The organism is Sediminicola luteus (assembly GCF_002514735.1).
Classification (GTDB): Bacteria; Bacteroidota; Bacteroidia; order Flavobacteriales; family Flavobacteriaceae; genus HQA918.
Genome location: NZ_NBWU01000005.1, coordinates 461370 through 573911 on the forward strand (window position 1 = coordinate 461370; position 112542 = coordinate 573911).

General features: G+C 44.3%; 90 protein-coding genes, 7 tRNA genes and 1 rRNA gene. 72 read left to right on the forward strand and 26 right to left on the reverse strand.

Annotated elements, in window-relative coordinates:
* Nucleotides 1-175 precede the first annotated feature (175 nt).
* The 26 genes from B7P33_RS17225 to B7P33_RS17350 all read left to right on the forward strand — a co-directional run bounded on the left by B7P33_RS17225 (nucleotide 176) and on the right by B7P33_RS17350 (nucleotide 24314).
* On the forward strand, nucleotides 176-487 hold the full coding sequence (locus B7P33_RS17225) for a rhodanese-like domain-containing protein (protein ID WP_097443457.1): 312 nt from the start codon (nucleotides 176-178) through the stop codon (nucleotides 485-487).
* A gap of 51 nt (nucleotides 488-538) precedes the next feature.
* Entirely contained in the window at nucleotides 539-1810 is a 1272-nt protein-coding gene (locus B7P33_RS17230) for a DUF2851 family protein (RefSeq protein ID WP_097443458.1), read from the forward strand.
* A gap of 142 nt (nucleotides 1811-1952) precedes the next feature.
* Nucleotides 1953-2180, forward strand: coding sequence for a PspC domain-containing protein (locus tag B7P33_RS17235; protein WP_097443568.1), 228 nt, complete (start codon nucleotides 1953-1955; stop codon nucleotides 2178-2180).
* Nucleotides 2181-2259: 79 nt separating this feature from the next.
* Nucleotides 2260-3276: a potassium channel family protein gene (locus tag B7P33_RS17240; RefSeq protein WP_097443459.1), complete on the forward strand. Its 1017-nt coding sequence runs from the start codon at nucleotides 2260-2262 to the stop codon at nucleotides 3274-3276.
* Between the two features lie 178 nt (nucleotides 3277-3454).
* Nucleotides 3455-5059: an alanine/glycine:cation symporter family protein gene (locus tag B7P33_RS17245; RefSeq protein ID WP_097443460.1), complete on the forward strand. Its 1605-nt coding sequence runs from the start codon at nucleotides 3455-3457 to the stop codon at nucleotides 5057-5059.
* A gap of 11 nt (nucleotides 5060-5070) precedes the next feature.
* A complete protein-coding gene (locus B7P33_RS17250) occupies nucleotides 5071-5928 on the forward strand; it encodes a ComEA family DNA-binding protein (RefSeq protein WP_097443461.1) in 858 nt (285 codons plus the stop codon).
* A gap of 105 nt (nucleotides 5929-6033) precedes the next feature.
* Nucleotides 6034-7206, forward strand: coding sequence for an acyl-CoA dehydrogenase family protein (locus B7P33_RS17255; RefSeq protein WP_097443462.1), 1173 nt, complete (start codon nucleotides 6034-6036; stop codon nucleotides 7204-7206).
* A 110-nt stretch (nucleotides 7207-7316) separates the two neighbouring features.
* Nucleotides 7317-7511, forward strand: a complete 195-nt coding sequence (gene rpsU / locus B7P33_RS17260; RefSeq protein WP_097443463.1) for a 30S ribosomal protein S21 — start codon at nucleotides 7317-7319, stop codon at nucleotides 7509-7511.
* A gap of 539 nt (nucleotides 7512-8050) precedes the next feature.
* Entirely contained in the window at nucleotides 8051-8938 is an 888-nt protein-coding gene (locus tag B7P33_RS17265; protein ID WP_097443464.1) for a tyrosine-type recombinase/integrase, read from the forward strand.
* A 29-nt stretch (nucleotides 8939-8967) separates the two neighbouring features.
* Nucleotides 8968-9273 carry a ribosome hibernation-promoting factor, HPF/YfiA family gene (gene hpf / locus B7P33_RS17270; RefSeq protein WP_097443465.1) on the forward strand — a complete coding sequence of 102 codons (306 nt, stop codon included), beginning with the start codon at nucleotides 8968-8970 and terminating at the stop codon, nucleotides 9271-9273.
* A gap of 99 nt (nucleotides 9274-9372) precedes the next feature.
* Nucleotides 9373-9446: transfer RNA gene (locus tag B7P33_RS17275), tRNA-Thr, on the forward strand.
* A gap of 38 nt (nucleotides 9447-9484) precedes the next feature.
* Nucleotides 9485-9566 (forward strand) — tRNA-Tyr (locus B7P33_RS17280).
* Nucleotides 9567-9648: 82 nt separating this feature from the next.
* Nucleotides 9649-9724, forward strand: a tRNA-Gly gene (locus B7P33_RS17285).
* Nucleotides 9725-9777: 53 nt separating this feature from the next.
* Nucleotides 9778-9849: transfer RNA gene (locus tag B7P33_RS17290), tRNA-Thr, on the forward strand.
* A gap of 52 nt (nucleotides 9850-9901) precedes the next feature.
* On the forward strand, nucleotides 9902-11089 hold the full coding sequence (gene tuf / locus B7P33_RS17295; protein WP_097443466.1) for an elongation factor Tu: 1188 nt from the start codon (nucleotides 9902-9904) through the stop codon (nucleotides 11087-11089).
* Between the two features lie 144 nt (nucleotides 11090-11233).
* A tRNA-Trp gene (locus B7P33_RS17300) sits at nucleotides 11234-11306 on the forward strand.
* Between the two features lie 45 nt (nucleotides 11307-11351).
* Entirely contained in the window at nucleotides 11352-11543 is a 192-nt protein-coding gene (secE, locus tag B7P33_RS17305; RefSeq protein WP_097443467.1) for a preprotein translocase subunit SecE, read from the forward strand.
* A gap of 12 nt (nucleotides 11544-11555) precedes the next feature.
* On the forward strand, nucleotides 11556-12107 hold the full coding sequence (gene nusG / locus B7P33_RS17310; protein ID WP_097443468.1) for a transcription termination/antitermination protein NusG: 552 nt from the start codon (nucleotides 11556-11558) through the stop codon (nucleotides 12105-12107).
* A 61-nt stretch (nucleotides 12108-12168) separates the two neighbouring features.
* Nucleotides 12169-12606, forward strand: coding sequence for a 50S ribosomal protein L11 (rplK, locus tag B7P33_RS17315; protein WP_097443469.1), 438 nt, complete (start codon nucleotides 12169-12171; stop codon nucleotides 12604-12606).
* A gap of 19 nt (nucleotides 12607-12625) precedes the next feature.
* The gene (gene rplA, locus B7P33_RS17320; protein WP_097443470.1) at nucleotides 12626-13318 is read left to right on the forward strand and encodes a 50S ribosomal protein L1; all 693 of its coding nucleotides are present in this window, start codon (nucleotides 12626-12628) and stop codon (nucleotides 13316-13318) included.
* 25 nt (nucleotides 13319-13343) lie between these two features.
* The gene (gene rplJ / locus B7P33_RS17325) at nucleotides 13344-13859 is read left to right on the forward strand and encodes a 50S ribosomal protein L10 (protein WP_097443471.1); all 516 of its coding nucleotides are present in this window, start codon (nucleotides 13344-13346) and stop codon (nucleotides 13857-13859) included.
* A 50-nt stretch (nucleotides 13860-13909) separates the two neighbouring features.
* Nucleotides 13910-14287 (forward strand): 50S ribosomal protein L7/L12, encoded by a 378-nt coding sequence (gene rplL, locus B7P33_RS17330; RefSeq protein WP_097443472.1) that lies wholly within the window; start codon nucleotides 13910-13912, stop codon nucleotides 14285-14287.
* Between the two features lie 139 nt (nucleotides 14288-14426).
* Nucleotides 14427-18236, forward strand: coding sequence for a DNA-directed RNA polymerase subunit beta (gene rpoB / locus B7P33_RS17335; protein ID WP_097443473.1), 3810 nt, complete (start codon nucleotides 14427-14429; stop codon nucleotides 18234-18236).
* Nucleotides 18237-18289: 53 nt separating this feature from the next.
* A complete protein-coding gene (rpoC, locus tag B7P33_RS17340) occupies nucleotides 18290-22588 on the forward strand; it encodes a DNA-directed RNA polymerase subunit beta' (RefSeq protein WP_097443474.1) in 4299 nt (1432 codons plus the stop codon).
* A gap of 8 nt (nucleotides 22589-22596) precedes the next feature.
* Nucleotides 22597-22905 carry a DUF3467 domain-containing protein gene (locus B7P33_RS17345; protein WP_097443475.1) on the forward strand — a complete coding sequence of 103 codons (309 nt, stop codon included), beginning with the start codon at nucleotides 22597-22599 and terminating at the stop codon, nucleotides 22903-22905.
* A 275-nt stretch (nucleotides 22906-23180) separates the two neighbouring features.
* The gene (locus B7P33_RS17350) at nucleotides 23181-24314 is read left to right on the forward strand and encodes a methionine aminotransferase (RefSeq protein WP_097443476.1); all 1134 of its coding nucleotides are present in this window, start codon (nucleotides 23181-23183) and stop codon (nucleotides 24312-24314) included.
* Between the two features lie 16 nt (nucleotides 24315-24330).
* Here B7P33_RS17350 and B7P33_RS17355 read toward each other — a convergent pair whose 3' ends face one another.
* Nucleotides 24331-25920 (reverse strand): peptide chain release factor 3, encoded by a 1590-nt coding sequence (locus B7P33_RS17355; protein ID WP_097443477.1) that lies wholly within the window; start codon nucleotides 25918-25920, stop codon nucleotides 24331-24333.
* Nucleotides 25921-26338: 418 nt separating this feature from the next.
* On the opposite strand from B7P33_RS17355, the gene B7P33_RS19700 reads away from it, so the two are divergent.
* The 11 genes from B7P33_RS19700 to B7P33_RS17410 all read left to right on the forward strand — a co-directional run bounded on the left by B7P33_RS19700 (nucleotide 26339) and on the right by B7P33_RS17410 (nucleotide 50993).
* A complete protein-coding gene (locus B7P33_RS19700) occupies nucleotides 26339-30862 on the forward strand; it encodes a gliding motility-associated C-terminal domain-containing protein (protein WP_245871823.1) in 4524 nt (1507 codons plus the stop codon).
* A 6-nt stretch (nucleotides 30863-30868) separates the two neighbouring features.
* Entirely contained in the window at nucleotides 30869-31822 is a 954-nt protein-coding gene (locus B7P33_RS17365) for a PorP/SprF family type IX secretion system membrane protein (protein ID WP_097443478.1), read from the forward strand.
* 11 nt (nucleotides 31823-31833) lie between these two features.
* Complete coding sequence (locus tag B7P33_RS17370) at nucleotides 31834-33738, forward strand: OmpA family protein (RefSeq protein ID WP_097443479.1); 1905 nt, start codon at nucleotides 31834-31836, stop codon at nucleotides 33736-33738.
* A gap of 458 nt (nucleotides 33739-34196) precedes the next feature.
* Nucleotides 34197-37862 (forward strand): gliding motility-associated C-terminal domain-containing protein, encoded by a 3666-nt coding sequence (locus B7P33_RS17375; RefSeq protein WP_245871824.1) that lies wholly within the window; start codon nucleotides 34197-34199, stop codon nucleotides 37860-37862.
* Between the two features lie 34 nt (nucleotides 37863-37896).
* The gene (locus tag B7P33_RS17380; protein ID WP_172435987.1) at nucleotides 37897-38814 is read left to right on the forward strand and encodes a PorP/SprF family type IX secretion system membrane protein; all 918 of its coding nucleotides are present in this window, start codon (nucleotides 37897-37899) and stop codon (nucleotides 38812-38814) included.
* A gap of 416 nt (nucleotides 38815-39230) precedes the next feature.
* Nucleotides 39231-47522, forward strand: coding sequence for a DUF7507 domain-containing protein (locus B7P33_RS17385; RefSeq protein ID WP_097443480.1), 8292 nt, complete (start codon nucleotides 39231-39233; stop codon nucleotides 47520-47522).
* Nucleotide 47523: 1 nt separating this feature from the next.
* Entirely contained in the window at nucleotides 47524-48480 is a 957-nt protein-coding gene (locus B7P33_RS17390) for a PorP/SprF family type IX secretion system membrane protein (protein WP_245871826.1), read from the forward strand.
* A gap of 201 nt (nucleotides 48481-48681) precedes the next feature.
* Nucleotides 48682-49221: an isopentenyl-diphosphate Delta-isomerase gene (gene idi, locus B7P33_RS17395; protein WP_097443481.1), complete on the forward strand. Its 540-nt coding sequence runs from the start codon at nucleotides 48682-48684 to the stop codon at nucleotides 49219-49221.
* Nucleotides 49205-49612, forward strand: coding sequence for a 6-pyruvoyl trahydropterin synthase family protein (locus tag B7P33_RS17400; protein ID WP_097443482.1), 408 nt, complete (start codon nucleotides 49205-49207; stop codon nucleotides 49610-49612). Before idi ends, B7P33_RS17400 begins: the two co-directional genes overlap by 17 nt.
* A 21-nt stretch (nucleotides 49613-49633) precedes the next feature.
* Complete coding sequence (locus B7P33_RS17405; RefSeq protein WP_097443483.1) at nucleotides 49634-50593, forward strand: type I phosphomannose isomerase catalytic subunit; 960 nt, start codon at nucleotides 49634-49636, stop codon at nucleotides 50591-50593.
* Between the two features lie 127 nt (nucleotides 50594-50720).
* Complete coding sequence (locus B7P33_RS17410) at nucleotides 50721-50993, forward strand: hypothetical protein (protein WP_097443484.1); 273 nt, start codon at nucleotides 50721-50723, stop codon at nucleotides 50991-50993.
* Between the two features lie 71 nt (nucleotides 50994-51064).
* Here the strand turns inward: B7P33_RS17410 and B7P33_RS17415 are convergent, their stop codons facing one another.
* The 4 genes from B7P33_RS17415 to B7P33_RS17430 all read right to left on the reverse strand — a co-directional run bounded on the left by B7P33_RS17415 (nucleotide 51065) and on the right by B7P33_RS17430 (nucleotide 56511).
* A complete protein-coding gene (locus B7P33_RS17415) occupies nucleotides 51065-51769 on the reverse strand; it encodes a DUF4369 domain-containing protein (protein WP_097443485.1) in 705 nt (234 codons plus the stop codon).
* 46 nt (nucleotides 51770-51815) lie between these two features.
* Nucleotides 51816-53114, reverse strand: a complete 1299-nt coding sequence (locus B7P33_RS17420) for a DUF819 family protein (RefSeq protein WP_097443486.1) — start codon at nucleotides 53112-53114, stop codon at nucleotides 51816-51818.
* A 127-nt stretch (nucleotides 53115-53241) separates the two neighbouring features.
* On the reverse strand, nucleotides 53242-54033 hold the full coding sequence (locus tag B7P33_RS17425) for an HAD family hydrolase (RefSeq protein ID WP_097443487.1): 792 nt from the start codon (nucleotides 54031-54033) through the stop codon (nucleotides 53242-53244).
* A gap of 279 nt (nucleotides 54034-54312) precedes the next feature.
* The gene (locus B7P33_RS17430) at nucleotides 54313-56511 is read right to left on the reverse strand and encodes a DUF5916 domain-containing protein (RefSeq protein ID WP_245871827.1); all 2199 of its coding nucleotides are present in this window, start codon (nucleotides 56509-56511) and stop codon (nucleotides 54313-54315) included.
* 165 nt (nucleotides 56512-56676) lie between these two features.
* Between B7P33_RS17430 and B7P33_RS17435 the strand changes: the two genes are divergently transcribed.
* Nucleotides 56677-57447 carry a S1/P1 nuclease gene (locus B7P33_RS17435; protein ID WP_097443489.1) on the forward strand — a complete coding sequence of 257 codons (771 nt, stop codon included), beginning with the start codon at nucleotides 56677-56679 and terminating at the stop codon, nucleotides 57445-57447.
* A 12-nt stretch (nucleotides 57448-57459) separates the two neighbouring features.
* Here B7P33_RS17435 and B7P33_RS17440 read toward each other — a convergent pair whose 3' ends face one another.
* Nucleotides 57460-58095 (reverse strand): MOSC domain-containing protein, encoded by a 636-nt coding sequence (locus B7P33_RS17440; protein WP_097443490.1) that lies wholly within the window; start codon nucleotides 58093-58095, stop codon nucleotides 57460-57462.
* 133 nt (nucleotides 58096-58228) lie between these two features.
* Between B7P33_RS17440 and B7P33_RS17445 the strand changes: the two genes are divergently transcribed.
* A complete protein-coding gene (locus tag B7P33_RS17445) occupies nucleotides 58229-58735 on the forward strand; it encodes an ORF6N domain-containing protein (RefSeq protein WP_097443491.1) in 507 nt (168 codons plus the stop codon).
* 54 nt (nucleotides 58736-58789) lie between these two features.
* On the opposite strand, the gene htpG is transcribed toward B7P33_RS17445, so the two are convergent.
* The gene (htpG, locus tag B7P33_RS17450) at nucleotides 58790-60676 is read right to left on the reverse strand and encodes a molecular chaperone HtpG (RefSeq protein ID WP_097443492.1); all 1887 of its coding nucleotides are present in this window, start codon (nucleotides 60674-60676) and stop codon (nucleotides 58790-58792) included.
* A 264-nt stretch (nucleotides 60677-60940) separates the two neighbouring features.
* Here htpG and B7P33_RS17455 point away from each other — a divergent pair, with 264 nt between their 5' ends.
* Nucleotides 60941-61948 carry a 3-oxoacyl-ACP synthase III family protein gene (locus B7P33_RS17455; RefSeq protein WP_097443493.1) on the forward strand — a complete coding sequence of 336 codons (1008 nt, stop codon included), beginning with the start codon at nucleotides 60941-60943 and terminating at the stop codon, nucleotides 61946-61948.
* A gap of 147 nt (nucleotides 61949-62095) precedes the next feature.
* On the opposite strand, the gene B7P33_RS17460 is transcribed toward B7P33_RS17455, so the two are convergent.
* Nucleotides 62096-64549: a TonB-dependent receptor gene (locus tag B7P33_RS17460; RefSeq protein ID WP_097443494.1), complete on the reverse strand. Its 2454-nt coding sequence runs from the start codon at nucleotides 64547-64549 to the stop codon at nucleotides 62096-62098.
* Nucleotides 64550-65015: 466 nt separating this feature from the next.
* On the reverse strand, nucleotides 65016-66488 hold the full coding sequence (locus B7P33_RS17465) for a sodium:solute symporter (protein ID WP_097443495.1): 1473 nt from the start codon (nucleotides 66486-66488) through the stop codon (nucleotides 65016-65018).
* 145 nt (nucleotides 66489-66633) lie between these two features.
* Between B7P33_RS17465 and recR the strand changes: the two genes are divergently transcribed.
* The 22 genes from recR to B7P33_RS17575 all read left to right on the forward strand — a co-directional run bounded on the left by recR (nucleotide 66634) and on the right by B7P33_RS17575 (nucleotide 88796).
* A complete protein-coding gene (recR, locus tag B7P33_RS17470) occupies nucleotides 66634-67254 on the forward strand; it encodes a recombination mediator RecR (RefSeq protein ID WP_097443496.1) in 621 nt (206 codons plus the stop codon).
* A gap of 87 nt (nucleotides 67255-67341) precedes the next feature.
* Nucleotides 67342-68682, forward strand: a complete 1341-nt coding sequence (locus B7P33_RS17475; protein ID WP_097443497.1) for a dihydrolipoamide acetyltransferase family protein — start codon at nucleotides 67342-67344, stop codon at nucleotides 68680-68682.
* A gap of 77 nt (nucleotides 68683-68759) precedes the next feature.
* Nucleotides 68760-69521: a carboxylesterase family protein gene (locus B7P33_RS17480; RefSeq protein WP_097443498.1), complete on the forward strand. Its 762-nt coding sequence runs from the start codon at nucleotides 68760-68762 to the stop codon at nucleotides 69519-69521.
* A gap of 107 nt (nucleotides 69522-69628) precedes the next feature.
* Entirely contained in the window at nucleotides 69629-70405 is a 777-nt protein-coding gene (locus B7P33_RS17485; protein WP_097443499.1) for a 3'-5' exonuclease, read from the forward strand.
* A 25-nt stretch (nucleotides 70406-70430) separates the two neighbouring features.
* Nucleotides 70431-71042, forward strand: a complete 612-nt coding sequence (locus B7P33_RS17490; protein ID WP_097443500.1) for a fumarylacetoacetate hydrolase family protein — start codon at nucleotides 70431-70433, stop codon at nucleotides 71040-71042.
* The gene (locus tag B7P33_RS17495) at nucleotides 71042-71380 is read left to right on the forward strand and encodes an Hpt domain-containing protein (protein ID WP_097443501.1); all 339 of its coding nucleotides are present in this window, start codon (nucleotides 71042-71044) and stop codon (nucleotides 71378-71380) included. Before B7P33_RS17490 ends, B7P33_RS17495 begins: the two co-directional genes overlap by 1 nt.
* On the forward strand, nucleotides 71381-72622 hold the full coding sequence (locus B7P33_RS17500; protein WP_097443502.1) for a competence/damage-inducible protein A: 1242 nt from the start codon (nucleotides 71381-71383) through the stop codon (nucleotides 72620-72622).
* A gap of 74 nt (nucleotides 72623-72696) precedes the next feature.
* On the forward strand, nucleotides 72697-72933 hold the full coding sequence (rpmB, locus tag B7P33_RS17505; RefSeq protein ID WP_097443503.1) for a 50S ribosomal protein L28: 237 nt from the start codon (nucleotides 72697-72699) through the stop codon (nucleotides 72931-72933).
* A gap of 19 nt (nucleotides 72934-72952) precedes the next feature.
* Nucleotides 72953-73135 carry a 50S ribosomal protein L33 gene (gene rpmG, locus B7P33_RS17510; protein WP_097443504.1) on the forward strand — a complete coding sequence of 61 codons (183 nt, stop codon included), beginning with the start codon at nucleotides 72953-72955 and terminating at the stop codon, nucleotides 73133-73135.
* Nucleotides 73136-73144: 9 nt separating this feature from the next.
* On the forward strand, nucleotides 73145-73297 hold the full coding sequence (locus tag B7P33_RS17515; RefSeq protein WP_097443505.1) for a DUF4295 domain-containing protein: 153 nt from the start codon (nucleotides 73145-73147) through the stop codon (nucleotides 73295-73297).
* A 239-nt stretch (nucleotides 73298-73536) separates the two neighbouring features.
* A complete protein-coding gene (ftsY, locus tag B7P33_RS17520; protein WP_097443506.1) occupies nucleotides 73537-74493 on the forward strand; it encodes a signal recognition particle-docking protein FtsY in 957 nt (318 codons plus the stop codon).
* A complete protein-coding gene (locus tag B7P33_RS17525) occupies nucleotides 74493-75344 on the forward strand; it encodes a DUF2911 domain-containing protein (RefSeq protein WP_097443507.1) in 852 nt (283 codons plus the stop codon). Before ftsY ends, B7P33_RS17525 begins: the two co-directional genes overlap by 1 nt.
* Before the next feature lie 94 nt (nucleotides 75345-75438).
* Nucleotides 75439-76224: a transporter gene (locus B7P33_RS17530; protein ID WP_141402507.1), complete on the forward strand. Its 786-nt coding sequence runs from the start codon at nucleotides 75439-75441 to the stop codon at nucleotides 76222-76224.
* Nucleotides 76225-76324: 100 nt separating this feature from the next.
* Nucleotides 76325-77629, forward strand: a complete 1305-nt coding sequence (gene rimO, locus B7P33_RS17535) for a 30S ribosomal protein S12 methylthiotransferase RimO (protein ID WP_097443509.1) — start codon at nucleotides 76325-76327, stop codon at nucleotides 77627-77629.
* Nucleotides 77630-77780: 151 nt separating this feature from the next.
* Entirely contained in the window at nucleotides 77781-78656 is an 876-nt protein-coding gene (locus B7P33_RS17540; protein ID WP_097443510.1) for a peptidylprolyl isomerase, read from the forward strand.
* Nucleotides 78640-80046: a peptidylprolyl isomerase gene (locus B7P33_RS17545; RefSeq protein ID WP_097443511.1), complete on the forward strand. Its 1407-nt coding sequence runs from the start codon at nucleotides 78640-78642 to the stop codon at nucleotides 80044-80046. The genes B7P33_RS17540 and B7P33_RS17545 overlap by 17 nt, the downstream gene beginning before the upstream one ends.
* Before the next feature lie 3 nt (nucleotides 80047-80049).
* On the forward strand, nucleotides 80050-81003 hold the full coding sequence (locus B7P33_RS17550) for an AAA family ATPase (protein WP_097443512.1): 954 nt from the start codon (nucleotides 80050-80052) through the stop codon (nucleotides 81001-81003).
* Between the two features lie 349 nt (nucleotides 81004-81352).
* Entirely contained in the window at nucleotides 81353-84130 is a 2778-nt protein-coding gene (locus B7P33_RS17555) for a bifunctional aconitate hydratase 2/2-methylisocitrate dehydratase (protein WP_097443513.1), read from the forward strand.
* Between the two features lie 194 nt (nucleotides 84131-84324).
* A complete protein-coding gene (locus B7P33_RS17560; RefSeq protein WP_097443514.1) occupies nucleotides 84325-86595 on the forward strand; it encodes an aconitate hydratase in 2271 nt (756 codons plus the stop codon).
* 245 nt (nucleotides 86596-86840) lie between these two features.
* Complete coding sequence (locus tag B7P33_RS17565; RefSeq protein WP_097443515.1) at nucleotides 86841-87395, forward strand: TlpA family protein disulfide reductase; 555 nt, start codon at nucleotides 86841-86843, stop codon at nucleotides 87393-87395.
* Complete coding sequence (locus B7P33_RS17570; protein WP_245871828.1) at nucleotides 87392-87955, forward strand: TlpA family protein disulfide reductase; 564 nt, start codon at nucleotides 87392-87394, stop codon at nucleotides 87953-87955. Before B7P33_RS17565 ends, B7P33_RS17570 begins: the two co-directional genes overlap by 4 nt.
* A gap of 100 nt (nucleotides 87956-88055) precedes the next feature.
* Nucleotides 88056-88796: a 3-keto-disaccharide hydrolase gene (locus tag B7P33_RS17575; RefSeq protein WP_245871829.1), complete on the forward strand. Its 741-nt coding sequence runs from the start codon at nucleotides 88056-88058 to the stop codon at nucleotides 88794-88796.
* Nucleotides 88797-88800: 4 nt separating this feature from the next.
* Here B7P33_RS17575 and B7P33_RS17580 read toward each other — a convergent pair whose 3' ends face one another.
* From B7P33_RS17580 to B7P33_RS17590, 3 genes are all read right to left on the reverse strand, one after another.
* Complete coding sequence (locus B7P33_RS17580) at nucleotides 88801-90051, reverse strand: NAD(P)/FAD-dependent oxidoreductase (protein WP_097443516.1); 1251 nt, start codon at nucleotides 90049-90051, stop codon at nucleotides 88801-88803.
* Between the two features lie 152 nt (nucleotides 90052-90203).
* Nucleotides 90204-90287 (reverse strand) — tRNA-Leu (locus tag B7P33_RS17585).
* 73 nt (nucleotides 90288-90360) lie between these two features.
* A tRNA-Lys gene (locus B7P33_RS17590) sits at nucleotides 90361-90433 on the reverse strand.
* A gap of 351 nt (nucleotides 90434-90784) precedes the next feature.
* On the opposite strand from B7P33_RS17590, the gene B7P33_RS17595 reads away from it, so the two are divergent.
* Nucleotides 90785-91300 (forward strand): shikimate kinase, encoded by a 516-nt coding sequence (locus tag B7P33_RS17595; protein WP_097443517.1) that lies wholly within the window; start codon nucleotides 90785-90787, stop codon nucleotides 91298-91300.
* On the opposite strand, the gene B7P33_RS17600 is transcribed toward B7P33_RS17595, so the two are convergent.
* The gene (locus B7P33_RS17600; protein ID WP_097443518.1) at nucleotides 91289-91786 is read right to left on the reverse strand and encodes a phosphoribosyltransferase family protein; all 498 of its coding nucleotides are present in this window, start codon (nucleotides 91784-91786) and stop codon (nucleotides 91289-91291) included. The two genes, B7P33_RS17595 and B7P33_RS17600, sit on opposite strands and share 12 nt — an antisense overlap.
* A gap of 142 nt (nucleotides 91787-91928) precedes the next feature.
* Nucleotides 91929-92306, reverse strand: a complete 378-nt coding sequence (locus B7P33_RS17605; protein WP_097443519.1) for an RNA-binding S4 domain-containing protein — start codon at nucleotides 92304-92306, stop codon at nucleotides 91929-91931.
* Between the two features lie 116 nt (nucleotides 92307-92422).
* Here B7P33_RS17605 and B7P33_RS17610 point away from each other — a divergent pair, with 116 nt between their 5' ends.
* Complete coding sequence (locus tag B7P33_RS17610) at nucleotides 92423-93391, forward strand: FKBP-type peptidyl-prolyl cis-trans isomerase (protein WP_097443520.1); 969 nt, start codon at nucleotides 92423-92425, stop codon at nucleotides 93389-93391.
* A 160-nt stretch (nucleotides 93392-93551) separates the two neighbouring features.
* On the opposite strand, the gene B7P33_RS17615 is transcribed toward B7P33_RS17610, so the two are convergent.
* The 5 genes from B7P33_RS17615 to B7P33_RS17635 form a co-directional block, all read right to left on the reverse strand.
* Nucleotides 93552-95012 carry a serine hydrolase domain-containing protein gene (locus B7P33_RS17615; protein ID WP_141402508.1) on the reverse strand — a complete coding sequence of 487 codons (1461 nt, stop codon included), beginning with the start codon at nucleotides 95010-95012 and terminating at the stop codon, nucleotides 93552-93554.
* Nucleotides 95013-95187: 175 nt separating this feature from the next.
* On the reverse strand, nucleotides 95188-95805 hold the full coding sequence (locus B7P33_RS17620; RefSeq protein WP_097443522.1) for an outer membrane beta-barrel protein: 618 nt from the start codon (nucleotides 95803-95805) through the stop codon (nucleotides 95188-95190).
* Nucleotides 95806-95842: 37 nt separating this feature from the next.
* On the reverse strand, nucleotides 95843-96799 hold the full coding sequence (locus B7P33_RS17625) for a transketolase family protein (protein ID WP_097443523.1): 957 nt from the start codon (nucleotides 96797-96799) through the stop codon (nucleotides 95843-95845).
* Between the two features lie 18 nt (nucleotides 96800-96817).
* The gene (locus B7P33_RS17630) at nucleotides 96818-97663 is read right to left on the reverse strand and encodes a transketolase (RefSeq protein ID WP_097443524.1); all 846 of its coding nucleotides are present in this window, start codon (nucleotides 97661-97663) and stop codon (nucleotides 96818-96820) included.
* 402 nt (nucleotides 97664-98065) lie between these two features.
* Nucleotides 98066-98725 (reverse strand): MORN repeat-containing protein, encoded by a 660-nt coding sequence (locus tag B7P33_RS17635; RefSeq protein WP_097443525.1) that lies wholly within the window; start codon nucleotides 98723-98725, stop codon nucleotides 98066-98068.
* A gap of 448 nt (nucleotides 98726-99173) precedes the next feature.
* Between B7P33_RS17635 and tgt the strand changes: the two genes are divergently transcribed.
* The 6 genes from tgt to B7P33_RS17670 all read left to right on the forward strand — a co-directional run bounded on the left by tgt (nucleotide 99174) and on the right by B7P33_RS17670 (nucleotide 106351).
* Nucleotides 99174-100304, forward strand: a complete 1131-nt coding sequence (tgt, locus tag B7P33_RS17645) for a tRNA guanosine(34) transglycosylase Tgt (RefSeq protein WP_097443527.1) — start codon at nucleotides 99174-99176, stop codon at nucleotides 100302-100304.
* On the forward strand, nucleotides 100304-101380 hold the full coding sequence (locus B7P33_RS17650) for an LptF/LptG family permease (protein WP_097443528.1): 1077 nt from the start codon (nucleotides 100304-100306) through the stop codon (nucleotides 101378-101380). The genes tgt and B7P33_RS17650 overlap by 1 nt, the downstream gene beginning before the upstream one ends.
* Entirely contained in the window at nucleotides 101367-102251 is an 885-nt protein-coding gene (locus B7P33_RS17655) for a DMT family transporter (RefSeq protein ID WP_097443529.1), read from the forward strand. Before B7P33_RS17650 ends, B7P33_RS17655 begins: the two co-directional genes overlap by 14 nt.
* Before the next feature lie 71 nt (nucleotides 102252-102322).
* A complete protein-coding gene (locus B7P33_RS17660; RefSeq protein WP_097443530.1) occupies nucleotides 102323-103276 on the forward strand; it encodes an acetyl-CoA carboxylase carboxyltransferase subunit alpha in 954 nt (317 codons plus the stop codon).
* A 248-nt stretch (nucleotides 103277-103524) separates the two neighbouring features.
* Nucleotides 103525-105069 carry a replicative DNA helicase gene (gene dnaB / locus B7P33_RS17665; RefSeq protein ID WP_097443531.1) on the forward strand — a complete coding sequence of 515 codons (1545 nt, stop codon included), beginning with the start codon at nucleotides 103525-103527 and terminating at the stop codon, nucleotides 105067-105069.
* A 94-nt stretch (nucleotides 105070-105163) separates the two neighbouring features.
* Complete coding sequence (locus B7P33_RS17670) at nucleotides 105164-106351, forward strand: asparagine synthetase B (protein ID WP_245871832.1); 1188 nt, start codon at nucleotides 105164-105166, stop codon at nucleotides 106349-106351.
* Here the strand turns inward: B7P33_RS17670 and B7P33_RS17675 are convergent.
* Nucleotides 106348-107154: a Cof-type HAD-IIB family hydrolase gene (locus tag B7P33_RS17675; RefSeq protein ID WP_097443533.1), complete on the reverse strand. Its 807-nt coding sequence runs from the start codon at nucleotides 107152-107154 to the stop codon at nucleotides 106348-106350. The genes B7P33_RS17670 and B7P33_RS17675 overlap by 4 nt on opposite strands.
* Before the next feature lie 116 nt (nucleotides 107155-107270).
* Here B7P33_RS17675 and B7P33_RS17680 point away from each other — a divergent pair, with 116 nt between their 5' ends.
* Nucleotides 107271-107693 (forward strand): secondary thiamine-phosphate synthase enzyme YjbQ, encoded by a 423-nt coding sequence (locus B7P33_RS17680; RefSeq protein ID WP_097443534.1) that lies wholly within the window; start codon nucleotides 107271-107273, stop codon nucleotides 107691-107693.
* 5 nt (nucleotides 107694-107698) lie between these two features.
* On the opposite strand, the gene B7P33_RS17685 is transcribed toward B7P33_RS17680, so the two are convergent.
* The 6 genes from B7P33_RS17685 to thrS all read right to left on the reverse strand — a co-directional run bounded on the left by B7P33_RS17685 (nucleotide 107699) and on the right by thrS (nucleotide 111827).
* On the reverse strand, nucleotides 107699-107992 hold the full coding sequence (locus B7P33_RS17685) for a type II toxin-antitoxin system RelE/ParE family toxin (RefSeq protein WP_097443535.1): 294 nt from the start codon (nucleotides 107990-107992) through the stop codon (nucleotides 107699-107701).
* Nucleotides 107979-108221, reverse strand: coding sequence for a type II toxin-antitoxin system ParD family antitoxin (locus B7P33_RS17690; RefSeq protein ID WP_097443536.1), 243 nt, complete (start codon nucleotides 108219-108221; stop codon nucleotides 107979-107981). Before B7P33_RS17690 ends, B7P33_RS17685 begins: the two co-directional genes overlap by 14 nt.
* Before the next feature lie 353 nt (nucleotides 108222-108574).
* Nucleotides 108575-108919, reverse strand: a complete 345-nt coding sequence (rplT, locus tag B7P33_RS17695) for a 50S ribosomal protein L20 (protein ID WP_097443537.1) — start codon at nucleotides 108917-108919, stop codon at nucleotides 108575-108577.
* A 126-nt stretch (nucleotides 108920-109045) separates the two neighbouring features.
* On the reverse strand, nucleotides 109046-109243 hold the full coding sequence (rpmI, locus tag B7P33_RS17700; protein ID WP_073181711.1) for a 50S ribosomal protein L35: 198 nt from the start codon (nucleotides 109241-109243) through the stop codon (nucleotides 109046-109048).
* Nucleotides 109244-109279: 36 nt separating this feature from the next.
* Nucleotides 109280-109840: a translation initiation factor IF-3 gene (gene infC / locus B7P33_RS17705; protein WP_394341536.1), complete on the reverse strand. Its 561-nt coding sequence runs from the start codon at nucleotides 109838-109840 to the stop codon at nucleotides 109280-109282.
* A 40-nt stretch (nucleotides 109841-109880) separates the two neighbouring features.
* Complete coding sequence (gene thrS / locus B7P33_RS17710) at nucleotides 109881-111827, reverse strand: threonine--tRNA ligase (RefSeq protein WP_097443539.1); 1947 nt, start codon at nucleotides 111825-111827, stop codon at nucleotides 109881-109883.
* A gap of 616 nt (nucleotides 111828-112443) precedes the next feature.
* On the opposite strand from thrS, the gene B7P33_RS17715 reads away from it, so the two are divergent.
* A 16S ribosomal RNA gene (locus B7P33_RS17715) occupies nucleotides 112444-112542 on the forward strand; the annotation flags it as partial.

A 112542-nucleotide genomic window follows, 5' to 3' on the forward strand; every position in this document is an offset into this window, starting at 1 on the left:
ATCAATTTTGGATGATGAGGTAAAAGGAAGCTTAAACTTGTGTTAAAGATGTTATGTTGGGGGCAGAATTTTGAACGGCTTGAGTCCGATAGAAAGAAATATGGCGATCGTAACAAATGTGACAGTTTGCGTTAGTCGGTTTTATGTATTTTTGGACATTGATAAAAAATAGACTATGGCTGATTTAAACCAAGAAGAATGGACTAGCCGCTTAGCCGCGGACGATAACGCTTTTATTTTGGATGTACGCACCGCAGACGAAGTGTCTGAAGGATATATTCCTGGGGCTACCAATATCGATATTTTTATGGGACAGGGCTTTTTGGATGCCTTGGAAGAGCTCGACAAATCAAAAAACTATTATGTATATTGTAGGTCGGGTAACCGCAGTGGCCAAGCCTGTGCCTTAATGAACCAGGCCGGTTTTGAGACCGCTTATAACCTAATGGGTGGTTTTATGTCTTGGGACGGCGAGGTAGCCCAATAAGCTCCAAAAGTTTACTGGTGATGTAAACCTCTTATGTCTAATTGAGGGCATATGAAAGAGGAATTGCTTCATTTTATTTGGAAATACGCAAAGTTTCCCTTGAACGGTCTTTCGACGGTTTCAGGGGAAACTTTGTCGGTTAAAAACCTGGGTAGGCACAACCACTTGGCAGGCCCCGATTTTTTGGAAGCGCAAATTTGGATAGGGGGCCAATTGTGGGCCGGTAGCGTAGAGATCCATGTAAAAAGCTCCGATTGGTTTAAACACAACCATCAGTCCGATACCAACTATAATAACGTAATTCTGCACGTGGTTTGGGAACACGACCTCCCGGTTGTTCGCCCTACCGGGGAAACCATTCCTACACTTCAATTGGCCAAGGTTATCCCAAAAACTTTTGTAAATAGTTACCGCCAACTGATGCAGCCCAAGTCTTTTGTGAATTGCGAAACGGATCTACATCAATTTAATGGGTTTGACCGGGAACATTGGTTGGAAAGGGTGTTTTTCGAGCGACTGGAGACCAAAGCGAAAAAGGTGTATGCCCTATTGGAACAAACCGCCAACAATTGGGAGCAGGTTTTATTTCTAATGTTGTTAAAGGGTTTCGGTACTAAAGTGAATGGGGAGTTCTTTTTACAACAAGGGCTTAAAATCCCCATTCAGGTTTGGCGAAGTTGTCTTAACGACCCCTTGGAATTGGAAGCATTGCTTTTCGGTACCATGGGTATGTTTTCCAAAGAAGAGCCTCAAGATACCTATTTTAATGAGCAATCAAATAGGTTTACTTATCTGAAGCATAAGTTTAGGCTACAGGAATCCTATGGGCCCGGGGCCAATTATTACGGATTGCGCCCACCGAATTTCCCAACCCTTCGCCTGGCACAATTAAGTCGATTGCTCTGTAGGGAAAAACAGTTGTTTCTTGAACTGATGCAAACTTGGCAGGTGGAACAACTTAAATCGCTATTGCAGGTAAGGCTAAATGACTATTGGGCCAGTCATTTCGTTTTTGGGAAATCGGTGGTCGAAAAAACACGGTCTACTACCGATTCATTTCTAGAGTTGTTGTTGGTCAATACCGTAATACCGTTAAAATTCGCCTATGCCAAGTATAAAGGCCAGCAGGCAACTGAAAAGCTACTCGAATTGGTAATGCAATTAAAACCTGAAAAGAACACCGTTATTAACCGATTTGCGATGCGGGGTTGGCAGGCCGATCATGCCCTGCACACCCAAGCCCTACTCGGTTTGTATACCCAATATTGCCAACAACATCGTTGTTTGCAATGTGCTGTGGGTTCAAGATTGCTTCATGACTAAAAAGGTAATCTCAATTCTAATACCCAAGATAAATTTTCGAAAGGAACAAATTCGTTGAATTTGCATTATGACAAGGGGATAGGGGGTTTAACTCGAAATGCCTAAATTTATCCTCAAAATCAAACTAGCCGTAAAGGCCCGCATGAAAATCCAGCATCAATTATTGTATTCCTTGCAAAAAAGGGGTTTCGAAGTATGTAGGCGTATAGCCGAACGATTGGGTATTCGCACCAAAATCGTACGTACATCTTTTATCTACCTCACTTTTGTGACCTTAGGTTTCGGATTTGCCCTGTACCTTTTTCTGGCCTTTTGGTTAAAAATCAAAGATTTGGTCTATACCAAAAGGACCTCGGTCTTTGATCTTTGAAACGGTTGCAATGGGAATAACCTAACATGTTGGGTGGGTTTCCTTTGTACCAAAGAATGAAATGGTATAAAATAGATTTGTGAAGCATATTTTTAGATCCAAAATTTATACGGCTGTAGCCCTCTTGGTATCGGTGCTTTTGGTCGGGACCATGGGGTTTAAGTGGTTAGAAGACTTTACCTGGCTCGATTCATTGTATATGACCGTTATTACCATGACCACGGTGGGCTTTAGTGAAGTGTCTCCCTTAGATACTTCGGGTCGTATTTTTACCATTGCCCTAATTTTGTACAGTGTATTGGTCTTGGGGTATTCCATTTCCATTATTACCGAATACATTATGGGGAGGAATTCCCTGCAAATCCTAAAACGAAAGAAAGTGAAAAGCAAGATCAAAGACCTAAAGGAACATGTGATCGTCTGTGGTTTCGGACGTAACGGGATGCAGGCCGCCGAACGCCTTACGGCTTTTAACAGGCCTTTTGTGGTTATAGAACGCAACAAAGAAATCGTAGAGAAATACGAGGAGGAAATTCTTTTTGTAGAAGGCGATGCCAATGAAGATGAGGTGCTCTATGAGGCGGGGATAGACCGGGCCAGTTATTTGATTACCGCCATGCCAGATGATGCAGCCAACTTATTCGTGGTGCTCTCGGCCCGGCAATTAAACCAAAAGCTTTTCATTATCTCAAGGGCCAGTCAGGTGGGGTCTTTTAAAAAATTGCAATTGGCTGGGGCCAATAAGGTAATTATGCCCGATCGCATTGGTGGCGACCATATGGCCTCGCTCGTGGTGAACCCCGATTTGATCACCTTTATGGACAACCTCTCTACCGATGGCCATACCACTAACTTGGAAGAGGTCGCCATTGAAGCCTTGGAAGATAAATTGGAGAATGCCTCTATACGCGGCTTGGACTTAAGGCGCAAAACAGGTTGTACCATAATCGGTTATGTTACCCCCGAAGGTGAATATATTATCAATCCAGAGCCGGAACTTACCCTTTTGCCAGGTAGTAAGGTAATCGTTTTGGGTAGGCCCGAACAGATTCAGAAGCTGAATAAGATGTTCCATATCGATCCTACCGAAGTATAGGCATAGCCTCTGTTTTATGTGGAATAAAGCCTTGGTTGCCTAACATGGGCTAGCTGAGCTAAGGTCTTTTGGCTGCGGCCATTCTTTTGGCAGCTTGATACCTTATAATTTGATTGGCTAGGATTTTTTTAGGATATTGTTCGCCGCTAACAACTAATTCAAATTTTAAAAACGTATTATGAAGAAGTTTCTTGCGCCTTTTTTGATGGCGATGTTACCCCTAATTTCAACAGCCCAAGAAAAAGGTCTAGATCAACAGATCGATGAAGCGTTTAAGCCTATTTCCGATTTTTTCAGCAGTGTAATCTTCTTCAACGTATGGCACGATCCCGACATTCCGTTCGTATTGGTTCTATTGGTGGGTAGTGCCTTGTTTTTTACCCTGTATTTTAAATTCCCGAATATTTTCCATTTTCCAACGGCCATTAATGTGGTACGTGGTAAATATGACGATGTAGACCATCCTGTGGTTGAGCCTGCTTATGGCGATGTAACCCCAGGTGGCGATAGTATTGAAACCATTCGCGATGAAAGTAAAGAGGGTGAGGTCTCCCACTTTCAGGCTTTGGCTACGGCAGTTTCGGGTACCGTGGGTAACGGAAATATTGCCGGTGTGGCCTTAGCGATCGCCTTAGGTGGCCCGGGAGCAACCTTTTGGATGGTAATCTGTGGTCTTTTGGGTATGTCCACCAAATTCGTGGAATGTACCTTGGGGGTGCAATACCGCGATGTGGGTGAAGATGGTACCGTATATGGTGGCCCCATGTACTATTTGTCAAAAGGATTAAAGGACAAAGGTTTTAAAACATTGGGCAAGATAGCGGCGGTTATCTTTGCTATTTTCTGTATCGGGGGATCTTTTGGGGGCGGTAACGCGGCCCAATCGAACCAAGCCACCGTGGTTTTAAAAGAACTTATGGGGCTAGAAAGTACCAGTGCCGGTGCCATTATCGGACTTGTATTGGCCATTATAGTAGGTGTGATCATTATCGGTGGTATCAAAAGGATCGCTACCGTAACCGAAAAAGTAGTGCCTTTTATGGCTTTGCTATACATCTTGGCCTGTCTGTATATATTAGGTAGTAACTTCAGCTTGGTAGACGATGCCTTTGGTTTGATCGTATCCGAGGCTTTTAATCCGCAGGCTATCGGCGTTGGCGGATTTATCGGGGTTTTGTTGGTCGGTTTTAAAAGAGCGGCCTTCTCTAACGAGGCAGGTGCCGGTTCGGCTTCTATTGCCCACTCGGCCGTAAAAACAAAATATTCCGCTTCAGAAGGTTTGGTAGCCTTGTTGGAGCCCTTTATCGATACCGTAGTTATCTGTACCATGACCGCCTTGGTTATTATCGTGTTCAACTTCGGAGGTTTCTTCGAGTACGGTGGCGATGGTACCGGAGGGGTATTGATCGAAGGGGTGCGTTTAGAAGGTGCCGGTATTACCTCGGCCGCCTTTGCCGAGTATATTCCTTTCTCCAATGTATTCTTGACCGTTGCGGTGGTATTGTTCGCCGTGTCTACTATGATTTCTTGGTCATATTACGGATTACAATCGTGGAAATTCCTTTTCGGAAGGGGTAAGACCGCCGATTTAGTATACAAACTATTGTTCTTGACCTTTGTGGTTATCGGTGCTGCGGCCAGTATGAAATCTATTTGGGATTTCTCCGATGCCATGATCTTTGCCATGGTGTTCCCGAACATGGTCGGTCTCTATTTCTTGATGCCGGTTGTGAAAAAGCAATTGGGAAGATATCTTGAAGCCATTAAAGGCAACAAGTCATAAGCGAAAAAAAAATGAAAGATTGGAAATCCCACTTCAGTTTCACAAAACAGGAACGGAGTGGGATTTTCTTTTTGTTGGCCCTGGTGGTCGTATTGCAATTGGGGTATTGGTGGCTGGCCAACCGACCGGCTGCTACAATACCAACAATAGTAGTAAATGAAGAGGGCCAACGCTGGGTAGACAGTCTTAAAGCCGCGCAGCAGAAAGATAGTGCCCGGGTGTTCTTGGTCAACCCTAATTATCTGTCTGATTATAGGGCGTATGTATTGGGTATATCTGCCGAGGCTTTGTCTCGGATTCAAGCCTATCGAAATAATGGTAAGTATTTTAATGATGCTGCCGGGTTTCAAGAAGTCGCCCAATTACCCGATTCTACTTGGCAACAAGTAAAGCCACTGCTGAAATTTCCAAAAATCTTTAAACGGGGTCAAAAGGTAAAAGTGGCTTCTTCCGATAATGGAGTTAGGGTGAAAAAGGATATAAACACCGCCACGGAAGCCGAGTTGAGCAAGGTTCGTGGTATAGGGGAGGTGCTTTCTAAACGTATTGTAAAATTCCGTACCAGTCTGGGCGGTTTTCTGGACGATGCCCAAGTACGCGAAACTTTTGGTTTGGAACCGGAAGTGGCCGATAGGTTGCTACAAGTATTCAAGGTGGTAGATGCGCCTCAGATTAAAAAAGTCTTGATTAACCAAGCTTCGGCCGGTCAATTGGCGGCCAATCCGTATATACGTTACCAAGATGCCCGGAAAATAGTAGCCCTGCGCGATAGTTTGGGACGTATTTCCAATTGGTCGGAAATTACCGCCATTCCCGGTTTTCCGAAGGAACGGATTGCTAGAATTCAGTTATATTTGTCCCTTGATTAAAAAGGGAAGTTTTTTCCGGTTTTGGTTAGCTGATTTTTTCAGAATCGTGTAAGGGCTAAAGCAGGAATACTCGTTTTTCGAGTTAACAGGTATAGCAAGAATTTTATGGATAATAGGTATTTGTCCGAAGAGCATCGGCTTTTTCGTGAAAGTTTAAAGGACTTTTTGAAAAAAGAAGTAGTGCCGCATGTAGATCGCTGGGAACAAACCGGATCTATTGATCGTGAAGTGTGGAAGAAGTTTGGCGATATGGGGTATTTCGGACTGCATTATCCCGAAGTCTATGGCGGACTGGATCTGGATCTATTTTATACCCTGATACTTTTAGAGGAATTACAATGCGTGAATTCCGGTGGATTTGCCGCAGCCATTTGGGCCCATGTGTATTTGGCCATGACCCATTTGGCCAAAGAAGGCGATGAGCGTATTAAACAAGAGTATTTGGCGCCGAGTATTACAGGCGATAAAATCGGTTGTTTGTGTATCACCGAACCTTTTGGGGGTTCCGATGTGGCCGGAATGCGATCCATAGCCAAGAAGGATGGTGATCACTATATTTTGAACGGATCCAAAACCTTTATTACCAATGGGGTGTATAGCGATTATTTGGTGGTAGCTGCCAAAACTTCACCTGAACTGGGTAATAAGGGTATCAGTATTTTTGTGGTGGATCGCGATACCCCCGGGGTTTCCGCGACCAAACTCGATAAATTGGGCTGGCGTGCTTCCGATACGGGCGAAATCGCATTTGATAATGTAAAGATTCCGGTCGCCAACCTGATGGGGGAAGAGGGCAAGGGCTTTGCCTACATCATGCAGCATTTTGCTTTGGAACGTTTGGTTATGGGTATCAATGCCCATGCCCGTGCCGAATTTGCCCTCGATTATGCCCTGCAATATATGTCGGAGCGCACGGCTTTTGGCAAGAACATCAATAGTTTTCAGGCCTTAAGGCATACCATGGTAGAGCATTATGCCGAAATGGAGGTCTGTAAAGAATACAATTATGCCATTACCGCCCGTCTCGATAAAGGGGAATACGTGGTAAAAGAGGCAACGATATCCAAATTAATGTCCACTAAAATGGCCGATAAGGTCATTTACGATTGCTTGCAGATGCTTGGGGGGTATGGGTATATGGAAGAATACCCCATGGCCCGTATGTTGCGCGATAGTCGCCTTGGGCCTATCGGTGGGGGTACCTCAGAGATTTTGAAAGAGATCTTATCGAAAATGATCGTAGATAAAAAGAGTTATAAGCCGGCGACCGATGTCTAAAGCAAAGGGAGGAATTGGGTTTCAAGTCTAATTTTCATCTTTTCCTTTGTCCTTTAATCTATTGTCGTATATTTGCGGCCCGAATGCTAAAAGAGAGGAGGTAGTCAGATATGCTTATTATACCAGTAAAAGAAGGAGAGAATATTGACAGGGCGCTGAAGCGTTTCAAGCGTAAGTTCGACAGAACTGGCGGAATGCGTCAACTAAGAAGCCGTAAACAATATGTAAAGCCATCTGTTGTTCGTAGAACCCAGATTCAAAAGGCACAATACATCCAGCATCTTAGAGATCAAGAAGAAATCTAGGTTATAGCTATTGTACAATATACATTTCCCCTTTGGGCTTCGCCCGGAGGGGATTTTTTTTGCTCGATACTCCTGACTGCCGTTTGGAATGTTGCTCTAGGGTAAAGAGGGTCTGGATGCTTCGGAATGTAGAAAGAAAATTTCGTCGATTTTCTTTTTGGTTAATTTGAGGAGTTGGACTTGGATTTTTATTAGTGTTCGAAGTTAGGTGTTATCCTGATTGTACCCGTACAGCTGTCAGGACGGGGCGCTTTGCTGTCCTATGGTGTGAGTAGAGCATAGAAAATAAGTTTTTTGGTGTTAAAGTTTTGCGTTATGGTTTTCTTTAATTGTGCTCAATCGAATCAAATTAAGAGAAACTATACAGGTTTGGTTTAGAAGTAACAAAAATGTAATTGCCAGACATTCAGCAGTCTTTTTTCTTTGTTCTTTGCTCTTTTGGTCTGAAGCCATCAAGTTTAGGATGGCTTCGTTCGAATTTTTCATTTCCCCATTGTTTTATAGGTGACTTTCGTACCTTGTTGTTTCTATTTTAGAGCATGGCCTTAGATGCATTTTTAGATTATTTAAAGGTAGAGCGTAATTACTCTAAGCATACCCTAGAGGCTTATGGTAAAGATTTAAGTGATTTTACTGGCTTTTGTGAGCAAGGGGATGGGGTGTTGGTAGCCGCGGCCCAATATATTCATATACGATCTTGGATCGTGGCCTTGTCGCAGCAAGGGGTGTCCAATAGGTCTATTAATAGAAAGGTGTCTTCGTTACGGGCGTATTACAGATTTTTGCGCAAGATCGGACAACGAACCGATGATCCTTTGGTAAAACATCGGGCGCTAAAAGTGGCCAAACAAGTCGAAGTGCCTTTTTCGCAACAGGAGATGGATGCCGTGCTTTTACAGATAGATTATGGGGAAGGCTTTACAGGGGCTAGGGATAAAGCAATGGTCGAGTTGTTATATGGTACGGGCATGCGTAGGGCCGAGTTGATCGAATTGCGCCTATCCGATGTAGATTTTTCCGGTCGTACATTAAAGGTGTTGGGTAAACGTAATAAAGAACGCTTGATCCCTATATTGGATACCTTGTCCCAAACACTTTCCGAATACCTGAAGTATCGTAACCAATTGGCTACATTGGAAGCTAACGAATATTTCTTTTTGTTGGAATCGGGCAAGAAAATCTATCCCAATCTTGTTTATCGTACCATTAATAAGTATCTTGGAGAGGTGTCGGCCAAGGTAAAAAAAAGCCCACATATGCTCCGACACACCTTTGCGACCCATTTATTGGCCCAAGGTGCCGATATCAACTCCGTAAAAGAGCTTCTAGGTCATGCCGGTTTGGCTGCTACACAGATTTATACCCATCAGGGCATAGCCGAACTGAAAAAAGTACATAGGTCGGCGCATCCGCGCAACAAAGGTTAGGGCAATTGTCTAATTTTAATTTTTGTTCTATGAGAGTACATGCGCAATCCGTAAATTTTAACGCAGATGCCAAATTGATCGATTTTGTTCAGCAACGCATGGACAAGCTCGATCTTTTTTATGATCGTGTGATCCATTCCGATGTGTTTATGAAGGTGGAAAACACGAGTGCTAAAGAGAATAAAGTGGTGGAAATCAAGGTGCACGTGCCCAAGGATAGCTTTGTGGTAAAGAAACAATGTAAGTCGTTCGAGGAAGCTGTTGACTCGGCCTGTAGTTCCTTGGAAAGACGCCTGATCAAACGAAAACAGAAATTGAAATCGAAGGCAGTTTAAATTTTTTTCGCCAAAAATTTTGATTAAAAAAATAAAGCTCTACATTTGCAGTCCGTTAGAAATAGCGGACTTTTTTACAGCCGATTTGGAGGTAAAAATGCCGATATAGCTCAGCTGGCTAGAGCAGCTGATTTGTAATCAGCAGGTCGTGGGTTCGAGTCCCTCTATCGGCTCAAGTTCATTGAAAAAGTAAATTGAAAATATAGGTTTTGGGGAGATACTCAAGCGGCCAACGAGGGCAGACTGTAAATCTGCTGGTTTTACCTTCGCAGGTTCGAATCCTGCTCTCCCCACTAAATTTTTCTTTGCAAGAATAAAAACTTGTTTTTATCTTTGCAGACCTTTTGTCGGGCCCTATGGGGCAAGGCAATAAACGCGGGAGTAGCTCAGTTGGTAGAGCGTCAGCCTTCCAAGCTGAATGTCGCCGGTTCGAACCCGGTCTCCCGCTCCAAATTAGTCCATCTTTACTTCTTTGTTAAAAAGAGAGGTAGGTATGGACTAAAAGCCGGTGTAGCTCAGGGGTAGAGCGCTTCCTTGGTAAGGAAGAGGTCACGAGTTCAACTCTCGTCATTGGCTCAATTTCGGTATAATTTGTACACTAATATAAACTAAGTTAAATTCATTTAAAATGGCTAAGGAAACTTTTGATCGTTCCAAACCGCACTTAAATATCGGTACCATTGGACACGTGGATCACGGTAAGACTACCTTGACTGCAGCTATTACTACAGTATTGGCTAACGCCGGTCTGTCTGAAAAGAGGGATTTCGATACTATCGATAACGCTCCTGAAGAGAAGGAAAGGGGTATTACCATTAACACTTCCCACGTTGAGTATCAAACAGCTAACCGTCACTACGCCCACGTTGACTGTCCTGGTCACGCGGATTACGTAAAGAACATGGTTACTGGTGCTGCCCAAATGGACGGTGCTATCTTGGTTGTTGCTGCTACTGACGGGCCTATGCCGCAGACTCGTGAGCACATCCTATTGGGTCGTCAGGTTGGTATTCCTCGTATCGTTGTTTTCTTGAACAAAGTTGATATGGTGGATGATGAAGAGCTTTTGGAGCTTGTTGAGATGGAAGTGCGTGAGTTGCTTTCTTTCTACGAGTACGATGGTGATAATGGTCCTGTTATCTCTGGTTCTGCTTTAGGTGCCTTGAACGGTGAGCAAAAGTGGGTTGATACCGTAATGGAGTTGATGGAAGCTGTTGATACTTGGATCGAACTTCCTAAGCGTGATGTAGATAAAGATTTCTTGATGCCAATCGAGGATGTATTTACTATTACTGGTCGTGGTACTGTTGCTACTGGTCGTATCGAAACTGGTGTTGCCAACACAGGTGATGCTGTTGATATTATCGGTATGGGTGCTGAAAAACTTTCTTCTACCATTACTGGTGTTGAGATGTTCCGTAAGATTTTGGATCGCGGTGAGGCCGGTGATAACGTAGGTATCCTTTTGAGAGGTATCGATAAGAGTGATATCAAGCGTGGTATGGTGATCTGTAAGCCAGGTTCTGTTACTCCTCACGCTAAATTCAAAGCTGAGGTGTATATCCTTAAGAAGGAAGAAGGTGGTCGTCATACACCATTCCATAATAACTACCGTCCACAGTTCTACGTTAGGACTACTGATGTTACCGGTAACATCAACCTACCTGATGGAGTTGAGATGGTAATGCCTGGTGATAACCTTACTATTACTGTAGATCTTATCCAGCCTATCGCCTTGAACGTAGGTCTTCGTTTCGCTGTTCGTGAAGGAGGTCGTACCGTAGGTGCTGGTCAGGTAACTGAAATCTTGGATTAATTTCCAATAGATTATAAAAGTATTTGAGGGTGTCCCGCCTTTTGGTGGGATACCTTTCAATGTAAAATAAGATCCTGCTTTGGTGGGGTTGGTATACGGGTGTAGCTCATCCCGATAGCTATCGGGAGGTAGAGCATCCAAAAAACGGGTGTAGCTCAGTTGGTAGAGCGCTGGTCTCCAAAACCAGATGTCGGGAGTTCGAGTCTCTCCTCCCGTGCGTAGTAGACGCACAGTCTTAAAGAACCATTATAATAATCGCATCATGCTAACATATATCAAAGAATCCGTAGAGGAACTTAGGAATAACGTGACCTTGCCTTCAAGGGCCGAATCTTCCAATCTTATGGTGGTGGTAGCGGTATTCTCTATTCTCTTCGCTTTGGCCACTTGGGGTGTAGATAGCGCCTTTGCACAGGTGATCAAGGCTTATTTCGGATTTTTATCTGGTAACTAAATCCAATCGGTTATGTCTGAAGTGTTAGAGAAAAAATGGTATGTGGTTCGGGCCGTAAGTGGTCAAGAAAACAAAATCAAAGGATATATCGAGAGTGAGGTTGCCCGTCATGGGTTGGCCGATTACCTAGAAGAGGTGTTAGTGCCTATGGAAAAGGTAATCCAGATTCGTAACGGCAAAAAAATAAACAAAGAGCGTGTTTATTTTCCTGGGTATATCATGGTAAAAGCCAATTTAGGTGGTGAGATGGTGCACGTTATCCGTTCCATTACCAATGTGATCGGCTTTTTAGGTGAAACCAAAGGTGGTGATCCCGTGCCTTTGCGTAAGTCTGAGGTAAACCGAATGTTAGGTAAGGTAGATGAGTTGGCCGTGAGTAAAGATCAGGTGGCCATACCTTATGTGATCGGTGAGACCGTTAAGGTGATCGACGGACCGTTCAATGGTTTTAACGGTAGCGTAGAGAAGGTGAACGAAGAAAAGCGTAAGCTTGAGGTTATGGTAAAGATCTTTGGTAGAAAGACGCCGCTTGAGCTTAGTTATATGCAGGTAGAAAAAATTTAGAACTGTTACATCTTTATAGGTGCATAGCTTCCAATTTATGCACTGTAATTAATCAAACACAATGGCAAAAGAAGTAAGTAAAGTAGTTAAACTACAAGTTAGGGGAGGTGCTGCGAATCCGTCGCCACCGGTTGGACCCGCTTTAGGTGCCGCAGGTGTTAACATCATGGAGTTCTGTAAGCAATTTAATGCGCGTACACAGGACAAACAAGGTAAGGTTTTACCGGTTGTTATCACCGTATACAGCGATAAGTCATTCGAATTCGTTGTTAAGACACCGCCGGCGGCAGTTCAGCTTTTGGAAGCGGCTAAGATTAAAAAAGGATCCGGAGAACCCAACCGTAGTAAGGTAGGCTCTGTAACCTGGGATCAGGTAAAACAGATTGCCGAAGACAAAATGCAAGATCTCAACGCGTTTACCGTTGAGTCTGCTATGAGTATGGTAGCCGGTACGGCACGTTCAATGGGGCTTAAGGTTTCCGGAACCCGTCCATTTTAATCTTTAAAGTATTCTAGAAATGGCAAAACTCACTAAAAAGCAAAAAGAAGCACGCGCCAAAGTAGATAAGAACAAATTGTATTCTTTGGAAGAAGCTTCTGCTTTATTAAAAGAAATCACCAACGTAAACTTCGATGCTTCTGTAGACATCGCCGTACGTTTGGGTGTAGATCCTAGAAAAGCGAATCAAATGGTACGTGGGGTGGTAACCCTACCGCATGGTACCGGTAAAGATGTAAAGGTGTTGGCCTTGGTTACTCCAGACAAAGAGTCTGAAGCCAAAGAAGCTGGTGCTGATTACGTTGGTTTGCAAGAGTATTTGGATAAGATCAAAGGCGGTTGGACAGATGTTGATGTCATCATCACTATGCCAAGTGTTATGGGTAAATTGGGTCCTTTGGGTCGTATTTTGGGTCCTCGCGGACTTATGCCGAACCCTAAGACCGGTACCGTAACCATGGATGTAGCCAAAGCCGTAAGCGAGGTTAAAGCTGGTAAAATTGATTTTAAGGTTGATAAGACCGGAATCGTTCATGCCGGTATCGCCAAAGTTTCCTTCCCAGCGGAGAACATCGTTGGAAATGCCAAGGAGCTTTTGGATACCTTGCAGAAAATGAAGCCATCGGCCGCTAAGGGGGTATATATGAAGAGTATCTACCTTTCCAGTACCATGAGCCCAAGTATACAGTTAGATCCCCGGATCGTTAGCTAATCATTGATCGTCTAAAGACTAAATCATGACAAGAGAAGAAAAACAAAGCGTTATAGAGGATCTTACTGCAACCTTGGCCGAGAGTTCTACCATTTATTTGGCTGATATCTCTGGTTTGGACGCCGGTACTACCTCAGATTTAAGAAGGGCTTGTTTTAAGGCCGACATCAAATTGTCGGTGGTTAAAAACACCCTGCTTGCCAAAGCTATGGAAGCTTCCGATAAAGATTTTGGCGAATTGCCAGAGGCTTTGAAAGGGAATACTTCCATGATGCTTGCCGAAACTGGTAATGCCCCAGCTAAATTGATCAAGAACTTCCGTAAGAAGAGCGACAAGCCTTTATTGAAAGGTGCTTTTGTAGAGGAAGCAGTTTATTTGGGAGACGACCAGTTAGAGACCTTGGTGAACATCAAGTCCAAGGAAGAGTTGATAGGAGATGTGATTACCTTGCTACAATCGCCTGCTAAGAACGTTATCAGCGGTCTTAAGTCTGGTGGTGGTAAGTTGGCCGGTATTCTTAAAACCCTATCCGAAAAATAAGTTCGCACTAATAATTATTATATTTTACATTTACATTAAACGATAGAAAAATGGCAGATTTGAAAGATTTCGCAGAACAGTTGGTAAACCTTACCGTAAAAGAGGTAAACGAGTTAGCCGACATCCTTAAAGAAGAGTACGGTATTGAGCCTGCTGCTGCTGCTGTAGCCGTTGCCGGTGGTGCCGCTGCCGGAGGTGGTGAAGCTGCTGAAGAGAAAACTGAATTCGATGTAATCCTTAAAGCCGCTGGAGGTTCTAAGCTAGCTGTAGTTAAGTTGGTTAAGGAATTGACCGGTCTTGGATTGAAAGACGCCAAAGAGATTGTTGATAGCGCCCCTAAAGCCGTTAAGGAAGGTGTTGCTAAAGACGAAGCTGAAGGTATCAAAAAATCATTGGAAGAAGCCGGAGCAGAAGTTGAGCTTAAATAAGAAGCGAATACCAATAATGTAATGGTTTAGGTCTTTCCGCCCTTTGGTGGCTAGACCTAAACCTTTTTATGCATATTGTGTATCAAGGCATACACAACCCCCATTTTTCTTAATTTATTTAATTAAATTTTGTCCATAGATGTTCACGACCAAAACTGAAAGAATCAACTTCGCATCCGCTAAGAACATACCGGATTACCCGGATTTCTTGGACATTCAGATCAAGTCTTTCCAGGATTTTTTCCAATTGGAGACCAAATCTGACGAAAGGGGCAATGAAGGGCTCTACAATACCTTCATGGAAAACTTCCCCATTACGGATACCCGTAACCAGTTTGTATTGGAATTTTTGGATTATTTCATTGATCCACCTAGATATAGTATTCAAGAATGTATTGAAAGGGGCCTTACCTATAGCGTTCCTTTAAAAGCTAGGCTTAAACTATACTGTACCGATCCCGAACACGAAGATTTCGAGACCATTGTACAAGATGTGTATTTGGGTACCATCCCTTATATGACGCCTAGTGGTACCTTTGTGATCAATGGCGCCGAGCGTGTGGTTGTATCACAGCTACACCGTTCACCTGGTGTGTTCTTTGGTCAGTCTTTCCACGCCAATGGTACCAAATTGTACTCCGCTAGGGTAATTCCTTTTAAAGGGTCTTGGATAGAATTCGCTACCGATATCAATGGTGTTATGTACGCCTATATCGATAGGAAAAAGAAATTACCGGTAACCACTTTGTTCCGTGCCATTGGGTACGAAAGGGATAAGGATATTTTGGAGATTTTTGACCTATCGGAAGAAATCAAGGTTTCCAATGCCGGACTTAAAAAAGTATTGGGTCGTAAATTGGCCGCTAGGGTATTGAATACCTGGCACGAGGATTTCGTAGATGAAGATACGGGTGAAGTGGTATCTATCGAAAGAAACGAAATCGTATTGGATCGTGACACCGTTTTGGAAAAAGAACACATCCAAGAAATTTTAGATGCCGATGTAAAGACCATTCTGTTGCATAAAGAGAACAATGCGCAGAGTGATTATGCCATTATACACAACACCTTACAGAAAGATCCTACTAACTCTGAAAAGGAAGCCGTAGAACATATCTACCGCCAGTTGCGTAATGCCGAACCACCAGATGAGGAAACGGCACGTGGTATCATCGACAAATTGTTCTTCTCTGACCAGCGTTATAACTTGGGTGAGGTAGGACGTTACCGAATGAACAAAAAATTAGGTCTTGATATCGGAATGGATAAGCAGGTGCTTACCAAAGACGATATTATTACCATTATCAAATATTTGATCGAGTTGATCAACTCTAAAGCGGAGATTGATGATATCGATCACTTGTCAAACCGTCGTGTACGTACCGTTGGGGAGCAGTTGTCTTCTCAGTTCGGTGTGGGTCTGGCCCGTATGGCCCGAACCATCCGTGAGCGTATGAACGTAAGGGACAACGAAGTATTTACCCCGATCGATTTGATCAATGCCAAGACTTTGTCTTCGGTGATCAACTCTTTCTTCGGTACCAACCAGTTGAGCCAGTTTATGGATCAGACCAACCCCTTGGCCGAGATTACACACAAGCGTCGTCTGTCTGCCTTAGGACCAGGTGGTCTATCGCGTGAAAGGGCCGGTTTCGAGGTACGTGACGTTCACTATACGCACTACGGTCGTTTGTGTCCGATTGAAACTCCTGAAGGACCGAACATTGGTCTTATTTCTTCACTTTCGGTGTTTGCCAAGGTAAACCCAATGGGCTTCTTGGAGACCCCATACCGCAAGGTAGAAGACGGAAAAGTAGATTTGGACAGTTTTATGTACCTATCTGCCGAAGAGGAAGAAGAGCGCAAGATCGCCCAAGCGAACATTCCGCTTAAAGAAGACGGAACCATTGATAGCGAAACCGTAATTGCCCGTGAAGATGGCGATTTCCCGGTGGTAGATCCTTCGGCCATTCAATATACCGATGTGGCGCCAAACCAGATCGCTTCCATCTCGGCTTCCTTGATCCCGTTCTTGGAACACGATGATGCGAACCGTGCCTTGATGGGATCGAACATGATGCGTCAGGCCGTACCCTTATTACGTCCGCAGTCACCTATCGTGGGTACCGGTTTGGAACGCCAAGTAGCTTCCGATTCCAGAGTATTGATCAATGCCGAGGATCATGGTGTGGTGGAGTACGTAGATTCACAGAAAATCACCATCCGTTACAATAAAACGGAGACTGAAAAGCTGATCAGCTTCGATAGCGAGAGCAAGACCTATAACCTTATTAAGTTCCGTAAGACCAACCAAGGTACTTCCATTAACCTAAAACCAATCGTTAAAAAAGGCGATAAGGTACGTAGGGGACAGGTACTTTGTGAGGGTTATGCTACTGAAAAAGGTGAGTTGGCCTTGGGTAGGAACATGAAAGTGGCCTTTATGCCTTGGAAAGGGTATAACTTTGAGGATGCGATCGTGATTTCTGAAAAAGTGGTACGTGAAGATATCTTTACCTCCATCCATATCGATGAATATTCATTAGAGGTTCGTGACACCAAATTAGGTGCCGAGGAACTGACCAACGATATCCCTAACGTTTCTGAAGAAGCTACCAAAGACCTTGATGAAAACGGTATGATCCGTATCGGGGCCGAGGTTAAGCCTGGTGATATCCTGATCGGTAAGATTACTCCGAAAGGGGAATCCGATCCTACTCCGGAAGAAAAATTACTTCGTGCCATTTTCGGTGATAAGGCCGGTGATGTAAAAGATGCTTCCTTAAAAGCTTCGCCATCTTTGCGTGGTGTGGTAATCGATAAGAAATTGTTCTCTCGTTCTATCAAAGACAAGCGCAAACGTACCGAAGATAAAGAGGCCATCTCTAAATTGGAGTTGGAATACGAAGTAAAGTTCCAGCAGCTAAAAGATGTGTTACTAGAGAAATTGTTCTCTTTGGTAAACGGAAAAACATCGCAAGGGGTACACAACGATTTGGGTGAGGAAGTACTTCCGAAAGGAAAGAAATACACCATGAAGATGTTGAACGCCGTAGACGATTTCGCCCACTTGGTTGGCGGAAGCTGGACTACGGATAAGGATACCAATGCCTTGGTGGCCGATTTGCTGCACAACTATAAGATTAAACTGAACGACCTTCAAGGTAACCTACGTAGGGACAAATTCACCATTTCGGTGGGGGATGAGCTACCTGCAGGTATCATGAAATTGGCCAAGGTATACATCGCCAAAAAGCGTAAGCTTAAGGTAGGTGATAAAATGGCGGGTCGTCACGGTAACAAAGGTATCGTGGCCCGTATCGTAAGACAAGAAGATATGCCTTTCTTGGAAGACGGTACGCCGGTAGACATCGTGTTGAACCCACTTGGGGTACCATCGCGTATGAACATTGGGCAGATCTACGAAACCGTATTGGGCTGGGCCGGATTGAACCTAGGTGAGAAGTTCGCTACCCCTATTTTCGATGGGGCCTCGCTAGACGAGATCAACGCACTTACCGACAAGGCCGGGGTACCACGTTTCGGACATACCCACTTGTACGATGGTGGAACCGGACAGCGTTTTGATCAGGCCGCTACCGTTGGTGTGATCTATATGCTGAAACTGGGCCATATGGTAGACGATAAGATGCACGCCCGTTCAATTGGACCATACTCACTTATTACCCAGCAACCTTTGGGTGGTAAGGCGCAGTTCGGTGGACAGCGTTTTGGGGAAATGGAAGTTTGGGCACTTGAGGCCTATGGTGCTTCTGCCACCCTAAGGGAGATCTTAACGGTGAAATCCGATGATGTTATCGGTAGGGCCAAAACCTACGAAAGCATCGTTAAGGGTGAATCCATGCCGGAACCTGGCTTGCCAGAATCCTTCAATGTATTGATGCACGAACTTAAGGGATTAGGTTTGGATATCCGTCTTGAGGAATAAAGCAACACTAGGTATATTTTAAGAATACGTTTTAAATAGCATAGCATTTTATCATGGCTAGAATAAAAGATAACAATACTCCTAAAAGGTTCGATAAGATTTCCATTGGTTTGGCATCGCCAGAGTCTATCTTGGCTGCTTCCAAAGGGGAGGTTTTAAAACCTGAGACCATTAACTACCGTACGCACAAACCAGAGCGTGATGGTCTTTTCTGTGAGCGTATCTTCGGTCCGGTTAAGGATTACGAATGTGCCTGTGGAAAATACAAGCGTATCCGTTACCGCGGTATCGTTTGTGACCGTTGTGGGGTAGAAGTTACCGAGAAAAAAGTACGTAGGGATCGTGTAGGGCACATCAACTTGGTGGTGCCGGTTGCCCATATTTGGTATTTCCGTTCCCTTCCTAATAAAATTGGATATCTATTAGGTCTTCCTTCCAAGAAATTGGATATGATCATTTACTACGAAAGGTATGTGGTTATCCAACCCGGTATCGCCAAAGGTCCGGAAGGGGAAGAGTTGAACAAAATGGATTTCCTTACCGAGGAGGAATACTTGAACATTTTAGAGAGTATCCCTACCGAGAACCAATATTTAGAAGACAACGACCCTAACAAATTCATCGCCAAGATGGGGGCCGAGTGTTTGATCGAGCTTTTGAGCCGTATCGACCTTAAGGAGTTGTCTTACCAATTGAGGCATAAGGCCAATACCGAGACCTCTAAGCAGCGTAAGACCGAGGCTTTGAAGCGTTTGCAGGTAGTTGAGGCCCTTCGCGAGTCGCAAGACAACCGCGAGAACAACCCAGAGTGGATGATCATGAAGGTCATTCCGGTAATTCCGCCAGAATTGCGTCCGTTGGTACCTTTGGATGGCGGTCGTTTCGCTACTTCCGATCTTAACGATCTATACCGTAGGGTAATTATCCGTAACAATCGTTTAAAGCGTTTGATGGAGATCAAAGCCCCTGAGGTGATCTTAAGGAACGAAAAGCGTATGCTTCAAGAGGCGGTAGATTCGTTGTTCGATAACACCCGTAAAGCTTCTGCGGTTAAAACCGAAAGCAACCGTCCGTTGAAATCTCTTTCCGATTCCTTAAAAGGTAAACAAGGGCGTTTCCGTCAGAACCTTTTGGGTAAAAGGGTAGATTACTCGGCACGTTCGGTAATTGTTGTTGGACCCGAGATGAAATTGTACGAATGTGGTCTGCCTAAAGACATGGCGGCCGAATTGTACAAGCCTTTCGTAATCCGTAAACTGATTGAGCGCGGTATCGTAAAAACGGTAAAATCCGCCAAGAAGATCATAGATAAAAAAGAGCCTGTAGTTTGGGATATCCTTGAAAATGTATTGAAAGGGCACCCTGTACTATTGAACCGGGCCCCCACATTGCACCGTTTGGGTATCCAGGCCTTCCAGCCTAAGCTGATCGAAGGTAAGGCGATTCGTCTACACCCCTTGGTATGTACCGCATTTAACGCGGATTTCGATGGGGATCAGATGGCGGTTCACTTACCGTTGGGCCCAGAGGCTATTTTGGAAGCCCAATTGTTAATGTTGGCTTCGCACAATATCCTAAACCCTGCGAATGGTTCGCCTATTACCGTACCTTCCCAGGATATGGTATTGGGGCTTTACTATATGACCAAAGAACGTAAGTCTACGCCAGAGTTCGAAGTGAAGGGTGAAGGTACTACCTTCTATTCTGAGGAAGAAGTGGTTATTGCCCATAGCGAGGGTAAAGTAGCCTTGAACGCCGGAGTAAAGGTGCGTGCCAAAGACTTTAACGAAGAAGGGGAGTTGGTGTATCAGATTATCGAAACTACGGTAGGGCGTATCCTGTTCAACAGGGTTGTGCCGGAAGCTGCTGGTTTCGTGAACAAGGTATTGAACAAAAAAGCCCTTAGGGATATTATTGGCGATATTTTGGCCGTAACCGATGTGCCAACTACAGCCGATTTCCTAGATAAGATTAAGACCATGGGGTACGAATTCGCCTTTAAAGGTGGCTTGTCGTTCTCATTGGGTGATATCATTATCCCAGCCGAGAAACACACCATGATCGAAGAGGCCCGTGGCCAGGTTGGTGGTATTATGACCAACTATAATATGGGTCTTATTACCAATAATGAACGTTACAATCAGGTAATTGACGTTTGGACCTCTACCAATGCCCAATTGACCGAGCTTTCCATGAAACGTATCCGTGAGGATCAGCAAGGGTTTAACTCGGTATATATGATGCTTGACTCTGGAGCGAGGGGATCTAAAGAGCAGATTCGTCAGCTTACCGGTATGCGTGGTCTGATGGCCAAGCCTAAAAAATCTACCGCCGGTGGTGGGGAGATTATCGAAAACCCAATTCTTTCGAACTTTAAGGAAGGACTTTCGATTCTAGAGTACTTTATCTCTACCCACGGTGCCCGTAAAGGTCTGGCGGATACGGCCTTGAAAACGGCAGATGCCGGGTACTTGACCCGTCGTTTGGTAGATGTAGCCCAAGATGTGATTGTAAATATAGACGACTGTGGTACTCTAAGGGGTATCGAGGTTTCCGCCTTGAAGAAAAACGAAGAGGTGGTCGAGACCTTGGCCGAACGTATTATCGGTAGGGTTTCTTTGTACGATGTGTACGATCCCATTACCGAAGAATTATTACTTAAAGGTGGTGAACAGATCATGGAGGCCGATGCCGCCCGTGTAGAGAACTCACCTATCGATAAGGTTGAAGTACGTTCTGCCCTTACTTGTGAGGCCAGAAAAGGTATTTGTGCCAAGTGTTATGGTCGTAACCTGTCTACCAATAAAATGGTACAACGTGGTGAAGCCGTTGGTGTGGTTGCCGCCCAGTCTATTGGAGAGCCGGGTACCCAGCTTACCCTACGTACGTTCCACGTGGGTGGTATCGCAGGAAACATTTCCGAAGAGAACCGTCTCGAAGTTAAATTCGATGGTAAGGCCGAAATCGAGGACTTACGTACCGTTAACGGAACGGATTCCGAAGGTAACGCCGTTAAGATCGTAATTTCACGTACTTCTGAGGTTAAGGTTATCGACGAGAAAACCGGAATCGTTTTGAGTACTAACAACATTCCTTATGGATCGCACTTGTTCATTAAAGACGGACAGAAACTGAAAAAAGGTGATGTCGTTTGTCAATGGGATCCATTTAACGGGGTTATCGTTTCTGAATTTGCCGGTAAGATCGGTTACGAGAATATAGAGCAAGGGGTTACTTATCAGGTAGAAATAGATGAACAGACCGGTTTCCAAGAGAAGGTTATCTCTGAATCTCGAAATAAGAAGTTGATCCCTACCTTACTTATCAAAAACGATAAGGATGAAGTGTTGCGTTCGTATAACCTTCCGGTAGGTTCTCATATTATGGTAGACGATGGCGATGCCATCGAAGAAGGTAAGGTATTGGTTAAGATACCACGTAAATCGGCCAAAGCGGGTGATATTACTGGTGGTCTTCCAAGGGTAACCGAGCTTTTCGAAGCCCGTAACCCGTCTAACCCTGCCGTGGTTTCTGAAATTGACGGTGTGGTTTCCTTTGGGAAGATTAAACGTGGTAACCGTGAAATTATCATCGAATCTAAATTGGGTGAGATCAAAAAGTACTTGGTTAAACTTTCGAACCAGATCTTGGTTCAAGAGAATGATTACGTACGTGCCGGAATGCCATTATCCGATGGATCCATTACCCCAGAAGATATTCTATCTATCAAAGGGCCATCTGCGGTGCAACAATACTTGGTGAACGAAGTACAGGAAGTTTACCGTTTACAGGGTGTGAAGATCAACGATAAGCACTTTGAGGTGGTTGTTCGCCAGATGATGCGTAAAGTACGTATCCAAGATCCAGGTGATTCTATTTTCTTGGAGAACCAATTGGTACATAAGTTCGACTTTATCGAGGAGAACGATGCCATGTACGGTAAAAAAGTAGTGGTCGAGGCCGGAGATTCCGAGAATCTTAAGGCTGGACAGATCATTACCGCACGTGAATTGCGTGACGAGAATTCTATCTTAAGAAGAAACGATAAAAACTTGGTTGAGGCCCGTGATGCGGTTGCTGCTACGGCCACCCCAATACTTCAAGGTATTACTAGGGCATCGTTACAGACCAAGTCGTTTATCTCTGCTGCATCCTTCCAGGAAACTACCAAGGTATTGAACGAAGCTGCTGTAAGTGGTAAGGTCGACGGATTGGAAGGTCTGAAGGAGAATGTTATCGTCGGTCACAGGATTCCAGCCGGTACCGGTATGAAGGATTACGAGAGCATCATCGTAGGTTCTAAGGAAGAATACGATGAGATTATGGCACGTAAGGAAGAATTCAAATTCTAAACAGCACCATGGATAATAACAAGAACCAGCAACAGATCAATATTGAACTGGACGAAAAAATGGCCGACGGAATCTATTCCAATTTGGCTATTATCAACCATTCGGTATCTGAATTTGTGGTAGACTTTATCTCAATGATGCCAGGAGCGCCAAAGGCCAAGGTGAAAAGCCGTATCGTGCTTACACCACAGCATGCCAAAAAGTTCCTAAAAGCATTGAACGATAATGTAAACCGGTTCGAAAAAGCCCATGGCACTATCAAGGATTACGAACAAACGCCAATACCCATGAATTTTGGTCCAACTGGCGAGGCGTAGGCCTGAATGATAAAAACCGTAAAATCCCGGATACGAAAGTGTCCGGGATTTTTTTGTCGATAATCGACACTGGATATAACTTCAGAATCTATAATCATAGGGAGAATCTTAAAGGATTAATTTGTCAATCCTCCTGTTGGGGTAAATAGTACGACCATGTACGAACACGGATTTCGGTAGCTTACATTGGCTAGCTTTGTGCCGGTGTGGTCAGGAGCGGATTTTGTAATGGGTACCCGTATCCTTATTTTGCCGATTGAATAAACCCTGATCAGATGTTCAAATTGCCTGAAAAACCCGAATCTATCTTTAGCCAAATGTCCAATTTGGCCGCTCAGCATCAAGCCATAAACCTTTCCCAGGGCTTCCCTGATTTTGAGGGGGATCCCTATTTAACCGAATTGGTTATCAAGGCCATGCAAGATGGGTATAACCAGTACGCGCCCATGGCCGGTGATTTGGGTTTTAGAGAGCGTATTTCAGCTATGGTTGACCGCTTATATGGTGCTCAATACGACCCTAATGCAGAAATAACCATTAGTAACGGTGCCACCCAAGCCCTATTCTGTGCTATGGCTTCCGTTTTAGAAAAAGGGGATGAAGTAATTGTCTTTAGTCCGGCTTATGATTCTTACAAGCCAGTGGTAGAACTATTTGGGGCCAAAGTCGTGGCCATTCCCTTAAAACCCCCACATTTTAGACCGGATTGGGGAGCGGTAACCAATCTTCTTACGACCAAGACCAAGATGATTATTATCAACAACCCACATAATCCCTGTGGTACGGTTTTAAGCTTGGAAGATATGCAAGCTTTAGAGCGGATTGTGGTTGAACATAAGTTGTGGTTATTGAGTGATGAAGTCTATGCCCATATGGTATTTGATGAAGTGCCCTTTTATAGTGCTTCGAGTTTGCCTGAATTGGCCAAACGCAGTTTTGTTGCGGCATCTTTTGGGAAGACCTTTCATAATACCGGTTGGAAAATGGGCTATTGTGTGGCACCTAAACTGCTGATGGATGAATATAGAAAGGTACATGAGTTTAACGCTTACTGTGTCAACCATCCCATGCAAAAGGCCATGGCGACTTATTTGGAAGAACCAGAGACCTATTTGGGGCTACCTGCTTTATTCCAGGCGAAACGAGATCGATTTTTAAAAGGGCTGCAGGGTACAGGTTTTACGGCCACGCCAACCCAAGGCACTTATTTCCAAGTATTGGATTATACCGCCATTACCGATGAGAACGATATAGATTTGGCCATTAGGCTTACCAAAGAGTTAGGGGTAGCCAGTATTCCCATGTCACGTTTAGATCTGTTCGGTAGGCAATTGGGGTATTTACGGTTTTGTTTTGCCAAAAAGGATGAAACCTTGGGGAAAGCAGTAGCCATTCTTAATGCACTATAATCTTAAAAACAGCCTTTTAATCAAATTCAGATGTAAAATGTAGTTGTACCGAGGGGTATTTTTGCTGGGTCATTTGTAATGAGAACATCGAATCGGCCAAAAATACCAATTGATTTTGTTTGTCTTTGGCCAAAAATTTCTGTTTTACTCTTTTAAATTCTAGGAACTCAGGGTTTTTCTCATCTTCTACGGATACCCAACAAGCTTTGTGTACCGGAAAGTTCTCATAAGAACATTTGGCACCGTATTCATGTTCCAGTCGATACTGGATTACCTCATATTGTAAGGCACCAACGGTTCCGATTACTTTTCGGCCGTTCATTTCCAGAGTGAATAATTGGGCCACCCCTTCATCCATTAACTGGTCTATGCCTTTACCCAATTGTTTAGATTTCATAGGGTCGGCATTATTGATATAGCGGAAATGCTCAGGTGAAAAACTAGGGATTCCTTTATAATGAAGTACTTCGCCTTCCGTTAGGGTGTCTCCAATCTTAAAATTACCGGTATCATGTAATCCCACGATATCCCCAGGATAACTGACATCTACGATTTCCTTCTTTTCCGCAAAAAAGGCATTCGGACTCGAGAATTTTAGTTTTTTGTTATTCCGTACATGCAAGTACGGCTTGTTACGTTCAAAGGTTCCCGATACGATTTTAACAAAGGCCAAGCGGTCACGGTGTTTGGGATCCATATTGGCATGGATCTTAAAAACGAAACCAGAGAATTTGGTTTCGTCGGATTTTACCAAACGCTCCTCAGCCATTTTATCACGGGGGGCTGGTGCTATGTCAATAAAACAGTCCAACAATTCCCTTACCCCAAAATTGTTCAAGGCCGAACCGAAAAACACCGGCTGCTGGGTCCCGGCACGATAGGCTTCGAGATCAAAGGCAGGGTATACCCCATCGACCAATTCGAGGTTCTCCCGTAAGGTGTCTGCCGCTTCAGAACCCACTAATTCGTCTAATTGAGGGTCGTTTACATCGTCGATGGCAATGGTTTCCTCAATGTTTTTTTTGCTGTCTCCACTAAAAAGGTTCACGTTTTTCTCGTAGAGGTTGTAAATACCCTTAAAGTCGTATCCCATCCCAATGGGGAAACTCATAGGGACGACACTTAATCCCAGTTTTTGCTCCACCTCGTCCAAAAGGTCAAAGGCATCCTTACCTTCACGATCCAATTTATTGATGAACACGATCATGGGAATGTTGCGCATACGGCAGACCTCTACCAGTTTTTCGGTCTGTTCCTCGACCCCTTTGGCCACGTCGATAACTACAATAACACTATCAACGGCTGTTAGGGTTCTAAACGTATCCTCGGCAAAATCTTTGTGTCCGGGTGTATCAAGAATATTAATCTTCTTATCACGATAAATAAATGCCAGAACAGAAGTAGCCACGGATATTCCCCGTTGACGTTCAATTTCCATAAAATCACTCGTGGCCGACTTTTTGATCTTATTGTTCTTTACGGCACCGGCCTCTTGAATGGCCCCTCCAAAAAGCAATAGTTTTTCGGTCAAAGTGGTTTTACCTGCATCGGGGTGGGAGATGATTCCGAATGTACGTCTTTTGGCAATTTCTTCTTGAAAACCCATGGATTCGATTTCCGGCAAAAATAGGGCATTTTGGTAAAATGTGACTTGCTATGCTATGACTGTGTCTAAATATTGAAACCCCTTTGCTGAATAAATGATGTAAAGGGGATTTTCGCGCTTAAGAAAAGGTGTTTTTTAAGGATTCTCCAATGGAAACGAATTGATTTGAGGAATTCGAAATAAGAATACGCTTAAGCGCTACATTTTGTCGATTATCGGTTTTTTGACGGATGTAATACTTCATTTGAGGTATATTTGAACTGTCTAAGAGCCGGAAGCGATTCCCCAATCTTAGTGTCCCTTCTTACTTAATTGTTATGGCGTTGATAACTAAGAACCAACGTCTATGATGCCATTTATACCTGTTATTAAATATTCTTTTCGGATCGTTTTTTTATTGGTTTGCCCCATATTCTTAATGTCCCACATTGATATTGAAATAGGTGGGTATGTAATAAAAGAAAACAATGAACCCTATTTTCATTTCACTTCATTATCTGTTTTAGATTCTGATGGTGATGGTATTAATAATGATATTGATATAGATGATGACAACGATGGGATATTAGATACTGAGGAGGACCTAAACCTTGACGGGGACATAGATTATACTACCAATCCATCTGATGTGGATGGTGACGGTATACCAAATTATTTGGATGTTGATTCGGATAATGATGGAATACTGGATAATAGAGAAGCTCAGTCCGATATTGACTTTGTACCTCCCAGCGGGAATGATCTAAATTCCAATGGCTTGGATGATGTGTATGAACAAAATGGAAAATTGGGATTAAATCCGGTCAATACTGATAGCCGAAAAATACCTGATTATTTAGATTTAGATTCGGATATAGATGGCATCTTCGACAATATTGAGGCCCAGTCCTTTTTATATTTTGTGACTCCATCAGGATTGGATACAAATTCCAATGGATTAGATGATGCTTATGAGGGAAGTTACGGATTTGGTATTATCCCTTTGAATTCGGATGATGATGAGTATTCCGATTTTAGGGATTTCGACTCCGACAATGATGGAATTAAGGATAAAGTAGAAGCCCAGTTGATAGCTAATTATCAACCGCCTTTAGAAGATGGAAATGATAATGATATTGATGATGCGTACGAGTCCGGTTTACAACCTTTTGATTCGGATGGGGATGGGCTTCCAGATACACGGGATATTGACTCTGATAATGATGGTGTCTTAGATAATCGTGAGGCGCAATATCATCTTGAGTATATAGCCCCTTCAGGTATCGATAATAATGGAAATGGAATGGATGATGTTTATGGTAGCGGGATTTTTCCGATTAGGACTGATTCCGATACCATCGCAGATTTCCGTGACATCGATTCCGACAACGACGGCATCCCGGATAATGTAGAGGGCCAACCTACCCAAGGGTATATTCCGCCAACGGGTAACGATGCCGATAACGATGGCCTCGACGATGCCTACGAGGGTGCGGGCGACGAAGGCATCACCCCCGAGGATACTGATGGTGATACCACGCCCGATTATTTAGATCAGGACAGTGACGACGACACGGTACCCGATAACAACGAGGGCAACGACTTCAACTTCGATGGCCAACCCGATCAGACCTATACCGGTACCGACACCGATGGTGACGGACTTGACGATGGCTACGAGGGCAGTGACGTAAACGATGGCTTCGACGTGAACGACGAGATCGACGATCCGGCCAACGATCTACCCGATACCGATGGTACCGAAGATGTGAACTACCGCGACCTGGACGACGACGGTGATGGGATCGAGACCGAAGATGAGGACGATAATGGTAACGGTGACCCTACCGACGATGATACCGACGATGATGGTACGCCAGATTACCTGGATCCCACCGATGATACGGATACCGATGATGACGGTGTCCCGGATCATACCGATATAGACGACGATAACGACGGTATCCTAGATACCACTGAGGACCCAAACAACGACGGGGACAACGACCCGTTGACCGATACCTTGGACAGTGACGGGGACGGTATCCCGAACCATAGGGATATCGATTCCGACAACGACGGCATCCCTGATAATGTTGAGGGCCAACCTACCCAAGGGTATATTCCGCCCACGGGCAACGATTCCGATAACGATGGCCTCGACGATGCCTACGAGGGCGTGGGCGACGAAGGCATCACCCCTGAGGATACCGATGGCGATACCACGCCCGATTATTTGGATCAGGACAGTGACGATGATACGGTACCCGACAACAACGAGGGCAACGACTTCAACTTCGATGGCCAACCCGATCAGACCTATACCGGTACCGACACCGATGGTGACGGACTTGACGATGGCTACGAGGGGAGCGACGTTAATGATGGCTTCGATGTAAACGACGAGATCGACGATCCGGCCAACGACCTACCCGATACCGATGGTATCGAAGATGTAAACTACCGCGATCTGGACGACGATGGCGATGGGATCGATACCGAAAACGAGGACGATAATGGAAACGGTGACCCTACCGACGACGATACCGATGATGATGGTACGCCAGATTACCTGGATCCGACCGACGATACGGATACGGATGATGATGGTGTTCCTGACCATACCGATATAGATGACGACAACGATGGTATCCTGGATACCGTTGAAGACCCGAACAATGATGGCGATAACGACCCCTTGACCGACCCCTTGGACAGTGACGGTGACGGTATCCCGAACCATAGGGACATCGATTCCGACAACGACGGCATCCCTGATAATGTTGAGGGCCAACCTACCCAAGGGTATATCCCCCCTACGGGCAACGATGCCGACAACGACGGTTTGGACGATGCCTACGAGGGCACGGGGGACGAAGGGGTTACCCCTGAGGACACCGATGGCGACACGACCCCGGATTATATCGATCAGGACAGTGACGACGATACGGTACCCGATAACAACGAGGGGAACGACTTCAACTTCGATGGCCAACCCGATCAGACCTATACAGGTACCGATACCGATAGTGACGGACTTGACGACGGTTACGAGGGCAGTGATGTGGACGATGGTTTCGATGTGAACGACGAGATCGACGATCCGGCCAATGATCTACCCGATACCGATGGTACCGAAGATGTAAACTATCGCGATTTGGACGACGATGGCGATGGGATCGATACCGAAGACGAGGACGATAATGGTAACGGTGACCCTACCGACGACGATACCGATGATGATGGTACGCCAGATTACCTCGATCCCACCGACGATACGGATACGGATGATGATGGTGTTCCTGACCATACCGATATAGATGACGACAACGATGGTATCCTGGATACCGTTGAAGACCCGAACAATGATGGCGATAACGACCCGTTGACCGACCCCTTGGACAGTGACGGGAACGGTATCCCGAACCATAGGGACATCGATTCCGACAACGACGGGATCCCTGATAATGTGGAGGGTCAACCTACCCAAGGGTATATTCCGCCAACGGGCAACGATGCCGATAACGATGGCCTCGACGATGCCTACGAGGGCGCGGGCGACGAAGGCATCACCCCTGAGGATACCGATGGCGATACCACGCCCGATTATTTGGATCAGGACAGTGACGATGATACGGTACCCGATAATAATGAGGGGAACGATTTCAACTTCGATGGCCAACCCGATCAGACCTATACGGGCACCGATACCGATGGCGACGGACTTGACGATGGCTATGAGGGGAGCGACGTTAACGATGGCTTCGATGTAAACGACGAGATCGACGATCCGGCCAATGATCTACCCGATACCGATGGTACCGAAGATGTAAACTATCGCGATTTGGACGACGATGGCGATGGGATCGATACCGAAGACGAGGACGATAATGGTAACGGTGACCCTACCGACGACGATACCGATGATGATGGTACGCCAGATTACCTCGATCCCACCGACGATACGGATACGGATGATGATGGTGTTCCTGACCATACCGATATAGATGACGACAACGATGGTATCCTGGATACCGTTGAAGACCCGAACAATGATGGCGATAACGACCCGTTGACCGACCCCTTGGACAGTGACGGGAACGGTATCCCGAACCATAGGGACATCGATTCCGACAACGACGGGATCCCTGATAATGTGGAGGGTCAACCTACCCAAGGGTATATTCCGCCAACGGGCAACGATGCCGATAACGATGGCCTCGACGATGCCTACGAGGGCGCGGGAGACGAAGGCATCACCCCCGAGGATACCGATGGCGATACCACGCCCGATTATTTAGATCAGGACAGTGACGATGATACGGTACCCGATAATAATGAGGGGAACGACTTTAACTTCGATGGCCAACCCGATCAGACCTATTCGGGCACCGATACCGATGGCGACGGACTTGACGATGGCTATGAGGGGAGCGACGTTAACGATGGCTTCGATGTAAACGACGAGATCGACGATCCGGCCAACGACCTACCCGATACCGATGGTACCGAAGATGTAAACTACCGCGACCTGGACGACGATGGCGATGGGATCGATACCGAAAACGAGGACGATAATGGTAACGGTGACCCCACCGACGACGATACCGACGATGATGGTACGCCAGATTATCTGGATCCCACCGATGATTCAATAAGTGGTGATTTGTTGGTTTTTGAGTTTGTAACGCCTAATGGTGATGGGATTAATGACTTCCTATTTATTCGTGGTGTAGAGCAGTACCCAGATAATAATCTCAGAATTTATAATAGATGGGGTATCGAGGTATACAATGGAAAGGGGTATAACAACGTTAATAATGTGTTCGATGGACGTTCTAGAGGTCGTTCGACCGTAAAAGTAAAAGAATACTTACCTTCAGGAGTGTATTATTACATTTTTGATTACGTAAAAGAAGACAAGTCCATAACTTTGAACGGTTATTTTTATACAAGTAAGTAGCAGCGTATGCACAACAAGAAAGTATGTTTTGCCCTTTTGTTTCTTTGGGCTTTAGGTTCTCATTTCGTAGCGGCACAACAAGATGCCCAATACACTCAGTATATGTTTAATACTATGAGTGTGAATCCGGCTTATGCCGGGTCTAGGGGGCAGCTAAGTATTGCCGCCTTATACCGTTCCCAATGGGCGGGACTAGAAGGAGCACCAAAAACACAGACCCTAAATTTACATTCTCCTATACGTAACAGTAAGTTGGGTTATGGGGTATCAATAGTTAATGATAATATTGGCGATGGAACTGTTCAAGAAACTTATTTGGACGGTGTGATTTCATACACCTTGGATGTAGGTTTTGAGAAAAAGCTTTCCTTTGGGCTTAAAGCGGGGGGAAGTTTGTTAAGTCTTGACTTTAGTAAGCTTCAAGGTTTTGAAAACGAACCCATTTCCCAACAAAATATAGATAATAAGTTTTCTCCCAATGTGGGCCTTGGGGTGTATTACCACACCAATGTGGCCTATTTTGGGGTATCGGTTCCTAATTTATTACAAACCGAACATTTTGATAACTCCTCTGCCGACACCTCGGGTTCAACCTTCCTCGTTAAGGAGCGGTTGAATTTTTATGTGATTGGTGGTTATGTGTTTGAACTCAACCCAAATCTTAAATTTAAACCCTCATTCTTAACCAAGGCGGTTTCAGGTGCACCGATTCAAGTGGATCTTTCGGCCAACTTTTTGCTAAATGATAGATTCTATCTTGGGGCGGCCTACCGTTGGGATGCCGCTGTAAGTGGATTATTCGGGTTCCAGATTAGTGATCAAATCATGCTGGGACTGGCGTACGATAGGGAGACTACCGAATTAGGGGCAACCCAATTCAATGACGGCTCCTTTGAGGTGTTTTTGAGGTTTGAACTGGTCAAGGCATTCCGTGGTCTGGTTTCACCTCGTTTCTTTTAAATGGTGTAAACATGCGGCAATTGGTGCTGGCCATCCTATGTATGGTAGGATTGGGCCAATTAGGTTTTTCCCAAGAAAGATTATTGGAAAAAGCCGACAAAGATTACAAGGAATTTTCCTTTAAACCGGCTATTGATATCTATGAAAAAGTCTGGGAGAAAGGTTATGTATCTCCAGATTTGTTAAAAAAATTGGGTAATGCCTATTATTTTAACGCCAATTATTCCCAAGCGGCAAAGGCCTATGGCGAACTCGTGCAAAAATATCCTGATAAAGTGGGGCCTGAGTATCACTTTAAATACGGGCAAACTCTTAAATCCTTAGGAAAGTCGGAAATGGCACGAGAACAATTCGAGCTTTTTGCCAAGGGAACCGACGACGACTTAAGGGCCGTACTTATGGAAAAAGATACGGCCAATGATACAAGTGGACCACGTTTTAAATTAGGGAAATTCGAGCATAATTCTGAATATTCCGATTTTGCCCCATCTTTTTATAATGGACATTTGGTTTTTGCTTCCGATCGGGATACTGGAAATTTTTCCAGATACCGTCATACTTGGAACCAGCGTGATTTTCTGGACTTATACGAGGTTACTACGGACTCTGCACAAATTCAGCATGTAGTAAAATTGGCCGGAGATGTCAATACTAGGTTGCACGAATCTACAACGGCTTTCAGTAAAGATGGCCAAACCCTGTATTTTACCCGAAACAATTTTAAGGAGGGTAAATACAAAAGGGATGAAGAGGGCTTTATTAGGTTAAAGATTTTTAAGGCAAGCCATACCGAAGAAGGTTGGCAAAACATTGCTGAGCTTCGCTTTAATGGTGATCGCTATTCCGTAGCCCACCCAACCCTAAGTCCCGATGGGAAATTTATGTATTTCGCCTCCGATATGCCCGGTGGATTTGGACAATCGGATATTTATAAAATAGAGATTAGGGAAGATGGTTCCTTTGGAAGGTTTGAGAATTTAGGCGATAAAATCAATACCGAGGGTCGCGAAACCTTCCCCTTTATGGCAGCCGATAGTACCTTGTATTTTGCCTCTGATGCCAGGGGAGGCTTGGGTGGCCTAGATATTTATGAAGTTCCTGCCGACCTAAGTAAAGCACCCCAAAACCTGGGAGCGCCAATTAATAGCGCCCAAGACGATTTTACTTTTATTATAAATTCCGAAAAAGGTGTCGGCTATTTTGCCTCCAATAGAAATGGTAATACGGAAACCGACGATATTTTTATGTTTAGCGATCGCGGACGCCCTTGTCAAAGACCTATTTCTGGTACGGTGCGCGATAAAATATCAGGAGAGGTACTTTCTGGTGCTACTGTAAAGGTCATTGATGGCAATAACCAAGAAGTGTCTAGTACGATTACTGATGCAGCTGGGAATTATAAAGTAGAGATTGATTGCAACAAAGTGAATTTTATTCGGGCCCTAATGCAAGGTTATGTGCCTTCTGAAGAGTATTTGGAAGCATCTAACGAAAAGCCTGGTATAGTCGATTTTTATCTGGAAAGGGAAACTGTAACAGCAGGTTATGGCGACGATTTAGCAAAATTGCTCCAACTGAGTACTATATACTTTGATTTGAATAAATATGATGTTAGACCAGATGCCGAGATAGAGATCCAAAAAGTAATCGCGGCTATGGAGAAATATCCAAGCTTGAACATTACCGTAAAATCCCATACCGATTCTAGGGGCAGGGATGCCTATAATTTATGGCTTTCGCAGATGCGTGCCGAGTCTACGGTAGATTATATGGTCTCTAAAGGAATTGCCCGTATTCGATTGGAAGGCATAGGTTTTGGAGAGACCCAGTTAATCAATGATTGCGGTAATGGTGCAAATTGTCCGGAAGATGAACATGAATTGAACCGAAGATCGGAATTCATAATCAAGGAGTAAAATTTCCTTTAATTATATTAACCTCTATAAACTGGCTATGGGTTTTTCCCTCTGGCTTTCTAAACCTCCTACTTTCTTGGGGTAGCCGTTATGGTCATTACCAGGAAAAATGATGAATGGTGTTTATACGGCCATTAGAGATTTAAAATTTGTTGTTTTTCCTGTATTTCATGCTGGTTATTAAAACCTTCTGATAAAATTCAGGATTGTTTTCTTACAGAACAACTCATTTTTTCTCAAGGGTTTTCGTACTTCATATTAGCCGTCGATTAACCATCCAATTTATTCGTTGTAGGTAAATACGTTTATTGCGTCAGGAAAACGGCTTCCGTGAAAACAGGTATTTCATCGACATTTTAGCTCATTTTACAACAAATCTTTCCTTTAGCGGTTTAATTCACTGAATTTTGTTGTAGGAAATTCCCATTTCTTACCCAAAAACACTAAACCACAGTTCTATGATTAGAACGCACACAACCTACAAAGGACATCTGTCCGGTCGCGAAAAGCTTTCCAGTTCGAAGGCAAATACGCTATGGCAAACATTCCGTTCCGTTTATTCGTTAAGTCTGAATGGTTTCTATTTGCTAGTAGCTATATTGTTTTTTGTTTCTACAAGTTTGAAAGCGCAGCAAAACGATCCTGCCGTTACAGCGCCAAGTATTAATCCAATTCCCTTTACCTATCCTGCCGGCGGCGATTATGGTTTTAGGGTGATTAATAATGGTTATGATGATGTGCTGGTAAACCCTGGCGATGATTTCAGGATTAATATGATTTTTGGGAAGTCGGAGATTACCGACATGGCGAATCCCATCAATGCCTTGTCCGGAAACGGCGTGGCCATGTTCAGTTGGACCTATTTCGACAACCCTGCGGGAGATGATATACTCGAGGGGACTTTGATAAATCCATTACAACCGGGCATTGGGTATAACATTAATGTAACCGTTTTGCCGAAAACGAGTTCCACGGCAAATGATGTTGGTTTTTTAGTGAATATTATCCCTTCTTTCGATGTAAATTCCAAAGGAAATTTAACCAGCAATGACGATACCAACCGATTTACCCGAGCTGTGTTGGATACCGATAATGATGGAGTAGAAGATGGACTAGATATTGACGACGATAACGATGGCATTCTTGATATTGTTGAGGTACCTGATTCCGATGGGGATAATAATCCTTTAACTGAGTCCGTGGATAGTGATAATGATGGGGTTCTAGATCATTTGGATACCGATTCCGACAACGACGGTATCCCCGATAATATAGAGGCCCAGACCACTGCAGGATATATTGCTCCATTGGGTGCCGACGCCGATGGCGACGGATTGGACGATGCCTATGAGGGTAGCGGCGATGAAGGGCTAACCCCGGTGAATACCGATACTACCGACCAACCCGATTATCTAGATACTGATAGTGATAACGATACGGTTCTAGATAATAACGAAGGCAATGACTTTGATTTTAATGGGCAACCTGATGCTACTTATTTGGGTATTGATTCCGATTTTGACGGATTGGACGATGGTTACGAAGGCACCGATGTTAATGATGGCTTCGATGTCAATGACGAAATAAACAACCCAGCCACCGATTTGCCGGATACCGATGGTACCGAAGATGTAAACTACCGCGATACCGACGACGATGGCGATGGTACCGATACTGAAGATGAAGATGATAATGGTAATGGCGACCCCACCGACGATGACGGTGATGGTAACGGAACACCAAATTATTTACAACCCACTGACGACGATGACGATGGTGTGCCAAATTCCCTAGATATAGACGATGATAACGATGGGATATTGGATGCTGTTGAAGATGCCAATACCGATGGTGATAACGATCCACTGACCAATTCTACCGATAGCGATAATGATGGTAGACCCGATCATTTGGATATCGATTCCGACAACGACGGTATCCCCGATAATGTAGAGGCCCAGACCACTGCAGGTTATATTTCCCCATCGGGTACAGATGCCGATGGCGACGGTTTGGACGATGCTTATGAAGGTAGTGGTAACGAAGGACTAACCCCTGTAAATACCGATGGAGTCGATCAACCCGATTATCTAGATACTGATAGTGATAACGATACCGTGGCCGATAACAACGAAGGCAACGATTTTGACTTCAACGGTCAGCCCGATTGGTCGTATACCGGAACCGATAGTGATAATGACGGTTTAGACGATGGTTATGAAGGTGCCGATGTTAACGATGGCTTCGATGTCAATGACGAAATAAACAACCCAGCCACCGATTTGCCGGATACCGATGGTACCGAAGATGTAAACTACCGCGATACCGATGATGATGGTGATGGCACCGATACCGAAGATGAAGATGAAGATGGTAATGGCGACCCCACCGACGACGATGACGATGGTAATGGTACCCCAAATTATTTGCAACCCACCGACGACGATGACGATGGCGTGCCAAATTCCCTCGACCTAGACGATGATAATGATGGTATATTGGATTCTGTAGAAGATGCCAATATCGATGGCGATAACGATCCACTGACCAATTCTACCGATAGCGATAATGATGGTAGACCCGATCATTTGGATATCGATTCAGATAACGATGGTATCCCCGATAATGTAGAGGCCCAGACCACTGCGGGTTATATTGCCCCGTCGGGTACCGATGGCGATGGCGACGGATTGGACGATGCTTATGAAGGTACTGGAAACGAAGGACTAATCCCTGTAAATACCGATGGAGTCGATGTGCCCGATTACATAGACTTGGATAGTGATAACGATACCGTGACCGATAATAACGAAGGTAATGATTTCGATTTCAACGGTCAGCCCAATTGGTCGTATACCGGAACCGATAGTGATAACGACGGTTTGGACGATGGTTACGAAGGTGCCGATGTTAATGATGGTTTCGATGTCAATGACGAAATAGACAATCCGGCAACCGATCTACCCGATACCGACGGAACCGAAGATGTAAACTACCGCGATACCGATGACGATGGCGATGGTACCGATACTGAAAACGAAGACGGAAATGGCAACGGTGATCCAACTGACGATGATGACGATAATGACGGTATTCCGAATTACTTGGATCCAATAGACGATACCCCAACAACCGATACCGATGGCGACGGAGTTCCCGATGAAATTGATATAGATGATGATAACGATGGTATTCTAGATTCGGTAGAAGACGACAATCTTGATGAAGACAATGACCCACTAACCAACCCTTTGGATATGGATGGCGATGGTTACGCAGATCATTTGGATCTAGATGCTGATAATGATGGTATCCCTGATAATGTTGAAGCCCAAGCCACATTCGATTATCTGGCACCTTCGGGTACCGATGCGAACGCTAATGGTTTGGACGATGTCTATGAAACCAGTGGCTCGCAAGGCATTACCCCCGAGAATACCGATGGTACCGATTATCCCGACTATTTAGACTTGGATAGTGATAATGATTTTGTGGCCGATCATATTGAAGGGCATGACTACGATGCCAATGGTTTGGCCGATACCGATTTTATAGGAATCGATACCGACGGCGATGGTCTTGATGATGGTTACGAAGGAACAGATGTAAACGATGGGTTCGACATCAACGATGAAATCAATAATCCCGCAAGTAATTTACCCGATACCGATGGTACCGAAGATGTTGACTATCGTGATACCGATGACGACGGAGATGGTATCGATACCCGTGAGGAAGATGATAACAACGACGGCAATTTCGCTAATGATGATGCTGACGGTGATGGCATCCCCGATTATTTAGATCCAGACCCGAAAGATTTGGATATAGAAGTTTTCAATGTGGTGACCAATAATGGCGATGGTGTGCATGATTATTTCAAGATCAAAAATCTAGAGCGTTTCCCAGAGAATACAGTACAGATTTATAACCGTTGGGGTGTCATGGTTTATGAAGCCCAGGGCTATGATAATTCAACCATATACTTTGATGGTACATCACAGAATAAGAATACCATTCAAGAAGACAACAAATTACCCGTTGGTACCTATTTCTACATTTTGAATTATGTAAGAAATGGCGAATCGAAAAATAAATCGGGTTACCTATACCTTAACCGATAAGCACCTGACCATGTTTTATTCCCCCAAATCTTTCATGCATAGGCTGTGCCTAATGTTTTGTATTGGCCTGACCACCTTTACCTGGGCTCAACAAGATGCCCAATATACCCAATATATGTACAATACCATGAGTGTAAACCCTGGTTATGCAGGGTCTCGTGGGCATTTGAGTGTGGCAGCCTTATACAGGAGCCAATGGTTTGGTCTTGAAGGGGCACCCCAGACAGGGACGTTTGGCCTACATACCCCAATTGGTTATGGAGGTATGGGATTGGGTTTGTCTATTGTAAATGATAAAATAGGCCCAAGCGATGAGACTTTTGTAGATTTCGATACCTCATATACCATATTCTTAAGCGGTTCGGCCAATCTATCATTTGGATTAAAGGCCAGTGTACACCTATTAGATGTTAGGTTTACCGACCTCAATCAAGAATTCCCCGATACAAGTTTGCAGCAGAACATAGATAATAAATTGTCGCCGAATATTGGGGCCGGGGTGTATTACCATACCGACAGATTCTATGCCGGTATCTCGACCCCGCGTATTCTCGAAACCGAACATTTCGATTCTTCCAGTGGTTCTGTAGCTGCCGAACGTATGCATATCTACCTTATCGCAGGTTATGTAGCCGATATAGGTCCCCAGGTACGAATGAAACCTGCCATACTAACCAAGGCGGTAAGTGGTGCTCCCTTACAGGTAGATGCCTCTTTGAATTTTTTGTTCAGCGATCGTTTTGTTTTGGGAGGAGCGTATCGCTGGGATGCCGCTTGGAGTGCCATGGCTGGCTTTTATATCAAAGAAGGTATGTTTCTTGGGTTGGCCTATGACAAAGAAACCACAGAGCTTGGTAACACCGCCTTTAATGATGGTTCATTTGAAGTAATCTTACGCTACGACTTTATTAAACCGGCTTACAGAGGCCTACGTTCTCCTCGTTTCTTTTGATAAGGCATTGTTGTCATGTTTAATCAAATTTTTGTTCTAATATTTACGTTTTTATAGGCATCGTCTAAAGTAATTTTGGATGCTTAAGTTTGTAATAGGTAATTTATGAGTCGAGACAGATAGAATACGGTTGGTTCTAGAATGTCTAGCTATTAGGTATCGTCCTTTCATTTTCCAAAGGCAAGGGATATTTTCCATAAAAGAATGGATAATGCTTTTTTTTGAGGGTGTTTCCCTCTATTTTACTCTCGAGTTATAGTCGTTTTCATACACTTTCTCTTCTATTTCCTACTTTTTCACAACAATTATTAGCCCCTTGTGTCTAATCAATATTACATTTGACCGTAATAATCTTACATTTTATCGGAGAATTGGCACAACATCTATCCGATAAATAGTAAGCTTAACCAAGTCCTATGTTAAATGCTGTGAGTGAGAGGGTAGTCTGTACCCTCTCCCCACCACAGGTGGGGGAATGCTGTGTGAAAACAAATCATACCAACAAGCCAAATTCGACCGATAGCCGGTGGTCCAAAAAGAAAATCATTGGTTTTTATCTATTGGCCGGCCTATGCATTTTTACAACTGTTGCACAACAACAGCCCATAATATGGGTAAAAGCGGATAATGCGGTAAATGCGTCTTCTGGTGTTCCTGGTAATGGAACTACGGTTACCAACTGGTTTGACCAAGCTACGGCCAATGGTAGTCAGAATGGTGGAGGCGCATCTGCCCATCCCGGTCAAAACGAAAACTCGCTTCCCGGTTTACCTTTGTTTAGAAGAAATGCGGCCAATAATATTAATTATAACCCGGTAATTCGGTTTAACGGTAGTGGTGCTGGAGATGCGATTCAGTTTCAAAGTCCAAATGGACTAAACGATCAAAGTGTTTTCGTAGTTTTTGCCGCTCAAGGTTCAGGTACACAACAATACAATCAAAGATTGTTGTATGGGGGAGACATTTCCAACCCTTCGGGGGGTGGCCCCAGTAATTCCCGTTCCGATTTTTCGATAGGTGTTGCCAACAATAACCGACTGGCTTTTGGGGGTGGATCGCAAGGAGATTACTTTTTTACAGGTAATGTAAATTTAAACGGTAGGCCTACCATTGGTACGGTTACCCGTAATAGTAATGGGACTAGTAACACTACAATCAGGTCTCATGTTAACGGAACCCAGAATAGGGGTTCTACTACCGTGAATAATCTTGGAAATGGACGTCCAACGGCTAGTTTAGTGCGTATAGGGGAGCATTTCAGTAATACTTCATCAACCAACAGCCTTAACGGAAGAGTGGCTGAATTGTTGGTATATAATTCTGTTTTATCGACCAATCAACGCCAAAGGGTCGAATCTTACCTGGCATTAAAATATGGCATTACCCTAAATGCCAATACGAATAATCAACTGGGTTCTGTGGTAGGAAACACCAATTACGATTACCGCGATTCGCAAGGCGTAATTATTTGGAATAGGAATTCCCAATATCGATATGGGATTTCCGGTCTGGCGAAGGATGTATTTTTCGGTTTGGATCAGCGGATTTCGAGTAGTATACACTCTGGAAGCCGTGTAACCATGGCTTCGAATTCCGATTTTAACAATGATAACCTAGGAGGGTCCAGACCGGGCTTTTCGGGTAGCCGGAATTCATTGATTTGGGCAAATGACCACGGGAATCTTACCGAAACAACGACCGAACTACCTTCAATAGTTACTTCTCGAATAGCTCGGGAATGGAAAGTGCAAATGGCCTCAGATGGTATTCGAATGGCCGGGATTAGTAACGTTTCATTACAATTGGATATCGCGGGGATTAGTCTTACCAACTTGAATGATAAGACCCTGAAGTTGATAATTGACGAAGATGGTAATGGCGATTTTACTGATGGCAACATTCGCCTTGTTAATGTCGCTCAAATAGTTGGGAATGTAGCCCGATTCGATAATATCTCTTTTTCGGATGGGGAAGTTTTTTCATTGGCGGTCCAAAATATGACACCCTTTGATTGTAGCCCGGCTTTTTACCAAATAATAAATGGTCAATTAAAAGTATTTGACCCATCCAATGGGCAATATACCGATATTGGTTCCGCTTCACCAACCCGTATAAATGCTATTGGTTTCAATACTAATGACAACCTTATCTATGGTATTCCCACAGCTGCAGGAGTCGATTCTTTCGGAAATGCCATAGCTGTGAATGATTTGGTTCAAATTGATGCTACGGGCAAACTTCTTCGATTATTCCCTACCAATCTAGTTGGCCCAACCATTGCGGGAGATATTCAAAATGGATATCTATACGTGAAAAATGGCATTAGTGTTTATCGAATAAACCTGACCAACGGAAGCTCGACCCTGGTTGGAACTAATTTTGATGCTTCGGATATCGGAATTATCAATGGTCATATTTATGGTTTAAAAGATGACGTATTTCTCGATATGGAAATTGCAACGGGGAATGTGGTTACCAAACCAATTCTAAATTGTAACGGTACCGACCTTGGAGGGATTCATTTCGGAGCAACCTTTGTAAGCAACACTAACGATCTTTATTTTGCCGATAATTTCGGGGGACTCTATCGTATTGATGGGTACGATAGCCCTACACCCTGTGCTACTTTTGTAGCCAATTCCCAACCCACTACCATTAATGATGGGGCCAGTTGTCCCACAGCTTGTCCGCCTTTCGACTTAGATTGTGATGGGTGTTTGAACGATGTAGACCAAAACCCGAACACGGCCGATCCGGATACGGATGGTGATGGAATTGCCGATCCCTGTGATAGTGTGCCAGAAGCCCAGGACGACCAAAGCCAAATAGGTGAAGACCAACAACTGGATATACTGGTATTGAACAATGATATAATTGGTGCTGATGGTCCGGCAATTCCGACGTTAAGTATTCCTAGTGCTAGTTCTTCTCAAGGGGGTACAATCCAAGTACAGGATAACGGAACACCCAACAACCCTCTGGATGATTTTATCCAGTATACCCCAGCTGTTAATTTTAATGGAATTGATACATTCATTTATACCCTAACCGATGTTGATGGGAATACTGATACGGCTATAGTTACCATCACCGTGATTGAGGATTCAGATGAAGATGGAATAGATGATATTTCGGATTTAGACGATGATAATGATGGTATACTTGATGTCAATGAATGTGCACAAGATAAACCTACTAATATTACCTTTAATACCCCTACTGATGGTACGATGCAGTTACCCTTATCTGGGGCCACAGTGAATTGGGAAATAACTAATACATTTTCTGGGGTTAACGGTCATGTGATGGATTCTGGAAATTCCAGTAACAATGAGCTATTCTTTCAGTATAACGGAGATGATTACAATGTAGTCGCTGATTTTGAATTGAATGGTGTTCCTGCAACAAGTGAGATGCAATTAAGTTTGTTCGGTTATTTAGACGCCGATACCCAAATTGCACCCCCAATTGATTTCGGTTCTAGATTTGGAACATACACTATTAGTTGGACAGATGATGGCGGCAATCCGGTTCCCGGTATGGCTATTTTATTAGACCCATTGGATCAACTCAAGGGAGCAGATGGATCTACAGAAATAAATATTCTTCAGAGTGGAGGGACATTTACACAGCCCGTTCAAGTTCCTGGCTCGCATCCTGGTTTGAATCCATCAGGGGTATGGCTAAACAATGCCTTAGAATGGTCCATCATTTTCCCAAAAGGAGCTACAAAATTTACCATTAATGCTCAAGACGGAAGGAGTATAGAAGGCTTCCGTTTTTCTGCGTTGGAAACTAATTGCGCCAATACTGATGGAGATGCTTTTCCAGATTATTTAGATGTGGACTCTGATAACGATGGTTGTCCTGATGCTATGGAAGGAGCAGGTAACTTTGTGATTTCCGATTTGACCTCCAGCCAAAATTTGGCCGATGCCGATGAAGGTACTGTCAATGCTCAAGGCGTACCAACAAATTCAGGAAGCCCACAAGGGAATAATACAGCGGTTATAACCGCCGATACAGTGAGTATTGCCACACAACCGACAGACCAAGAAAATTGTGAGAACGGAAATGTAACATTTACGATACAGGCCAATGCCAGTTCAGCCCTGAACTATCAATGGCAGCTAGATTCAGGCTCTGGTTTTGTCGACATTCCAGGGGAAACCAACCCAAGTTTAAGCCTTAATAATCTAATTATAGGGCAAGATGGTAACCAATATAGGGTGCATGTTAGCAGCAGTGATAACAGTTGTGGTTTAGTATCAGATTCTGTTCGTTTAACGGTTTATGGCCTACCCACTACGGCCAACGCAGGTCTAGACCAAGAAAACTGTAACGCTGCCAATTTTACCTTGGCAGCGAATGCCCCAACGGTTGGCAACGGTCAATGGACGGTAGTCAGCGGTACCGCGACGATTACCGATGCGACCTCTCCCATTTCCACTATAAACTTGACTTCGCCAACGGCTACTTTACGATGGACGATCTCCAACGGCAGCTGTTCCGATAGTACCGATGAGGTGGTATTGACCAATCATGCCTTGCCCACCATGGCCCAAGCAGGCCTGGACCAAGAAAACTGTAACGATGCCAATTTTACCTTGGCAGCGAATACCCCTGTGGTAGGTACCGGTCAATGGATGGTAGTTAGCGGTACAGCTACGATTACCGATGCTGCATCCCCCATTTCTACCATAAACTTGACTTCGGCCACGGCTACTTTACGTTGGACCATATCCAACGGTAGCTGCACCGATAGTAGCGATGATGTGGTTTTGACCAATCATGCCTTGCCCACCGTGGCTCAGGCTGGTATAGACCAAGAAAACTGTAACGATGCCGATTTTACCTTGGCTGGCAATGCCCCTGTGGTAGGTACGGGTCAATGGACTGTGGTCAATGGTACGGCCACGATTACCGATGCTGCATCACCCATTTCCACCATAAACTTGACTTCCACGACGGCCACTTTGCGTTGGACGATCTCCAATGGCAGTTGTACCGATAGTACCGATGATGTGGTATTGACTAACCATACTTTACCTACCGTGGCCCAGGCAGGAATAGACCAAGAAAACTGCAACGATGCCGATTTTACCTTGGCGGGCAATGCGCCAACAGTAGGTACGGGTCAATGGACTGTGGTCAATGGTACGGCCACGATTACCGATACTTCATCACCCATTTCCACCATAAACTTGACCTCAGCAACGGCTACTTTGCGTTGGACGATCTCCAACGGCAGCTGTACCGATAGTACCGACGATGTGGTTTTGACCAATCATGGGTTACCCACCGTGGCCCAGGCAGGCCTGGACCAAGAAAACTGCAACAATACCAATTTTACCTTGGCTGGCAATGCCCCAACGGTAGGTACGGGTCAATGGACTGTGGTCAGTGGAACGGCCTCGATTACTGATGATACCTCCCCCACATCTCCCATAAACTTGACTTCGGCAACGGCTACTGTGCGTTGGACGATTTCCAATGGTAATTGCGCCGATAGTTCTGATGAGGTGGTGCTGACCAATCATGCTCTTCCAGCAGCCCCAACAAGTGGTGGGGATCAGACCCAATGTTCTTCGGCAGGTATGGTTTTAACGGCAAGTGCCACTGTGGGTGTAGGTGAGAATTTGATTTGGTATGATGCCTTAACGGGTGGAAACCAAGTCGCCGACCCAAGTTTAAGCGTAGTGGGTACAGCAACATATTATGCTGAATCTGAAAATACTGCAAGCTCTTGTACAAGTACAAACAGAACCCCTGTAACCCTGACACTAAATACCTGCAGTTTTTCGGTCAATAAGATTCAGTCGGCTGGGCCAAGTCCGGTTACCGCTGCGGGAGAGGTATTGACGTATACCATCACCATTAGCAATACTGGAACCACGGATATTACCGGAATCGTTCCAACGGAGAACTATCCGGGAGCAGGAACGGGAACCCTGAGTATGGCTACTGAGAGCGGCACTGCCAATGGAATTTTGGAAGTGGGTGAGACTTGGATGTATACGGCAACCTATACGGTAACCCAAGCCGATATAAATGCCGGTACAGATCTCATCAATAGTATTGATATAGATAGTAATGAGACTGCTACGGTAACTAGTTCAACCTCAACCCCAGTGATCCAAAATGCTGGCTTGACCTTGACCAAAACGGTTACCACATCCGGTACCGCTTTGAACGATGTAATCGAATACACCCTTGTGGTAACGAATACGGGTAATGCGACCCTGACGGATATCGAGTTGACCGATGCGAATGCGACGATAGTATCCGGTATTCCGATCGCCAGTCTGGCTCCGGGTGCCTCCATAAACGTAGTGGCGCAACATACCATAACCCAATCCGATTTGGATCGAGGTTATGTAGAGAACTCGGCCACGGCCACGGGTGATAGTCCCATTGGTAACGATGATGTCGGCGATGTTTCCGATGCCGGGGACGAGACTTTGGAGACCCCGGATGGGGAAGGCAATACCGATGGTGACCCTACCAACGATCCTACTTTGAATTTACTACCGGCCAACCCGGAATTGACCTTGATAAAAACGGTGACCGCATCTGGTACGGCCTTGAACGAGTTGATCGAATACACTTTGGTGGTAACCAATACGGGGAATGTGACCCTGACGGATATCGAAGTAACTGATGTAAATGGCATAATAGTATCCGGAAGCCCTATTGCCAGTCTGGCCCCGGGTGCTTCTATAAACGTGGTGGCGCAACATACCATAACCCAGTCCGATTTGGATCGGGGGTACATAGAGAATTCGGCCACGGCCACGGGTGATAGTCCCATTGGTAACGATGATGTCGGCGATGTTTCCGATGCCGGGGACGAGACTTTGGAGACCCCGGATGGGGAAGGCAATACCGATGGTGACCCTACCAACGATCCTACTCTAAGCGTATTACCGGCCAACCCGGAAATAACCCTGACTAAAACGGTGACCACACCCGGTACGGCCTTGAACGATGTTGTTGAATATACTTTGGTGGTCACCAATACGGGTAACGTAACCCTGAGCGATATCGAGGTGACCGATGCCCATGCGACGATCATATCCGGTAGTCCGATCGCTAGTTTGGCCCCAGGAGCCACCATGAACGTGGTGGCGCAACATACCATAACCCAGTCCGATTTGGATCGGGGATATGTAGAGAACTCGGCCACGGCCACAGGCGATAGTCCCAACGGTACCGATGATGTCAGCGATGTATCCGATGCCGGAGACGAGACCCTGGAGACCCCCGATGGCACGGGGAATACCGATGGTGACCCTACCAACGACCCTACTTTGCTTCAATTGGGGTCTCAATCGGGCATTGGATTAATTAAAACGGCTACCTATGTCAGTGGTATAGGAAACCAAGCCGGTGACGTAGTGCGCTATCAATTTGAAATATACAATTTGGGTAATACCCGATTATACGATATAAACCTAAGGGAAGTTGTGTTTGGCGGACAGGGTACTGTACCTAATCCTGTCTATGTAAGCGGGGGCCAGAACCTGAATGCTGGCGAAGTGGTTGATTTGAATGTTGGTTCTGCCCCCCTTATTTTTAGTGCCGAATACATCCTAACCCAAACCGATGTCGATTCCGGAACAATCAGTAATCAGGCCGAAGTTTCGGCAAATGAGCCGAACGGAAACCTTATTACTGACCTTTCCGACCCTGACTCTACAATGGCAGGGGCCAACAATGCTACCATAATACGAACCTTACCGGATCTCGATGAAGATAATGACGGCATTTTAGATGCTTGGGAAGATCTGAATTTGGATGGAGACGATAATCCTGCAACCGACCCTACGGATTCTGATGCCGATGGTATTCCCGATTATTTAGATATAGATTCGGATAATGATGGCATCCCGGATAATGTGGAGGCTCAAACCACTTTAGGGTACATTCCACCATCTGGCAACGATACGAACGGAAACGGATTGGATGATGCCTATGAGATAAATGGAACAGGATTAACACCAATCAATACCGATGGAACCGACCTTCCGGATTATTTGGATGAAGATAGTGATAACGATGGGGTAAGAGATAATATCGAAGCCCATGATCGCGATAAAAATGGCTTGCCCGATGTTACCCTATTAGGAGTAGATACTGATGGTGACGGATTGGATGATGCTTTCGAGTCGGGGAACCTCAATGATATCGATGTCAACGATGCCTTGGACGATCCAATGAACGACTTGCCTAATTCCGATGCCTCGGATGAGGTAGATTACCGGGATACCGATGACGATAATGATGGCATACCAACCCGAAGGGAAGATGTTGATGGAAACGGTGATTTTAGTAATGACGATGCCGATTTTGATGGTATTCCCGATTATCTCGATCAAAATGTTAAACCTGAAGGTCCAGACGATGGAATATCGGTTTACAATGCCATCACCCCCAATAACGATGGTAAAAATGATGTCTTACGCATAGAGGGTATAGAATTCTACCCCGATAATACATTGAGAGTTTATAACCGATGGGGGGTCTTGGTTTTCGAGAAAAGGGGATACGATAATAGAAACGGTCTATTCGACGGAAGCTCTACCGCACGGGCCACTTTGGCTACCGATAATAAATTACCGGTCGGATCTTATTTCTATGTGCTCGACTATGTAAACGACCAAGACCAAGATAAGCAGCGAACAGGCTACCTATACATTAACAGATAAGATGAAGTTGACCATGATGCAAAAAAAAATGCCACAGTTCAAAAAACTGTTGGTACTGGTAATTCCCTTGTTAAGCCTTACTAGTTGGGCCCAACAAGATGCCCAGTATACCCAATATATGTACAATACCCAAGGGATCAATCCGGCCTATGCCGGTACCCGCGGACAATTAAGTTTGGCCGCCTTATACCGTAACCAGTGGGTTGGGGTAGATGGGGCCCCAGAGTCCGCCACCTTGAATGCGCAAGCACCCATAGGGGAATCGGGTATTGGCTTAGGGCTTTCCATTGTAACCGATAAGGTGGGGCCCACCCAAGAGACGGCCTTCGATATCGATTTTTCCTATACGATACCATTAAATGTTGCCGCGGATCTATCCTTCGGTCTAAAGGCCAGTGGGCACCTTTTGGATGTGCGATTTTCGGAGCTCAACAGTTATGATCCCGATGATGCCGTATTGCAAAACGATATCCATAATCGGTTTTCACCCAATATAGGGGCCGGACTGTATTATCATACCGACCGATTCTATTTAGGGCTATCGGTACCCCGAATATTGGAAACCGAACATTTCGATTCCTCAAGTTTGGCCACCGCCACCGAGCGTATGCATTGGTACTTGATTACGGGTTATATCTTTGAAGCCAATCCAAATTTAAAAATAAAACCTGCCTTGCTTACCAAAGCGGTAAAAGGGGCCCCATTACAAGTAGATATGTCATTGAATTTTATGTTGCGTGACCGTTTTGTCCTTGGGGCCGCCTATAGGTGGGATGCCGCTCTAAGTGCCCTGGCCGGATTTCATATCGGAGATGGTTTGTTTTTGGGACTCGCTTATGATAGGGAGGTGACCGAATTGGGCAATACGGCCTTTAACGATGGCTCTTTTGAGGTAATCTTGAGATACGATTTTATGGATAAATCCAGTAGATTCTTAAAATCCCCTAGATTTTTCTAGGGTGTGTTGGTGAAGTGGGATTAATGTTGATACTGGATCCAAGCACCCTTCGGGGTGCTTTTTTTGTTAATTGCCCCCGTATCTGCCTTAAAGGTTTTATTTTTATCGACTGAAACCCGATAGAGGGCTTTTTTATTTGAATTAATTGGCTGTTCATTTGTTTATTTCAGACGTATAGTTGATTAAACCTATTTTTGATATATGAGCGAAGAGCGTGTACTTTTAGTAAATGCCCAAGACGAGGTCATAGGTACCATGGAGAAGATGGAAGCCCACGAAAAAGCGGTATTACATAGGGCCTTTTCGGTTTTTGTTTTGAACAAAAAAGGCCAGTTAATGTTGCAACAACGGGCCGCCCATAAATACCATTCCCCTTTGTTATGGACCAATACCTGTTGTAGTCATCAACGGGAAGGGGAGACCAATATAGGGGCGGGTAAACGTCGACTTCGTGAAGAAATGGGGTTTGAGGTAGAGCTCAAAGAATTGTTTTCTTTTATCTATAAAGCTCCTTTCGATAACGGACTTACCGAGCATGAATTGGATCATGTTATGGTAGGCTATTCCGAATTGGAACCGAATATCAACCCTGAAGAAGTGGCCGCCTGGAAATGGATGGACCTCGATGCCGTTAAAACCGATATGGCTGCAAACCCAGATAGGTATACGGCATGGTTCAAGATTATTTTTGAAAAATCGTACCATCATTTAGAAGCCCATCGTTATGAAGGTAAAAGTTAGTAGAAAAGCTCACTTCAATGCCGCCCATCGTCTGCATAGGCCCGACTGGGACGATGCCAAGAACAAAGCGGTTTTTGGTAAGTGTAGTAATCCCAATTACCATGGCCATAATTACGACCTTGTGGTCAGTGTACGGGGCGAAATAGACGAGACTACCGGTTTCGTAATGGACATGAAGGTGTTGAAAGAACTGATCTATACCCATATCGAACAGGCTTTCGACCATAAAAACCTTAATCTTGAGGTGCCAGAATTTAAAAACCTAAACCCCACGGCCGAACATATTGCCGTCGTGATCTGGAATAAGCTTCGGCCTTTTATTGCAACGGATAAGGAATTGGAGGTCGTTTTGTATGAGACCCCCCGAAATTTCGTGACTTATTCCGGTTAAATACGAACCAAAAATTTTCCCATGTTATACCCATTGAAATTTACCCCCATTTTAAAGGAACGCCTGTGGGGAGGCACCAAATTAAAGGATCGTTTCAATAAACCGTCCGAGTCCGATATTACCGGTGAAAGTTGGGAACTTTCGGGCGTACCCGGCGATGTATCGGTCGTGGCCGAAGGCCCGTTGGCCAACCGTAACCTTAACGATCTAATCGAAATGTATGGGGCCGATCTTTTAGGACAGTCCGTTTTGGACCGTTTCGGAAAAGATTTCCCGATCCTAATTAAATTCATTGACGCCAAACAAGATCTTTCCATACAATTACACCCGAATGATGCCTTGGCCAAGGAACGCCATAATTCTTTTGGGAAAACAGAGATGTGGTATGTGATGGATGCTGACCCCGGGGCCCAATTAATCGTTGGCTTTAATCGCGATGTTAGTAAGGAAGAGTATCAAGAAAGTTTGGAAAAAGGCACCTTACTGGATTTGCTCAACTACGAAGATGTCGCAAGCGGTAGTACCTTTTTTATCAATACCGGAAAAATACATGCCATAGGGGCAGGGGTGCTTTTGGCCGAAATACAGCAGACCAGTGACGTTACCTACCGTGTGTATGATTTTGACCGTAGGGACAAAGAAGGCAACCTAAGGGAGCTACATACCGAATTGGCATTAGACGCCATGGATTTTACCAAAAAAGACGACTTTAAGGTAAGTTATCCTACGGCAAAGAACGAAACCAATACCATGGTCCAATGCCCGTATTTCAACACCAATTATCTAGAATTGGATGCTGAGGTAACCTACGGACCCGCGGCTAACTTTAGGATTTATATGTGTGTAGACGGTGCGGCCACGATCTCGAACCAAGAAGGTGTGGCAACCTTGGTTAAAGGAGAGACCGTTTTAATGCCCGCCAGTTCCGATTTTGTAAAGATCGAAACCAAGGGATGTAAATTGTTGGAGGTAACCGTATAAAAAGACAAAACCTTATTGCAGACCACCACTGAACGAACTGGCTGGGGAGTTAAAGGCAACGTTAAATATGGGCGCGAAAAACACCTATGTGCCCCCAAAAACGTAATTTTGTGCAAAATTCCATATTATGGCAAGTGTTAGAAATTTGAAAAAAGACATCAATTATGTGTTGGGCGACTTGATCGACTCGGTTTATTTCTGGGAGATGAGCACAGGTAACGCCAATTCTGAGGCCGGTACTGAGATTATCGATGGGGCTATCGCCGTGTTCGATGAGCTTATGGCCAAGGTAAACCAAAAAGATGTTGAAGATAAAAAGGCCCACTTTAAGGCTTTACGAGGAGAGCTAGAAGAAAAAGCGATCGCATTGGTTGAAAAAATCAATGCTTTGGCGGCCTAGTTCCGTTGCAATTCTAAAATAGAAAAGGCGCCGATTGGGCGCCTTTTTTACATTAAACATTTAGGTAATGTTTATTCTGTTTTGGTATCCAGCAGCTTCTTTAAGCCTAGCCCATATTTAGAAGCGGCTACTTCGGCACTGAGATTGTTATAGATGGAGTCCAAATAGATTTTCTTGGCATCTGGTACTTCGTACAAGGCTACATAAGGTGCGATGTACGAGTCTTTGTTGTTCAAAGCAAAGTTCAAGGAATACAATACACTTCGTAGGGCGTTACGGTTCAAGAGTGCATCCATGGAATCTACCAATACACTATCGCGTAAAATTTCCGGATTCATTTTGGCCCGGAACAGTTCTAGATCCTTTTTATTGAATTTAGACAATACATCTTGGTATTCGGCAAATTTTTCGTGGGTGGTAGAACCACTTATGGTCGGATTTATATCGAAGGTATTCCATTTGGTGTCAATGGTAACGGTACCGGGTTCACCGAAAAAAACGATGCGGTCGTTAACCTCGTTATGATCTTCCTTCTTTAGGTATAGATAAAAAACCTCAGGGCTTTCTACAGGTACGGTAAAACTGAACTGCCCATTGCCTTCAATTACCAATGAGTCTAAAGTGGCCAAGGCGGTATCTTGAATATGTTGTAGGTATAATACCCCTTTTTTCAATCCTTTTACATTTCCGCTAACCATCATTTCGTTGGCAGATGGCCCAGAAGAACAGGCGGCTATCAGAATTATGGCCAAAAAGGCCCATATCGTATTTTTCATCATTTGGTATTTGGGTGGCAAATATGCATTAAACTATACGATTTCCCTAAAAATTCGAGGCTATTTCCATAAGGTAGGCACATAGCAAAGCGCCACCGGTACCGGCTACATAACCGAAAACCGCCAGTAAAACCCCGACCGAGGTCAAAGAGGTATGGAAAGCGCCTGCTACCACTGGTGCAGAAGCCGCACCACCCACATTGGCCTGACTACCTACCGCTAAAAAGAAGAAGGGCGATTTGGTCAATTTGGCTACTAAAATCAACAAGCCGGCATGTATGGCCATCCAAACCAAACCGATCAGAATTAGTCCTGGGTTTTCGAAAATACGAGTGAGGTCCATTTTCATACCAATGGTGGCTACCAAAATGTAGATAAAGATTCCGCCTATCTTACTGGCGCCCGCACCCTCATAATCCTTTGCTCTAGTAAAAGAAAGCAGTATACCGATCGTGGTGGCAATGACCACCATCCAAAAGAAACTAGAGCCCATAAAGGAAAGGAAACTCTTATCGTCCCGTACCGATTCGAAGCTATTTTTCATAAATGGCCCCAAGGATTCCCCAAAGAAATGGGAGAGCCCCACTGCGGTAAAGGCGATGCCAAACATAACCATATAATCGGTAAGGGTAGGTACGCGGGTAATACGCTCGGCAAATTCCGAGACCTTTTCCTTCAATGCCGTAATGGCAGAGGTATCGGCCTTTAGCCAACGATCTATGGCTTCGGATCGGCCCGCCCCAAAAAGTAGGAAGGCCATCCAGATGTTGGCTACCACCACGTCTATAAGTACCATGCCACTGAACTTATCGGGGTTGTATTTAAAGATCTCCAGCATGGCCGCCTGGTTGGCCCCGCCCCCGATCCAACTACCGGCAATGGTGGCAAGCCCACGCCAAACGGCATCGAAACCATTGCCACCAACCGTTTCCGGGGAGAAAATGGAAATCAATAATATAGCCAGAGGCCCACCGATTACGATTCCGGCGGTTCCAGTAAAAAACATGATCAATGCCTTTGGGCCCAGATTTACGATGCCCTTTAGGTCTATGCTCAAGGTCATTAAAACCAAGGCGGCCGGTAATAAATACCATTTGGCCATATCGTATAAATGCGATTTCTCCTTTACGGTTTCACCAGCGGCATCTACCGTTTCCCAATCTGGTGCTATGATACCGAAGGAGGTGAAAACGGCCGGTAGCATATAACACATCAATACTCCGGGAATAATGCCGTAGAATTTTTTCCAGAATCCGGTTTGTTTGGAGGAGGTATAAAAAACAAAGCCCAAACAGAGGGCCAAAAGACCGAATACTACCCGGTCGTCAGTAATCATTGGAGCCATACAGCCTTTTTTGGTGAACCCTCAAATATAACAACAATTGCCCACCCTAAAATGGCCTGGAAGGAATAGTTGGCCAATATTCCCAAAATTCTACTATGATTTTTATGAATACTTCAATTTGGGTGCTTTAATTGAAAAAAGAGGCCAAATAATAGGCGACACCATCTTCTTTACAGGCGCCACAATGGTCGTCGGCGAGTTGAAGTACCTCGGGCCTGGCATTGGCCACCGCCACACTTTTACCTACTGCGGCCATCAGTTCCATATCGTTGTAATTATCGCCAAAAGCTAGGGTGTTGCCCACCCCGTCCCGTCCTAAGATTTGTTCTAAAGCGGTTAGTTTAGAAACGCCTGCGGGGGCTATCTCGATTAGGGTGTCGTTAGATCGGTATATGTGAAGATCGCCGTGAAAACGTTTCTCTAAAAGAGGCTGAATGGCATCGGCCGTGGTTTTAGTGCCCATCAGCATTAGTTTATGCCAGCCAAGAGGACTATGTTCTTTTAGGCTTTTGCCCGTTTCTTGGTATTGGGGTTCGGTTCGAGTATTAAAAATCTCTTTTTGTACCCGTTCACTATCTGTCGGAACCAACCATTTGTCTTGATAGTACAATCCGAGATGAATGCCCAGTTTTTTACACTCAAGATGTATTTCCAAGGCTTGGTTGTGGGGTATGGTGGCCAAATCTGAAAAATGCCCCTCGTTATAGATCAAAGTACCGTTATAACAGATCATGGGGTGCCCCACGATATGCATCCGTTTTTGAAGGTATAACATAGACTTCGGACTCCGGGCCGAAGCCAATACAATAGGGAACCTATCCTTTATCTTTTGTATTTGTCGTACCGAGTATTCGGTAATATCGTTTTTTAGGGACAGGAAAGTTCCATCTAAATCCGTACAAACCGCTGCTATTTCCATGCGGCAAACTTAATGAATTGCCAACAACCAAAAACTCTTAAATCAAAAGTAACCCGAAATTAGATATTTGACATTTTCTCGGATGGATCTGGACTATTTGATACTCCATGTTCTGTGCTTTCTTTTAAGTGAAAACACCTAATTAAACTAGGGATGATAAGGTTGTCAGATTCGTTTGGGTTAACGGAGGGCAAAAAACAAGCGCCTTGTTTTGTAGTATTTATTCTTTGTTCTTTGCTCTTTTCGTCTGAAGCCATTAAATTTCTGATGGCTCTGTACTTAAATGTTAAGCCAATACGTGAACTTTAAATTGATCGAACGGTTGCGGGGTTCGAATACATTTACAAAATAATTGTCGGTATACACCAAATAAATATCCGAGAGCGGGGCAAAACGCCACTGTAACCTCGAATTGATGCCAAAGTTATCTTGCTGGTTACTATATTGTACCAAGGTAGTCCAGAATATGGATTTGCTAAAGGTGAGCTCTACACGCGGGCTTACCAACCAAATATCGGCAGAAGCATAGGGGGCCGGCAATTCGATATGGTCGTAATTCATGGCCAATGAGAATTGTGCCTTGGGCTGTATCCTGTAGGTAACAACGGCTTCCAATGAGGTTTTGTCACCATTGAAAAAACTCCCGTAGGAAGGCTCTACAAAAAAGGAGAAATTCCGGCTTCTATCCGAACGGTAACGCAGCGCAAAAGTGGTAAAGCTGTAATCACTATCGGCCGGTAACGGAACCCCATCGGTTCCCGTGGGGTCGAAATCGCTGGAGAGGTAGACATACCTATGCCTCGCCTGGGCCTCAAATTCTGATTGGTTCTTAAATTCTACGATATATGCGGGCAAAAGGGAGTAATCGGTGTTTTGGTAGTCGAGGGTAGGGCGATAGGTAGAGGTACCGAACATCTCAAAAATATGACGGTTTATGATGCCTTTTTTGGGCCAAATACGGTATTCGCCGCCACTAGCAAATTTTACGATATCGGTACGTCTGATAAAGCCAAGGTCGGATCGGAAATCATCCCCCACATAAACCGCATCTAAGAACAGGTTGTAATTTCGTTTTTCGTGTATGGCAAAGGCTCCTAAACTCAAATCTTTATCATGGCCTTCGCCCGGTTCAAATGATTTGTGGGCGTAAAATTTACCGTTCCATGAATTGTCAGCAGAGGCCAGGTTGTAATCAATTCCGAAAACCCGGTTGTAGCGATCTTCCTCGGCTAAAAAATCGTCATCACCAAAAGCCTGTCGGTTAATAAAGAACATACTGATATTAGAACGCGCGAATACTTTACGTTGTAGGGCGATCATCGAATTGTTGTTAGAGGCAATCTCGTTGGCGGCATCTTTTTCGGTCTGTACGCTCAATACCCCTAAACGCCAATCTTCGTTCAGTTTACCACTTAATCGGGCACCGGCTATGATCCTGTTCTCTATATTGGTGCCAGAAGTGTCTTTGGCAATACCGATCCTACGCGAGAAAAAGGGGTTGGCATCGCGCCCGCCACCGAAACTGCCAAAAAGGTCGCTGTTATCTATAAAGAATTGTCTTCTTTCAGGTAACGCAATCTCGAAACGAGTAAGGTTGGTTACCAAGTTATCGACCTCAACATTAGAGAAATCGGGGTTTACCGTTAAGTCGAGGTTCATTGAATTACCTATGGAGAATTTAGCATCGCCTCCCACGCTCATTTTAACCTCGCTTTCATCGTTTTCCGAATCGCGCTGGGCCCTAAAATTGGTGTATGGAATCAAAGCCATAGGCGTTCGGCTTTTACCCAAAGGCTTTTCAAAGACCATATCGCCCATAAAGGCCAGGTTAAAAATCAATTGGTTTTGTGGTATGGCGATCCAAGTAGAACGTTCGTTTGCCTCAATATCGAAACGGTAACTGTTAAAGCGCCATTTAGTCTCGCCTTCCTTGAATTTAAAGGAGGTCATGGGAATGGCCATTTCGGCAATATAATGGTCGTCGTATATTTTTGATTCGCCTTGCCATTTTACATCCCAGGAAGTGGTGAAACCCCTTAGATCTTTACCACCGTTACTGATCAAGGCCTCACGGCGTACCCCATACGGATTGATACCGAACAAGAAGGCATTGGTGCCATCGTTAAAGGTGTCGAACAAAAGACTTATGTTGTCATTGCCACCAGCCCGATAATCCCTTTTTAAAGAGTGGGTCACATATTCGGTGCCCTTGTGTTCTGCTTTGATTCCTATGTACAGATAGTCGTTGTTATACAACATTTTAATCTCGGTAGGACGAATGGCAAGGATGTCGTCGGCCGGAAAATATTGTTGGAAATTATGGGCACTTTGGGCTTGTTCCCATATCCCCTCATTCAAGGCGCCGTCAACGGTTATTTGGGCATCGGTGTATTTTATGGTGAAGGATTTATGATCTACCTGGGCAAACCCCATAACAAATGCAAAGCACATCGTTATGGCTAGGGAAAATCTTAACATTGGGTTGATTGAATTAGCTATTGGGCGAAGTTAGGGGTTAAAAGCGTTAAAAAAATCACAAACTTTTAACACTAACGTTAACAGATTACCCTATAGGTTTTCTAGGATTACCAAGGGTTGACTATGAATGGAAGTTAATGGTTACATTTGATGAAAATTTACACTATGTTTCGTTTTTGTGTCCTTTTGGTATTGGGTGTTCAGTTGGTTTGCGCCAACGAAGGTAAATGGTCTAAGACCGGACATAGGGTTATTGGTGAAGTAGCCCAACAGTATTTAAAAGGTAAAACCAAAAGGGCCATAGCCGAATTGCTCGATGGCCAAGACTTGGCATTTGTTTCCAATTATGCCGATGAGATTAAAGCGGATAGGGCCTATAAGGAGTTTTATGCTTGGCATTATGTTAACCTTCGCAAAGGCGAACGTTACGAAGACACCGATAAAAATCCGCAGGGCGATCTTATGAAAGGTATTGAATATTGTGTACAGGTGCTAAAGGATGAAAATGCTTCAAAAAAGGATAAAGCATTTTATCTTAAGATGTTGGTGCATTTTATTGGCGATCTTCACCAACCCATGCATGTAGGCCGCCCAGACGATAAAGGAGGCAATACCATTCAATTGCAATGGCACGGTCGCGGTAGTAACCTACACAAGGTGTGGGATACCAATATGATCGATGGCGTGGGCTTAAGTTATACCGAATGGACCGATACTTACCCGAAACTGAAGAAAAAAGAACGTGAAAAATTACAAGCGGGCACCATTTACGACTGGATGTACGAGTCACGTGATTTGGCCGATACCATTTACGATTCGGTCAATGTGGGTGAAAAGATCGGATATCGCTATAGCTATGATTTTTTGCCTATTGTCCGCGACCAACTACATAAAGGCGGTTTACGTTTGGCGAAACTCTTAAATGATATCTTTTAAACAGTAAGCTTTCTACAAAACGAATTTAGAAAACCTTTCTTTTTTGTAGACAGGGATATGCAGGTGTGCCATAAATTGCCTTAAAAGGTTCTGGTCTTTTTCTTTGGCGTAAAGAATCTTGTAAAAGTCCTGAATCGTTAATTCATTTTCGGACTTTTCCGTTAGTTTGAATACGTCGCCAGAACATACTTCCCCTTCTTCTAAAACCTGGAGGTATACCCCGGGCCGTTCCCTGCTAATGAATTTCTTGAGTATGCCTTGGTCACCAAAGGCAAAGCCCAATTTAAAACAGGGTTCCCTCGGAATGGAAATACGCACCAAGGCATTGCCCACTTTATAGGTGTTTCCAATGCGTTCTTTTGCCTCATCCAAACCTGAAACGGTGAGGTTTTCACCAAAGACACCCCAATGATAGTCTTGGTTCGGGTATTGGGTTTTCCAGTAATCGTATTCGGCAGCATCGAATATATAACAGGCCTTATAGGCACCCCCATGATGCTGGCGGTCTTTTACCGTATCGCCGCGAACCATTTCGTGTCCAAGAAAAATGGGGCCGGACACTGGTTTTTTAAAGATTCCGGTTTCTACGGTCTTACCGGCATGTATAAATTGGGTGGTTTGGCCAATATTGGTGGCTATGACTTGCATGGGGTTCGTTTTTGATTTTTTAAAAGTAAAGGAATTATGTGAATAAACCCCTTTTGTCGTTTTCGTGGTCCTGTTATCGGTTTTTATAAAGTGCGGATACCTTTTCAGTATTAAATTTTAGAAAATGAGTTCAATGGGAAATCTTACACATATCCATAGGGAAATAAAACTGATTCGTGGCCAACAGGTACTGTTAGACTTTGATTTGGCGAAGTTGTATGGGGTAGAGACCCGTGTTTTAAAACAAGGGGTAAGGAGGAATAGTGGCCGTTTTCCAGAAGACTTTATGTTTCAGTTGACCGAAGTGGAATATAAATCTTTGACATCACAAATTGTGACCTCAAAAGGTAGGGGTGGGCTACGTTATAAACCGTTCGCTTTTACAGAGCAGGGGGTTGCCACGTTATCTAGTGTCCTAAGAAGCCCGCAGGCTATTGAGATGAATATATTAATAATGAGGGCTTTTGTGTTATTGCGAAGGCAATTGTCCGAATATTCGGAAATCCAGGAAAGGCTGGACGTTCTAGAGCGGGATATGAACGTAAAATTCAAAGATATCCATGAGGCCTTGAAATATTTGCTCCAACAAGAGAAAAAAAAGTTGGACCAGAAACAAAGAAAACGGATAGGGTATAAATAAAACCGCCCCTGCTTTGTGCAAAGGCGGTTTCGTGTTCTATGTCGTATTCGGTATTTATTTTACCAAATCATAGCTGCGTTTTATGAATTCGGTAAGTGCTTCACCTTTCAATAAACCTTTGGAGAGACGAGCCAGGTCTAAGGATTGCTTGATCAAGCGTTCTTTCTTCTTGTCGGTTTTGGTCTCAAGGATTGTACTTAACAAAGGGTGATTGGTGTTCACGACCAAATTGTACATTTCCGGCATATTACCCATACCGAACATACCGCCACCTCCGGTTTGCTGCATTTCTTTCATACGGCGCATAAACTCGGGTTCGGTAATGATAAATGGTGCGGCCTCACTGTCCATGGCTTCCATTTGTACGGTGTAGCCTTGGTCTTTTAAGGTGCCTTCGATACTGGTTTTCAACTGTTCTTTCTCTTCGTCTGAAAGCTTTGAAATGGCTGTATCCTCTTTTTTGATTAAATTGTCGATATGATCGGCATCTACACGGGCAAAGGAAATGTTCTCTTTGCTGGTCTCCAATTTTTGCATCAAATGGGGTACAATGGGCGAATCGAGTAGTAAAACCTCATAGCCCTTGCCTTTGGCTGCTTCTATATAGCTGTGTTGGGCCTCTTTGTCGGATGCGTAGAGTATCACCAGTTTCTCATCCTTGTCGGTCTGCTTTTCCTTGATTTTGGCTTCCAATTCCTCGAAAGTCATAAAATCGCCATCTACAGTGGGGTACAAGGCGAACTTTTCGGCTTTTTCGAAGAATTTATCCTCAGATAGCATTCCGTATTCTATCACTACCTTGATGTCGTTCCATTTGGCCTCGAAATCTTCGCGATTGTTCTTGAACAAAGAACTCAATTTATCGGCCACCTTACGGGTAATGTAAGATGAGATTTTCTTAACGGCGCCATCGGCCTGAAGGTAGGAACGCGATACGTTCAACGGAATGTCGGGCGAGTCGATGACCCCTTTGAGCATGGTCAAAAATTCGGGAACGATGCCCTCAACGTTATCGGTAACGAAAACTTGGTTTTGATACAGTTGGATACGATCTTTTTGCAAGGTCATATCGTTGCTCAACTTCGGAAAATATAGAATACCGGTTAAATTGAACGGATAATCTACATTCAAGTGGATGTTGAACAAAGGCTCTTCGAACTGCATAGGGTAAAGTTCCCTGTAAAAACTCTTGTAATCTTCGTCTTCCAACTCCGAGGGTTGCTTGGTCCAGGCCGGATTCGGGTTGTTGATAATGTCGTCTACCTCTTGGGTGGGCGCCGGGTCTTCTTCCTTGGCTCCTTCGGGTTTGGGCAAAGTCTCGGTCTTGGTACCGAACTTGATCGGTACAGGCATAAACTTGTTGTACTTTACCAGTAGTTCGCGGATACGGGCATCTTCCAAGAACTCGGTCGAATCTTCGGCGATATGTAGTACGATCTCCGTTCCTCTTTCGGTTTTGTCACTTTCCTCCAAGGTAAATTCAGGAGAACCATCACATGTCCAATGGGCGGCCGGTTCATCTTTAAAACTCTTGGTAATGATCTCTACCTTATCGGCTACCATAAAGGCCGAATAGAATCCTAATCCAAAATGTCCGATAATCCCTGAATCCTTGGCGCTGTCTTTGTATTTGTCCAAAAACTCCTCGGCACCCGAAAAGGCGACTTCATTAATGTATTTTTTTACCTCGTCGGCCGTCATACCCAAACCTTGATCTACGATATGAAGCTTTTTACCTTCCTTATCGATTTTAATCTCAATCTGTGGATTGCCATATTCTACCTTGGCCTCACCAATTGAGGTTAGATGTTTTAGTTTAAGGGTGGCATCCGTGGCATTGGATATCAATTCCCTTAAGAATATCTCATGATCGCTGTACAAGAATTTTTTGATGAGTGGAAAAATATTCTCCACCGAAACATTGATCTTACCTGTAGCCATTATACGTTTAATTTTTTAATTGTTATGGCCGCAAGTTCAAAAAAGATACCAGCCCTGTCATTGGTGACAAACTGACATTTAATTGAAAAAAATGTCAGGGAGGAGAACTATAAAATGTGACCGGGTGGATTATCGTTTGATCACATTCTTTGCAGAAACTTGCCACTTCTATTTAATATCGACTAATTAATTGGGCGGGAAATACATAATCTGTTATATTGCAACCTTAGCCATGTAGGCAAGCTAATTAAACTAACGGAAAGTATGTATAGATCAAAAATCTCGGGCTTAGGCCACTATGTTCCAGATAATGTGGTAACCAATCACGATTTGTCCAAATTGATGGATACCAGTGATGAATGGATCCAGGAACGTACCGGAATAAAAGAACGCAGGCATATAATAAAAGGTGAGGACAATTCTACCAGTATGGGAGTGAAGGCTGCCGAAATCGCCATTGAACGTGCCGGAATAACTAAAGATGATGTCGATTTTATAGTGTTCGCCACTTTGAGCCCAGATTATTATTTCCCTGGGAATGGGGTGTTGGTACAAAAGGAAATGGGTATGAAGACCGTTGGTGCCCTTGATATACGTAACCAGTGTTCCGGGTTTATCTATGCCCTATCGATTGCCGATCAGTATGTGAAAAGTGGTATGTATAAGAATGTATTGGTCATTGGATCGGAATACCACTCAGGCGGATTGGATTTTACCACCCGCGGACGCGGGGTTTCCGTAATTTTTGGCGACGGTGCCGGTGCGGCCATCGTAACCCGTTCGGAAGATGATGAAGGCGGTATTCTGTCTACCCACTTACATTCAGAAGGGGAATTCGCAGAAGAACTGGCCTTGTTGGCCCCAGGAATCGGAAGCCGTTGGGTAGACGATATTTTGGCCGATAACGACCCAGACGATGTGTCGTATTACCCGCATATGAACGGACAGTTGGTGTTCAAGAATGCCGTGGTCAGGTTTAGTGAGGTGATTATGGAAGGCTTGATGACCAGTGGCCTTAAAAAGGAAGATATCGATCTATTGGTACCGCATCAGGCCAATTTGCGTATCTCGCAATTCATTCAAAAGAAATTCGGGCTAAGCGATGATCAGGTGTTCAACAATATCCAGAAATATGGGAATACCACTGCAGCCTCCATTCCGATCGCGTTGACCGAAGCTTGGGAGCAAGGCAAGGTCAAAAAAGGTGATTTGGTAGTGTTAGCTGCCTTTGGTAGTGGCTTTACCTGGGGTAGTGCCGTAATCAAATGGTAGTTTTTTGACAAGAAAATAGATTATTGAAAATGGACTTTATAAAATAAGGTTTGTTGTATAGAAATGAAGAGCCCCGCACCTAGTGCGGGGCTCTCTTGTTAATGCCCGGAGAACCAACCAACTCCATGATGGGCATTTCAAGCTAAATTATATGATGCCACCGCTGCCTTGTTTGGTGTTATCGTCTCTGCGTTTTCTAGATTTGGCGCGGTATTTACCACTACCAAAGCGGTAACTGGCACCTAGGTAAACGGTGCGGCTTTCCCAATCGAAACGTCCTTTTTGGCTATAGGGGGTGTCGCCCTCAAAGCCAAAGTGCATGGTATTCAAAATATCGTTGAAATTCAGGCTTAGGGTGCCTTTGCCCTCCGCGAAGGAGTAACGGGCCCCGGTATTGATAAAGAACATGGGGTCGGCATCGAATTGTACATTCTTGTTGGCGCCCCTATAAAAGGCGAATAACTGGAAAGTCAATTTTTTGGTGGCCGTAAAACTGTTGTTCATTCGTAAGTTCCAGGCCACATTGTCTACTTCGACCTCAAAACGTTCGATATCGTCTTCGGTAGGGTTGCTCAGATTAGGGTCTACCGATTCGGTGATACCCCGGTTCGATTGTGCGAAAATATCGAAACTACTGTTTATACTCCACCATTTTAAGGGTTTGTAATTCAACGACATTTCGGCCCCATAGGCATCGGTTTGGTCAAAATTATCGAAGGTCAAGATCTGTCTGTTCAAATCTAAACGGTCTACATAAATAGCCCTATTGATCTCATCGGAGATACGACGGTAGAATACACCTGTGGTAATACTTCCCTTTTTTAGCCTTCGGGTATAGTTCAATTCTACCGAATTGGTGAATTGGGGTAATAATTCGGGGTTTCCTAAAGACGATATCCTTGGGGTTGACCATTCGCGGATCGGGTTTACCTGGGTAAGACCAGGGCGATCTACCCTGCGGCTATAGCTCATTTGCAACTGGTCTTTTTCTGAAGCCTCGTAGGTGATGAATGCCGAAGGATAAAACTCAAAATATTCATCGGTAAAACTACGTACTTGATTAGTGTCGGCTTTTACGGTAACATCTTCGACCCGCAAACCAGCCTGATACGACCATTTGTCATATTTCTGTCCGAAAGTGGCATAGGCCGAGTAAATATCCATCCCGTAAACAAAGTCGTTGCTCGGGGTAGGCACCAGTCCGCCTTCTTCATTTAAAGAGAGACCGGTAGATTCGTAGTCTACCTGGGTTTCGAATACCCTGGCTTCCAAGCCCAATTCTAGTTTGGAAATCGAATCAATTGGGTTTACATAATCGAGGTTAGCGATTAATTGGTCTCTTTCAGTGTCAACAAAATCGGTATAATCCGGTATAATGGTGTTGCCCGAGTTGTCAAAATCCGCTACTTCGTCACTGTTGAATAGATTGTAGTCGACCTCCAGCTCAATATTGTGGCCTTCTTTTTCAAAGTCGAGTTTATAATCAAAGTTATACTGCTGACTATGGTTTTCGTTTTCGTTACGGAACACCTGAGTGGTATTCCTAGTAGGGTCGTTGTTATAAACTACATCGGTGTTACCGTTGCCAATGCCATCGTAATAGTTTTGGTTGGTAAAGAACGAAACCGTGTTCTTGTCATTGAGATAGACATCTACCCCAACCTTATATAAATGCGATTTGTTGTTGTTCCTAAAATCGAAAAGCTCTATGGAATTGTCATCGAAACGTTTTACCCAGCCTCCGTTGACATACTTGCCGATATTGGTGCCGTAGTTTCCGTATAGGTTGAATTTACCAGTCCTATAATTTAAATCGACCGAAGTATTGAATTTAGCTTCTTCTTGGTAGGTGAGCCCCATATTAATGTTACCGTTAAACCCAATGTTGGCATTTTTATGGAGTACGATATTCACAATACCACTCATGCCTTCCGGGTTGTATTTGGCCGAAGGGTTGGTAATCAATTCAATGGATTTAATCGATGTAGACGGAATTTGCCGTAACAGTTGGGCTACGGGAACATTCGAAAGTTTGCCGTCTACCATTACCCGAACATTCGAATTACCCCTTAGGGTCAATTGTCCGGTTTGTTGGTCTACGTTAACCGAGGGTAAATTATTCATGATGTCAGATGCCGTAGCTCCTGCCGTAGTAAGGTCTTTACCAACATTGATTACCTTTCGGTCTACCCGCTGTTCTACAGTAGTGCGTTCGCCCACGACCTCTACTTCGGCCAATTGTTCGGCGTCTTCCTCGAGAACAATGGTGCCCATATTTACCTTTCTTTGCTGACGGGAGATACGTAAAGGTTTGGAGTAGGTCTTAAAACCAATGGTCTGTACTTCGAAAATAAAATTTCCGGCAGGAATACCTTTGATTTCAAAGGCGCCGTCTTCGCCTGAAATACCACCGGTAACTGTACTTTGATCACTAGCTTGTTTAATAACAATGGCAGCAAAAGCCATAGGTTGCTGGTTGTTATCGAGTACTTTTCCGCTTACGGTCCCTATTTTAACTTCTGACGGGTCTGGATCTGTAGTGGCTTTGGCCGGGTATAAGGTACCCATAGCCAATGCAAAAAGTAGAATTACTTTTTTCATGCTTCGTTCTTTGATTGATGATTGCAACTACAAGACGTGGGTACTTCGGAAATGTTACGGAGGAAATGGAATTTAACGCTTTTTAACAAGAAAGGGCTAAAAAGGTAATATTGTAGGAAAATATATACGGGTCTGTGTAAAAATATGAAACCCGGTGAGACACCGGGTTTCTACATTGATAAGCTATACTAAACACTAACCATTAACTAAAAAAATACAGCGCTACCAATGATCAAGTCCTATTTCCCATTGCTGGGAAAAAACAAGCGGGATAAGAATTGGCATTACTCCGCCTGTATAAAAACTAAATGCAAATAAACGTTAAAAAGCAGGATTATCAAAATAAACCAGACCCAAGATCCTGATAATTTGTTAGGTTTTCGATAAGATGCATACCGGGTTGTCGTAAAAACCGGAAATTCTTTGGAAATTCCTTAATATTTTATCTGATTGCTACTTTATTACCCTAAAGTTTCCCCTGTTTTTTACTTCGAATCAAATAAAGTCCCAAAAAGGTAAGGGCTCCGTTAAGGGGTAAAAGCTCAAGTCCGCACTGGTATCCTCCTAATGATTCAGGGGGAATCTGGGCAAAGGCGTAAACTCCTCCCGCAGCTAGCAATGCCACTAACCACGAGTAGCGGTCTTTAATATTATGTTTGGTGAACATGCCAAAAGCGAACAGGCCTAATAGGGGGCCATAGGTATAGGTGGCCGCCGTTAACAAACCATCGATAACATTGCGGTCCAATACATATTTGAATATGATAATAACCACCACCAAAAGAAAGCTCATGGCGATATGGGTCTTTTTACGAATCGATTTTTGACGATCTTCCGGTTTGTTTTCCAAGTCTAGGAAATCTACACAGAACGAAGTGGTCAATGAGGTAAGCGCACTATCGGCACTACTATAGGCTGCCGCAATAAGTCCGAGCATAAAGGTTACCCCTACCCAAATACCCAAATCTTGGTTTAAGGCGATTTCGGGGAACAATAAATCGGTTTTCGGTTGGCCATCCATTAAAGGAATGGCTACACCATAGCGGTCGGCAAATATGAACAATAAAGCCCCGAGGAGCATAAAAACGAAAGTAACGATGCCTAGGACCAAACTAAACGAAACCATATTCTTTTGGGCATCTTTCAGGTTTTTACAAGTCAGGTTTTTTTGCATCATATCTTGGTCAAGCCCGGTCATACAAATGGTAACGAACATGCCGCCCACAAATGCCTTCAAGAAATGTTTCTTTTCCAAAAGGCTATCGGTAAACCAGATTTGGCTGTATTCGCCAAATTCCGGGGAGGCTAAAAATTGCCCCATACTCCAATCCAACTTATCCAAGATAAAATATACCGAAAGACCTAGGGCCAATAGCATAAAAAGCGTTTGTAGGGTATCTGTCCAAACGATGGTTTTAATGCCGCCTTTAAAGGTATAGATCCATATTAGGGCTATAGAGAAAATTACGGTTATCTCAAAAGGAATGCCCATATCGTCGAAAACGAATTGTTGCAAAACAATGGCTACCAAAAACAAACGGAATGCGGCCCCCAGAACGCGTGACACAAAGAAAAAGAAAGCACCGGTTCGGTAGCTTACCATACCAAATCGCTGTCTAAGGTATTCGTAAATAGAGGTCACATTAAGTTTGTAGTAGAGTGGTAACAGTACAAAGGCCACTACAAAATACCCCACCACATAACCCAGTACGGTCTGGAAATAACTGAATTGTGATCCTTGGACCCAACCGGGAACCGAAATAAAGGTAACCCCGGATAAAGAAGCGCCCACCATGCCGAAGGCTACCAAATACCAAGGCGATTGTTTACCAGCCTTAAAAAAATCGAGATTGGAATCGTTTTTCCCCGTGAGGTACGAAATCAGTAATAGTAGGGCGAAGTAGCCTCCGATAAGCCAAAGGATATAGGTTCCGGACATAGGTTTGGAATTGAAGCAACCAAAGTACGAAATCTTCTTGTAGAAAGTCTAGCGCACTGGTTTACGAAACGAACCAGTGTTGTGGGTATCGTATTTTATCTATTTTTAAGAGCCGCCAACCGTACTAAATCGTATTTTTACAGCCATGGATTTTTCATCGAAATTATTGGAAAATGCGGTGGCCGAAGTGTCACAATTACCCGGTATAGGTAAACGTACGGCTTTGCGATTGGTTTTACATCTATTAAAACAGCCCAAAGAGCGTACCACCTATTTGACTGCAGCAATACAGGCCTTACGCGACGATGTGGTTTTCTGTAAGAAATGCCACAATATATCCGATTCGGAGGTTTGTGAAATTTGTGCCAATCCGAAACGAGACCGTAGTGTAGTTTGCGTAGTTGAAGACCTTCGCGATGTTATGGCCATTGAAAATACGGGCCAGTTTCAAGGGACCTATCATGTGTTGGGGGGAAAGATTTCGCCTATGGAAGGCATTGGTCCGAATGATTTGAACATTCGGTCATTGGTGCAGAAAGTAGATGAAGGAGAGATACAAGAGTTGATTTTTGCCCTGAGTGCTTCAATGGAAGGGGATACCACCAACTTTTATATCTATAGGCAATTACAAGGTAAATCGGTGAAATTGGCTACCATTGCTAGGGGAATTTCAGTTGGCGATGAGCTGGAATATGCAGATGAGGTTACCTTGGGAAGGAGTATCGTAAATCGTATTCCATTTGAAGATTCTTTAAAAACATCCTGATGAGGACTATCCGAATTAGGTAATATTTGATAAAACGCCGTAAAAATTGCTATTTTTGCAAAAATATTAGTCTAAACTAGATTCTATATGTCAACCTTTGAACTAAAGTTGCCCCAAATGGGGGAAAGTGTGGCCGAAGCAACCCTGACCAGCTGGTTAAAAGAAGTAGGGGATACCATTGAATTGGATGAAGCGGTTTTCGAAATCGCAACAGATAAGGTAGATTCCGAAGTACCCAGTGAGGTAGAAGGGGTGCTACTGGAAAAACGCTTTGAGGTTGACGATGTGATTGCGGTAGGTCAGGTTGTGGCTGTTATCGAACTATCTGGAGAGGGTGTATTGCCGGCCCAAGAAGAGTCAATTGCCGAAATAGCCCAAGACGATGCGGTTGAAACTGCCGTGGAAACCTTGGAAGAAGAAGTGCAACAATTGATCGCTCCAGAAGCTGGAACTGTGTCCGATTTTAGCGATTCTAAGCGTTTTTACTCACCTCTGGTAAAGAATATAGCGCAAAAAGAGGGGGTTAGTTTGGCTGAATTGGAAACCATACCCGGTAGCGGAAAGGATAATCGGGTGACCAAAAAAGATATTTTGGCCTATGTGGCCAATCGTGGCACAAATGGCCAGGCCACCATCGTTAAAGAGGTGAAATCGGTAGAAGCGCCAAAAGCCCCGGCACCAAAGCCAACCCCTGTCGTAGCTCCAGTTCCCGTTAGTGGTGCCGATGAGGTAATGGCCATGTCGCGTATGGGTAAACTCATTTCGCAACATATGACCGATAGTTTGGCTACCTCGGCCCATGTTCAGAGTTTTGTTGAGGTAGATGTAACCCATATCGTCGAATGGCGTAATAAGGTTAAAGATGCCTTTCTTAAGCGTGAGGGCGAAAAACTGACTTTTACGCCGATATTTATGGAGGCCGTAGCCATGGCACTCAAAAAGTACCCGATGATGAACATCTCGGTAGACGGCGATTCGATCATCAAAAAGAAAAATATTAATATCGGTATGGCCGCGGCTTTGCCCGATGGTAATTTGATCGTACCGGTAATTAAAAATGCCGATCAGTTGAATTTGGTAGGAATGGCCAAGGCGGTAAACGACCTTGCCGGTAGGGCTAGGAATAATGCCTTAAAACCAGACGAAATACAAGGGGGTACCTATACCGTGACCAACGTAGGATCTTTTGGTTCGGTTTTCGGAACACCGATCATTAACCAACCCCAAGTGGGGATTTTGGCTTTGGGTGCCATACGTAAAATGCCGGCCGTTGTAGAAACCCCTCAAGGCGATTTTATCGGTATCCGTAGCAAAATGTTTTTGTCGCATAGCTATGACCATAGGGTGGTTAACGGCGCTTTGGGCGGTATGTTCGTGAAAGCCGTAGCCGATTATCTTGAGGCCTGGGATGTGAATCGAGAGGTGTAGATCAAAGTAAGGTAGATAAATAGTATTTTTAAGACCGGGCCCAGGCCCGGTTTTTTGATGCTGAAAATATTTTAGAAATGAAATCAATACATGTGGTATGCTTGCTTTTGGGCGCAATAACTTTTGGCTTTGGTCAGAGCGGGTTCGAGCGGAAAATGTTTGTGCAAGATCAAGATAGTCTGCCATATCGCCTATTGCTACCGGCTGATTATAATGAGAACCAAACGTATCCGGTTTTGTTCTTCTTGCATGGTGCGGGAGAGCGTGGTGCGGATAATGAAAAACAACTAACACATGGTAAATCGTTTTTGGAAGAGGCCAATACAGTTTTTGGGGCGATTGTGGTGGCTCCCCAATGTCCTGCCGATTCGTATTGGAGCAATGTTGCGGTAGATAGAACTGCTTCTGGAAACATCTTTCATTTTAAGGATGGTGGTACGCCTACCCATGCCATGAAACTATTGATGGGGCTGTTAGACAACGTTTTGACGACCTATAGCGTTAAATCCGAAGCGGTATATGTGGGCGGACTATCCATGGGTGGTATGGGTACTTTTGAACTGGTGTCCCGGCGACCCGGTGTGTTTGCTGCTGCTTTTCCGGTCTGTGGGGGTGCCCATCCCGATTTGGCAGCCGGGATAGCGGAAACCAACTGGTGGCTTTTCCATGGCGATGCCGATAGGGTGGTCGATGTTTCTTATTCCAAGACTATGCTTGATGCCCTTACCGAAGCTAAGGCCCAAGTACGTTTTACCTTGTACGAGAACGTGGGCCACGATAGCTGGAACCCTACCTTTTTAGAGCCAGCCTTGTTGCCTTGGTTGTTTTCTAAACGTTAAATACGACTTTGTCATCGAATGAGTTCATTGTGGACTTCAGCGAATTCCTTAGAATCCCAAAACGATTTTAGTATGTATAGTTCTATATTTGTGTAAATACTTTTTCAATGCAATTAAACTTAACCCGACCTATCTGCTTTTTTGACCTCGAGACCACAGGTACCAATGTGGCCAAAGATAGGATCGTAGAGATTTCCATATTAAAGGTTTCCCCAGGCGGAAAGGAAGAAAAAACCACCTGGCTGGTAAATCCCGAAATGCCCATACCCGATGAAGCTTATCAGGTGCATGGTATTTCGAATGAAAAGGTGGCCCAAGCCCCGACTTTTAAAGAATTGGCCAAAGAGGTGCATGCTATGATCAAAGGTTGTGATCTTGGGGGGTATAATTCAGATCGTTTCGATATTCCTTTATTGGCGGAAGAAATGCTAAGGGCCGACGTAGATTTTGATATGAAACAGACCGTGTCGGTAGATGTGCAGACTATTTTCCATAAAATGGAGAAGCGTACCCTAGAAGCGGCCTATAAGTTTTATTGCGATAAAGATCTGACCGATGCCCACAGTGCCGAGGCCGATACCATTGCCACCTATGAGGTGCTGAAAAGCCAGCTCGATAGGTATCCGGAGTTGGAGAACGATATCAAAAAGTTATCTGAATTTACCATGAGGCGTAAATCGGCCGATTTCGCGGGGTTTATCGGCTATGATAAAGATGGCGATGAAATCATTACCTTTGGTAAACACAAGGGAAAAAAGGTGGCCGTAGTACTTGAACAAGAACCGGGATACTTCGGTTGGGTGTTAAATGCCGACTTTCCTTTGTATACGAAAAAGGTACTTACGCAGATAAAATTGAGGAAGCTTAACAATAAGTTGGCCTAATTTACGTACTAATATTCCGTTTGTTATGAAAATTATCTGCGTAGGAAGGAATTATGCGGCGCATATTGCCGAGTTGAACAATGAAAGGCCCACGGATCCCGTGATATTCATTAAGCCAGATTCGGCGGTATTGCCTAAAGAGCAAGATTTTTACATTCCGGAGTTTTCCCAAGACGTGCATTATGAAGTGGAGGTTTTGGTGAAAATAAAAAAGGTAGGAAAACACATCGATCAACGGTTCGCCCATAAGTATTACGATGAGGTAGGGCTGGGGATTGATTTTACCGCACGCGACCTACAGGCTAAATTAAAGGCCAAAGGGCTGCCTTGGGAAAAGGCCAAAGGTTTTGATGGGGCTGCCGTAATCGGTAAATGGGTTTCCAAAGATAAGTTTGCACATATGCAACAAATACCTTTTGTACTAAAAAAGAATGGAGAAACCGTGCAAGATGGCAATACCTCCCATATGTTATGGGGAGTAGATGAACTGGTTTCCTATGTGTCGACTTTTTTTATGCTGAAAAAAGGCGATGTGATTTTTACAGGTACCCCGGCCGGTGTTGGGCCTATAGTAAATGGCGATACTTTGACCGGGTTTTTAGATGAAGAAGAAATGTTTACCATAAATATAAAATAATGATCTACAGTTTAGATAAGATTAATGAAATGGCAGAAGGAGATCAAGATTTTGTAGAGTCCGTTATCAGTGTGTTCCTGGAAGAGGTGCCCACGGATTTGGAAGGCTTGGAAAATGCCTTGGACCAAAATGATTTCATAGAAGCCTATAAATTGGCCCATAAAATAAAACCGAATGTAGACCTTTTGGGTATGGAAGAAGCTCGAAAAGCGGCTTTAGAGATTGAAACCTTAGGTAAAAACAACGGTGATAAAGATCGTATAATGGCCATGTTTCCCATTTTAAAAAATGATGTACAGCAGGCCATTCAAGAACTCACGGCCGATTTTGATCTTTAAATGAAAGCCGAGATCATAGCCATTGGCGATGAGATCCTAATTGGTCAGGTAACCGATACCAATTCGGGCTTTATCGCCCGTGAATTGAACCAGGTCGGGGTGGCCGTAGGGCATATCAATGCCATTTCCGACGGCAGGCAAGAAATTTTAGACGCCATTCGATTAGCCGCCACCAGAGCGCAATTGGTAATCCTGACCGGAGGCTTGGGCCCCACCAAAGACGACATCACCAAACAGACCCTTTGTGATTATTTTGATGATCATTTGGTAATGGACGAATCGGTTTTGGCGCATGTAACCGACTTGTTCGAAAGGTTTGGTAGGCCCATGTTAGAGGTTAACCGCCAGCAGGCTATGGTACCTTCCCGTGCCCAAGTATTGCACAACCCCAACGGCACCGCACCCGGTACTTGGCAAGAAAAAAACGGAGTGGTTTTCGTTTCCCTGCCTGGGGTGCCTTATGAAATGAAGCATTTGATTAAAGCAGTTGTATTACCTAAAGTGGTCGAACAATTCGAGAGACCTTATATTTTACATCGCACATTGGTGTCTTATGGTGTGGGTGAGAGCTTTTTGGCCGAAAAAATTGAAGCTTGGGAAGATGCTTTGCCAGAAAACATCAAGTTGGCCTATTTGTCTAATTTAGGTAAGGTGCGTTTGCGTCTTTCGGCTATCGGGTCCCATAAGGCGGAATTGGAGGCACAGGTAGAGCAACAAATCGATGCCTTGTATCGATTATTGGAGGGCATAACCTTGGCCGAAGAAGATTCTGATCTCGAATTGAGTATCCAAAAACTGTTTGTAAAGCGTGGTTTTACCCTAGCTACGGCCGAAAGTTTTACAGGTGGTGGCTTGGCCCAAGCCATAACCACTATCCCTGGGGCATCTGCCTATTATAAAGGAACCGTTGTGGCCTATGCCACGGAGTTAAAAGAGCAGTTGTTGGGCGTGCCGGCATCTTTGATAAAAACACATTCGGTGGTCAGTGTCCCTGTCGCCGAAGCCATGGCCCTTGGTGTTCAACAAGCCCTTGGGGCCGATTTCGCTATAGCTACTACGGGCAATGCGGGCCCTTCAAAAGGAGACTCTGACGAGGCCGTAGGTACGGTTTGCATTGCCATAGCCACGCCAAAAGGGGTGAAGGGGCATCAGTTTCAAATGGGTAAGAACCGTACCCGCGTAGTGGCCAAAAGCCTGAACAAAGCCTTCGAATTGCTTTACCAAGAAATTTTAAATTTCTAAGAAAGTTTGTTTGTAGGTGAAACAAAAAAGATATAAATTTGCAGCCTGTTTGAAAATACGCAAAAGATAGTCGGATGTCAAAAGTATGTGAAATTACGGGAAAGAAGGCGATGGTTGGTAACAACGTGTCCTTCTCTATCAATAAAACCAAGAGAAGGTTCAACGTTAACTTGACCAAGAAACGTTTCTATATTCCTGAGGAAGATCGCTGGGTGACCTTAAAGTTGTCTGCCCGCGCATTGAAAACTATCAATAAAAAAGGTATTGCCGCCGTGCTTAAGGAAGCTCAAGCACAAGGGTTGGTAAAATAATCCGATTAAATAGAAGAAGATGGCAAAGAAAGGTAATAGGGTACAGGTAATCTTAGAGTGTACAGAGCATAAGCAGTCTGGTATGCCAGGAACTTCCCGTTATATCACGACCAAGAACAAAAAGAATACGCCAGATCGTTTGGAGATTAAAAAATTCAATCCGATCCTAAAACGTATGACCGTACATAAAGAAATAAAATAAGTATAAGCCATGGCAAAGAAAACGGTAGCAAGTTTACAGAGTAGTTCGAAAAGGTTGACCAAAGCCATTAAAATGGTTAAGTCACCTAAGACCGGAGCTTACACCTTTGTTGAGTCGGTAATGGCTCCAGAGCATGTAAAAGATTGGTTGGCAAGCAAATAGTGTCCGACTTCATAATAGAATAAAGCCTCCTGTGTCAGGGGGCTTTTTTTGTGGCCTTTTCTTTTTGGCTGTTTCTGGCCATTGCCTAAGCCAAAAGCCCATGTTTACTAGTCTGAGTTTGTTATCTTTGACTGTTAAAAGTGGTGTGGGCCTTTTCGTAGATGTAGTCTATTAAGTTAATTAGGTTGGTTTCCGCTGCCAGACTAAGGCCAAAATGGCTGTTAAATTATAGTGTGCACATGAGTTTATTCAAAAATATATTCTCCTCCAAAAAAAAGGAGACCCTCGATAAAGGTTTGGAGAAGTCCAAAACTTCCTTCTTTTCCAAATTAGGTAAGGCTGTGGCGGGTAAGGCCAAGGTCGATGACGATGTGTTGGATAGTTTGGAAGAAATCTTGGTAACCTCCGATGTGGGGGTAGATACCACCTTAAAGATCATCGATCGTATCGAAGATCGCGTAGCACGCGACAAATACCTGGGTACCGAAGAATTGAATACCATTCTTCGCGAAGAAATTGCTGGCTTGTTATCAGAAACCAATACAGGGGAGGCTACCGATTTCGAAATCCCGACCAATAAGAAACCGTATGTGCTTATGGTGGTAGGGGTTAACGGTGTAGGTAAGACCACAACTATTGGTAAATTGGCCCATCAGTTCAGTAATAAGGGGTTAAAAGTGGTTTTGGGTGCTGCCGATACCTTTAGGGCGGCGGCTATAGACCAGCTTCAAGTGTGGGCTGATCGTACCAATGTGCCGATCATAAAACAAAAAATGGGGAGTGATCCTGCTTCCGTGGCCTTCGATACCTTAAGTGCTGCGGTAAACCAAAATGCCGATGTAGTAATCATCGATACGGCAGGGCGATTACATAATAAGGTGAACCTTATGAACGAATTGTCTAAGGTAAAGCGCGTAATGCAAAAGGTGGTAGGCGATGCGCCCCACGATGTGCTCTTGGTGCTCGATGGGTCTACGGGCCAAAATGCCTTTGAGCAGGCCAAGCAGTTTACCAAGGCCACCGAAGTCACTTCCTTGGCGGTTACCAAATTAGATGGTACGGCCAAAGGCGGGGTAGTTATCGGTATCTCGGATCAATTTCAGATTCCGGTTAAATATATTGGGGTAGGTGAAGGTATCGATGATCTTCAGGTGTTCAACAAATACGAATTCGTAGACTCTTTCTTTAAAATGTAATGCTAAAGGTTGTTGGTTTTTGGGTCTGTTTTACGGTTTTTTGGGCCGTAAGCGGTCAAATGCCGCACCCTAAGGCCAGTCCGCCTGCAACGGTGGTACAAACCGTAGGTTTTACCCAGATTAAAGTGGTGTATTCAAGACCTTCGGCTAATGGACGTCCAATTTTTGGTGGCCTTGTGCCATACGGCCGTATTTGGCGGGTGGGTGCCAACGAATCTACCAAATTCACCATTGATCAAGATGTAAAGCTTGCTGGGCACGATTTGAAAAAAGGCACTTATGTGCTCTATGCTTTTCCCGAAGAAAAAGAATGGGAGATTGTGGTACACGCTAATCTTACCCATTGGGGAGACGGTCGCGATAACTATAATTCCGATGAAGATGTTTTTCGATGTACCGTTACCCCTCAAGTTGTTTCCGATTATCAAGAAACCTTCGAAATTTCTTTTGATAACTTAACCCATGATTCGGCTTTTATGGTTTGGCGTTGGGCGCATACTAAAATCGAGATTCCTATTGAGGTAGCGACCCTTAAGCAAATGTTAACTGTTATAGAATCGAATTTGTCGGGTAAACCTACCGCCCAAAGTTATTACGAAGCGGCTAGATATTTTCAGGAACAACAAGTTCAATTAGAAAGGGCTTTGGTCTATGTAAATAGGGCCTTGGAAATGGGTGGGGATACTTACTACTATCATCGGGTAAAATCCTTGATTTTGGCTGATTTAGGCGATTTCCGAGAAGCAGTGTCGTCAGCAAAAACTTCTTTACAATTGGCTGATATACAAGGCAAGGATGAATTCGTTCGTATGAATCTCGCGAATATTGAAAAATGGAAAACCAAATGGTAGGTTTGTATGGAAATGCCCGCTTTTTTTTGCATCTTTGACAAGTAAAAGGGTATTTGCCCACTTCAATAAAAGAGACCAACAAACCAGTGTTACCATGAAAAAAACCTATGCACTCCTTTTAGGGTTATTCTGTTTAATAGGGTATGCCCAAGACAAGCCTGCTGCCGATAACGCTGCCGAGGTGGCCAAAAAATTGGCAAATCCGGTAAGTTCCATGATTAGTGTACCTTTTCAGTTTAATTTGGATGTTAGCATTGGTTCGGCCAACGGATATCGTATGACAACGAATTTTCAACCGGTGGTCCCTGTTAGTTTTAATGAGAAGTTAAACCTTATTACCCGGGTGGTCTTGCCAATTATGGCGGAAGAAGATGTAATGCTTACTGGCAAACATTTTGGTTTGGGAGATGCTGTAATCAGTGGCTTCTTTTCACCTAAAGAAAGTAAGGTTACTTGGGGTATAGGTCCTGCTCTATTGGTGCCAACCGCAACCGAAAGTATTTTCGGTACAGGTAAGTTTGGGGTTGGGCCCACCGCTGTAGCTTTGGTTCAAAAAAATGGGTTTACCTACGGCGCTTTGGTCAACCAAATTTGGTCGGTGGCCGGAAATTCGGATAGGGGAGATGTGAATCAGATGTTTTTGCAGCCCTTTTTTGCCTACAACTGGCCTACCGGTGCGGGAATTACCCTGAATATGGAAATGATCCAAAATTGGAAATACGATCGATTTACCGGTTATTTTAACCCGGTTGGCACCATGGTGGGTAAGTTTGGTAAACAGACGGTTTCCTTTGCTATTGGGCCTAGAATACCACTCAACGGTCAAACTTTGGGTGATTGGGGCGTTAGATCTGCGATTACCTTCGTTTTTCCGAAGTAAAACTTCAGGCCTGGGCTCTTTGATTATTTCAATTCCATTTTCGTTGGAGTACGGGCTTCTCGTATAGTTGTCTTATTTTTGCCGTCCTAAAAGGAACGGTATGCGTACGAAATCGCTGAAAAAGAACACTATAAACGTAGTTACCTTGGGCTGCTCTAAAAACCTCTACGATTCTGAGGTGCTCATGGGGCAATTGAAGGCCAATGGTAAGGAAGTAGTGCATGAAGCTGAAGGAAATGTTGTGGTAATCAATACCTGTGGTTTTATTGATAATGCCAAGGAAGAAAGTGTAAATACTATTCTCGAGTACGTAAAACAAAAAGAAGAGGGGGCGGTCGATAAAGTTTTCGTTACCGGATGCTTGAGTGAACGCTATAAGCCCGATCTACAAAAAGAGATACCCGATGTAGATTCTTATTTTGGTACTACCGAGCTTCCCAACCTACTTAAGGCCCTAGGGGCCGATTATAAACATGAATTGATTGGTGAGCGTTTAACCACCACCCCAAAAAACTATGCTTACCTTAAAATAGCCGAGGGTTGTGATCGACCCTGTTCTTTCTGTGCCATTCCCTTAATGCGGGGCAAGCATAAAAGTACCGCTATAGAAGATTTGGTTACCGAGGCCACTAAATTGGCGGCCGATGGGGTTAAAGAACTGATACTAATTGCCCAAGATCTTACCTATTATGGTCTTGATCTGTATAAAAAGAGGGCCTTGGCCGATCTGTTAAGGGCGCTGGTCAAAATTGATGGCGTGGAATGGATTCGTTTGCATTATGCCTTTCCGACAGGTTTCCCGAAAGATGTACTTCAGGTAATGAAAGAAGAGCCGAAAATTTGCAATTACCTCGATATACCCCTTCAGCATATTTCCGACCCTATACTAAAAAGTATGAAGCGGGGTACTACCCAAGCCAAAACCACCGCCTTGATCCAAGATTTTAGGGCGGCCGTTCCCGAAATGGCTATCCGTACTACCCTAATTGTAGGTTATCCCGGAGAGACCGAAGCCGATTTTGAAACCTTAAAAAACTGGGTTGCCGAAATGCGTTTTGAACGTTTGGGGTGTTTTACCTATTCGCACGAAGAGAATACCGCGGCCTATGATTTGGAAGATAATGTGCCCGAGGAGGTAAAACAACAAAGGGCCAACGAGATTATGGATATCCAGTCTACGATTTCTTGGGAACTAAACCAAGAAAAAATCGGTCAGGTATTGCGATGTGTTATTGATCGTAAAGAAGGAAACCATTTTATTGGTCGATCCGAATTCGATTCCCCCGATGTAGATAACGAAGTGCTCTTAGATGCTACCCAGCAATACCTAAAGGTGGGCGAATTCGTAAACGTTAAAATAACGGAAGCTACCGATTTTGATCTGTATGGCGAAGTGGTCCCATAATGTATTCGTATTATTGGGGCTTTGTCGTTTAGGCCTATGTTAGCCTTAAAACCAAGGGTTACCTCACGGTCAATGGTAAAGATTCGTTAAAATCGGGTTGAAAAAATTAAATTTTAGCATCTTGCAAGTATACCCATCTTGAACATACCCTATGACTACTAGGAAAAAGTTATACTTCTTTCTTATTTTCCCTGTTTTTATGGCCTCTTGTGGGCTGTTTCAAAAACAAGATCCCGAAGACGGTGCCGTGGCCCGGGTAGGTGCTGCCTATCTACATAAAAACGAATTGGCCAAAATGATGGGGAACAGCCCACAGAACAAGGCCGATAGTATCGCGGTAGCAACCCATTTGATCAATACTTGGGCGGCAAAGCAGCTACTGTTAGATAAGGCTAAAATAAACTTGCCCGAAGAAAAACTGGCCGAGTTCGAAGCTTTGGTTGCCGAATATCGAATGGATTTATACACTAGGGCCTATTTAGAGGCTTTGGTAGATCAGCATCCGGATACCTTATTGTCCGAAGAGGCTATTGCGGGTTATTACCAGAAAGAGCAGAATCACTTTGTGCTAAAAGAGAAATTGCTAAAACTCCGATTTGTTTTCTTGCCTGAAGATTTTCAGGATCAAGAGGCGGTGGCTACAAGTCTTAAGCGGTTCCAAGCTTCTGATAAGGCGTATTTAGATTCCTTGTCGGTACATTTTAAGAAATACAATTTCAACGACTCCATTTGGGTGCAATCGGTTAAGGTGTTTCAAGAGATACCGGTTTTAGGTCCGGATGAGGCCGAAAAGTATTTAAAGAATTCACAATTTTTTGAATTGAAGGACTCCTTAGGGGTATATTTGGGCCAAGTTACCGAGGTGTTGGAGGTTAACGATATGGCGCCCTTGGAATTTGTTAGACCTACCATACAACAGGTACTACGAAATAGAAAAAAAATGGATAAGTCCCGTAGCATAGAAACGGAACTCATAGATGAAGCAGTTAAAAACAAAGAATTTGAGATATATGGACAAGATCGTTAAGTGGTTGTTTACCGCAGTATGTTTTCTGGTAGTGGCAGAATCGTACGCCCAGGATACGGTTATGGCCGATTCTGTTGAACAGAAAGCGAAACCTGCGAAAAACAGGATCAAACTCGATGGTTTTGCCGCCGTAGTTGGCGATTACCTAATTTTGGATTCCGATATAGAAAAAACCCTGATAGATTTAAAAAACCAAGGGGTTTCGGGTGAAGACGTTACCCATTGCGGGCTCTTGTCCAAACTCATGGAAGACCGTTTATATGCGCATCAGGCCGTACAAGATTCCATCTTGATTCCCGATGATCAGATCCATGCCCAGAGCGACAGGCAAATACAAGGTTTGGTGTCTCAGATTGGTTCTATGGACAAGCTGCTTAAATTCTATAAAAAAGAAAGTGAGCAAGCCTTCCGTCAAGAATTGTATAAAATCAATAAGCTACGGATGCTTTCCGAAAGAATGAAGGCCAAGATCGTAGAGGGTATAGAAATTACCCCAGAAGAGGTAAGGCAGTTCTTTAATAAAATCCCAGCTGACGAAAGACCAGTAATCGGGGCCGAGCTAGAAATCGCCCAAATCGTAAAGAAACCTAAGGTTTCCGATGAAGAGAAGCAAAAGGTTATCGATAAGTTGAACACCATTAAAGCCGATGTAGAAGACAATGGGGCTAGTTTTAATGTAAAGGCTATCTTGTATTCCCAGGATCCTGGGTCTAAATCGCAAGGCGGATTTTACAGTATGAGCAGGGAAACCCCTTTTGTAAAAGAGTTTAAGGATGTGGCCTTTGCCCTTCAAGAAGGTGAGATATCAGACCCATTTGAGACTATTTTTGGTTATCATATTATCCTTTTGGAAAAAATCAGGGGCCAAGAGCGGGATTTAAGGCATATTATAATCTCTCCTGAAGTTCCGAAGGAAGCTATGAACAAGGCCAAAGAAGAATTGGATACCATTCGTAAACACATTATGGAGGGTAAATACACCTTTGCCGACGCCGCCCGTAACTTTTCCGATCAAAAAGAGACCAAATTCGATGGGGGACAATTACGTAATCCGCAAACCCAGGGCTCTAAGTTCGAAATGACCAATTTGGATCCTGTGCTATATAACCAGGTACGGAATTTAAAGGATAATGAAATCTCGCATCCTATTTTGGAAAAAGGGGAGCGCGGTGGCCCGCCTACCTATAAAATAATGCAGATTACCAACCGCTACGACGAGCATAAGGCCAATTTTGCCCAAGATTATATGAAGATACAAGAGTTGGCCTTACGAGAAAAACAACTCAAGGTTATTGAAGATTGGATTGCCGAACATGTCGAAGAAACTTATATTAGCGTTAGTGATGCGAATAAAGATTGTGAATTCGCCAATAACTGGTTAAAACAATAATATATGTCCGACGTAGCTGCCGTAAACGACCTTGTACAGAAACATAAGGCCTTAAAAGAAGAAATCGCTAAGGTAATCGTAGGTCAGCAAACGGTAGTAGAACAAATCTTACTGTCGGTCTATACAGGGGGGCACTCTCTTTTGGTCGGGGTGCCTGGTTTGGCCAAAACTTTAATGGTGCACACCATTTCGCAGGCCTTAGGTCTAGATTTTAAACGTATACAGTTTACCCCCGATCTTATGCCTTCCGATATTCTGGGTAGTGAGATATTGGATAAAGACCGGAACTTTAAGTTTATAAAAGGTCCTGTCTTTGCCAATATAATTTTGGCCGATGAGATCAACCGAACCCCACCCAAAACCCAAGCGGCCCTTTTAGAGGCCATGCAAGAACATTCGGTTACCGTGGCGGGCGTACGTTATGCCTTGCCCGAACCTTATTTTGTCTTGGCAACCCAAAATCCTATAGAGCAAGAAGGTACTTACCCCTTACCAGAGGCGCAGTTGGATCGCTTCATGTTCTCCATTGAATTAAAATACCCTTCCATAGCCGAAGAGGTGGAAGTGGTAAAAAGTACGACCTCCGATGCCAAAGTGAGTATTAACCCTTTGTACAATGCCGAGAGCTTGTTGGCCGTTCAGCATTTGATCCGCCGGGTGCCCGTGGCCGATGCCGTCGTGGAATACGCTGTAAACTTAGTGGCATCAACGCGACCTAATGGTCCCAAGGTTACCGATTTGGTTAAGGAATATGTAGATTGGGGTGCCGGACCAAGGGCTTCGCAAAACTTAGTATTGGGTGCTAAGGCCCATGCCGTGATACATGGTAAGTACTCGCCCGATATTGAAGATGTGCAAGCGGTTGCAGAGGGTATACTACGTCACAGGATCATTAAAAACTACAAAGCCGAGGCCGAGGGTATTTCCGAATCGGACCTGATCCAGAAACTACTATAACGGTTTCGTAAGGGCCATTTTTAGGAAAAAACCAGTTGCGAAAGCTATGGTTTTTCAGGGCCTATTTTGCGTTTTTCCAATTTATTTCGAATTCTATTTATAATTGTTAAAAATTGAGTAGGGCAAGGCCTTATAAATTTCACTGCACAAGGGGGTTTTAGTATTTTTGCCGCATTGCAAACTAAAAACCCAATTTAGGGTCATTGTTTTCCAAAACTTTGGCAATGGTCCTGTCCCAAACGATGCGAGTTTCAACCTTTGTACCTAGATTCACTAAAATTTGTCAAGGAATGAGGTTTAGCTTTCTAAGGGCCAGACTGGGTTTTCAATTTAATACCCTTTTTTCCGTATGAATTTGTATCAGGATTACATCAAGGAGATTGAATCACGTAAAGAACAGGGGCTTCATGCCAAGCCTATCGACGATGCCGCACTTTTGAGTGTCATCATCGATCAGATCAAAGATGCCGATAACGCCGATCGTGAAGATTCCCTCCGGTTTTTTATCTATAATACCCTGCCGGGAACAACCAGTGCCGCTGGTGTAAAAGCCAAGTTTTTAAAAGAGATTATTTTGGGTGAGGCCGTTTTGACCGAGATTTCACCGGAATTTGCTTTTGAGCAATTATCCCATATGAAAGGCGGGCCTTCTATTGAAGTGCTTTTAGATCTCGCCCTAGGCGACGATGCCGATATCGCCCAGCAGGCAGCGAAGGTGTTAAAAACCCAGGTGTTCTTGTATGAGGCCGATACCGATAGGTTAAAGACGGCTTACGAAAATGGAAGTGCCTTGGCCAAGGATATTATCGAAAGCTATGCCCAGGCCGAGTTTTTCACCAAATTACCTGAGGTTGAAGAGAAAATAGAAGTGGTAACCTATATCGCAGGAGTAGGTGATATCTCTACCGATTTGTTGTCGCCAGGTGCCGATGCACACTCACGTTCGGATCGTGAATTGCATGGCCAATCTATTTTTGAGCACAATAAGGAAATGCAAAAAGAGGTGTTGGCCCTTAAAGAACAGCATCCGGATAAGCGAATTATGCTTATCGCCGAAAAAGGAACCATGGGGGTGGGATCTTCCCGTATGTCGGGGGTTAACAACGTAGCCTTGTGGACCGGAATCCCATCGAGCCCTTATGTGCCTTTTATCAATATTGCCCCAGTAATTGCCGGTACTAATGGTATCGCCCCAATTTTCTTGACTACGGTCGGGGTAACCGGGGGTATCGGTATCGACTTGCAAAATTGGGTAAAGAAAAAAGATGAAGCCGGTAATACCATTATGGATGCCGATGGCGAACCAGTATTGGAACAGACCTATTCGGTAGCCACCGGAACCGTGCTTACCATCAATACCAAAGAAAAGAAACTATACCATGGCGATGTTGCCTTAAAGGATATCTCTACCGCCTTAACCCCACAGAAGGTTGAGTTTATTAAGGCGGGCGGATCCTATGCCGTGGTCTTTGGTAAAAAACTACAGACCTTTGCCTGTAAAACCTTGGGTATAGATGTGCCTCAGGTGTATGCTCCATCGAAAGAGATTTCGGTAGAAGGGCAAGGACTTACCGCGGTCGAAAAGATTTTCAATAAAAACGCCGTGGGCAATACCCCAGGTAAAACCCTACATGCCGGATCTAATACACGTGTAGAAGTAAACATCGTTGGATCTCAGGATACCACTGGTTTAATGACCTCCCAGGAATTGGAGATGATGGCCGCTACCATTATTTCGCCTATCGTAGATGGGGCTTACCAATCGGGTTGTCATACTGCATCGGTCTGGGACGATAAATCGAAAGCGAACATTCCGCGTTTGATGAAGTTCATGAACGATTTCGGACTTATTACCGCCCGTGACCCACAAGGCAACTATCACGCCATGACCGATGTGATCCATAAGGTACTTAACGATATCACCATAGACGATTGGGCGATAATCATTGGTGGTGATTCCCATACCCGTATGTCAAAAGGGGTAGCCTTTGGTGCCGATTCAGGAACCGTGGCCTTGGCCTTGGCTACCGGGGAGGCGACTATGCCTATACCACAGTCGGTTAAGGTGACCTTTAAAGGGGCTATGCGTTCGTATATGGACTTTAGGGATGTAGTACATGCCACCCAGCAGCAAATGTTGAAGCAGTTTGGGGGCGAAAATGTATTCCAAGGTAGGGTAATCGAAGTACATATCGGTACCTTGACCTCAGATCAGGCCTTTACCTTTACCGATTGGACCGCCGAAATGAAGGCCAAAGCCTCTATTTGTATTTCAGAAGACGAAACCTTGATTGAATCTTTGGAGATCGCACGTGATCGTATCGAGATTATGATCAAAAAAGGTATGGATAACGATAAACAAGTTCTTCAAGGCTTGGTAGACAAGGCCAATGCGAGGATTGCCGAAGTGAAATCAGGTGAAAAACCTGCCCTAAGGCCCGATGCCAATGCTGAATATTATGCCGAAGTGGTTATCGATCTAGACGAGATTGCCGAACCTATGATCGCCGATCCCGACGTACATAACGATGATGTTTCCAAGCGTTATACCCACGATACCATTCGTCCGTTGTCTTATTATGGAGGTACCAAGCAAGTAGATCTTGGCTTTGTAGGTTCTTGTATGGTGCACAAAGGCGATATGAAGATATTGGCCCAGATGCTTAAGAATATCGAAGCCCAGCAGGGAGAAGTCGTGTTTAAGGCTCCTTTGGTAGTTGCGCCACCAACTTATAATATCGTGGATGAGTTAAAGGCTGAAGGCGATTGGGAAGTATTGGAAAAATACTCAGGTTTCGTTTTTGATGACGATGCCCCAAAAGGTGCGGCACGTACCAAATATGAGAATATGCTGTACCTAGAGCGCCCCGGTTGTAACCTATGTATGGGTAACCAAGAGAAAGCCGAGCCTGGCGACACGGTAATGGCTACCTCTACCCGTTTGTTCCAAGGGCGTGTGGTGAAGGATACCGGAGAGAAAAAAGGTGAGTCCTTGTTGTCTTCAACTCCAGTTGTGGTGTTGTCTACCATTTTGGGTAGAACCCCGACTATGGAAGAATATGAGGCGGCCGTAGACGGTATTGTCTTAACCAAATTCAAACCTTCTGAAAAACAATTGGTCATGTAATTGGCCAATTCGAGTAAAATATGGGAAGCCCTGGTCATTGATCAGGGCTTTTTTTTGGCTTCATCTTAATGTATGGCGTTTAGGTCATAAGAAAGCCTAATGGAAGTATAAACTATATTTAATAGCAAGGGTATCTCCTGTATTACAATTGTTTGTAACTTGTTGGTATCAACGTATAACTTAAAAACAGCACCATGGCATTCGATATTGAAATGATTAAACAGGTGTATGCCCAAATGGGAACTCGGATTGATAAGGCCCGGGAGCTTTTGGGAAGACCCTTGACCCTTACCGAAAAAATTCTGTATGCCCATTTGTGGGATAAAACACCGAACACCGTGTATACGCGTGGCAAGGATTATGTAGACTTTGCCCCAGACCGCGTGGCTTGTCAAGATGCCACGGCACAAATGGCATTGCTACAGTTTATGCATGCGGGCAAGCCTAAGGTTGCCGTGCCTACAACCGTGCATTGCGATCATTTGATACAGGCCAAGGTAGATGCGGCCACCGATTTAAAACGAGCCAATGAAACCAGTAGCGAGGTTTTCAATTTCTTGGAATCGGTGTCCAATAAATATGGTATCGGCTTTTGGAAGCCCGGGGCCGGGATCATACATCAGGTGGTTTTGGAAAATTATGCCTTCCCGGGTGGGATGATGATCGGTACCGATTCGCATACCGTGAATGCAGGCGGATTGGGCATGTTGGCCATTGGGGTCGGCGGGGCCGATGCCGTAGATGTTATGGCCGGAATGGCCTGGGAGTTGAAGTTCCCAAAATTGATCGGAGTAAAACTGACCGGAAAGCTATCGGGTTGGACCGCCCCAAAGGATGTGATTCTCAAAGTAGCCGATATTTTAACCGTAAAAGGCGGTACCGGTGCCATTATCGAATATTTTGGAGAAGGCGCCCTGGCTATGTCCTGTACCGGAAAAGGTACTATTTGTAATATGGGGGCCGAGGTAGGGGCTACCACTTCTACTTTTGGTTATGACGATTCCATGGACCGATACCTTAGGGCCACCGACAGGGCCGACGTGGCAGATGCGGCCCTTGACGTAAAACAGCACTTGACAGCCGACCCAGAGGTGTACGCAGATCCCGGAAACTATTTCGACCAGGTGATTGAAATTGATTTAAGCACCTTGGAGCCCCATTTAAATGGACCTTTTACGCCAGATTTGGCCACGCCCATTTCTAAAATGTCCGAGGCGGCCAAAGCCAACGACTGGCCCTTGAACGTAGAAGTGGGGCTTATCGGCTCCTGTACCAATTCCTCTTACGAAGACATCTCCAGAGCGGCTTCGTTGGCCAAGCAAGTGGCCCAGAAAAACCTGACCACAAAATCGAAGTTTACCATAACCCCGGGCTCTGAACAAGTACGTTACACCATTGAACGGGATGGCTTGATCGATACGTTTAATGAAATCGGGGCCACGGTTTTTGCCAATGCTTGTGGGCCTTGTATCGGGATGTGGGATCGTTACGGCGATAAAGCCGCCAGTGGCCCCCGAAATACCATTGTGCATTCCTTTAACCGGAACTTTGCCAAACGGGCCGATGGTAACCCGAACACCCTGGCTTTTGTTGGATCGCCCGAATTGGTTACGGCCATTGCCATTGCTGGTCGGTTGGATTTTAATCCGGTAACCGATACGCTTATCAATAACGATGGACAGGAAGTGCGTTTAGAAGAGCCCAGGGGTTACGAGCTGCCTCCGGAGGGCTTTGCTGTTGAGGATGCAGGTTTTATGGCACCCGAGGCCGATGGAAGCCATGTGCAAGTGGTGGTGTCGCCCGATTCGCAGCGTTTGCAGTTGTTGGAGCCTTTTGTGCCGATTTCTTCGGCCAGTTTACAGGGCATGAAACTGCTGATCAAAGCCTTTGGCAAATGTACCACCGACCATATTTCCATGGCCGGGCCTTGGTTACGCTATAGGGGGCATTTAGATAATATTGCCAATAATACCCTGATTGGGGCCGTGAACGCTTTTAATAAGAAAACCAATTTTGTTAAAAATCAGCTTACAGGCGAATATGGGGGTGTACCCGATGTACAGCGGGCCTATAAGGCGGCCGGAATCAAAACACTGGTGGTGGGTGATCATAATTATGGCGAAGGTTCTTCCAGGGAACACGCGGCCATGCAGCCCAGGCATTTGGGTGTGGCAGCCGTTTTAGTGAAATCTTTTGCCCGTATTCACGAGACCAATCTGAAAAAGCAGGGTATGCTCGGACTCACCTTTGCCCAAGAATCCGATTACGATCTGATCCAAGAAGACGATACCTTTAATTTTATCGATATCGATGCTTTTGCACCAGGGAAACCTTTGACCATTGAGGTGGCACATAGTAACGGAGCCAAGGATACCATCTTGGCCAACCATACCTATAACGCCTCTCAGATTGAGTGGTTTAAAGAAGGTTCGGCCTTGAATGTGATCAAAAAAGAAAACGCATAGGTTTTAGAGCCTGTTTAAGTTTTATCCTTCAGTTTTGTTATGGCTCTTTTATCGCCACTTTTTGTTGTAAAAATACTCATTTGGCGCTGCCAAACTCCGTTTTTCACGCCTCAATTGGCAATAAAATGGTCTATAACAAATTCTAAAAACACAAATTAAACAGGCTCTTAAGCGTATTAAAAATCAGAAAAACTCCTGCCGTCTGGTAGGAGTTTTTTAGTTTTGAAACGAAGAATTCGAATGCCGTGAAGAAAAAGACCCTCCTCAATCTACTCCTGATACTTTTTGTGCTGTCCTTTTTTGTGACCCCCTTGGGGCGCTACGGTAAGCTCTTTTTAACCCAGCTGTTTGCTTTTGCCCCTACTGAAATCGCTAAGGAGCAACGGCAGCAGATTACCGATTATGATTGGCAGCTTAAAGATCCGGAATGGAACTTTTTTAATTTCGAGCGTTCTAAAGGTCAGGTGGTCGTTATCAATTTTTGGGCCTCTTGGCGCTTGCCTTCCGAGGTAGAATTACGCAGTTTGGAAAAGCTTTATAACGAATATGGCGACCGGGTCCACTTTTACTTTATAACCAATGAAGAGCGGGAGCCGGTCATCGAATTTATGGCAGAGAACGACTTTAGCTTCCCACTGACCTATTTGATTATAGGGGCCAAAATGCCTGTGGAAGCCAAGGAAGTACCTTCGTCTTATGTAATTGCCAAAAACGGGGATATCGTTGTTCATGAACTGGGTATTTCCGATTGGGACAACCCGGATACCCGTGATTTACTAAATCGATTACTGGCCCAATGATACGTATGACCCGTAAAAAATGGATCAATTTACTCTGGGTGCTGTTCATGGTGACGGTGTTATTTACCCCAGCGGGTTTTCATATTAAGGTTTTTGTTAACCGGCTGATTTCCTTCTCAGCTACTGAAGTGGCCGAAGCAGATCGGGAGACATTATCCGATTATCATTGGCCCTTGCAAACTATTGAAGGGAAACGGGTCAATTTAACTGATTTTAAAGGCGAAGTGGTCCTAATCAATGTTTGGGCTACTTGGTGTCCGCCCTGTGTGGCCGAGATGCCCAGTTTCCAAGAGTTGTACAATGCCTATGGTAATCGGGTACCCATGTTGTTCGTGGCCCATGATGAAAGGGAAAAGGTAGCACGCTTCTTGGGCAAAAAAGGGTATAAACTTCCCATATATTATGAGGCCGGACCAACTCCTACAGTATTGCAATCTACAAGTATACCCGTTACTTATGTTGTAGATAAGAAAGGCAGTATACGTGTTCGAAAAGTGGGGGCGGCTGATTGGAATAGTCAAAAAACGCGGACACTATTAGATAGCTTGCTGCAAGAGTAAGCATGGCTTTCCGGTTTTTTAGTTTTCTATCCCTTATGTCTTTGGGTTTTTGGCGATTAATTCGCATCTTCCGGGGGCAAACCAAAATCCAATAGAAATAATGAAGAAAAAAGGTATCGTACTTATGGCTTTTTTGGCCATTTTGGGAGTACAATGTAAGACCGAAAAAAAGGCAGAGGCTAAAGAGGAAGCCGCAACTGCCGAGACCACCCAAGAAACTTCCCAGGCCAATACCGATGGGTGGGTATCACTTACCGAGCCGGGTAGCTGGCGTGGTTATAATATGGAGAAACTACCCTCGAACTGGAAAATAGAAAATGGGGTAATCGAGTGTTTTGGGGAAGCCGGTGATGTTGGTGGCGATATTATTTCTACCGAACAATACGAGAGCTTTGAGCTGGAGCTGGAATGGAAGATCAGCAAAGCAGGAAATAGCGGCGTTTTTTATCATGTAGTAGAAGATACCAAATATCATTCACCTTACCAGACCGGAGCTGAGTATCAAGTATTGGACGATGTTGGTTTTCCCGATCCCATTGAAGATTGGCAGAAAACCGGGGCCAACTATGCCATGCATGTGGCCAACGACAAAAAAGTGCTGAAGCCGGTGGGGGAGTGGAACAGTACCCGTATTATCTTTAATAACGGTAAAGTGGAGCACTGGTTAAACGGGGCCAAAATCGTGGAATTCGATAAATATACAGACGATTGGAAAGAACGTCGCAATAGCGGAAAATGGGAAGATTTCCCAGATTACGGTAAAGCCAATTCGGGCTACCTTGGGTTGCAGGACCACGGTTCGGGCGTATGGTTCCGTAAGGTACGGGTACGTAGGTTGTAAAGTATTAAAATTTTCTGTCCGGAGAAAAGCCTTCCAAAGCCATGGAGGGCTTTTTTTCTGCGATAAGCTCACTAACCAATTTTCCGGTGGCGGGGCCTAAACTCCACCCCATCATGGCATGGCCGCTGGCTATGGTCAGGTTTTTGAACTTTTGGGTACGGCCTATATAGGGTAGTCCGTCGGGTGACACCGGGCGTAATCCGCATTGGGCGGCATCTATTTCGGCCTCGGTAATACTTAGGTCTTGGTAATAGGCACTAGCCGCTTTCGCGATACTTTCTACCCGTTTACGCATAATGTTATGGTTTATGCCAGAAAGCTCCATAGTACCGGCAAAACGGGTAAAACCGGCCATGGGGGTTACGGCCACCTTGGCATCCATTAAAATAGCAGGGATTTTTACGGCCGTAGGCCTGTTTAGGTTAATGCGATAGCCTTTGCCAGCCTGTATGGGTATGTTCAATCCTAATTTTTTGGCCAGTGGAAAACTCCAAGATCCTGCTGCCAAGACTACTTCATCGGCCGCATAGGCACCTTTGTTGGTGCTAATCCCTGTGATTTGGCTTCCGTTTACACTAAAATCTACAACTTCTTCCTCTTTTTTAATGGTTACCCCGGCTTGGATCAAAAAGTCCTTCAATTTGCCCATAAGTTGATCTGGGGTCGTGTGGGCGTCACATTCGTAGTGTACGGCCCCTTTTATGTCCGTCACCAAATTGGGTTGTAGTTGGTCTAATTGATTTCTATCTAGTAGGGCAACTTCCAAGCCTTCGGCAGCCGCACGGTCGGCTACTTCTTTCTCGTGTAGGCCTTCGGCTTCCGATTTGTACAGCATCAAAAGTCCTTTTTTCTCCAATTGGAATTCGCCCAAGTCTTTCGACTCCCAAAGTGCGGTATAGAGTTCTTTGCTTAGTAAGTTAATGTCCCGAATCAAAGGAATGGCGCGTTCTACATTGGCCTTAGTGGCCGACTTGTTAAAATGCCAACTCCACTTTATAAAATCCCAATCAAATCGGGGTTTCATATAAAAGGGACTACTGCTGTTAAACATGTATTTTATGCCTTGGGCCATCATGCCTGGCGCGGCCAAGGGTATAATATGACTAGGGGTCAAGTATCCGGCGTTAACGTAAGATGCGCCGCCATCCATTCCCGATTTATCCAATACGGTTACCTGATGTCCTTCCTGCTGCAAATAATAGGCGGTAGAAAGCCCTATAATGCCTCCGCCCACAACCAATACCTTCTTTGACATAGTTCAACTAAAAAAAAGTGGATTATCCTTCAAAATAACGAAATGTTACCGAGATTTAATACGGTTCTCGCCTTAGAAAATGGGTACAGGATAATATTGGATCAGAAGATGGGAATAGAGTGAAATAAAAAGACCATCCGAAGATGGCCTTGTGCCCACGACTGGATTCGAACCAGCACGTCCTTGCGAACACCACCCCCTCAAGATGGCGTGTCTACCAATTCCACCACGTGGGCTTGGAAAGCGGATAAATGTAAGCACACAAATATCCATAAACAAAAAAAGTTAAGCCTAAACTTAACTTTTTCGTGACTCGACTGGGGCTCGAACCCAGGACCCTCTCCTTAAAAGGGAGATGCTCTACCAACTGAGCTATCGAGTCGAATTTTGCGGTGACATATTTGTCGTTTGCGGGTGCAAATATAGCACCATTATTTGTTTAAACAAGGCCTTTTTAAATTTATTTCGATTTTTTTTGAGAAGCCGGCATTTTAATCCAATTTTACCTCATAACCCTTGGGAATGCCCTATGTATAGTGCTACGAGGCTTGTAGGTTTGTGCATTTGTTTGCCATTCAATTGGTTATAGGTAGGGTGTTGTACTGGGTTATCTTTACTTTGCTTAATAATCCCATATATCCGGACTTATAAAGCGCTAAATTTGCAATCTGTTTTTCGAATCCTAATTTTTTTATTGGGACGAAAAAATGAGTTCAACTAATAAAATTCGAGAATGAAAATCGTACTACTTGGCTATATGGGTTCTGGTAAATCTACCATTGGAAAAGCCTTGGCCCAATACCTGCAATGTGATTTTATGGATTTGGATGCCTATATCGAAACCGAGCAGGGTATGGCCATTGCCGAGTTGTTCAAAGCTAAAGGGGAAATCTTTTTTAGGCGCGAAGAAAGCCGTGCCCTTAAGGCCGTTTTGGCTCAAAATGATAGTCTAGTGCTCGCTTTGGGTGGTGGTACCCCTTGTTATGGAACCAATATGGACGATATTCTGGAACATGCCACTACCTCTGTGTATTTGGACATGTCCATTCCTGCCTTGGTCGAACGCCTTACCCATGAAAAAGCCCAACGCCCACTCATAGCCCATTTGGCAGACGAAGAATTAGGGGAGTTTATCGGGAAACATCTTTTTGAAAGAAGGCCTTTTTACAGAAAAGCCGCCCATATCATAAACTGCGACGACAAATCGGTGGCTGCAATCGTCAATGAAATTCGAAACCTACTCCAATAAGACTTTATCGTTACCTTCAGAAAATACCACTTCTACATGTTCGTGAAGTGATGTGGAAAGCGAAATGCCTTTAAAATCGGCCTTGACCGGATATTTTTTATGGTTACGATTCACTAAAACCGCGGTTTTCAGGCGTAGCAAAGGCACCTGTAAAAAATGATGGACCCCATAAATCAAAGTTGAACCCGAATTCAAGACGTCATCAACCAAGACAAGGGGTTTGTTGGTATAGGTCTCGGGGCTTAAATTGGTGGTAACCCCACTTTGTAACGGATTCTTTTTATCCATACTTACTTCCCCTAGGGTTATGGTGGCATCACTGATATCACTTAAGACCTTGGCCAATCGTTTCGCGAATTCCATACCACCACCGGTTATCCCGGCCAAGATTATTTCATCTTCCGAAACATTGGATTCCAGTATCTGATAGGCGATTCGTCTAATTTTATGCTGAATCTGTTGGTGGCTAAGAATGGTGTTTTCCATAACACAAATATAGTTTATAGTAAAAAGCGAATAGGGGTAAGAACTAAAAAGTTAAGCCGGGAACCGATTTTTCAGGCCAAGGAATTGAAGAGACTTGTTATTGTGGTAGCCCGTGCATTATAAAACCGCTTTAGTTGCGTTCTTATTCCGATTCGTCAGTATCGAGATAATCATCTATATCGCGGCGGTCTTTTTTGGTAGGCCTGCCCATGCCTTTTTTACGGTAATGCTCTTTGGCAAATTTGAGTAGGTCGGTATGGGCTGTGGCCTCTTTCGGGGTAGTGTCTTTTCTATATATGTCTACCAGTTTGGCCCCCACACGACTTTTAGGGATGTCCAACACCACCAGCTCATAATTGATTTGGTTTTTGCGAAGTATAATGGCATCGCCCACATATACCTCGCGTGAAGGTTTTATGATTTTACCATTGATTTTTACATGGCCTTTTTTACAGGCCTCGGTACCCATATTACGTGTCTTAAAATAGCGTAAACACCACAAAAACTTGTCAATTCGCATAAGAACCAAAATGTTTGTTAAGGTAGCTCACAAAAATAGTGGAAAATTGTATCTTGCCCGCTTAAAATCCGCCTAATGCGTGCGTTTTGGCCAAGGGTGGTAAATTAAAAAGATTGATGAGAAAGTTTTTTCTGTTAGCCACCTTGGTGCTTATTGTTATAGGGTCTTGTAAAAAAGATGATGATGGTATTGAGAGTATTCCCCCAAGGACATTGAGTGAGCAGGTAAATGTGGATAACGATAGTATAGTCGATTATTTAAGTACCCATTTTTATAATTATGAAGAATTCGAAAACCCACCTGCTGGATTCGATTACCGTATAAAAATCGGGAAGATCGAAGGGGCTAATGCCGATAAAAAACCTTTGATCGAGCAAGTGAAGACAAAAATAATCGCGTTGCGTTCCGATCAAATGGGTGCACCCGTTTCCGGAGATGAAGAGGTAGACCATAAACTCTACTACCTAGAAGCCTTGAAAGGGGAGGGTTTGGCACCTAAATTTAGTGATAGTGTCTATGTACGTTACGAAGGTAGTCTGTTAGATGGTCGTATTTTTGACGGGGCAACCGAGGTGCCTGTTTGGTTCAATGGTATTACCGTAGTACGCGGTATGGCGGCCTCCTTACCATTTTTTAATGCAGGGGTAAATCCGACCGGTAACCCCGATGGTACCTTTAATGTAGATGGTTATGGTGTAGGAATGATCATAATGCCTTCTGCATTGGGTTATTTTGGAGCATCGCAACCCGGGATTCCGGCCTATTCACCTTTGATTTTTAAATTGGATATGATGAGTGTGAACGAGGCTGATCATGATCGTGATGGTGTGCCTACTTGGCGTGAAGACCTGAATGGGAATGAATATGTACTGGACGACAATACGGATGAACAACGCGAACGTGACAGGCGAGCGGCTATCTTACCTGATTATATCGACCCCGATGACGATGGCGATTTAAAACCAACACGTACCGAGGTTACCGATATAGATAATAATGTGTTGTTCCCTTATCCTGATACCAATAACGACGGTACGCCTGATTATTTGGATTACGATATCCGTAGGGATCCCGAGGATAACTAAAACCTGCAGAAACCTAGCTGTTACTTCAATAACGACATTCTAGTGTTATTCTGGATTTGGGCCTAGTTTTGAGGTTGTTCGCCCTTTATACGAAACCTAATTGACTACGTTTAGGAAGCTGCCATTTTTAGGTTGTCATCAGAACTTGATGACAAGGATTTCACTCGGAAGTATTTCTCTTTTCTAAGGCTTGTATTTGCTTCTGCATTTGGTCGTTATAACCCCATTGGTTGTCTTTGTTGAATTGGATGGCTTTTTGGTAATTGGAAATAGCTTGTATACTGTCTTTTTGGGCTTGGTTGGTTTCTGCCAAACTTGCCCAAGAAACCCACCAGTCGGGGTTCGCTTCTGCGTTGATCTTAAATATGTTTAGGGCCTGGTCTAACTTCTTGGCATAAGTATAGGAGTTGCCCAGACTGTTTACATTCCATTTTAAGTTTTCAAAGTCGAATGTTGGGTTTTCCGTTTTTAGTTTTTGGAAAGTTTCGGTGGCCAAATCATATCGATCGTTTAGAATATGCTGCATTACACGCGATTCGAGGGTCGGTTTTTTCGATTTTAGGGCTGGTATTACCATGCGGGCAATATCATTTACGATGATATCGTAGGCAGGTATTTCATATCCGTTGGATAAAAGTATAATACTGGTGTCATGCTCCGGGAATATACGATATGCGGCCAAATTGCCGCCAGAAAATCCGTAGGAGTCTATTTGGTTAATGGGGGAGTTGCCCCAGCCATGGCGGAAATCGTCTTTTTGGTTCGAAAAAGAAAAAGGGGACCACATAAGTGATCTGTAGCGTTCTTCTAATAAGGTGTTATTCTTAAGTTGGCTATCCCAGGCAATGAATTTATCGAGGGTTATATTTAGACCGTTTCCGGCGTGTCCCCTGGTTCCGCTATTGTTGATGTCGTTTTCAAATGATTTGGTCTTTTCGTTATAATAATACCTTACGGCCCTATTCGGTAGGGTCTCTTTTGAGTTCGAAGAAAACAATACGCCCGATGTTGCCTGATTAAATTGGTTGTTTAGTATGTAGTCTTCAAATGCCATGCCTGTAATCCGTTCTATAATGCGACCGAGTAACCAATAATTGGTTTGGTTGTATGCAAATTGATGGCCAGCGGAAAATTCTAGGGTATCTTGGGACAGTTTATCTAGCAATTGGGCGTCCGATAGGTCGCTTTTGTACCGTATCATATCCGGAAGGCCAGAGGAATGGCTCAATAAGTGTTTGATCTTAATAGACTGCCAAGGCAAAGGTAGCTCGTCTAAGTATGCTGAAATGGGGTCTTCTAAATCTAGCTTTTGATTTTGTATAAGTTGGAATACCGCAGTGGCCGTGATCAGTTTTGTGGCCGAAAAAATTCGGAATAGGGTACTGTCGGTTACTGATGTAGGCGGATCTAAAGTGGCTTTGCCTAAATGATTTTTGTAGACCAGGCCATTGTTGTCGATTACCGCTAGGGCCAATCCGGGAATATTATGCATTTCCATGACTTGGGTCAGATAGGCATCTATTTCGGATTTTGGTAGTTCTGTTGGTTTTGTTCCCTTTTGTTGTTTACAGGAAAAACTCAATAACAAGAGTAGTGCAATGGCGAAATTTTTAGGCCCCATGGTAGAAGTGATTTTTCCTATAAAGACGATGTCCGGCTTGTTATGTGGCAAGCTCACAAGCGATAAACCGGAAACAAGGGCCAATAATAGCTGCCCAAAAAGATTTTTATGGATACAACCAATAAAAAAAAGCCACCCGAATCCGGATGGCTTTGCTTTACTATGTTTTTGCGGTCTACAATTTGTAAGACACGCTAAAAATTATCTGAGAAGGTCTTGAGTCGATTTTACCTGCTACCGTTTCACCGACAGTATCAGCGATGATATCGGCTTCGTTTTCAGAAAAACCACGCTCGTAACGTACATCGGCGCCTAATTTACCAAGACTAACACCTAAACCAACCTGAAAGCCCATACTGATTTCGTTTTCTACATCACGTAGTTCGAGGCCATCAACATCTAAATCATTATCCAAAATATATTGGAACGATGGGCCGGCGAATACTTCCAAGGGGCCAATCAGACCAATACCAGCCAAGACGGGTAGATCGATTTTTGAAACATTGTATTCTGCGTCAACTCCAGAATCACTATACTTACTCTTGGTGTTGGTGTACACCAATTCAGGCTTTACAAAAACAATAGGAAGGTCTAATTTGTAAAATACACCAATATGATACCCTATATCGTTCTCAGATTTAAAAATATCGTTGGCAGCATCTTCTACTTGAGAGACTAAATCCCCGTTTTTGGCATAGTTTAAGCCGCCCTTGATTCCGAATCCGGATTTAGACTGGGCCATGGCCACGGTAGAAACCAAGGCCAAAGCCATGGTAAACAGTACTTTTTTCATGTGTTTTGCGTTTAAGGATTATGGTATGGAAAGCCTTTTACTGCTTTCTATCCAATACTTTTAACGCTGCTTTTTCGATAGCAGTATGATCAATACCGTATTTTTCCATCAATTGGGCCGGGGTACCACTCTCTCCAAAGGTGTCTTGGGTAGCCACGAATTCTTGTGGGGTGGGGTGCTGGGTAGCCAAAACACGGGCTACACTTTCGCCTAAACCTCCATAATAATTGTGCTCTTCGGCGGTAACGATACAGCCTGTTTTCTTAACAGAAGTTAGTATGGCTTCATCGTCCAAGGGTTTTATGGTGTGAATGTTGATTACCTCGGCAGAAATACCTTTGGCTTCCAAGGCTTCGGCAGCGATAAGGGCTTCCCAAACCATATGGCCGGTAGCTACGATGGTAACATCGGTACCTTCGCTGAGCATTACGGCTTTCCCGATTTCAAAGGTTTGATCGGCAGGGGTAAAATTGGCTACTTTGGGACGACCAAAACGTAAGTATACTGGGCCTTCGTATTCGGCAATGGCCAAGGTGGCCGCTTTGGTCTGGTTATAATCGCACGGATTTATAACCACCATATGGGGCAACATCTTCATTAAGCCGATGTCTTCCAAGATCTGGTGGGTAGCACCATCTTCACCTAGGGTAATTCCGGCATGCGAAGCACAGATTTTTACATTTTTACCCGAATAAGCGATAGATTGACGGATCTGATCGTAAACACGAGCCGTAGAGAAATTCGCGAAAGTACCCGTAAACGGAATTTTACCACCAATGGTTAAACCAGCAGCGATGCCCATCATATTGGCCTCGGCAATCCCAATCTGGAAAAAACGCTCCGGATTTTCGGCGATGAACTCATCCATTTTCAAGGAACCGATCAAATCGGCACAAAGGGCGACCACGTTCGGGTTCGTTCTCCCCAATTCGGCCAAACCGGCACCAAATCCGCTTCGTGTGTCTTTTTTACCTGAATCTATATATTTTTTCATCTTGTCTAGTTCAAAATATTAATAATCGCCCAGGGTTTCCGGGTTTTGTGCCAAGGCGGTGGCCAATTGTTCGTCGTTGGGGGCCTTACCGTGCCAAGCATGGGTGTGCATCATAAAATCGACCCCATTACCCATTACGGTATGCATTAAAATACATACGGGCTTGCCTTTTCCGGTGAGGGCTTTGGCTTGGTTCAATCCATCGATTACGGCCTGTAGGTCATTACCTTGGGCAACTTCCAATACCTCCCAGCCGAAAGCTTCGAATTTGGCTTTAAGATCACCTAGCGGCAATACATGATCGGTAGAACCGTCTATTTGTTGTTTGTTGTAGTCTACCGTGGCGATCAAGTTATCGACCTTTTTACCGGCGGCATACATAATGGCCTCCCAGTTTTGGCCTTCCTGTAATTCCCCGTCGCCATGTAGGCTAAAGACCAAATGGTCGTCGCCGTTCAATTTTTTGGCTTGGGCAGCGCCAATGGCAACCGACATACCTTGCCCAAGTGAACCAGAGGCTATGCGTACCCCAGGTAGCTTTTCATGGGTGGTAGGGTGACCTTGTAAACGGGAGTTCAACAAACGAAAGGTGTTTAGTTCGTCTACCGGAAAATAACCCCTACGGGCCAATACACTGTAAAAAACCGGGGAGATATGCCCGTTGGAAAGGAAAAACAGGTCTTCCCCATGGCCGTCCATATCAAAACCTTCCTTCAATTCCATTACCTCGTTGTATAAGGCAACGAAAAACTCGGCACATCCTAACGATCCTCCGGGGTGACCCGAATTGACCTTGTGTACCATCCTCACGATATCCCGTCTTACCTGTTGCGTAAGATCCTGTAATTCTTGCAAATTGGGCATGTTAAGTCATTTAAATCCGCGCCAAAAGTAACCGCAATCTTTGGCCTGTACAAATTGGGTTATCACTTTTTGTCAACGTATAACGAAAGACACGAAAATTATAACGGAAATGTATTTTAGATAGGCTGTTTTTGCCATAAGGGTTGGCTGCCGGGTATTTTGGTTTTATTGTTAAACTGCTTTTACTGAAGGATGCTCAATGTTTTATAGGAAAAGGTAATTAGCTCCCTCTCCTTCGGGAGAGGGCGGGGGGTGAGGGTATTCACTGATAAGGTTTGGTCAAGGGCTTTTTTATACTTCGGGGCTAGTCAAGGCTGCGGCAAGAATATCGTGTGGTATTACCCAATTTAAGCAGTGTACATAGAAAGCCAAATATCCCTTTGCTGTTAGCTTGAAGGCTACTTATTTCGTTTTTGAGGGGTTTATGGGTATGGTAATCCCCCAGGTACCCCCATGGGTTATTCGAAATTCTGCATCGTAGTTCGCCCCCTCATAGGTAAAGGTGAATTTTGCCGTATATGGGAACACTACCGACTGTAAAGTGGTACGTAGCTTTTCGTGCGTTGCCAGGCTATGGCTACCCTCTGTTGGGGAAATGTTCAGAATACCATCCCGTACTTCACCATAAACCGTAACCGTGAGAATGATTTGATCGCGCCCTTTTTTTCTGTTAAAAATCAAATCCTCAACAAAAGGGCTTTTTCTGATTACTTTATAAGGTGTGATTTCGGTTCCGATATAATCATCATTATCCCAATACCCTTTTATCACAGGTTTATCGGGCAAGGCCAAGGTGCCTTTACCATGCTTTTTCCCTTTTTTGAATTGACCTATATAAATAGCACCGGAGGCATGGGTGTAGGTTCCTTGTCCATGGGGTAGGCCTTTGTAGAATTCGCCTTCATAAGTATCTACCCCTTTGGCGATACCTGTACCATGTGCCTTCTTTTTTTGGCAGTCTCCTTTATAAAAATCAGCAATTTCCTTTTTAAGCACCTTGCATTGTGCATTAGCTTGAAAAGCAAGAAAGATTGCGATAATGAAACTAATAGGATATTTCATTTTCAAAAGTTTTAAGTAAGGATGAAAATAAGAAAATCATTGTAAATATGTTGGTTTTCAGTGGTATAAAATGCTTTGGTGGAGAGTGCAAAGTTGGTTACGTTGCATGCTGGCAACCCCGTTGGTGCAATTCCGAAATTTCAGTACCGTTTCGCGCCAGAAACAAATCTGTTAAGCCATATACCTAACCAAGGCTTAAACCTGAATATGGGTTGCGTTAGGGCCCCGAAAGCTTTCGGGGGAGGCCCTGTGGAGCTCGTTGTAAACAGCGACGGCCGAAAGCCCGACCCCTGTCGCGCAGGGGGAACGCCCAAAAAATGAAGCACCATGAAATGATTGTGGTCAAACGGGAGGGGTGGTGCAGTATATAGTACATCCAAACTTTACCACTTCCATAAGATTCGCATATGCCGCGTATGTGTATCTTTGTCGCTTTTAGCAGACAGACTTGAAATTCGAGAAATTACATAACGACCCGGCCTCAAAGGCACGGGCAGGAAAAATCACCACCGACCACGGGGTTATAGAAACCCCTATTTTTATGCCGGTGGGTACCGTGGCTTCGGTAAAAGGAGTGCATCAACGGGAATTGAAAGAAGAAATCAACCCCGATATTATCTTAGGGAACACCTATCACCTGTATTTAAGGCCCAAACTGCCCATTTTAGAACAAGCGGGCGGCCTACATAAGTTTATGGGCTGGGACCGTAACATTCTTACCGATAGTGGGGGGTACCAGGTGTATTCCCTCTCGGCCAATAGAAAGATCAAGGAAGAGGGGGTGAAGTTTAAATCGCATATAGATGGGTCGTACCATACGTTTACCCCGGAAAATGTGATGGAGATACAGCGTACCATTGGGGCCGATATAATTATGGCTTTTGATGAGTGCACGCCCTATCCTTGCGATTATAATTATGCCAAACGCTCTATGCATATGACCCATAGGTGGTTGGATCGCTGTATCGCACATTTGGAAAAACTGCCCTTTAAATATGGGTATTCGCAAGCGTTTTTTCCGATTGTGCAGGGGTCTACTTATAAAGACCTACGTATGCAATCGGCAGAGTATATCGCCAATTCCGGTGCGGTGGGTAATGCCATTGGTGGCCTCTCGGTTGGTGAGCCGGCCGAAGAAATGTATGCTATGACCGAAGTGGTCTGCGATATTTTACCAGAAGACAAACCCCGTTACCTAATGGGCGTGGGTACCCCAATAAATATTTTGGAGAACATAGCCTTGGGGGTAGATATGTTCGACTGTGTAATGCCCACCCGTAATGCCAGAAACGGTATGCTGTTTACCGCCCATGGTACCATAAACATCAAGAATAAAAAGTGGGAAGACGATTTTTCGCCCATTGATGAAATGGGGCATACTTTTGTAGATCAGGAGTATTCGAAGGCGTATTTAAGGCATCTTTTTGCCGCCAATGAATATTTGGGCAAACAAATTGCTACAATTCACAATTTAGGTTTTTATCTTTGGTTGGTCCGTGAGGCCCGACGTAGGATAATTGCCGGTGATTTTAGGGACTGGAAAGATAAAATGGTAAAACAAATGGATAAGCGTCTTTAATGCTCACCATTCTAGATAGATACATACTTAAACGCTATTTACTCACCTTTGGGGTAATGCTTATGCTGTTCGTGCCCATTGGTATTATGGCCAATTTGGCCGAACAGATTGGTAAAATGATCGATAATGAAGCGCCAACCGGTGAGATTGTTGTTTTTTACGTAAACTTTACCATATATATAGGAAGTCTGCTTTTTCCGATATTCCTATTCCTTTCCATCATTTTCTTTACCTCCAAACTGGCGAGTAATACCGAGATTGTGGCCATTTTGAGTTCTGGGGTCTCTTATGGGCGTTTTTTACGACCTTATTTCGTGGGAGCCTCGATTATTGCGATAATCATGTTCTTTATGGGTATGTTCATTGTGCCCGAAGCCAGTAAGGGCTATAATGAGTTTCGGTTCAAATACCTGAAAAAAGGGAGGTCGTCCATGAAGACCAGCAATATCTATAACCAACTCAACGATTCCGATTATTTGTATGTGAGTAGTTACGATCCGGCCCGGGAAACCGCCTATAATTTTGTGCTCGAACATTTCGATGAAAACAAAGAGTTGGAATACCGTATCTCGGCTTCCAATATCCGTTGGAAAGACAGTGTGTACGGATTGACGAATTACGTAAAACGTACATTGGTAAATGGTAAGGAGTTGGTAGAAACCAAACCCAGGTTAGATACCCTTTTCGATTTTAAGGCCAGTGAGCTTACACCGGTATCGTATATTGCCGAAACCAAAAACCTGTTCGAACTCAATAAGTTTATAAAACAACAAGAGCGAAAGGGTGCTGCTAATATTAATACCTTCGTTTTGGTAAAGTACAAACGTTGGGCCCTACCGGTTACCGCTTTTGTACTGACCATTATCGCGGTGGCCGTGTCTTCGGTAAAACGCCGTGGTGGAATGGGAGTGAATCTTGCCTTTGGTATTGGAGTGGCCTTTATTTATATCTTTTTTGATAAGGTTTTTGGTACCATGGCCGAACAATCGGGTTTTCCGCCCTTATTGGCGGTGGTGATACCCAATGTGATTTTCGGTATTATCGGAATCTATCTACTGCAAAATGCCAAGCGTTAAGCTGAAAAACTACCTGCACCTTCATTTTATAGTCTTTATATGGGGCTTTACGGCGGTTTTGGGCAAGTTGATCCAACTCGATGCCATTCCTTTAGTATGGTACCGTATGGCCATGGCGACCCTATTGGTCTGGGCGTACCTAAAGATTAGGAAAATAGATGTCGGTGTATCCAAAAGGGAGTTGTTCCAAATCGTATTAACCGGTTGTGCCATTGCCTTGCATTGGATTACTTTTTTTCAGGCCATAAAGGTTTCTAATGTATCTATTGCCTTGTCTACCTTATCGGCCGGGGCCTTTATGACCGCTTTGTTAGAGCCAATTTGGTTTAAACGTAAACTAATTGGGTATGAGTTGGTATTGGGCATTTTGGTCGTATTGGGGCTGGGTATGATCTTTTATGGGGAAGGCGAAAGCCATGCGGCCGGCATTGGCTACGGACTTTTAGCTACGTTTTTGGGGGCGGTGTTTTCCATCTCGAACGGACAATTGGTAAAATCGCATGCGCCCTCCGTCATCGCCTTTTACGAACTTGGGGTGGGTGCCCTTTTAGTCACGGTTTTTATTGCGTTTAGGGGGGGCTTTGTTCCTGAATTTTTCCAAATTACCCTATCCGATGCGGGTTATCTGTTCCTTTTGGCCTCTATTTGTACGGCCTATGCCTTTATTGGAGGGGTAAAGGTTATGCGCTATATAAGCCCATATACGGTTATGCTTACTACCAATTTAGAGCCGGTGTACGGAATTCTTATGGCCTTTATCATTTTTGGGCAAAGCGAACATATGGGTGGGTACTTTTATTTAGGCGCCCTTTTGATTTTGGTCACGGTACTGGCAAATGGGGTTTTAAAAAACCGCATAAAGAAAATGTAAAGACCCGCGTACCGAATTCTATGTTTTAATCCTATATTTGTCTGCTGACAAAACCTAAAACCTAAGTATCGATGGAGTATCTAGATTTTGAACTTCCCATTAAAGACTTGGAAGAACAACTGGATAAGTGTAAGATTATCGGGGAAGAAAGTGATGTAGATGTCTCGGAGACCTGTAAACAGATCGAGAAAAAACTGCTTGCCACCAAAAAGGATATTTATAAAAACCTATCGGCTTGGCAACGTGTACAACTATCGCGTCACCCCAATAGGCCCTATACTTTAGATTATATCAATGCCATTTGTGGCGATACCTTCTTAGAATTACATGGCGATCGTAATGTAAAAGACGATAAGGCCATGATCGGGGGGTTGGGAAAAATAGGAGACCAGAGCTTTATGTTCATCGGTCAACAGAAAGGGTATAATACCAAAACCCGTCAATATCGAAATTTTGGCATGGCGAATCCGGAAGGGTATCGTAAAGCCCTCCGCTTAATGAAATCGGCCGAAAAATTCGATATCCCCGTAGTTTGTTTTGTAGATACCCCAGGGGCTTACCCAGGTATTGAGGCAGAGGAACGCGGTCAAGGGGAGGCCATTGCCCGGAACATTCTAGAAATGACCCGCCTTAAAGTGCCGATCATTGTAGTGATTATTGGCGAAGGTGCCTCAGGGGGTGCCTTGGGTATCGGTGTAGGTGATAAGGTATTGATGTTGGAGAATACGTGGTATTCGGTTATTTCGCCCGAATCTTGTTCTTCAATCCTTTGGCGTAGTTGGGAGTATAAAGAACAGGCGGCTGAATCACTGAAATTGACCGCTCCCGATATGCGTAAACTAAAACTTATCGACGAGATCGTTAAAGAACCCATAGGGGGAGCCCATCGGAATCGAGAGGAAACCTTTAGTACGGTAAGCCACAAGATCTTGATGCATTATAACGATTTAAAAGCTCTATCGGCCACCGATTTGGTGAGCCAACGCATGGATAAGTATACATCCATGGGGGTTTTTAACGGATAGTATAAAAAAACATAGTACGAAATCCTTGGAAAGTCTTTTTTCAAGGATTTTTTTGTCGGAAATATTTTGTTAACCGTTTCCGCCCTTTCTTAATACTGATTTTCAACTGTCCCAGATTTATGGGAACCTTTTTTGGGGCCTTGTGGCGGTGAAAATTCGACTATGAACAATTTTTAGTAACTTATCAACAGGCACCGTTTGATAAGACTTAAGGTTAACTTAATGTTAATTACATACATTAGCGCTCTATGGAAAAACCGAGCCCACTAATTGGAAAGAAAATAGATAAAACCACCATAATCAGTCTGGAAAAAGGGAAAATCCCTCCCCAGGCCGTTGATTTGGAGGAGGCCGTGCTCGGGGCCATGATGATCGATAAAAAAGGGGTAGATGAGGTTATCGATATCCTACACCCCGATGCCTTTTATAAAGAGGCTCATCAAGATATATACTCGGCCATTTTTAGTCTGTTCGAAACCTCGGAACCCATAGATTTGCTTACGGTGTCGGCCCAGTTGAAAAAAGAGGGGAAATTGGAGACCATTGGGGGCGATTTCTACCTGATCCAACTGACACAAAAAGTAGCTTCTTCGGCCCATATCGAATTCCATGCCCGTATCATCCTTCAGAAATATATTCAACGTAGCCTGATTAAAATCTCCAACGAGATTATAGAGGAGGCCTATGACGAAAGCGCCGATGTTTTTGACTTGCTCGATGAGGCGGAGGCCAAATTGTATGACGTTACCCAGGGTAACCTAAAGAGATCGGCCGAAACCGCCCAGCATTTGGTGATGCAGGCCAAGAAAAAAATCGAGGAAATTTCCAATAAGGAGGGGCTAAGTGGTATTCCGACGGGGTTCGATAAATTGGATAAACTGACCTCGGGTTGGCAGCCTTCAGACCTTATTATCGTAGCGGCACGTCCGGGTATGGGTAAAACGGCTTTAACCCTTACTATGGCCCGAAATATGGCCGTACAATTCGGGCATCCGGTGGCTTTCTTTTCGCTGGAGATGTCATCGGTTCAATTGATTACCCGTTTGATTTCTTCCGAAACCGGACTCTCCTCTGAAAAGCTGCGTACCGGTAAGCTCGAAAAACACGAATGGGAACAGCTGAACGTAAAGGTAAAGTCTTTGGAGAAAGCGCCCTTGTTTATAGATGATACGCCTTCACTGTCCATTTTCGACCTTCGGGCCAAGGCACGGCGTTTGGCTTCGCAGCATGGCATAAAAATGATCATGATCGATTATTTGCAGTTAATGACCGCTGGGGGCTCGCAAAAAGGTGGGGGTAACCGTGAGCAGGAAATCTCGACCATTTCCCGTAACCTGAAGGCCTTGGCCAAGGAACTCAACGTGCCGGTAATAGCCTTATCGCAGCTTTCTAGGGCAGTAGAGACGCGTGGAGGTAGTAAACGCCCGGTGCTTTCCGATCTTAGGGAATCGGGTGCGATCGAGCAGGATGCCGATATCGTATCGTTCATTTACCGTCCAGAATACTATAAAATAGATGAGTGGGACGATGAAGAACGTTCGCCTACAACAGGCCAAGGTGAGTTTATCGTGGCCAAACACCGTAATGGTGGTTTAGAGAATATTAGGTTAAAGTTTATTGGGCATTTGGGTAAATTTGATAACTTGGAAGAGTTCGACTCGCCTTTTGAATTCCAATCCAAAATGAATGAGGGGGAAGTTGATCCGTTTACACAAAACCTACCGAGCCCAGATCAGGCTTTTGGTAGTGCCATGAACCAAGGCCCACCCGCAGATGACGACGTACCGTTTTAAACTTCATGTACATAAATTTCCTAAAAGGATATTTTTAATCCTTGTTTTGTTTTGTAGTGTTTTCCTAGGCCGAGCCTCGGAAATTTTGATTCCCATGGATGCCGAAGGCCAGCAAAACCATCTCAAGGCCTATGGCATTGCCTATTGGGTATTGGAAAAACAATACAAGGTGCAATGGTTGCTCAATTACCGCGGAGGGGCATTTATGTTGCCCGATCGGGAGGCCATTAGAAAAGAATGCCAGATTCGCGGTGTATCTTTCGAGATTCTATCAGACGGACAAAAACAAAGCATCTTAGAGGGTATTGCCAGTCCTTCCCAAAATCAGGAAGCGGTTGTTTTGGAAAAAGCCCCTAAAATCGCTGTGTATAGCCCCAAAGGCAACCAACCTTGGGACGATGCCGTGACCTTGGTGCTTACTTATGCCGAAATACCCTATGATGTGGTGTATGACGAAGAGGTGCTTAACGATCAATTGGTGTTGTATAATTGGTTGCACCTGCACCACGAAGATTTTACCGGACAATATGGTAAGTTTTATGGAGCCTTTAGGGCGGCACCTTGGTATATTGAGAACAAGCAGAATGCCGAAGCTTTGGCCGCAAAATTGGGGTACTCCAAAGTATCTGAGGCTAAACGGGCGGTGGCCCTAAAAATCAGGAATTACGTGATAGGAGGTGGCTTTATGTTCGCTATGTGTTCGGCAACCGATAGTTTCGATATTGCCCTAGCGGCAAGCGAAGTTGATATTTGCGAACCCATGTTTGACGGCGATCCCTCGAGCCCGGGCTATCAACAAAAACTGGATTTTACCAAATCGTTCGCTTTTCAGGATTTTATATTGGAACGTTCGCCCTTGCGCTACGAGTTTTCGAGTATCGATATGACCAACAAACGGGGCAATGTGGCCAAAGAGGCCGATTATTTTACCTTAATGGACTTTTCGGCCAAATGGGATCCGGTGCCTACCATGTTGTGTCAAAACCACACCTCTTTGGTTAAAGGCTTTATGGGGCAGACCACCGCATTTGATCGCAAATTGGTAAAATCGACCGTTTTGGTGTTGGGTGAAAACCGTATTAATAGTGAAGCCCGGTATATTCACGGCATTAAAGGCAAAGGTTTCTTTACTTTTTATGGCGGCCATGACCCCGAAGATTACCAGCATAGGGTAGGGGACCCGAAAACGGAGTTGGAGCTACATCCTACCTCTCCCGGTTATCGACTTATACTGAATAATGTGCTATTTCCGGCCGCCCGAAAGAAAAAGCAAAAGACTTAAAGCGGTTGGGCCGCAACCACCTTTTCCAAAATTTGTTCCACCCCGTTTTCGTCGTTAGAGGCGGTTTCATAATTGGCGGTTTCCTTAACGTTGGGGTGCGCATTGGCCATAGCAAAACTATAGGTGGCCTGTTGTAGCATTTCCAAGTCGTTGTTATAATCTCCGAAAACCACAGTTTGGTCCGGACTTATTCCGTGCGATTTCTGCAATTTTTCAATGGCGTAACCCTTGTGGGAATGGATGTCGGATAGATCTAACCAGACCTTGCCTGATATTTTGATCTTGATCTGCCCTTCTAGATGCTTTAGTTTAGGGTATACATGGGTTTCTGTACTGATAGGGTGGTATAAGGCGATCTTCAACAATTCTTCTTGGCATTCGTCCATACTGTTAATGAACTCATATTCTTCGTAGTATTCTTGGATTACCTTGACCAATTCGGGCTGTCCGGGGGGCAAAAAAGCCTTGGTATGTCCGCAAAGAATAGGGAATATATCCGGAATACCTTCTAAAATGGGAATCAGGGCCTTTCGGGTTTCATCCTTCAAGGGAGACGAAAAAAGTTCGGTGCCATTGTGTTGGGCAAATCCCCCGTTTTCGGCCACAATAATAATCTCATCGGCTATACGCTCCAGTTTTTTTGCGATGCTGTTGTACTGGCGTCCGCTAGCGGCAACAAAAAGGATATCCCTTTTTTTGAGTTCTTCATAGAGTTCGTAAAACCGATTACTTACTTCATGATTCGAATTCAACAGAGTGCCATCCATATCGGTGACTACCATTTTAATGCCTGATAGATCCATTTGTGCAGAATTTTTGTCAAAGGTAAACGCATAAACGGCATTATAACTCGCGTTTTACTTTAAATTTCTACTAAATTGGGCGAAAATTAACCACGAAAACGCTATCGTTCATAACTATGCCATGGATCCAACGCGAAATGCGCTTAACCAAATACCCTAGGGGCTTTCATTTGATTACCGAACAAGTGACTCGGGCCATTCCTGAAATTGCTCATATAAAAACTGGGATACTCCAGGTTTTTATAAAACATAGCTCGGCCTCGGTTTTTTTAAACGAGAATGCCGACCCAACGGTACGCCACGATTTTGAACGTCATACCAATGTTATGGTACCCGAAAATGCGCCCTATTATAAACATACCTATGAAGGTGCCGACGATATGCCGGCCCATATTAAGGCCGCCCTATATGGGAGTTCGGTACAAATACCCATTACCCATGGTAGTCTGAACCTGGGCATTTGGCAAGGAATATATTTGGGTGAGCATAGGGACCATGCCTCGGCTAGGCGGTTGGTGTTGACGGCTTATGGTGAATGATACTTTTAAAAATGTTTAGTAAAACCCATTCGTTTACCTAAGATTCTAACAATAAACGCTACCTGGTTTTCTTCAATGATATAAAAAATCACATGGGATTTATAGCGAAACGATTTAAGTCCATGTGCCAAATAGTCGGCAGAAGCAGCTAACTCTGGACGTCTAGCGAGGGTCTCGCAATGTTTTTCCAGGGCAAGGAGGTAGGTTGTAGCCTGAGCTTGGCCGAACATTTTGATGCCGTATTTATAGATCCCAACAATATCGAATTGGGCACGGCCAGAGAGTCTATAACTCTCCATGGTCTACCATTTTTAATAGATCACTTATATTATGAGGGCTTCTTCCGCTTTGTAAACCTTCATCAATGGCATTTTTTAGTTCCTTGAGTTTTTGATGAGCTTCTTGGTCTTTGCGCACCAAATCACGGATGTATTCACTGTCGTTGGTAAAATCACCTTTTTTCACCCGAAGCTTGATCCAGTTATCTTGTTGGTCTGTAAATGTTATCGATTTGCGTACGGTATCCATAAACAATAGATTTGATGCAATATAGTGAAAATATGCACCAGCTCAATAATCTGGAGCTAAGGGAGCGCGCTGTTTATTAGGCAACAAATGTTTTGATTTCTTGGACAGCGTGGTAGGTTATTCTGTTTTCAGTTACTAATAGGAGTCCAGGTTATGGAGTGGCCCTCACTTCTATATGGGTAGCCAAAATAATTGCAGTCAAAATGAATCTGGGGTACGCTGCCCTCACCCCCAACCCCTCTCCCTCAGGGAGAGGGGAGCTAAAACTTTCACGATACCTTTTGGGGTTAGGGGGCCAAAAAAAAAGGCCCCCAGATAGGAGGCCTTGTTATAAGCAAGAAGGATCGGATTATCTATTTGACTTTCTCAACAATAGCTTTGAACGCCTCTGGATGGTTCATGGCCAAGTCGGCCAATACCTTACGGTTAAGCTCGATATTGTTGGCTTTTACTTTACCCATGAACTGCGAATAGGACATTCCGTGCATACGGGCACCGGCATTGATACGGGTAATCCATAAAGCGCGGAAAGTTCTTTTCTTGTTTTTACGATCGCGGTAGGCATAAAGCATAGCTTTTTCTACTGCGTTCTTGGCTACCGTCCAAACGTTTTTACGACGTCCGAAGTAACCTTTGGCCTGCTTCATCACCTTTTTTCTTCGGGCTCTTGAAGCAACTGAATTTACTGATCTTGGCATAATTAAAATCTTTTTGTAGTAGGCGGCCCAAAATGGGCACTTGCTCTTTCGATGGCTTTTGAAGCGAACTTCGACGGCTATCTAGGCCTAACTCCAGGGTTAATAATTGATTTTACCGAGAGCGGATTACTTTAAACGTAATTGCTCTTTGATACTGTTAACGTCAGACTCGTGCACTAGGGTAGAGTGCGTTAACTTAAGCTTACGCTTTTTGCTCTTCTTTGTAAGAATGTGGCTTTTAAAAGCGTGCTTTCTTTTGATTTTACCAGAACCGGTAAGCTTAAAACGCTTCTTGGCACTGGATTTGGTTTTCATCTTAGGCATCTTCTCCTTTTATTATCGTTCCTCTTGCTTACTTCTTTATTTTTTGGCCTTAGCCTTAGGGGCAATGAACATGGTCATACGTTTCCCTTCCAACTTAGGCATCTGTTCAACCTTACCAAGCTCTTCCAGCTCTTGGGCCAAACGCAATAGCAATATTTCACCTTGGTCTTTATACACGATCGAGCGTCCTTTAAAGAAAACGTAGGCCTTTAATTTGGCCCCGTCCTTCAAAAACTTCTCAGCATGCTTTTTCTTAAAGGCGTAATCATGGTCATCGGTCTGTGGTCCGAATCGAATTTCCTTTACTACCACCTTACTCGCCTTGGCCTTAAGGGCCTTGTCCCTTTTCTTTTGCTCGAACAAGAACTTTTTATAGTCCATGATCTTACATACGGGAGGTGCCGCTTTGGGTGATATCTCAACAAGGTCCAGTTCCAACTCCGCTGCCTTGGCCTTGGCCTGTTGCAGGGTGTATACACCAACTTCTACATTGTCTCCGACCAAACGTACATTAGGTACATTGATCTTATCATTGATCCGGTGCGGATTTCTTTCTTCCCTTCTAGGTCTAGGGGTAAACCTTCTTCTAATTGCTATGGCTTTGTAATTTTGTCCCGCATAAACGGGCTGGTTAAACTTATTCTTTAAACGCCTTTAAGGTACTATTTATTTCTTCGCTTACCAAGCCGGCGAAAGCGTCGATTTCAATAGATCCAAGGTCTTCTCCGCCGTGCCTACGCACGGAAATGGTTCCTTGCTCTTGTTCGTTGTCCCCAACAATGAGCATAAACGGGATTTTGTTCATCTCGGCCTCCCGTATTTTTTTGCCTATGGTCTCACTTCTGGCGTCAACAAGCGCGCGAATTTCGTGATTTTCCAAAGATTTTAAAACTTTTTCCGCATAATTTTCGTGTTTTTCGCTGATTGGCAACACTATAGCCTGTTCCGGAATCAGCCAAAGCGGAAAATTACCCCCCGTATGTTCCAATAGAAGTGCGATAAAACGCTCCATACTTCCAAAGGGGGCACGGTGTATCATTATAGGGCGGTGCTCCTCGTTATCACTGCCTTTATAGGTGAGGTCAAATCGCTCGGGTAGGTTGTAATCTACCTGTATGGTACCCAATTGCCAGCTTCTACCCAAGGCATCTTTGATCATAAAATCGAGCTTGGGGCCATAAAAAGCAGCTTCTCCGGGCTCAATTACATAATCCAGTCCTTTCTCTTTGGCAGCATTGATAATGGCATTTTCGGCCTTATCCCAATTTTCGGGGCTCCCAATATATTTTTCGGGTTTCTCCAAATCTCGTACCGATACCTGTGCGGTATAATTCTCAAAACCTAACGACTGCAATACATATAAAGAAAGGTCGATTACTTCCTTGAACTCCTGATCCAACTGGTCCGGGGTACAGAAAATATGGGCATCGTCTTGGGTAAAGCCACGCACACGGGTAAGTCCGTGCAATTCCCCACTTTGCTCGTACCTATATACGGTGCCGAATTCGGCATAGCGTTTCGGCAGCTCACGGTAGCTGAACGGTCGTGTATTGTATATTTCACAGTGGTGCGGACAGTTCATGGGTTTCAATAAAAACTCCTCGTCTTCCTTGGGGGTGTTTATCGGCTGAAAGCTGTCTTCCCCGTATTTGGCATAATGGCCCGAGGTTACATAAAGTTCCTTTTGACCAATATGTGGGGTAACCACCATTTCGTATCCCGCCTTTTTCTGGGCTTTCTTTAAAAACTGTTCCAAACGCTCACGCAACGCGGCACCTTTAGGTAGCCAAAGTGGCAATCCTTGTCCTACTTTCTGTGAGAAAGTAAACAGTTCCAACTCTTTGCCCAGTTTTCGGTGGTCACGTTTTTTGGCTTCCTCCAACATATGTAGGTATTCGGTAAGCTCTTTTTGTTTCGGAAACGAAATACCGTATACACGGGTCAACTGTTTGTTGTTCTCGTCGCCGCGCCAGTAAGCCCCAGCGGCACTGAGTACCTTAAAAGCCTTTACGATTCCGGTGTTGGGAATATGGCCGCCCCTACATAGATCGCTAAAGGTGTCGTGGTCGCAAAAGGTAATGGTGCCGTCTTCCAGGTTTTCGATCAGCTCAACCTTGTATTCATTACCCTGTTCCTTATATAAAGATAGGGCGTCGGCCTTGGAGACCGATCGCATTTTAAAATCGTGTTTGCCCTTGGCGATTTCCAAGGCTTTCTTCTCCACGGTAGTAAAATCCTTTTCAGTCAGGGTATGCTCCCCAAAATCTACATCGTAATAAAAGCCGTTTTCAATGGCAGGGCCAATGGTCAGTTTACAACCGGGGTACAATTCTTCTAGGGCCTGGGCCAAAATATGGGAAGACGAATGCCAAAAGGCCTTTTTACCGGCATCGTCGCGCCAGGTATATAAGACCAAGCTACCGTCGGTGGTCAATGGGGTGGTGCTTTCAACGGTTTCCTCATTATAGGAAGCCGAAATTACGTTCCGGGCCAATCCCTCACTAATGCTTTTGGCTACATCCATAGGAGTAACGCCACTAGGCTGCTCCTTAATACTACCATCGGGTAGACTGATCTTGATCATTTGTTATACGTATATATAAATAAGAAAGGCACAAAGATAGTGTCTACCATTAAGGCGTACAATAGTAGGTTGCTTTAGCTTTCTTATAATAATGCTGTTCAGTGTTTGGGAAAATGCCCCCAGGGAAAATGACATGATAATATTGGGGTCAATCTACATCTGTAGGGCGTTTATTACAAGCCTCCTTTCTGGGGGCACCGGGCTTTTGCCACTCGCTTTTTGCCGGCCTTGGCCAGGCAAAAGAGCTCAAACAAATGGCGCAATCCCTTTTTCGAAAAAAAACTTTTATGTCTAAAGAGCTTGTGTTAAGCCTATTGACGGCACGGTCTAAAAAAACCTTCAAAAAAAATGGTTTTTAGTTTTGGTGTAATCAAAAAAAGGGTTCTATATTTGCAGCCGCTAAGGCAATAAGGCGTTACACAAATAAGCGCTGCCAAGGCGAGGAACAATACAGGTTCATTGAAATTTTGAAGAGACAGCAGCGAGTTTTTTAACTCGCACTTGGAAGGTTTAGAACGTAAGTTTTAAACGAACCGAAGATTTAGATAGACGGAACATCCGATATCGGGCTAGGGTATTTTTGATTGTATGAGTGGTAAATAATATTTATGATTTAACGATGAAGAGTTTGATCCTGGCTCAGGATGAACGCTAGCGGCAGGCCTAACACATGCAAGTCGAGGGGTAACATTGTAGCTTGCTACAGATGACGACC

Bases quoted from the DNA above. Each gene is read 5' to 3' on its own strand.
- B7P33_RS17225 (WP_097443457.1), top strand. From the start codon at position 176: ATGGCTGATTTAAACCAAGAAGAATGGACTAGCCGCTTAGCCGCGGAC.
- B7P33_RS17230 (WP_097443458.1), top strand. From the start codon at position 539: ATGAAAGAGGAATTGCTTCATTTTATTTGGAAATACGCAAAGTTTCCC.
- B7P33_RS17235 (WP_097443568.1), top strand. From the start codon at position 1,953: ATGAAAATCCAGCATCAATTATTGTATTCCTTGCAAAAAAGGGGTTTC.
- B7P33_RS17245 (WP_097443460.1), top strand. From the start codon at position 3,455: ATGAAGAAGTTTCTTGCGCCTTTTTTGATGGCGATGTTACCCCTAATT.
- B7P33_RS17250 (WP_097443461.1), top strand. From the start codon at position 5,071: ATGAAAGATTGGAAATCCCACTTCAGTTTCACAAAACAGGAACGGAGT.
- B7P33_RS17255 (WP_097443462.1), top strand. From the start codon at position 6,034: ATGGATAATAGGTATTTGTCCGAAGAGCATCGGCTTTTTCGTGAAAGT.
- rpsU (WP_097443463.1), top strand. From the start codon at position 7,317: ATGCTTATTATACCAGTAAAAGAAGGAGAGAATATTGACAGGGCGCTG.
- B7P33_RS17265 (WP_097443464.1), top strand. From the start codon at position 8,051: ATGGCCTTAGATGCATTTTTAGATTATTTAAAGGTAGAGCGTAATTAC.
- hpf (WP_097443465.1), top strand. From the start codon at position 8,968: ATGAGAGTACATGCGCAATCCGTAAATTTTAACGCAGATGCCAAATTG.
- tuf (WP_097443466.1), top strand. From the start codon at position 9,902: ATGGCTAAGGAAACTTTTGATCGTTCCAAACCGCACTTAAATATCGGT.
- secE (WP_097443467.1), top strand. From the start codon at position 11,352: ATGCTAACATATATCAAAGAATCCGTAGAGGAACTTAGGAATAACGTG.
- nusG (WP_097443468.1), top strand. From the start codon at position 11,556: ATGTCTGAAGTGTTAGAGAAAAAATGGTATGTGGTTCGGGCCGTAAGT.
- rplK (WP_097443469.1), top strand. From the start codon at position 12,169: ATGGCAAAAGAAGTAAGTAAAGTAGTTAAACTACAAGTTAGGGGAGGT.
- rplA (WP_097443470.1), top strand. From the start codon at position 12,626: ATGGCAAAACTCACTAAAAAGCAAAAAGAAGCACGCGCCAAAGTAGAT.
- rplJ (WP_097443471.1), top strand. From the start codon at position 13,344: ATGACAAGAGAAGAAAAACAAAGCGTTATAGAGGATCTTACTGCAACC.
- rplL (WP_097443472.1), top strand. From the start codon at position 13,910: ATGGCAGATTTGAAAGATTTCGCAGAACAGTTGGTAAACCTTACCGTA.
- rpoB (WP_097443473.1), top strand. From the start codon at position 14,427: ATGTTCACGACCAAAACTGAAAGAATCAACTTCGCATCCGCTAAGAAC.
- rpoC (WP_097443474.1), top strand. From the start codon at position 18,290: ATGGCTAGAATAAAAGATAACAATACTCCTAAAAGGTTCGATAAGATT.
- B7P33_RS17345 (WP_097443475.1), top strand. From the start codon at position 22,597: ATGGATAATAACAAGAACCAGCAACAGATCAATATTGAACTGGACGAA.
- B7P33_RS17350 (WP_097443476.1), top strand. From the start codon at position 23,181: ATGTTCAAATTGCCTGAAAAACCCGAATCTATCTTTAGCCAAATGTCC.
- B7P33_RS17355 (WP_097443477.1), bottom strand. From the start codon at position 25,920: ATGGGTTTTCAAGAAGAAATTGCCAAAAGACGTACATTCGGAATCATC.
- B7P33_RS19700 (WP_245871823.1), top strand. From the start codon at position 26,339: ATGTCCCACATTGATATTGAAATAGGTGGGTATGTAATAAAAGAAAAC.
- B7P33_RS17365 (WP_097443478.1), top strand. From the start codon at position 30,869: ATGCACAACAAGAAAGTATGTTTTGCCCTTTTGTTTCTTTGGGCTTTA.
- B7P33_RS17370 (WP_097443479.1), top strand. From the start codon at position 31,834: ATGCGGCAATTGGTGCTGGCCATCCTATGTATGGTAGGATTGGGCCAA.
- B7P33_RS17375 (WP_245871824.1), top strand. From the start codon at position 34,197: ATGATTAGAACGCACACAACCTACAAAGGACATCTGTCCGGTCGCGAA.
- B7P33_RS17380 (WP_172435987.1), top strand. From the start codon at position 37,897: ATGCATAGGCTGTGCCTAATGTTTTGTATTGGCCTGACCACCTTTACC.
- B7P33_RS17385 (WP_097443480.1), top strand. From the start codon at position 39,231: ATGTTAAATGCTGTGAGTGAGAGGGTAGTCTGTACCCTCTCCCCACCA.
- B7P33_RS17390 (WP_245871826.1), top strand. From the start codon at position 47,524: ATGAAGTTGACCATGATGCAAAAAAAAATGCCACAGTTCAAAAAACTG.
- idi (WP_097443481.1), top strand. From the start codon at position 48,682: ATGAGCGAAGAGCGTGTACTTTTAGTAAATGCCCAAGACGAGGTCATA.
- B7P33_RS17400 (WP_097443482.1), top strand. From the start codon at position 49,205: ATGAAGGTAAAAGTTAGTAGAAAAGCTCACTTCAATGCCGCCCATCGT.
- B7P33_RS17405 (WP_097443483.1), top strand. From the start codon at position 49,634: ATGTTATACCCATTGAAATTTACCCCCATTTTAAAGGAACGCCTGTGG.
- B7P33_RS17410 (WP_097443484.1), top strand. From the start codon at position 50,721: ATGGCAAGTGTTAGAAATTTGAAAAAAGACATCAATTATGTGTTGGGC.
- B7P33_RS17415 (WP_097443485.1), bottom strand. From the start codon at position 51,769: ATGAAAAATACGATATGGGCCTTTTTGGCCATAATTCTGATAGCCGCC.
- B7P33_RS17420 (WP_097443486.1), bottom strand. From the start codon at position 53,114: ATGGCTCCAATGATTACTGACGACCGGGTAGTATTCGGTCTTTTGGCC.
- B7P33_RS17425 (WP_097443487.1), bottom strand. From the start codon at position 54,033: ATGGAAATAGCAGCGGTTTGTACGGATTTAGATGGAACTTTCCTGTCC.
- B7P33_RS17430 (WP_245871827.1), bottom strand. From the start codon at position 56,511: ATGTTAAGATTTTCCCTAGCCATAACGATGTGCTTTGCATTTGTTATG.
- B7P33_RS17435 (WP_097443489.1), top strand. From the start codon at position 56,677: ATGTTTCGTTTTTGTGTCCTTTTGGTATTGGGTGTTCAGTTGGTTTGC.
- B7P33_RS17440 (WP_097443490.1), bottom strand. From the start codon at position 58,095: ATGCAAGTCATAGCCACCAATATTGGCCAAACCACCCAATTTATACAT.
- B7P33_RS17445 (WP_097443491.1), top strand. From the start codon at position 58,229: ATGGGAAATCTTACACATATCCATAGGGAAATAAAACTGATTCGTGGC.
- htpG (WP_097443492.1), bottom strand. From the start codon at position 60,676: ATGGCTACAGGTAAGATCAATGTTTCGGTGGAGAATATTTTTCCACTC.
- B7P33_RS17455 (WP_097443493.1), top strand. From the start codon at position 60,941: ATGTATAGATCAAAAATCTCGGGCTTAGGCCACTATGTTCCAGATAAT.
- B7P33_RS17460 (WP_097443494.1), bottom strand. From the start codon at position 64,549: ATGAAAAAAGTAATTCTACTTTTTGCATTGGCTATGGGTACCTTATAC.
- B7P33_RS17465 (WP_097443495.1), bottom strand. From the start codon at position 66,488: ATGTCCGGAACCTATATCCTTTGGCTTATCGGAGGCTACTTCGCCCTA.
- recR (WP_097443496.1), top strand. From the start codon at position 66,634: ATGGATTTTTCATCGAAATTATTGGAAAATGCGGTGGCCGAAGTGTCA.
- B7P33_RS17475 (WP_097443497.1), top strand. From the start codon at position 67,342: ATGTCAACCTTTGAACTAAAGTTGCCCCAAATGGGGGAAAGTGTGGCC.
- B7P33_RS17480 (WP_097443498.1), top strand. From the start codon at position 68,760: ATGAAATCAATACATGTGGTATGCTTGCTTTTGGGCGCAATAACTTTT.
- B7P33_RS17485 (WP_097443499.1), top strand. From the start codon at position 69,629: ATGCAATTAAACTTAACCCGACCTATCTGCTTTTTTGACCTCGAGACC.
- B7P33_RS17490 (WP_097443500.1), top strand. From the start codon at position 70,431: ATGAAAATTATCTGCGTAGGAAGGAATTATGCGGCGCATATTGCCGAG.
- B7P33_RS17495 (WP_097443501.1), top strand. From the start codon at position 71,042: ATGATCTACAGTTTAGATAAGATTAATGAAATGGCAGAAGGAGATCAA.
- B7P33_RS17500 (WP_097443502.1), top strand. From the start codon at position 71,381: ATGAAAGCCGAGATCATAGCCATTGGCGATGAGATCCTAATTGGTCAG.
- rpmB (WP_097443503.1), top strand. From the start codon at position 72,697: ATGTCAAAAGTATGTGAAATTACGGGAAAGAAGGCGATGGTTGGTAAC.
- rpmG (WP_097443504.1), top strand. From the start codon at position 72,953: ATGGCAAAGAAAGGTAATAGGGTACAGGTAATCTTAGAGTGTACAGAG.
- B7P33_RS17515 (WP_097443505.1), top strand. From the start codon at position 73,145: ATGGCAAAGAAAACGGTAGCAAGTTTACAGAGTAGTTCGAAAAGGTTG.
- ftsY (WP_097443506.1), top strand. From the start codon at position 73,537: ATGAGTTTATTCAAAAATATATTCTCCTCCAAAAAAAAGGAGACCCTC.
- B7P33_RS17525 (WP_097443507.1), top strand. From the start codon at position 74,493: ATGCTAAAGGTTGTTGGTTTTTGGGTCTGTTTTACGGTTTTTTGGGCC.
- B7P33_RS17530 (WP_141402507.1), top strand. From the start codon at position 75,439: ATGAAAAAAACCTATGCACTCCTTTTAGGGTTATTCTGTTTAATAGGG.
- rimO (WP_097443509.1), top strand. From the start codon at position 76,325: ATGCGTACGAAATCGCTGAAAAAGAACACTATAAACGTAGTTACCTTG.
- B7P33_RS17540 (WP_097443510.1), top strand. From the start codon at position 77,781: ATGACTACTAGGAAAAAGTTATACTTCTTTCTTATTTTCCCTGTTTTT.
- B7P33_RS17545 (WP_097443511.1), top strand. From the start codon at position 78,640: ATGGACAAGATCGTTAAGTGGTTGTTTACCGCAGTATGTTTTCTGGTA.
- B7P33_RS17550 (WP_097443512.1), top strand. From the start codon at position 80,050: ATGTCCGACGTAGCTGCCGTAAACGACCTTGTACAGAAACATAAGGCC.
- B7P33_RS17555 (WP_097443513.1), top strand. From the start codon at position 81,353: ATGAATTTGTATCAGGATTACATCAAGGAGATTGAATCACGTAAAGAA.
- B7P33_RS17560 (WP_097443514.1), top strand. From the start codon at position 84,325: ATGGCATTCGATATTGAAATGATTAAACAGGTGTATGCCCAAATGGGA.
- B7P33_RS17570 (WP_245871828.1), top strand. From the start codon at position 87,392: ATGATACGTATGACCCGTAAAAAATGGATCAATTTACTCTGGGTGCTG.
- B7P33_RS17575 (WP_245871829.1), top strand. From the start codon at position 88,056: ATGAAGAAAAAAGGTATCGTACTTATGGCTTTTTTGGCCATTTTGGGA.
- B7P33_RS17580 (WP_097443516.1), bottom strand. From the start codon at position 90,051: ATGTCAAAGAAGGTATTGGTTGTGGGCGGAGGCATTATAGGGCTTTCT.
- B7P33_RS17595 (WP_097443517.1), top strand. From the start codon at position 90,785: ATGAAAATCGTACTACTTGGCTATATGGGTTCTGGTAAATCTACCATT.
- B7P33_RS17600 (WP_097443518.1), bottom strand. From the start codon at position 91,786: ATGGAAAACACCATTCTTAGCCACCAACAGATTCAGCATAAAATTAGA.
- B7P33_RS17605 (WP_097443519.1), bottom strand. From the start codon at position 92,306: ATGCGAATTGACAAGTTTTTGTGGTGTTTACGCTATTTTAAGACACGT.
- B7P33_RS17610 (WP_097443520.1), top strand. From the start codon at position 92,423: ATGAGAAAGTTTTTTCTGTTAGCCACCTTGGTGCTTATTGTTATAGGG.
- B7P33_RS17615 (WP_141402508.1), bottom strand. From the start codon at position 95,012: ATGGGGCCTAAAAATTTCGCCATTGCACTACTCTTGTTATTGAGTTTT.
- B7P33_RS17620 (WP_097443522.1), bottom strand. From the start codon at position 95,805: ATGAAAAAAGTACTGTTTACCATGGCTTTGGCCTTGGTTTCTACCGTG.
- B7P33_RS17625 (WP_097443523.1), bottom strand. From the start codon at position 96,799: ATGAAAAAATATATAGATTCAGGTAAAAAAGACACACGAAGCGGATTT.
- B7P33_RS17630 (WP_097443524.1), bottom strand. From the start codon at position 97,663: ATGCCCAATTTGCAAGAATTACAGGATCTTACGCAACAGGTAAGACGG.
- B7P33_RS17635 (WP_097443525.1), bottom strand. From the start codon at position 98,725: ATGAAATATCCTATTAGTTTCATTATCGCAATCTTTCTTGCTTTTCAA.
- B7P33_RS17650 (WP_097443528.1), top strand. From the start codon at position 100,304: ATGCTCACCATTCTAGATAGATACATACTTAAACGCTATTTACTCACC.
- B7P33_RS17655 (WP_097443529.1), top strand. From the start codon at position 101,367: ATGCCAAGCGTTAAGCTGAAAAACTACCTGCACCTTCATTTTATAGTC.
- B7P33_RS17660 (WP_097443530.1), top strand. From the start codon at position 102,323: ATGGAGTATCTAGATTTTGAACTTCCCATTAAAGACTTGGAAGAACAA.
- dnaB (WP_097443531.1), top strand. From the start codon at position 103,525: ATGGAAAAACCGAGCCCACTAATTGGAAAGAAAATAGATAAAACCACC.
- B7P33_RS17670 (WP_245871832.1), top strand. From the start codon at position 105,164: ATGGATGCCGAAGGCCAGCAAAACCATCTCAAGGCCTATGGCATTGCC.
- B7P33_RS17675 (WP_097443533.1), bottom strand. From the start codon at position 107,154: ATGGATCTATCAGGCATTAAAATGGTAGTCACCGATATGGATGGCACT.
- B7P33_RS17680 (WP_097443534.1), top strand. From the start codon at position 107,271: ATGCCATGGATCCAACGCGAAATGCGCTTAACCAAATACCCTAGGGGC.
- B7P33_RS17685 (WP_097443535.1), bottom strand. From the start codon at position 107,992: ATGGAGAGTTATAGACTCTCTGGCCGTGCCCAATTCGATATTGTTGGG.
- B7P33_RS17690 (WP_097443536.1), bottom strand. From the start codon at position 108,221: ATGGATACCGTACGCAAATCGATAACATTTACAGACCAACAAGATAAC.
- rplT (WP_097443537.1), bottom strand. From the start codon at position 108,919: ATGCCAAGATCAGTAAATTCAGTTGCTTCAAGAGCCCGAAGAAAAAAG.
- rpmI (WP_073181711.1), bottom strand. From the start codon at position 109,243: ATGCCTAAGATGAAAACCAAATCCAGTGCCAAGAAGCGTTTTAAGCTT.
- thrS (WP_097443539.1), bottom strand. From the start codon at position 111,827: ATGATCAAGATCAGTCTACCCGATGGTAGTATTAAGGAGCAGCCTAGT.